General features: G+C 59.4%; 105 protein-coding genes, 4 tRNA genes and 1 pseudogene (1 of these 110 only partly in view). 52 read left to right on the top strand and 58 right to left on the bottom strand.

Annotated features, from left to right (window positions below):
* Window positions 1-451: 451 nt before the first annotated feature.
* From msrQ to mrcB, 9 genes are all read right to left on the bottom strand, one after another.
* Window positions 452-1,072, bottom strand: a complete 621-nt coding sequence (gene msrQ / locus PSJE_RS28440; protein WP_090451417.1) for a protein-methionine-sulfoxide reductase heme-binding subunit MsrQ — start codon at window positions 1,070-1,072, stop codon at window positions 452-454.
* Window positions 1,072-2,085 carry a protein-methionine-sulfoxide reductase catalytic subunit MsrP gene (msrP, locus tag PSJE_RS28445; RefSeq protein WP_090451419.1) on the bottom strand — a complete coding sequence of 338 codons (1,014 nt, stop codon included), beginning with the start codon at window positions 2,083-2,085 and terminating at the stop codon, window positions 1,072-1,074. Before msrP ends, msrQ begins: the two co-directional genes overlap by 1 nt.
* Before the next feature lie 58 nt (window positions 2,086-2,143).
* Window positions 2,144-2,998, bottom strand: coding sequence for a CDP-diacylglycerol--serine O-phosphatidyltransferase (pssA, locus tag PSJE_RS28450; protein ID WP_007971084.1), 855 nt, complete (start codon window positions 2,996-2,998; stop codon window positions 2,144-2,146).
* Window positions 2,999-3,141: 143 nt separating this feature from the next.
* A complete protein-coding gene (gene ilvC / locus PSJE_RS28455) occupies window positions 3,142-4,158 on the bottom strand; it encodes a ketol-acid reductoisomerase (RefSeq protein ID WP_003228216.1) in 1,017 nt (338 codons plus the stop codon).
* Between the two features lie 45 nt (window positions 4,159-4,203).
* On the bottom strand, window positions 4,204-4,695 hold the full coding sequence (ilvN, locus tag PSJE_RS28460; protein ID WP_003205610.1) for an acetolactate synthase small subunit: 492 nt from the start codon (window positions 4,693-4,695) through the stop codon (window positions 4,204-4,206).
* A gap of 2 nt (window positions 4,696-4,697) precedes the next feature.
* Window positions 4,698-6,422 carry an acetolactate synthase 3 large subunit gene (locus PSJE_RS28465; protein ID WP_057716561.1) on the bottom strand — a complete coding sequence of 575 codons (1,725 nt, stop codon included), beginning with the start codon at window positions 6,420-6,422 and terminating at the stop codon, window positions 4,698-4,700.
* Between the two features lie 483 nt (window positions 6,423-6,905).
* Window positions 6,906-7,241, bottom strand: coding sequence for a YqcC family protein (locus PSJE_RS28470; protein ID WP_090451421.1), 336 nt, complete (start codon window positions 7,239-7,241; stop codon window positions 6,906-6,908).
* Complete coding sequence (locus PSJE_RS28475) at window positions 7,241-7,978, bottom strand: tetratricopeptide repeat protein (protein WP_090451423.1); 738 nt, start codon at window positions 7,976-7,978, stop codon at window positions 7,241-7,243. The genes PSJE_RS28470 and PSJE_RS28475 overlap by 1 nt, the downstream gene beginning before the upstream one ends.
* A 16-nt stretch (window positions 7,979-7,994) precedes the next feature.
* A complete protein-coding gene (gene mrcB / locus PSJE_RS28480; RefSeq protein ID WP_090451424.1) occupies window positions 7,995-10,313 on the bottom strand; it encodes a penicillin-binding protein 1B in 2,319 nt (772 codons plus the stop codon).
* A gap of 116 nt (window positions 10,314-10,429) precedes the next feature.
* On the opposite strand from mrcB, the gene PSJE_RS28485 reads away from it, so the two are divergent.
* The 4 genes from PSJE_RS28485 to PSJE_RS28505 all read left to right on the top strand — a co-directional run bounded on the left by PSJE_RS28485 (window position 10,430) and on the right by PSJE_RS28505 (window position 13,742).
* Window positions 10,430-11,986 carry a bifunctional aminoglycoside phosphotransferase/ATP-binding protein gene (locus PSJE_RS28485; protein WP_057713282.1) on the top strand — a complete coding sequence of 519 codons (1,557 nt, stop codon included), beginning with the start codon at window positions 10,430-10,432 and terminating at the stop codon, window positions 11,984-11,986.
* 90 nt (window positions 11,987-12,076) lie between these two features.
* Complete coding sequence (locus tag PSJE_RS28490; RefSeq protein ID WP_090451426.1) at window positions 12,077-12,421, top strand: pentapeptide repeat-containing protein; 345 nt, start codon at window positions 12,077-12,079, stop codon at window positions 12,419-12,421.
* A 249-nt stretch (window positions 12,422-12,670) separates the two neighbouring features.
* Complete coding sequence (locus tag PSJE_RS28500; RefSeq protein WP_057713281.1) at window positions 12,671-12,943, top strand: TfoX/Sxy family protein; 273 nt, start codon at window positions 12,671-12,673, stop codon at window positions 12,941-12,943.
* A gap of 481 nt (window positions 12,944-13,424) precedes the next feature.
* Entirely contained in the window at window positions 13,425-13,742 is a 318-nt protein-coding gene (locus tag PSJE_RS28505) for a Rieske (2Fe-2S) protein (protein WP_090451430.1), read from the top strand.
* On the opposite strand, the gene sfsA is transcribed toward PSJE_RS28505, so the two are convergent.
* Entirely contained in the window at window positions 13,739-14,452 is a 714-nt protein-coding gene (sfsA, locus tag PSJE_RS28510; RefSeq protein WP_090451432.1) for a DNA/RNA nuclease SfsA, read from the bottom strand. The two genes, PSJE_RS28505 and sfsA, sit on opposite strands and share 4 nt — an antisense overlap.
* Complete coding sequence (locus PSJE_RS28515) at window positions 14,452-15,624, bottom strand: pyridoxal phosphate-dependent aminotransferase (protein ID WP_090451434.1); 1,173 nt, start codon at window positions 15,622-15,624, stop codon at window positions 14,452-14,454. Before PSJE_RS28515 ends, sfsA begins: the two co-directional genes overlap by 1 nt.
* A 332-nt stretch (window positions 15,625-15,956) precedes the next feature.
* Here PSJE_RS28515 and dksA point away from each other — a divergent pair, with 332 nt between their 5' ends.
* From dksA to PSJE_RS28595, 16 genes are all read left to right on the top strand, one after another.
* On the top strand, window positions 15,957-16,397 hold the full coding sequence (gene dksA, locus PSJE_RS28520; protein WP_008053890.1) for an RNA polymerase-binding protein DksA: 441 nt from the start codon (window positions 15,957-15,959) through the stop codon (window positions 16,395-16,397).
* Between the two features lie 229 nt (window positions 16,398-16,626).
* Window positions 16,627-17,523 carry a tRNA glutamyl-Q(34) synthetase GluQRS gene (gene gluQRS / locus PSJE_RS28525; RefSeq protein ID WP_090451436.1) on the top strand — a complete coding sequence of 299 codons (897 nt, stop codon included), beginning with the start codon at window positions 16,627-16,629 and terminating at the stop codon, window positions 17,521-17,523.
* A gap of 77 nt (window positions 17,524-17,600) precedes the next feature.
* Entirely contained in the window at window positions 17,601-17,777 is a 177-nt protein-coding gene (locus tag PSJE_RS28530) for a hypothetical protein (RefSeq protein WP_003176118.1), read from the top strand.
* Window positions 17,761-20,715 (top strand): sensor histidine kinase, encoded by a 2,955-nt coding sequence (locus PSJE_RS28535; RefSeq protein WP_167362842.1) that lies wholly within the window; start codon window positions 17,761-17,763, stop codon window positions 20,713-20,715. The genes PSJE_RS28530 and PSJE_RS28535 overlap by 17 nt, the downstream gene beginning before the upstream one ends.
* Before the next feature lie 22 nt (window positions 20,716-20,737).
* Complete coding sequence (locus PSJE_RS28540; protein ID WP_057713275.1) at window positions 20,738-22,171, top strand: sigma-54-dependent transcriptional regulator; 1,434 nt, start codon at window positions 20,738-20,740, stop codon at window positions 22,169-22,171.
* 713 nt (window positions 22,172-22,884) lie between these two features.
* Window positions 22,885-24,285: a polynucleotide adenylyltransferase PcnB gene (locus PSJE_RS28545; protein WP_056728631.1), complete on the top strand. Its 1,401-nt coding sequence runs from the start codon at window positions 22,885-22,887 to the stop codon at window positions 24,283-24,285.
* A 3-nt stretch (window positions 24,286-24,288) separates the two neighbouring features.
* Entirely contained in the window at window positions 24,289-24,774 is a 486-nt protein-coding gene (folK, locus tag PSJE_RS28550) for a 2-amino-4-hydroxy-6-hydroxymethyldihydropteridine diphosphokinase (RefSeq protein ID WP_090451439.1), read from the top strand.
* Window positions 24,775-25,161: 387 nt separating this feature from the next.
* Window positions 25,162-25,962, top strand: coding sequence for a 3-methyl-2-oxobutanoate hydroxymethyltransferase (gene panB / locus PSJE_RS28555; protein ID WP_057713273.1), 801 nt, complete (start codon window positions 25,162-25,164; stop codon window positions 25,960-25,962).
* A complete protein-coding gene (gene panC / locus PSJE_RS28560; protein WP_090451441.1) occupies window positions 25,959-26,819 on the top strand; it encodes a pantoate--beta-alanine ligase in 861 nt (286 codons plus the stop codon). Before panB ends, panC begins: the two co-directional genes overlap by 4 nt.
* 234 nt (window positions 26,820-27,053) lie before the next feature.
* On the top strand, window positions 27,054-27,434 hold the full coding sequence (gene panD, locus PSJE_RS28565) for an aspartate 1-decarboxylase (protein ID WP_003228271.1): 381 nt from the start codon (window positions 27,054-27,056) through the stop codon (window positions 27,432-27,434).
* A 224-nt stretch (window positions 27,435-27,658) separates the two neighbouring features.
* Window positions 27,659-29,323, top strand: coding sequence for a glucose-6-phosphate isomerase (pgi, locus tag PSJE_RS28570; protein WP_057713271.1), 1,665 nt, complete (start codon window positions 27,659-27,661; stop codon window positions 29,321-29,323).
* 231 nt (window positions 29,324-29,554) lie between these two features.
* Window positions 29,555-31,492: an acetate--CoA ligase gene (acs, locus tag PSJE_RS28575; protein ID WP_090451443.1), complete on the top strand. Its 1,938-nt coding sequence runs from the start codon at window positions 29,555-29,557 to the stop codon at window positions 31,490-31,492.
* Between the two features lie 130 nt (window positions 31,493-31,622).
* Window positions 31,623-32,495, top strand: a complete 873-nt coding sequence (locus PSJE_RS28580; protein ID WP_090451445.1) for an oxygenase MpaB family protein — start codon at window positions 31,623-31,625, stop codon at window positions 32,493-32,495.
* Window positions 32,496-32,688: 193 nt separating this feature from the next.
* On the top strand, window positions 32,689-33,705 hold the full coding sequence (locus PSJE_RS28585; protein WP_090451447.1) for a class I SAM-dependent rRNA methyltransferase: 1,017 nt from the start codon (window positions 32,689-32,691) through the stop codon (window positions 33,703-33,705).
* 60 nt (window positions 33,706-33,765) lie between these two features.
* The gene (locus PSJE_RS28590; RefSeq protein WP_090451449.1) at window positions 33,766-36,756 is read left to right on the top strand and encodes a DUF748 domain-containing protein; all 2,991 of its coding nucleotides are present in this window, start codon (window positions 33,766-33,768) and stop codon (window positions 36,754-36,756) included.
* Complete coding sequence (locus PSJE_RS28595) at window positions 36,756-37,049, top strand: DUF2845 domain-containing protein (protein ID WP_191622264.1); 294 nt, start codon at window positions 36,756-36,758, stop codon at window positions 37,047-37,049. Before PSJE_RS28590 ends, PSJE_RS28595 begins: the two co-directional genes overlap by 1 nt.
* 200 nt (window positions 37,050-37,249) lie before the next feature.
* Here the strand turns inward: PSJE_RS28595 and PSJE_RS28600 are convergent, their stop codons facing one another.
* The gene (locus PSJE_RS28600; protein WP_057713265.1) at window positions 37,250-37,606 is read right to left on the bottom strand and encodes a BON domain-containing protein; all 357 of its coding nucleotides are present in this window, start codon (window positions 37,604-37,606) and stop codon (window positions 37,250-37,252) included.
* 300 nt (window positions 37,607-37,906) lie between these two features.
* The gene (locus PSJE_RS28605) at window positions 37,907-38,326 is read right to left on the bottom strand and encodes a pilin (protein ID WP_057713264.1); all 420 of its coding nucleotides are present in this window, start codon (window positions 38,324-38,326) and stop codon (window positions 37,907-37,909) included.
* Window positions 38,327-38,553: 227 nt separating this feature from the next.
* Here PSJE_RS28605 and PSJE_RS28610 point away from each other — a divergent pair, with 227 nt between their 5' ends.
* The 4 genes from PSJE_RS28610 to yacG are packed head-to-tail and all read left to right on the top strand — an operon-like array spanning window position 38,554 to window position 41,462.
* Window positions 38,554-39,771: a type II secretion system F family protein gene (locus PSJE_RS28610; RefSeq protein WP_090451452.1), complete on the top strand. Its 1,218-nt coding sequence runs from the start codon at window positions 38,554-38,556 to the stop codon at window positions 39,769-39,771.
* A 1-nt stretch (window position 39,772) separates the two neighbouring features.
* On the top strand, window positions 39,773-40,645 hold the full coding sequence (locus PSJE_RS28615; RefSeq protein ID WP_090451454.1) for a prepilin peptidase: 873 nt from the start codon (window positions 39,773-39,775) through the stop codon (window positions 40,643-40,645).
* Window positions 40,642-41,265 (top strand): dephospho-CoA kinase, encoded by a 624-nt coding sequence (coaE, locus tag PSJE_RS28620; RefSeq protein WP_046041800.1) that lies wholly within the window; start codon window positions 40,642-40,644, stop codon window positions 41,263-41,265. Before PSJE_RS28615 ends, coaE begins: the two co-directional genes overlap by 4 nt.
* Complete coding sequence (gene yacG / locus PSJE_RS28625; protein WP_007970539.1) at window positions 41,262-41,462, top strand: DNA gyrase inhibitor YacG; 201 nt, start codon at window positions 41,262-41,264, stop codon at window positions 41,460-41,462. The genes coaE and yacG overlap by 4 nt, the downstream gene beginning before the upstream one ends.
* Before the next feature lie 35 nt (window positions 41,463-41,497).
* On the opposite strand, the gene PSJE_RS28630 is transcribed toward yacG, so the two are convergent.
* Together PSJE_RS28630 and PSJE_RS28635 are read right to left on the bottom strand one after the other, a co-directional pair.
* Entirely contained in the window at window positions 41,498-42,187 is a 690-nt protein-coding gene (locus PSJE_RS28630; RefSeq protein ID WP_007990394.1) for an energy-coupling factor ABC transporter permease, read from the bottom strand.
* A 71-nt stretch (window positions 42,188-42,258) separates the two neighbouring features.
* Window positions 42,259-43,191, bottom strand: coding sequence for a LysR family transcriptional regulator (locus tag PSJE_RS28635; protein ID WP_090451455.1), 933 nt, complete (start codon window positions 43,189-43,191; stop codon window positions 42,259-42,261).
* A 121-nt stretch (window positions 43,192-43,312) separates the two neighbouring features.
* Between PSJE_RS28635 and PSJE_RS28640 the strand changes: the two genes are divergently transcribed.
* A complete protein-coding gene (locus PSJE_RS28640) occupies window positions 43,313-43,555 on the top strand; it encodes a DUF2790 domain-containing protein (RefSeq protein ID WP_057713259.1) in 243 nt (80 codons plus the stop codon).
* Between the two features lie 9 nt (window positions 43,556-43,564).
* Here the strand turns inward: PSJE_RS28640 and PSJE_RS28645 are convergent, their stop codons facing one another.
* From PSJE_RS28645 to PSJE_RS28655, 3 genes are read right to left on the bottom strand one after another with little or no spacing between them, the layout of a single operon-like run.
* Window positions 43,565-44,833, bottom strand: a complete 1,269-nt coding sequence (locus PSJE_RS28645; protein ID WP_090451457.1) for an OprD family porin — start codon at window positions 44,831-44,833, stop codon at window positions 43,565-43,567.
* 10 nt (window positions 44,834-44,843) lie between these two features.
* Complete coding sequence (locus tag PSJE_RS28650; RefSeq protein ID WP_090451459.1) at window positions 44,844-46,070, bottom strand: benzoate/H(+) symporter BenE family transporter; 1,227 nt, start codon at window positions 46,068-46,070, stop codon at window positions 44,844-44,846.
* 3 nt (window positions 46,071-46,073) lie between these two features.
* On the bottom strand, window positions 46,074-47,417 hold the full coding sequence (locus tag PSJE_RS28655) for an aromatic acid/H+ symport family MFS transporter (protein WP_090451461.1): 1,344 nt from the start codon (window positions 47,415-47,417) through the stop codon (window positions 46,074-46,076).
* A 219-nt stretch (window positions 47,418-47,636) separates the two neighbouring features.
* Between PSJE_RS28655 and PSJE_RS28660 the strand changes: the two genes are divergently transcribed.
* From PSJE_RS28660 to PSJE_RS28675, 4 genes are read left to right on the top strand one after another with little or no spacing between them, the layout of a single operon-like run.
* Window positions 47,637-48,263 (top strand): DUF1780 domain-containing protein, encoded by a 627-nt coding sequence (locus tag PSJE_RS28660; protein WP_007970534.1) that lies wholly within the window; start codon window positions 47,637-47,639, stop codon window positions 48,261-48,263.
* A complete protein-coding gene (locus PSJE_RS28665; protein WP_090451463.1) occupies window positions 48,260-48,787 on the top strand; it encodes an MOSC domain-containing protein in 528 nt (175 codons plus the stop codon). The genes PSJE_RS28660 and PSJE_RS28665 overlap by 4 nt, the downstream gene beginning before the upstream one ends.
* A 53-nt stretch (window positions 48,788-48,840) precedes the next feature.
* Window positions 48,841-49,014, top strand: coding sequence for a DUF3094 domain-containing protein (locus PSJE_RS28670; RefSeq protein ID WP_007970531.1), 174 nt, complete (start codon window positions 48,841-48,843; stop codon window positions 49,012-49,014).
* Window positions 49,015-49,074: 60 nt separating this feature from the next.
* Window positions 49,075-50,373 carry an NAD(P)/FAD-dependent oxidoreductase gene (locus PSJE_RS28675; protein ID WP_090451465.1) on the top strand — a complete coding sequence of 433 codons (1,299 nt, stop codon included), beginning with the start codon at window positions 49,075-49,077 and terminating at the stop codon, window positions 50,371-50,373.
* 177 nt (window positions 50,374-50,550) lie between these two features.
* On the opposite strand, the gene PSJE_RS28680 is transcribed toward PSJE_RS28675, so the two are convergent.
* The 7 genes from PSJE_RS28680 to rluD form a co-directional block, all read right to left on the bottom strand.
* Window positions 50,551-50,627: transfer RNA gene (locus PSJE_RS28680), tRNA-Pro, on the bottom strand.
* 95 nt (window positions 50,628-50,722) lie between these two features.
* A tRNA-Lys gene (locus PSJE_RS28685) sits at window positions 50,723-50,798 on the bottom strand.
* Between the two features lie 5 nt (window positions 50,799-50,803).
* Window positions 50,804-50,880 (bottom strand) — tRNA-Pro (locus PSJE_RS28690).
* Window positions 50,881-50,889: 9 nt separating this feature from the next.
* Window positions 50,890-50,965: transfer RNA gene (locus tag PSJE_RS28695), tRNA-Asn, on the bottom strand.
* Window positions 50,966-51,265: 300 nt separating this feature from the next.
* Window positions 51,266-53,830, bottom strand: a complete 2,565-nt coding sequence (gene clpB, locus PSJE_RS28700) for an ATP-dependent chaperone ClpB (RefSeq protein WP_057713253.1) — start codon at window positions 53,828-53,830, stop codon at window positions 51,266-51,268.
* Window positions 53,831-54,125: 295 nt separating this feature from the next.
* On the bottom strand, window positions 54,126-54,845 hold the full coding sequence (gene pgeF / locus PSJE_RS28710; protein WP_057713252.1) for a peptidoglycan editing factor PgeF: 720 nt from the start codon (window positions 54,843-54,845) through the stop codon (window positions 54,126-54,128).
* On the bottom strand, window positions 54,842-55,804 hold the full coding sequence (gene rluD, locus PSJE_RS28715) for a 23S rRNA pseudouridine(1911/1915/1917) synthase RluD (RefSeq protein WP_008052092.1): 963 nt from the start codon (window positions 55,802-55,804) through the stop codon (window positions 54,842-54,844). The genes pgeF and rluD overlap by 4 nt, the downstream gene beginning before the upstream one ends.
* Window positions 55,805-55,955: 151 nt before the next feature.
* Between rluD and PSJE_RS28720 the strand changes: the two genes are divergently transcribed.
* From PSJE_RS28720 to PSJE_RS28735, 4 genes and pseudogenes are all read left to right on the top strand, one after another.
* Window positions 55,956-56,978 (top strand): outer membrane protein assembly factor BamD, encoded by a 1,023-nt coding sequence (locus PSJE_RS28720; RefSeq protein ID WP_057713251.1) that lies wholly within the window; start codon window positions 55,956-55,958, stop codon window positions 56,976-56,978.
* A 125-nt stretch (window positions 56,979-57,103) separates the two neighbouring features.
* Window positions 57,104-57,337, top strand: a complete 234-nt coding sequence (locus PSJE_RS28725) for a PP0621 family protein (RefSeq protein WP_057713250.1) — start codon at window positions 57,104-57,106, stop codon at window positions 57,335-57,337.
* A gap of 41 nt (window positions 57,338-57,378) precedes the next feature.
* Window positions 57,379-57,681: pseudogene (locus PSJE_RS31985) on the top strand (hypothetical protein); the annotation flags it as partial.
* Window positions 57,678-59,015: a sigma-54-dependent transcriptional regulator gene (locus tag PSJE_RS28735; RefSeq protein ID WP_090451469.1), complete on the top strand. Its 1,338-nt coding sequence runs from the start codon at window positions 57,678-57,680 to the stop codon at window positions 59,013-59,015. The pseudogene PSJE_RS31985 and the gene PSJE_RS28735, both read left to right, overlap by 4 nt.
* Before the next feature lie 128 nt (window positions 59,016-59,143).
* On the opposite strand, the gene thiO is transcribed toward PSJE_RS28735, so the two are convergent.
* The 7 genes from thiO to PSJE_RS28770 are packed head-to-tail and all read right to left on the bottom strand — an operon-like array spanning window position 59,144 to window position 63,230.
* A complete protein-coding gene (gene thiO / locus PSJE_RS28740; protein WP_090451471.1) occupies window positions 59,144-60,244 on the bottom strand; it encodes a glycine oxidase ThiO in 1,101 nt (366 codons plus the stop codon).
* A gap of 56 nt (window positions 60,245-60,300) precedes the next feature.
* Window positions 60,301-60,702: a type IV pilin protein gene (locus PSJE_RS28745; protein WP_090451473.1), complete on the bottom strand. Its 402-nt coding sequence runs from the start codon at window positions 60,700-60,702 to the stop codon at window positions 60,301-60,303.
* A gap of 14 nt (window positions 60,703-60,716) precedes the next feature.
* Window positions 60,717-61,130, bottom strand: a complete 414-nt coding sequence (locus PSJE_RS28750; RefSeq protein WP_090451475.1) for a hypothetical protein — start codon at window positions 61,128-61,130, stop codon at window positions 60,717-60,719.
* Entirely contained in the window at window positions 61,117-61,596 is a 480-nt protein-coding gene (locus tag PSJE_RS28755; protein WP_090451477.1) for a pilus assembly PilX family protein, read from the bottom strand. The genes PSJE_RS28750 and PSJE_RS28755 overlap by 14 nt, the downstream gene beginning before the upstream one ends.
* A 10-nt stretch (window positions 61,597-61,606) precedes the next feature.
* Window positions 61,607-62,314: a PilW family protein gene (locus PSJE_RS28760; protein WP_090451479.1), complete on the bottom strand. Its 708-nt coding sequence runs from the start codon at window positions 62,312-62,314 to the stop codon at window positions 61,607-61,609.
* On the bottom strand, window positions 62,311-62,760 hold the full coding sequence (gene pilV, locus PSJE_RS28765; RefSeq protein ID WP_057713242.1) for a type IV pilus modification protein PilV: 450 nt from the start codon (window positions 62,758-62,760) through the stop codon (window positions 62,311-62,313). Before pilV ends, PSJE_RS28760 begins: the two co-directional genes overlap by 4 nt.
* A complete protein-coding gene (locus PSJE_RS28770; protein WP_090451481.1) occupies window positions 62,757-63,230 on the bottom strand; it encodes a GspH/FimT family pseudopilin in 474 nt (157 codons plus the stop codon). The genes pilV and PSJE_RS28770 overlap by 4 nt, the downstream gene beginning before the upstream one ends.
* Before the next feature lie 130 nt (window positions 63,231-63,360).
* Here PSJE_RS28770 and PSJE_RS28775 point away from each other — a divergent pair, with 130 nt between their 5' ends.
* Window positions 63,361-63,900 carry a GspH/FimT family pseudopilin gene (locus PSJE_RS28775; protein WP_090451483.1) on the top strand — a complete coding sequence of 180 codons (540 nt, stop codon included), beginning with the start codon at window positions 63,361-63,363 and terminating at the stop codon, window positions 63,898-63,900.
* On the opposite strand, the gene ispH is transcribed toward PSJE_RS28775, so the two are convergent.
* The 6 genes from ispH to murJ form a co-directional block, all read right to left on the bottom strand.
* Window positions 63,869-64,816: a 4-hydroxy-3-methylbut-2-enyl diphosphate reductase gene (ispH, locus tag PSJE_RS28780; protein WP_090451485.1), complete on the bottom strand. Its 948-nt coding sequence runs from the start codon at window positions 64,814-64,816 to the stop codon at window positions 63,869-63,871. The genes PSJE_RS28775 and ispH overlap by 32 nt on opposite strands.
* Window positions 64,817-64,984: 168 nt before the next feature.
* On the bottom strand, window positions 64,985-65,422 hold the full coding sequence (gene fkpB / locus PSJE_RS28785) for an FKBP-type peptidyl-prolyl cis-trans isomerase (RefSeq protein WP_191622266.1): 438 nt from the start codon (window positions 65,420-65,422) through the stop codon (window positions 64,985-64,987).
* Window positions 65,423-65,429: 7 nt separating this feature from the next.
* A complete protein-coding gene (gene lspA, locus PSJE_RS28790) occupies window positions 65,430-65,942 on the bottom strand; it encodes a signal peptidase II (RefSeq protein WP_007970932.1) in 513 nt (170 codons plus the stop codon).
* Window positions 65,935-68,766 (bottom strand): isoleucine--tRNA ligase, encoded by a 2,832-nt coding sequence (gene ileS, locus PSJE_RS28795; RefSeq protein WP_090451488.1) that lies wholly within the window; start codon window positions 68,764-68,766, stop codon window positions 65,935-65,937. Before ileS ends, lspA begins: the two co-directional genes overlap by 8 nt.
* A 13-nt stretch (window positions 68,767-68,779) precedes the next feature.
* Complete coding sequence (gene ribF / locus PSJE_RS28800) at window positions 68,780-69,718, bottom strand: bifunctional riboflavin kinase/FAD synthetase (protein WP_057713237.1); 939 nt, start codon at window positions 69,716-69,718, stop codon at window positions 68,780-68,782.
* A gap of 129 nt (window positions 69,719-69,847) precedes the next feature.
* Window positions 69,848-71,386 (bottom strand): murein biosynthesis integral membrane protein MurJ, encoded by a 1,539-nt coding sequence (gene murJ, locus PSJE_RS28805; protein WP_057713236.1) that lies wholly within the window; start codon window positions 71,384-71,386, stop codon window positions 69,848-69,850.
* 252 nt (window positions 71,387-71,638) lie between these two features.
* Here murJ and rpsT point away from each other — a divergent pair, with 252 nt between their 5' ends.
* Entirely contained in the window at window positions 71,639-71,917 is a 279-nt protein-coding gene (rpsT, locus tag PSJE_RS28810) for a 30S ribosomal protein S20 (RefSeq protein WP_007970922.1), read from the top strand.
* 184 nt (window positions 71,918-72,101) lie between these two features.
* Here rpsT and PSJE_RS28815 read toward each other — a convergent pair whose 3' ends face one another.
* The 5 genes from PSJE_RS28815 to rplU form a co-directional block, all read right to left on the bottom strand.
* Window positions 72,102-72,566 (bottom strand): CreA family protein, encoded by a 465-nt coding sequence (locus PSJE_RS28815; protein ID WP_090451491.1) that lies wholly within the window; start codon window positions 72,564-72,566, stop codon window positions 72,102-72,104.
* Between the two features lie 12 nt (window positions 72,567-72,578).
* Window positions 72,579-73,697 carry a glutamate 5-kinase gene (gene proB, locus PSJE_RS28820; RefSeq protein WP_057713234.1) on the bottom strand — a complete coding sequence of 373 codons (1,119 nt, stop codon included), beginning with the start codon at window positions 73,695-73,697 and terminating at the stop codon, window positions 72,579-72,581.
* A gap of 137 nt (window positions 73,698-73,834) precedes the next feature.
* On the bottom strand, window positions 73,835-75,058 hold the full coding sequence (gene cgtA, locus PSJE_RS28825; RefSeq protein ID WP_008052064.1) for an Obg family GTPase CgtA: 1,224 nt from the start codon (window positions 75,056-75,058) through the stop codon (window positions 73,835-73,837).
* A gap of 195 nt (window positions 75,059-75,253) precedes the next feature.
* Entirely contained in the window at window positions 75,254-75,511 is a 258-nt protein-coding gene (rpmA, locus tag PSJE_RS28830; RefSeq protein ID WP_003281574.1) for a 50S ribosomal protein L27, read from the bottom strand.
* Between the two features lie 35 nt (window positions 75,512-75,546).
* On the bottom strand, window positions 75,547-75,861 hold the full coding sequence (gene rplU, locus PSJE_RS28835; protein WP_003176051.1) for a 50S ribosomal protein L21: 315 nt from the start codon (window positions 75,859-75,861) through the stop codon (window positions 75,547-75,549).
* A 239-nt stretch (window positions 75,862-76,100) separates the two neighbouring features.
* Between rplU and PSJE_RS28840 the strand changes: the two genes are divergently transcribed.
* From PSJE_RS28840 to PSJE_RS28850, 3 genes are all read left to right on the top strand, one after another.
* Window positions 76,101-77,069, top strand: coding sequence for a polyprenyl synthetase family protein (locus PSJE_RS28840; protein WP_090451493.1), 969 nt, complete (start codon window positions 76,101-76,103; stop codon window positions 77,067-77,069).
* Window positions 77,070-77,272: 203 nt separating this feature from the next.
* Window positions 77,273-77,614 carry a zinc ribbon domain-containing protein YjdM gene (locus tag PSJE_RS28845; RefSeq protein ID WP_008154270.1) on the top strand — a complete coding sequence of 114 codons (342 nt, stop codon included), beginning with the start codon at window positions 77,273-77,275 and terminating at the stop codon, window positions 77,612-77,614.
* A gap of 200 nt (window positions 77,615-77,814) precedes the next feature.
* A complete protein-coding gene (locus PSJE_RS28850; protein ID WP_008052059.1) occupies window positions 77,815-78,072 on the top strand; it encodes a PA4570 family protein in 258 nt (85 codons plus the stop codon).
* Between the two features lie 138 nt (window positions 78,073-78,210).
* Here PSJE_RS28850 and bamJ read toward each other — a convergent pair whose 3' ends face one another.
* The 3 genes from bamJ to PSJE_RS28865 all read right to left on the bottom strand — a co-directional run bounded on the left by bamJ (window position 78,211) and on the right by PSJE_RS28865 (window position 79,932).
* Complete coding sequence (bamJ, locus tag PSJE_RS28855; RefSeq protein WP_008022510.1) at window positions 78,211-78,828, bottom strand: BamJ family beta-barrel-assembly machinery protein; 618 nt, start codon at window positions 78,826-78,828, stop codon at window positions 78,211-78,213.
* A gap of 121 nt (window positions 78,829-78,949) precedes the next feature.
* The gene (locus PSJE_RS28860) at window positions 78,950-79,240 is read right to left on the bottom strand and encodes a DUF6482 family protein (protein ID WP_008022513.1); all 291 of its coding nucleotides are present in this window, start codon (window positions 79,238-79,240) and stop codon (window positions 78,950-78,952) included.
* A 203-nt stretch (window positions 79,241-79,443) separates the two neighbouring features.
* Window positions 79,444-79,932, bottom strand: coding sequence for a TIGR00645 family protein (locus PSJE_RS28865; RefSeq protein WP_007990463.1), 489 nt, complete (start codon window positions 79,930-79,932; stop codon window positions 79,444-79,446).
* 171 nt (window positions 79,933-80,103) lie between these two features.
* Here PSJE_RS28865 and PSJE_RS28870 point away from each other — a divergent pair, with 171 nt between their 5' ends.
* Window positions 80,104-81,933: a hypothetical protein gene (locus tag PSJE_RS28870; RefSeq protein WP_090451495.1), complete on the top strand. Its 1,830-nt coding sequence runs from the start codon at window positions 80,104-80,106 to the stop codon at window positions 81,931-81,933.
* Window positions 81,934-81,939: 6 nt separating this feature from the next.
* Here PSJE_RS28870 and PSJE_RS28875 read toward each other — a convergent pair whose 3' ends face one another.
* Window positions 81,940-82,281, bottom strand: a complete 342-nt coding sequence (locus PSJE_RS28875; RefSeq protein ID WP_008052055.1) for a PA4575 family protein — start codon at window positions 82,279-82,281, stop codon at window positions 81,940-81,942.
* A 240-nt stretch (window positions 82,282-82,521) separates the two neighbouring features.
* On the bottom strand, window positions 82,522-84,960 hold the full coding sequence (locus PSJE_RS28880; RefSeq protein ID WP_090451497.1) for a Lon protease family protein: 2,439 nt from the start codon (window positions 84,958-84,960) through the stop codon (window positions 82,522-82,524).
* A 420-nt stretch (window positions 84,961-85,380) separates the two neighbouring features.
* On the opposite strand from PSJE_RS28880, the gene PSJE_RS28885 reads away from it, so the two are divergent.
* The 3 genes from PSJE_RS28885 (at window position 85,381) to PSJE_RS28895 (ending at window position 88,668) form a co-directional block, all read left to right on the top strand.
* Complete coding sequence (locus PSJE_RS28885) at window positions 85,381-85,869, top strand: DUF3015 domain-containing protein (protein ID WP_007970900.1); 489 nt, start codon at window positions 85,381-85,383, stop codon at window positions 85,867-85,869.
* Between the two features lie 232 nt (window positions 85,870-86,101).
* Complete coding sequence (locus PSJE_RS28890) at window positions 86,102-87,955, top strand: Lnb N-terminal periplasmic domain-containing protein (RefSeq protein ID WP_090451499.1); 1,854 nt, start codon at window positions 86,102-86,104, stop codon at window positions 87,953-87,955.
* Window positions 87,956-88,173: 218 nt separating this feature from the next.
* The gene (locus PSJE_RS28895) at window positions 88,174-88,668 is read left to right on the top strand and encodes a GreA/GreB family elongation factor (RefSeq protein WP_057713229.1); all 495 of its coding nucleotides are present in this window, start codon (window positions 88,174-88,176) and stop codon (window positions 88,666-88,668) included.
* Here PSJE_RS28895 and gdhA read toward each other — a convergent pair.
* Together gdhA and ettA are read right to left on the bottom strand one after the other, a co-directional pair.
* Window positions 88,665-90,002, bottom strand: a complete 1,338-nt coding sequence (gene gdhA, locus PSJE_RS28900) for an NADP-specific glutamate dehydrogenase (RefSeq protein ID WP_057713228.1) — start codon at window positions 90,000-90,002, stop codon at window positions 88,665-88,667. The genes PSJE_RS28895 and gdhA overlap by 4 nt on opposite strands.
* 347 nt (window positions 90,003-90,349) lie before the next feature.
* On the bottom strand, window positions 90,350-92,014 hold the full coding sequence (ettA, locus tag PSJE_RS28905) for an energy-dependent translational throttle protein EttA (RefSeq protein ID WP_090451500.1): 1,665 nt from the start codon (window positions 92,012-92,014) through the stop codon (window positions 90,350-90,352).
* 289 nt (window positions 92,015-92,303) lie between these two features.
* Between ettA and PSJE_RS28910 the strand changes: the two genes are divergently transcribed.
* From PSJE_RS28910 to PSJE_RS28930, 5 genes are all read left to right on the top strand, one after another.
* Complete coding sequence (locus PSJE_RS28910) at window positions 92,304-96,152, top strand: bifunctional diguanylate cyclase/phosphodiesterase (RefSeq protein ID WP_090451502.1); 3,849 nt, start codon at window positions 92,304-92,306, stop codon at window positions 96,150-96,152.
* A 249-nt stretch (window positions 96,153-96,401) separates the two neighbouring features.
* The gene (gene glyA / locus PSJE_RS28915; RefSeq protein ID WP_057713225.1) at window positions 96,402-97,655 is read left to right on the top strand and encodes a serine hydroxymethyltransferase; all 1,254 of its coding nucleotides are present in this window, start codon (window positions 96,402-96,404) and stop codon (window positions 97,653-97,655) included.
* 275 nt (window positions 97,656-97,930) lie between these two features.
* Window positions 97,931-99,244 carry a C4-dicarboxylate transporter DctA gene (locus PSJE_RS28920; protein WP_090451504.1) on the top strand — a complete coding sequence of 438 codons (1,314 nt, stop codon included), beginning with the start codon at window positions 97,931-97,933 and terminating at the stop codon, window positions 99,242-99,244.
* 57 nt (window positions 99,245-99,301) lie between these two features.
* Window positions 99,302-100,006 carry a FadR/GntR family transcriptional regulator gene (locus PSJE_RS28925; RefSeq protein ID WP_057713222.1) on the top strand — a complete coding sequence of 235 codons (705 nt, stop codon included), beginning with the start codon at window positions 99,302-99,304 and terminating at the stop codon, window positions 100,004-100,006.
* A 25-nt stretch (window positions 100,007-100,031) separates the two neighbouring features.
* Entirely contained in the window at window positions 100,032-100,712 is a 681-nt protein-coding gene (locus tag PSJE_RS28930) for a GntR family transcriptional regulator (RefSeq protein WP_090451506.1), read from the top strand.
* A gap of 122 nt (window positions 100,713-100,834) precedes the next feature.
* Here PSJE_RS28930 and yjiA read toward each other — a convergent pair whose 3' ends face one another.
* The 3 genes from yjiA to PSJE_RS28945 all read right to left on the bottom strand — a co-directional run bounded on the left by yjiA (window position 100,835) and on the right by PSJE_RS28945 (window position 104,248).
* Window positions 100,835-101,806: a GTPase gene (gene yjiA, locus PSJE_RS28935; protein ID WP_057713220.1), complete on the bottom strand. Its 972-nt coding sequence runs from the start codon at window positions 101,804-101,806 to the stop codon at window positions 100,835-100,837.
* A 162-nt stretch (window positions 101,807-101,968) separates the two neighbouring features.
* Window positions 101,969-102,166, bottom strand: coding sequence for a YbdD/YjiX family protein (locus PSJE_RS28940; protein ID WP_007895266.1), 198 nt, complete (start codon window positions 102,164-102,166; stop codon window positions 101,969-101,971).
* 15 nt (window positions 102,167-102,181) lie between these two features.
* Entirely contained in the window at window positions 102,182-104,248 is a 2,067-nt protein-coding gene (locus tag PSJE_RS28945; protein ID WP_090451508.1) for a carbon starvation CstA family protein, read from the bottom strand.
* 160 nt (window positions 104,249-104,408) lie between these two features.
* Here PSJE_RS28945 and PSJE_RS28950 point away from each other — a divergent pair, with 160 nt between their 5' ends.
* On the top strand, window positions 104,409-104,777 hold the full coding sequence (locus PSJE_RS28950; RefSeq protein WP_090451510.1) for a PilZ domain-containing protein: 369 nt from the start codon (window positions 104,409-104,411) through the stop codon (window positions 104,775-104,777).
* Window positions 104,778-104,906: 129 nt separating this feature from the next.
* On the opposite strand, the gene radA is transcribed toward PSJE_RS28950, so the two are convergent.
* Entirely contained in the window at window positions 104,907-106,274 is a 1,368-nt protein-coding gene (gene radA / locus PSJE_RS28955) for a DNA repair protein RadA (RefSeq protein ID WP_008004292.1), read from the bottom strand.
* Window positions 106,275-106,918: 644 nt separating this feature from the next.
* On the opposite strand from radA, the gene mscL reads away from it, so the two are divergent.
* Window positions 106,919-107,332: a large-conductance mechanosensitive channel protein MscL gene (mscL, locus tag PSJE_RS28960; protein ID WP_090451512.1), complete on the top strand. Its 414-nt coding sequence runs from the start codon at window positions 106,919-106,921 to the stop codon at window positions 107,330-107,332.
* A 41-nt stretch (window positions 107,333-107,373) separates the two neighbouring features.
* On the opposite strand, the gene PSJE_RS28965 is transcribed toward mscL, so the two are convergent.
* On the bottom strand, window positions 107,374-108,150 hold the full coding sequence (locus tag PSJE_RS28965) for a ferredoxin--NADP reductase (RefSeq protein ID WP_090451514.1): 777 nt from the start codon (window positions 108,148-108,150) through the stop codon (window positions 107,374-107,376).
* 306 nt (window positions 108,151-108,456) lie between these two features.
* Here PSJE_RS28965 and PSJE_RS28970 point away from each other — a divergent pair, with 306 nt between their 5' ends.
* Window positions 108,457-109,170 (top strand): autoinducer binding domain-containing protein, encoded by a 714-nt coding sequence (locus tag PSJE_RS28970; protein ID WP_057713215.1) that lies wholly within the window; start codon window positions 108,457-108,459, stop codon window positions 109,168-109,170.
* Window positions 109,171-109,345: 175 nt separating this feature from the next.
* Window positions 109,346-110,470, top strand: coding sequence for a methyltransferase (locus PSJE_RS28975; RefSeq protein WP_090451516.1), 1,125 nt, complete (start codon window positions 109,346-109,348; stop codon window positions 110,468-110,470).
* Window positions 110,471-110,536: 66 nt separating this feature from the next.
* On the opposite strand, the gene PSJE_RS28980 is transcribed toward PSJE_RS28975, so the two are convergent.
* The 3 genes from PSJE_RS28980 to PSJE_RS28990 form a co-directional block, all read right to left on the bottom strand.
* Window positions 110,537-110,704: a DUF2474 domain-containing protein gene (locus tag PSJE_RS28980; RefSeq protein WP_090451518.1), complete on the bottom strand. Its 168-nt coding sequence runs from the start codon at window positions 110,702-110,704 to the stop codon at window positions 110,537-110,539.
* Window positions 110,705-110,790: 86 nt separating this feature from the next.
* Window positions 110,791-111,798, bottom strand: coding sequence for a cytochrome d ubiquinol oxidase subunit II (cydB, locus tag PSJE_RS28985; protein WP_056728750.1), 1,008 nt, complete (start codon window positions 111,796-111,798; stop codon window positions 110,791-110,793).
* Window positions 111,799-111,801: 3 nt separating this feature from the next.
* Window positions 111,802-113,238, bottom strand: a complete 1,437-nt coding sequence (locus tag PSJE_RS28990) for a cytochrome ubiquinol oxidase subunit I (RefSeq protein ID WP_057713213.1) — start codon at window positions 113,236-113,238, stop codon at window positions 111,802-111,804.
* Window positions 113,239-113,709: 471 nt separating this feature from the next.
* On the opposite strand from PSJE_RS28990, the gene PSJE_RS28995 reads away from it, so the two are divergent.
* On the top strand, window positions 113,710-114,351 hold the 5' portion of the coding sequence (locus tag PSJE_RS28995; protein WP_090451520.1) for an MFS transporter. 609 nt of this gene lie beyond the right edge of the window; only the first 642 of its 1,251 coding nucleotides appear in the window; it begins with the start codon at window positions 113,710-113,712; the stop codon falls past the right edge of the window.

Here is a 114,351-nt window from a genome sequence, read left to right on the forward strand (position 1 = left end):
GCTCAGCAATCGTTGGTTACATCTTTGATTTCTCGCGGAGTAACTTGTGATGCTGATAATCTGTTGACTAGCAGTCTGACCCCACAAGCACCCACACGAATTGCTTGATTCAGTTGTTAAAGAGCGGTTGGTTAAGATCTTTCGTCTCAACCGAGGCGCGCATTCTACAGCAGCCTCATTTGCTGTCAAGTGATTATTTTCAGAAGCTTTCAAAGTTTCCTTTGTAACTTCAACCACTTGCGCTTCAGATCTCTCGTCAGCGGGAGGCGAATTCTACAGCGTTACACGCTGCTGTCAACACCTCTTTTTCAACTCCCTTTGTGCTTCGATGAACTGAAGCAACCCGCTGCCGAAAACTGCGTAACTCTTTGTTTACCAAGGAGTTTTCCGTTTCGACTGCGCCGGAAGTGGGGCGAATTATAGACACCTGAAATCTGCCGTCAACCACTATTTACGCCTTTTTGGCAGAAGAGGCCTTTTTAGCCATTAGACGCGGGATTCGACGAGCCACAGGCGGTAGCCGCAGCATTAACAGCAACGCACCTATAGATGCATAGATCACCCACTCTTTCAGGTCGGCGCGCACAATCCAGAGCATATGCAGTAATCCAAGCCCGAGAATGACATAAGCCAGGCGATGCAACTTCTTCCAGCGGGCACCCAATCGTCGCTGACTGTATCGATTGGAAGTCACCGCCAATGCCAGCAAACCAAGAAAACCCAACGCCCCGACAATAATGTAAGGCCGCTTGCGCAACTCGACACCCAGCTGCGACCAGTCAAAACCAAGAATGAATGCGCAGTAGCTACCGAGGTGGAGCAGCACATAGGCAAAGCACCACAATCCCAACTGTCGCCGCACGGCATTCCACCCCGCCCAACCGGTGAGTCTCTGCAAAGGCGCCATGCTCAAGGTTACAAGCAGCAGAACAAGCGCCCCCAAACCCAATCGATCGACCAGCACCTTGCCCGGATCCGGCCCGAGGACATCCTCCCAGGCCTGGTACAGCCACAGCAGCGGCCACACCAGCACCACGACAAAGACACCGATACGCCAAAACGGATAGCGCATCAGTAATTCTTCCTCAGGTCGAGCCCCGTATATAGAGAGGAGACTTCCTCTGAATAGCCGTTGAACATTTGCGTGTCGCGCACATTGGGCTTGAACAAGCCACTGGGCAGGCGGCGTTCACGCGCCTGAGTCCAACGAGGATGATCAACGGTGGGATTCACGTTCGCATAAAAGCCATATTCATCCGCAGCAATACTCTGCCAAGTGGTTTTCGGCTGCTCGCTGACCAGACTGATGCGCACGATTGACTTGATGCTCTTGAAGCCATATTTCCAAGGCACCACCAAACGCAACGGCGCGCCGTTTTGATTAGGCAATTCACGCCCGTACATCCCCACTGCGAGAATCGCCAACGGATTCATGGCCTCATCCAGTCGCAACCCTTCCACATAGGGCCAGTCGATCAAGGCAAAACCGGAGCGCTGACCCGGCATGCTTTGGGGATCCTGCAAGGTTTCGAAGCGGATGAATCTGGCTTTCGAGGTCGGCTCGACTTCTTTGAGCAAGGCCGAGAGCGGAAAACCGATCCAGGGAATGACCATCGACCAGGCTTCCACGCAACGTAGCCGGTAGATTCGCTCCTCCAACCGATACGGCTTCATGAGGTCCTCCAGCGCATACCGCCCAGGCTTGCCCACCTCCCCGTCCACCACTACCGACCACGGTTCCGTCTTCAGCGTGCCGGCATTGGCGGCCGGATCACCTTTGTCTGTGCCGAACTCGTAGAAGTTGTTGTAGTGGGTCGCATCCTTGAACGGCGTGATCGCCTCATCCTTGACGCTGATCGCTCCCCACTGGGTAGCCGGAAGTTTTTCGCTGAACCAGGAAGGCGCCTTGCCGGGCTCTACATCCGGATAACGCACAGCATCGCCAGCGCTGGCCCATTGCGGCAGGCTGCCCAGAGCGAAGCCCGCAACCGTGGCGCCGAGCACTTTGCGTCGAGAAAGATAGAGGGATTCAGGCGTAACGTCCGACTCGTGGCAGTCGGACGTTCTGGGGACTTTGATCAGCATGGTTACTCCGCAGCTTTGGAGGACAGATGCACCCATAGACTGCGGAGTATGAGGGAAATTACGCGCTCTTGTTACGGCGAAGACGTAACAGATATTGAACCGGGCCGGAGGCTGCATAGGCGAGAAACACCAGCAGCAGGATGCGCGGAGGGTCACTGAACACCACTGCGAACACCAGCACCACGGCGAGAATCGCCACGAAAGGCACTCGCCCCTTCAGGTCCAGCTCCTTGAAGCTGTTGTACTTGATGTTGCTGACCATCAGCATGCCGGCCGCCGCAACCATCAGCGCAACCAGGAAGGACATCTTGGAACCCTGAATGCCGTAGTCACTGAACGCCCAGACGATACCTGCAACCACACCCGCAGCGGCAGGACTGGCCAGACCGATGAAGTAGCGCTTGTCCGCCGTACCGACCTGAGTGTTGAAGCGCGCAAGGCGCAAGGCCGCGCCCGCCACATAGATGAAGGCGACCATCCAGCCAACCTTGCCCATGTCACCCAAGGCCCAACCGAAGGCCAGCAATGCCGGGGCAACACCAAAGGCAACCATGTCCGACAGCGAGTCGTACTCGGCACCGAAGGCGCTCTGGGTATTGGTCATGCGGGCCACGCGCCCATCAAGACCATCGAGCACCATTGCGACGAAGATCGCGATGGCCGCGAACGCGAAATACTTGCTCGCATTGGCCGAGTCACCGGCACTCAAGGCCGCCTGGGCGCTCATTGAGTTGATGATGGAATAGAACCCTGCGAACAGATTCGCAGTGGTGAACAGATTCGGCAGAAGATAGATACCACGATGCCGGACTTTACGACCTTCGGCGTCATGCCCTTCCTCGACATGTTCATCGATGGGCAGCAGGCTTTCGGCGTCAGAAGCCTGGTTTGGCTCTTCGGGGCGTTCGCTCATGGACATTACCTTGCAACGGGTGGAAAGTTTGGACAGGTGTCTGGGACGACGGTTCGGCCGCAAACGATGCAGCTTTATACCAGAACCGGCCCCCCAAACGAAAAAACGCGGCCTAAGCCGCGTTTTTCGTACAAGCGCGTGACTTAGTTTTTAGCTTTGTCGACGATCTTGTTGGCACCGATCCACGGCATCATGGAGCGCAGTTGCTCACCGATGATTTCGATACCGTGAGCGGCGTTGTTACGACGCTTGGCGGTCATCGAAGGATAGCCGGTAGCGCCTTCGCTGATGAACATCTTGGCGTATTCGCCGTCCTGAATACGTTTCAGGGCGTTGCGCATGGCCTGACGGGATTCGGCGTTGATGACTTCAGGGCCGGTCACGTACTCGCCGTATTCGGCGTTGTTGGAGATCGAGTAGTTCATGTTGGCGATACCGCCTTCGTACATGAGGTCAACGATCAGCTTCAGTTCGTGCAGGCACTCGAAGTAGGCCATTTCCGGCGCGTAGCCAGCTTCAACCAGGGTTTCGAAACCGGCCTTGACCAGCTCAACGGTACCGCCGCACAGAACGGCTTGTTCGCCGAACAGGTCGGTTTCAGTCTCGTCCTTGAAGGTGGTTTCGATGATGCCGGTACGACCGCCGCCAACGCCGGCAGCGTAGGACAGGGCGACGTTCTTGGCGTTGCCCGAGGCGTCCTGGTAGATAGCGATCAGGTCAGGGATACCGCCACCCTTCACGAACTCGGAACGTACGGTGTGGCCTGGAGCCTTCGGCGCGATCATGATCACGTCGAGGTCAGCGCGCGGCACAACCTGGTTGTAGTGGATCGCGAAGCCGTGGGAGAAGGCCAGGGTGGCGCCTTTCTTGATGTTCGGCTCGATTTCGTTCTTGTACAGGGAGGACTGGAATTCGTCCGGGGTCAGGATCATGACCAGGTCGGCAGCTGCAACAGCAGAAGCAACGTCGGTCACTTTCAGGCCGTGGGCTTCAGCCTTGGCAACGGTAGCCGAACCTTTACGCAGGCCGACAGTCACGTCAACGCCGGAGTCTTTCAGGTTGCACGCTTGAGCGTGGCCCTGGGAACCGTAACCGATGATGGCAACTTTCTTGCCCTGGATGATCGACAGGTCGCAGTCTTTATCGTAGAAAACTTTCATGAATTTCCCCTATATCAGGCCGTTCAGGCCGTTCGCTAATTTGGTTTAGATGCTGAGTACTTTGTCGCCGCGGGCAATGCCGGTCACGCCACTACGGACGGTCTCCAGAATCGAGGCGGTGCCAATGGACTGAATGAAGCTGTCGAGCTTGTCGCTGGTACCGGTCAGTTGAACGGTATACACGCTGGCGCTGACATCGACGATCTGTCCACGGTAAATATCGGTAGTGCGCTTGATCTCGGCACGCTGGGCGCCGGTGGCCTTGACCTTGACCAGCATCAGTTCGCGCTCGATGTGAGCACTCTCCGACAGGTCGACCAGTTTTACCACTTCGATCAGCTTGTTCAGGTTCTTGGTGATCTGCTCGATGATTTCATCGTGACCGACCGTGGTCAGCGTCAGACGCGACAGGGTCGGGTCTTCGGTTGGTGCCACAGTCAGGCTTTCGATGTTGTAGTTGCGCTGCGAGAACAGGCCAACCACACGAGACAGAGCACCGGGTTCGTTTTCCAGAAGCAAGGAAATAATGTGCCGCATGATTAGGTACGCTCCGTCTTGCTCAGCCACATATCGCGCATGGAGCCGTCTTTGATCTGCATCGGGTAGACGTGCTCGCTGGTATCGACCGAAATATCGATCACCACCAGGCGATCTTTCATGGCGAACGCTTCTTCCATCTTCGACTTCAAATCTTTCGATTCAGTGATGCGCACGCCAACGTGACCATAGGCTTCAGCCAGCTTGACGAAGTCAGGCAACGACTCCATGTAGGAGTGCGAGTGACGGCTGCCATAGCTCATGTCCTGCCACTGACGAACCATACCCAGAACGCCGTTGTTCAGAATGACGATTTTTACCGGCAAACCGTATTGCAGACAGGTGGACAGCTCCTGGATGTTCATCTGGATACTGCCTTCGCCCGTCACACAGGCGACGTCGGCATCCGGATAGCTCAACTGAATGCCCATGGCCGCCGGGAAACCGAAGCCCATGGTGCCCAGGCCACCGGAGTTGATCCAGCGGTTCGGCTTGTTGAACTTGTAGTACTGCGCAGCAAACATCTGGTGCTGACCCACGTCGGAGGTCACAAAGGCATCGCCATTGGTCACTTCGCACAGGGTTTCGATCACGGTCTGAGGCTTGATCTTGCTGCCGTCGCCCTTGTCATACGGGAACAGGCCGCGATCACCGCGCCACTCGTCAACCTGCTTCCACCAGCTGGCAACGGACTCCTTGTTCGGGGTCTCGCCGATTTCCTTGAGGATCGCGACCATTTCGGTCAGGACACTCTCAACCGGCCCCACGATAGGCACGTCGGCCTTGATGGTCTTGGAGATCGAAGCCGGGTCGATGTCGATGTGAATGATCTTGGCGTTCGGGCAGAACTTCGACGCGCCGTTGATGACACGGTCGTCGAAACGTGCGCCGACAGCGAGGATCACGTCAGCATGGTGCATCGCCAGGTTGGCGGTGTAGCTGCCGTGCATGCCGAGCATGCCGATGAACTGACGGTCGGTGCCAGGGTAGCCACCGAGGCCCATCAGGGTATTGGTCACTGGCAGGTTGAGCATCTTCGCCAGTTCGGTCAGTGGTGCGGAACCACCGCCCAGGATCACGCCGCCGCCCGAGTACAACACAGGACGCTTGGCCGCCAGGAGCATTTCTGCCGCCTTGCGGATTTGACCGGAGTGACCGCGAACAGCCGGGCTGTAGGAACGCAGCTTGGCTTTTTTCGGGAAGACGTATTCGAACTTCTCGGCCGGGTTGGTCATGTCTTTCGGGATATCGACAACGACCGGGCCAGGACGACCGGATTGCGCCAGGTAGAACGCCTTCTTCATGACTTCCGGGATTTCCGACGCGTGCTTGATCATGAAGCTGTGCTTCACGATCGGCCGGGAGATACCGATCATGTCGGTTTCCTGGAACGCATCGGTGCCAACCATGGTGCTAGGCACCTGGCCGGAAATGATCACCATCGGAATGGAGTCCATGTAGGCGGTGGCGATACCGGTGATGGCGTTTGTTGCGCCAGGACCGGAAGTCACCAGTACCACGCCGGCTTTACCGGTGGCACGGGCGTAGCCGTCAGCCATATGGGTAGCCGCTTGCTCGTGACGAACCAGGATGTGGGTCACTTCCGGTTCTTTGAACAGGGCATCGTAGACATGAAGAAGAGCACCACCCGGGTACCCGTAGATATATTTGACGCCTTCGTCACGCAAGAAGCGGACGAGCATCTCACCGCCAGATAAAAGCTCCACGTTGCTCACCTCTAAAACGCCAGAATACCGCCCACGAAAAATGGGACGGGTCTTAATAGGTTTACTTCTCGGCAGAGCATGAGCGACGGTGGTCGCCGACTACGTCAGCACTGACTGAGCAAGTATTGGGATCGTCCCAAGTGTTGCGGGGCTTTCCCACCCAGCGCGAGGTAACGCGTTGCGGGTGTAACAGGTCGACGCGGATATGCGCCTCATGATCTGCTGAGAGGGTCTGCTTCTGGCAGTCCCTGTACAGCGGACTTTGGATTCTTCTGTTTCGGCCTTCGCAAGTCAAGTCGTCTATGTGCTTTATTCTACTAAGCACATGAGAACGCAAGAAAAAACCCGTAAATCCACCCCGTGTTAGCTTTGATTGCGCAACTTTTGGCAAAAAATTGGCACGCGAATGCACTTACCCTGAAACGGCCGACAAAATAGAGAGATATTGTGAACAACTGCCAGCGGACACTGGCAGCTTCGGGCTCAGCGGGACGCGGTGATCAGTTGATCGAATTCTTTGAGCAGCACCTGTAACTGCCGATCCCTACCCTGGACATTGCGCCCGGCAAAGACCATTTCAGCCATTTCCTGAATGCCCGAAGCATTGGGTAGCGGCAAATCCTGCTCGAGGATCATCTTCATGCGTGGCAGGAAGATCCATTGCAGCCATTGCTCGAAATCCAGTGTGTCGACCGAAAACGGCTCGACACTGGAAAGCGCTTCGGCAGAGGGCGGGACTTCATCCCACCACCCTTGCACCCGCAACTCGCGCTCGATCAACAACAGTTGATCGGCGATTTTCAGAAAGCGCACATCCATCACAGCGTTACCTTGGCCTTCTGTCGAGCCAATGTCGCGCCCTGGGAGTCACCCTGCTTTTCACGCGCCTGGGCAATCAGCTCCCACAAGTTGGCCTGAAGGGCTGGACGGCCATTGGCAAAGGTCAGTCCACGGCGAGCGAACTGCTCGGCTTGGGCCGCATCGCCCTGAGCCATGCGTACCTGGGCCAGACGGAAAAGCACCTGCGGCTCACGCGGAGCAACGCGCTGGGCGCGTTCGAGGCTGGAGGAGGCACCATTGAGATCACCGCTCGCCTGTTGCTGTTGAGCGGTAGTCAGCAACGCCAATACCGGGCCGTCCAGTTGCTCGTCGGCAGAAAGTCCGCCCGAACTGGCCGATGGAATCCCGCTTGGCGACGACGGCATGCTGTAGCTGCCCTGATTGATCGGCGCCGATTGGACCGGCGACGTGTCAATCGGCCCCGGCGTGATCGGACCCGGGGTAATCGGCGTGGTGCTGATCGGCGTCGAAGTCGTTGCCGCGCCTGGCACCATCACCACTACGCCGCTGTCACCTTGCGGAATCGCCTGGGTCTGCGACTGCCCCTGCGCAGGGCGCTTGACGGTCGTCTGGCGGAAACCGCCATTGGCCGAGATCCGCTCACTGTTGGACACGGCGGTGCCGGAATCCACAACCGGAATCGAGCCACGTTGTACGCTAGAGCAACCGCTGAGCAAAGCTACGGCGGCAACCGCTGGAATCAACCACTTGTTCACTTGAAACCCTCTTTGCTTAATTCATCCAGCCCTTGACCCAGTCCATCACCGTCTCGGCAGGGTTTTCACCACCGCAAGCGGCACCGGGAGGCGGTTCGCTGCCGCGAATATACGGCATCTGGACGGCACCCGGGCAACCGGCGTCAGAACCTTGCCCGGTTCGCGAGTCCACCCAGGCCTGAACGATATTATCCGGCTGCGGCATGTCCAGCGGCAACGGGTCGGCCTTGCGCATAAAGCTGGTCCAGACCTGCAAGGCCCCGGTTGCGCCGGTGAATGGCGTCTTGCCGTTGTCGTCGCGACCCAGCCAGACCACCGCCAGCAAGTCCTGGCTGAAACCGGCAAACCAACTGTCTCGCGAATCGTTACTGGTACCGGTCTTGCCCGCCAGGGTCAGGGTCCTTGGCAACGCGTTATAAACCGAGCTGCCGGTACCCTCACGCATCACCCGCTGCATGGCGCTCTGGATCAGGTAAATGGAGGCCGGATCAAAACGCTGCTGTATCTGGAACGGATAACGCTTGAGTGGCTCGCCCTCGGCAGTCAGCACGCTACGAATCCCGCGCATCGGCGTATTGAAGCCGCCGTTGGCCAAGGTCTGGTACATGGTCGCCACTTCGATTGGCGTCATGCCGCCGGCCCCGAGCAACATCGACGGGAAGGCCGGGAATTCACGCGTCACACCCAGGCGCGCCACCGTCTTCAATACGTTCGGCACACCGACCGCCAAACCAAGACGCGCGGTCGACAGGTTGTAGGAATGCGCCAGGCCTTGATAGAGGAACACCGTACCGTGAGAACGACGATCGTAGTTCTGCGGCTTCCAGACCTGACCATCCGCGCCTTTGACCGAGAAGGACTCGTCCGACAGCCAACTGGTCAATGTGTACTGGCTCGGTTTCTCCAGTGCGGTCAGATAAACAGCCGGCTTGATCAGCGAGCCGATCGGCCGTACAGCATCCAGCGCCCGGTTGAACCCGGCAAAACTGGCCTGGCGACTGCCGATCATGGCCTGCACTTCCCCGGTCTCCGGGTTGGTCACGACCATTGCCGCTTCGACGTCATCGGAACCCTTGCGTCCTGCCAGACGCTTGAAGGTGTCGTTGACCGAGGCCTCAGCCTTCATCTGCAGGATCGGGTCGAAACTGGTGAAGATGCGCAGCCCTTCTTCGGTCAAGTCTTCGTCGCGATAGTCTTCGCGCAACTGACGCTTGACCAGATCGAGGAAGCCGGGGAACGAGCTGTCCGCCAGACTGCCGCGCTTGGTCACGCCCAGCGGCATTTTCTTCGCTGCCTCAACCTGCTCGGCGGTCGCGACGCCCTGCTCTTGCAGCACATCGAGTACCAGGTTGCGCCGCTCGAGGGCACGCTCCGGATTACGACGGGGGTTATAGGAAGAAGGCCCCTTGACCATGCCCACCAGCAGCGCGACCTGATGCAGCTTGAGCTCGGCCAGCGGCTGGCTGAAGAAGAACTGGCTGGCCAGACCGAAACCGTGCACTGCACGCTGACCGTCCTGCCCGACAAACACTTCGTTGAGGTAAGCCTCAAGGATTTCGCGCTTGTCGTAGTGCAGTTCAAGCAGCAGCGCCATCATCGCTTCGGTGAGTTTGCGGCTCAGGCTGCGCTCGTTGGTCAGGTAGAAGTTCTTGACCAACTGCTGCGTCAGGGTACTGCCGCCCTGACGCATGCGCCCGGATGAACCATTGACCCAGATTGCACGGGCGATCGACTTCGGCGAAACACCAAAGTGATGATAAAAATCGCGATCCTCGACCGCCACCAGCGTTTCAAGCAGGTACGGTGGCACCTGATCGATCTTGATCAGAATCCGGTCTTCGAGGTTTTTCGGGTACAGGCCGCCGATCAGCAGCGGCTCCAGGCGCACCACCGACAGCTTCGAGCCTTTTGCCCCCGCCAACTCGGCCACGTAATCGCCGGAGAAACGCACCCGCACCGGTTGCGCCTGCTCCATGCCTTCATAGAACTGGAAGCCACGGGTATTCAGATCAACGGTATTGCCGTTGACCGACGCCGCCCCCGGACCGTTGGCCACGCTTTCGCGGCGATAGCCCAAGGCATCGAGCTCGGTCAGGAAATCATCCCGGCTCAGCTTCTGTCCGACGAACAGCTCGAGCGGGCGCGCGTAAACCTTGGCCGGGATGGTCCAGCGCTTGCCGGAAAACTTCTCCTGGACGATCGCATCAAGGTAAACGGCGAATCCGGCCAGCACCACAAGGGCGACCAGACTGAGTTTAATGGCCCAGCCCAGCCACGGGCGCAGGCCCCTGGAGGGTGGTTTTTTCGGGGTACGGGGAGTTCGAGTACGAGTCATGGCGGCGGATTATACGCACTTTATTCATCCTCAACAGGAGCGCTCCGAGGTTTGCGTCAAGCGGACTTGCGGCCATAATGACGGCCTTGAATTTCCCAGACTCTGAAGGATCGCCTGTGAGCCAGTCCCTGATCGCTGCCCTGCAAAACCCTGCCCTCTACCCGCATCCTGTAGAGGGATTCCAGGTCATCGAGACCCATATTTCCTGGGTACTGCTTACCGGCCCCTATGCCTATAAAGTGAAGAAGCCGGTCAATTTCGGTTTTCTCGACTTCACCAGCCTTGAGGCTCGCGGACACTTTTGCGCTGAAGAACTGCGCCTGAACCAGCGTCTGACCGACGATTTGTACCTCGAAGTGCTGCCCGTCACCGGCAGCGCCGAGGCTCCGCAACTGGGCGGTGAAGGCCCGGCCATCGAATATGTACTGAAGATGCGTCAGTTCCCGCAAAACGGCTTGCTCAGCACCCTGCAAGCCAATGGCGAACTGACCACCGCGCACATCGACGAGATGGCCGAGCAAATCGCCCGCTTCCACCTCAGCGCGCCGAAAGTGCCGGCCGGGCACGAAGCCGGCACCCCGGACAGCGTCATGGCGCCGGTGCGGCAGAACTTCGAACAGATTCGTCCGTTCCTCAGCGACAAAGCCGACCTGTTGCAACTCGACGCCCTGCAAGCCTGGGCCGAAAGCAGCTTCGAGCGCCTCAAACCGCTGCTCGCCCAACGCAAGGCCGAAGGTTTCATTCGTGAATGCCACGGTGATATCCATCTGGGCAATGCAACCGTGATCGACGGCAAGGTCGTGATCTTCGACTGCATCGAATTCAACGAACCGTTTCGCTTTACCGACGTTTATGCCGACACCGGTTTCCTGGCGATGGACCTGGAAGATCGCGGCCTGAAGTGCCTGGCACGTCGCTTCATCAGCCAGTACCTGGAGCTGACCGGCGACTATCGCGGTCTCGAACTGCTGAACTTCTATAAAGCCTACCGCGCACTGGTTCGCGCCAAGGTTGCCCTGTTCAGCATGCCGGCCGACGCCACTGCGGTGCAGCGCGCCACGACCTTGCGCCAGTACCGCAACTACGCCAACCTGGCCGAAAGCTACAGCACCATTCCTTCACGCTTCATGGCCATTACCCACGGTGTTTCCGCTGTCGGCAAGAGCCATGTCGCCATGCGCCTGGTCGAAGCCCTGGGCGCGATTCGCCTGCGTTCCGATGTCGAGCGCAAGCGCCTGTTCGGCGAGCAAACCGTCGAGAATGACGTGCAGGCCGGCATCTATAGCGCCGACGCCAGCGCGGCGACCTATGCCCGCCTCCACGAAATCGCCGACGTCATTCTGCGTGCGGGGTTCCCGGTGGTGGTCGACGCCACTTACCTCAAGCGTGATCAGCGTGACAGTGCAGCGAAGGTGGCCGAGGCCACGGGTGCACCCTTCCTGATCCTCGACTGCAATGCGCCACAGGCTGTAATCGAAAGCTGGCTGGCCATGCGCCAGGCAGACAAGAAAGACCCGTCCGACGCCACCCTGGCTGTTATCGCCGCCCAGCAAGACAGCCGTGAAGCGCTGACACCCGCGGAAATCCTCTGCAGCAAGCGCGTCCAGACCAATGAAAGCGGGACGCTCGATACCGTTGTGGAGCAAATTCGCCAGCGCCTGCCAGGGCTGTAAGAACTATTTCAGTCGTGAGGCCCTCGCTGGCTTCACGACCGTCAAATAGTGGCACTATACTGGCGTCATAAAAACATCAGGTGATGCGACATGAGCCAGCCAAAACTTCTCGACACACCGCTATATGCCCTGCTGCACAAAGACGACATCAAAGGCTTCAACAGTGAACGCCCCAAGGATGGCCCCATCGACATGGTGGGTGGAGATTTCCGGGGGCTGGACCTGCGCGAACTGAATGCCGACGGCGTGGATTTCAGCGACGCCTACTTCCGTTCCGCCGACTTGCGTGGCATCGATTTTCGCAACGCGAACCTGGAAGGCGCGAGCCTGGCCCACGCGCAGATCTCCGGTACGTACTTTCCAGTGGAACTCAGTGCCGACGAAATCCTGATGTCGATGAACTTCGGCACGCGATTGCGCTATCGCACCCACTGATCATCGTCGCTGACTGACACGTCCGGCGCCTCTCGTTGCGCTGGACGGTGGGGATGTTCGCCCTTTGTTTCCAGATTCTTCCCCGCCTCTCTCTCCACTGCGCTCATAGACTTGTTCATGCACTGCCAATGCTCCTTTCTTAGAAGCATTTGCGTCGTAAACGAGCAAACAATCACGCTTTTCCTACTGATGGCTACACTCCTCAGAAGATTGCCCACGCTCTCCATTCGGCCATCGCAAGGAGGCTTGATGAATGATGAACTGCAACACCTGAAGAATCTTGGCAAGACGTCAGCGCAATGGCTGCATGCCGTGGGCATCCATAGCGCTTCGGACTTGCGTCGCCTCGGGGCGGTGGATGCTTATCGAGCCGTGCGCACGCGCGGTTTTCGGGCGTCCAAGGTGTTGTTGTACGCAATTGAAGGCGCCCTGATGGACGTTCACTGGAATGATATTCCTGCCGAGCGCAAGGAAGCCCTGAACAAACAACTGGAAGCCATCTCTACACGCAACAAGAATTGATCCGACAACTATTTCTAAAGTTTTGCAACCTGGAACCCAATGATTGCGGGGCCTGCAGACACAAATCCGGCAAATCGCAAGGAAATCGAAAAACAGCGGTTGACTTGGTAATGAGAATCGATATGATTATCACAACTGGTCGCGAGACTGGTCGATATTCTGAAAAGCCCTTGGTTCGGACTCTCGGATTATCTCCTCATCAGGCTAATCACGGTTATTTGACCCGGCTCTTGCCGGGTCTTTTTTTGCCTGTGGAAAAGTACTGGCAGGATGCGGCGATGGTTGCTCCATGCAGATCACGCTGACGCGGGTGGTCAAGCGCATAAACAGCTTTCTTTGAAGGTTTCCCGGACATCGGATGATCAGGCCAAGTATCCTCGACGACAGGCACTTGTCCCCGGCGGGCAAGACCGCCATTTGACAGCATTTAACCGCCCAGCTCGGACATATCCGGTCACGAGTTGCGGGACCGAGGATAGACATGAAGTTGCTTTGCGCAGGCGCCGAGTTGGTCAATGACAGCAGCCGCGGGTTCGACATCGATGACCAAAAGTTTTTTGCAGTGCGCCGCAGCGGACAGGTTTACGTCTACATCAATCGCTGCCCGCACCGGGGCGTTGCCCTGGAGTGGCATCCCGACCAGTTTCTCGACCCCAGCAACAGCCTGATCCAGTGCGCCACCCATGGCGCACTGTTCCTGATCGAAGACGGTGAATGCGTCGCCGGCCCTTGCGCAGGGCAAGCCTTGACCAGCGTGGTCTGCCGCGAGGATGAACAAGGGATCTGGATCAGCCTTTAGCTACCAGGCAACACGTCCAGACGTCGGTCGACCAGCATTTCTTCGTGGCTCAACCGCACACCGTAAGCCAACACCTCGACACCACAGGCAATCGCCTCACGCAAGGCTTGCGCATAAGCGGCATCGATTTCCTGCGCCGGGCGCACAGCCTCGATGTCGGTCAGGCAAACACAGTACAACTGCACCGCGCGAATACCGTCCCTGGCCAGGTGGGCCAGCTCCCGCAAGTGCTTGGCGCCACGCTGGGTGACCGCATCGGGAAACGCCGCCACCGCCGTACCGTCGAAGCCCAGGGTCACGCTTTTGACTTCGACGTAGGCCGGCCCTTCGGGGTAATCAAGGCGGAAATCGATACGACTGTTTTCCTGACCATAAGCCACTTCACGCTTGAGCCCGGTAAAACCGTTCAGCTCGGTGATGACGCCCGCCCGCAGCGCCTCTTCGATCAAACCATTGGCTCGGGCGGTATTCACGCAAAACAGCCGCCCTTGTGGGGTTTCACCAATCTCCCAGGTGCCAGGCAACTTGCGTTTCGGGTCGTTGGAGCGACTGAACCAGACCTGCCCGCCTTCGACCTGACAATTGAGCATCGAGCCAGTGTTCGGGCAGTGAATGGTGAGCAATTCGCCGCCAACGGTTTCGATATCGGCGAGAAATCGCTTGTAACGTCGGATCAGGCGCCCTTCTTCGAGGGGAGGATTAAAACGCATCAGCCTTGCCAGCTCCGCAACCCACGGGCAATGCGCTCGACCGCCTCCTGCAAACGCTCGAGATTTTGCGTATAGGCGAACCGCACATGATGCCCGGCCTGATAACGGCCGAAATCCAGCCCCGGAGTAAATGCCACATGTTCGGTTTCAAGAAAATGTTTGCAGAACGCGAAGGCATCGCCGCCGAACTTGCTGATATCGGCGTACAAATAGAAAGCCCCTTCCGGCTCCACGGCAATACCGAAGCCCAGTTCACGCAAGGCCGGCAGCAGGTAATCCCGACGCCGGCCAAATTCGGCGCGACGCTCTTCGAGAATGCTGATGGTTGCCGGCTCGAAACAGGCCAGCGCAGCGTGCTGCGCCATGCTTGGAGCACTGATGTAGAGATTCTGGGCGAGCTTTTCCAGCTCACCGACGGCTGCGTCGGGGGCCACCAGCCATCCGAGCCGCCAACCAGTCATCCCGAAGTACTTCGAAAAGCTGTTCAGAACGAATGCACTGTCGTCGACTTCCAGCACGCTGGCCGCATCGGTGCCGTAGGTCAGTCCGTGATAAATCTCGTCGACCACCAGATGACCGTGGCGCTCCTTGATCGAGACAGACAGCTTCGCCAGCTCGTCGCGGGTCAGGATCGTGCCGGTCGGATTGGCAGGCGACGCCACCAATGCGCCGACGCTGTCGTGGTCCCAATGACGCTCGATCAGGCCGGGCGTCAATTGATAGCGCACCTCCGGACCGACCGGCACCAGCTGTGCCGCGCCTTCGACCAGCCGCAGGAAATGCCGGTTACACGGGTAGCCCGGATCCGCCAGCAACCAGTGTTTACCGGGGTCGACCAGCAAAGCGCTGGCCAGCAGCAACGCGCCGGAGCCGCCAGGCGTGATGAGGATGCGCCGCGGATCGATGTTCAAACCATAACGCTGCTGATAAAAGCCCGAAATGGCCTCGCGCAGCTCGGGAATGCCGCGTGCGGCGGTGTAACGGGTCTTTCCCGCTGTCAGCGCAGCCTGGCCGGCCCGGATGATCGGTTCGGCGGTGGTGAAGTCCGGCTCGCCGATTTCCAGGTGGATCACATCGTGGCCGGCGGCCTGCAATTCATTGGCCCGCGCCAACAGCGCCATGACATGGAAAGGTTCGATCGCGCGACTGCGGGCACTGTAGGGCTGAGCCATTGGCCTTCCTTCAACGGAAAAAAACCGATTCTACCCAAGCGCAGGAACGAGCGAGAACCTAAAGCGGTCAGAGGCCTTGTAAGGCCGATCACAAACGACTCAGGCGCGCGCGCAAGGTTTGACTAAAATCAATAATTGAGCAGGGTTCCAGAGCCACCAGACAACGGTTTGTCATCATTTGCAAGCACCCTGTGCCGCGAGCTCGACATCCGGGAGTAGCGCGGCCCGAGTTGATCTGGTAAGTTCGCCCGCTTGCAGCCGCAGGGCCGGCAGGTGTCGGTGATGGAGCAATCCTGCGCAGATGGATTACAAGAGTAGAGGCGGTCTATTTCATGTCCACCCAAGCAAAGCAGCAAAACCAGACGATCAGCGGCTTCGAGCCCTATGTTCAGAAAACCGGCGAAGAGTACATGGGCGAGCCCATGCGCAAGCACTTCACCAAGGTCCTGAATCAGTGGAAGAAAGAGCTGATGGAAGGTGTCGACAAGACCGTGGACCACATGAAGGACGAAGCGGCCAACTTTCCTGATCCGGCAGACCGTGCCAGCCAGGAAGAGGAATTCGCCCTCGAACTGCGTGCCCGCGATCGTGAACGCAAGTTGATCAAGAAGATCGACAAGACGCTTCAGTTGATCGAAGACGAAGAGTACGGCTGGTGTGAGTCCTGCGGCATCGAGATTGGCGTCAAGCGCCTCGAGGCGCGCCCTACCGCCGACCTGTGCATCGACTGCAAGACCCTGGCGGAAATCAAGGAAAAGCAAGTCGGCAAATAATTGCGACTTGAACGAAGAACGGAGCGTGCGAACGCTCCGTTTTTGTTTCCAAAATTCGCTGATGCCCGTTGCGATTAAAATCGCCATCACTGTAGGAGCGAGCTTGCTCGCGATGAACCTGAGAACGCCGCGGGGTACCAGGCTCCCAGCGTTATCGTTGACGGCAATCGCGAGCAAGCTCGCTCCTGCAGGAATCTGACGACAGCCTGGAATAAGTAGCCTTGCCCTGATGACCGCCACCACCTCCCCCACCTACATCGGGCGTTTCGCCCCGACGCCCAGCGGCCATCTGCACTTCGGCTCGCTGGTCGCCGCGCTGGCCTCCTACCTTGACGCGCGCTCGGTGGGCGGACGCTGGCTGATGCGTATGGAAGACCTTGATCCGCCCCGTGAAGTACCCGGCGCCCAGGCGGCCATACTCAAGGCACTGGAAAGCTATGGCTTTGAGTGGGATGGCGGCCTGGTTCGCCAAAGCGAGCGGCACGATGCCTACGCCGAGGTGATCGATCGCCTGCTCAATCAAGGCCTGGCCTACGCCTGCACCTGCTCGCGCAAACAGCTGGAGCCGTATCACGGAATTTATCCGGGCTTGTGCCGCAATGCCGGCCACGGCACCGACGATGCGGCCATCCGCCTGCGCGTACCCGAACTGGAATACCATTTCATTGACCGGGTGCAGGGCCAATACCGACAGCATCTGGGGCGGGAAGTCGGCGATTTCGTGATCCGCCGCCGTGACGGGCTCTACGCTTATCAATTGGCGGTGATCCTGGACGACGCTTGGCAGGGCATCACCGATATCGTTCGCGGTGCCGACTTGCTGGACTCCACGCCCCGCCAGCTCTACCTGCAAGAACTGCTCGGCCTACCTCAACCGCGTTATCTGCATATCCCGCTGATTACCCAGCCTGATGGCAACAAACTCGGTAAATCCTACCGTTCGCCGCCGTTGACCGAGGATCAGGCAACGCCCCTGCTGCTGCGGGCGCTACGGGCGCTGGGACAGAACCCGGGAATCGAACTGACGTACGCCACGCCACGGGAAGTGCTCAATTGGGGCATTGCCCACTGGGATGCCTCGCTGATCCCGCGCACACTGAGCCTGCCCGAGGCACAGCTATTGTGATCGCACTTGCAGTGGCGCACCCATCCGTTACCATCGCCGCACGTTTTCGGGCACGCGCATAAAAAAGAGAGGCCGGGATGTACATCTATCGCTTGGTCCTGCTTTTGGTAGTGGGGATTTACCTGTTTTCCCCGGCCATCATGGATTGGTGGATCGACGCCACTGGCGCCTGGTATCGCCCTTATCTGCTCTGGCTGATTCTGATCGTCGTGACTTTCATCCTGCAGAGCCAAAAAGATGCCGATGAGCTTTAGCCTGACCCAGATGATCCTGATCAGCGCCGCATACCTGGCGGTGCTGTTCGGTGTGGCCTGGATCAGCGAACGGGGCATGATTCCCCGGGCGATCATTCGCCACCCGCTGACCTACACCCTGTCACTGGGCGTCTACGCCAGTGCCTGGGCGTTTTACGGCACCGTGGGCCTGGCCTATCAATACGGCTACGGTTTTCTGTCCAGCTACCTGGGCGTTTCCGGGGCATTCCTGCTGGCGCCGGTGCTGCTCTACCCGATCCTGAAGATCACCCGCACCTATCAACTGTCGTCGCTGGCGGACCTGTTTGCCTTCCGCTTCCGCAGTACCTGGGCCGGTGCGCTGACCACGATTTTCATGCTGGTCGGCGTACTGCCGCTGCTGGCCTTGCAAATTCAGGCGGTCGCCGACTCCATCAGCATCCTCACCCGAGAGCCGGTACAGCATCGCGTGGCCCTGAGCTTCTGCGCACTGATTACGCTGTTCACGATTTTCTTCGGCTCCCGTCACATCGCCACCCGCGAAAAGCATGAAGGCCTGGTATTCGCGATTGCCTTCGAGTCGGTGATCAAGCTGATCGCCCTCGGCGGTGTCGGGCTGTATGCGCTTTACGGCGTGTTCGACGGCCCGCAACAGCTTGAACTGTGGCTGCTGCAAAACCAGACCGCGCTCGCCGCCCTGCACACGCCGTTGCAGGAAGGCCCGTGGCGTACGCTGCTGCTGGTGTTCTTCGCCTCGGCGATCGTGATGCCGCACATGTATCACATGACCTTTACCGAGAACCTCAACCCGCGTTCGCTGGTCAGTGCGAGCTGGGGCCTGCCGCTGTTCCTGTTGCTGATGAGCCTGGCGGTGCCGCTGATTCTCTGGGCCGGCCTGAAACTGGGCGCCACCACCAACCCGGAATACTTCACCCTGGGAATCGGCATCGCCGCCAACAGCAAGGCTTTGGCGTTGCTGGCCTATGTCGGCGGGCTGTCCGCCGCCAGTGGCCTGATCATCGTCACCACGCTGGCACTGTCCGGGATGGCCTTGAACCACCTGGTCCTGCCGCTGTATCAACCACCGGCCGAAGGCAACATCTACCGCTGGCTGAAGTGGACTCGCCGGGCGCTGATCGTCGCGATCATCATGGCCGGCTACGGCTTCTACCTGATGCTCGGAGCCGAGCAGGACCTGGCCAACCTCGGCATTGTCGCTTTCGTCGCCACGTTGCAGTTCCTGCCGGGCGTGCTCTCGGTCCTGTATTGGCCGACCGCCAACCGTCGCGGCTTCATCGCCGGCTTGCTGGCGGGGATCCTGGTGTGGCTGGTGACCATGCTGTTACCGCTGGTTGGCAACCTGCAAGGCTTCTACATTCCACTGCTGAACATGATCTACGTGCTGGACGACACCAGCTGGCACATGGCGGCGATTGCCTCGCTGGCGGCCAACGTACTGATGTTCACGCTGATCTCGCTGTTCACCAACGCCAGCACCGAAGAGGCCAGCGCTGCCGAAGCCTGCGCTGTGGATAACGTTCGCCGCCCGCAACGTCGGGAACTGCACGCCGCCTCGCCCCAGGAGTTCGCCACGCAACTGGCCAAGCCACTGGGTGCAAAAGCGGCGCAGAAAGAAGTGGAACAGGCACTGCGCGACCTCTATCTGCCTTTCGACGAGCGCCGCCCCTATGCCCTGCGTCGCTTGCGTGACCGCATCGAAGCCAATCTCTCCGGCCTGATGGGCCCGAGCGTGGCCCAGGACATGGTCGAGACGTTCCTGCCGTACAAGGCTGGCGGCGAAAACTACGTCACCGAAGACATTCACTTCATCGAAAGCCGCCTCGAGGATTACCACTCACGCCTGACCGGCCTGGCCGCCGAGCTCGATGCCTTGCGCCGCTATCACCGCCAGACCCTTCAGGAATTGCCGATGGGCGTTTGCTCACTGGCCAAGGATCAGGAGATCCTCATGTGGAACAAGGCCATGGAGGAACTCACCGGCATCGCCGCGCAGCGCGTGGTCGGTTCGCGCCTGAGTACCATTGCCGACCCATGGAAAGACCTGCTGCAAGGCTTCATCAATCTGCCGGACGAGCACTTGCACAAACAGCACCTGGCCCTCGACGGCCAGACACGCTGGTTGAACCTGCACAAAGCGGCGATCGACGAACCCCTCGCGCCGGGCAACAGTGGCCTGGTGTTGCTGGTGGAAGACTTGACCGAAACCCAGATGCTCGAGGACAAACTGGTGCATTCCGAGCGCCTGGCCAGCATCGGTCGACTGGCGGCCGGCGTGGCCCATGAAATCGGCAACCCGATCACCGGCATTGCGTGCCTGGCGCAGAACCTGCGCGAAGAACGCGAAGAAGACGGCGAGCTGAAGGAAATCAGCGGCCAGATCCTCGAGCAGACCAAACGCGTGTCGCGCATCGTCCAGTCGCTGATGAGCTTTGCCCATGCCGGCAGCCATCAGCACAACGACGAGCCCGTCTGTCTGGCCGAAGTGGCTCAGGATGCCATCGGCCTGCTGGCCCTGAACCGACGCAATTTCGAAGTGCAGTTCTACAACCTGTGCGACCCCGAACACTGGGTCGAAGGCGACCCGCAACGGTTGGCCCAGGTATTGATCAACCTGCTTTCAAACGCCCGTGACGCCTCGCCTCCCGGCAGTGCGGTACGGGTCAAGAGCGAAGCCGGCGAACACACGGTCGATCTGATCGTGGAGGACGAAGGCAGCGGTATTCCGTCGAGCATCATGGACCGATTGTTCGAACCTTTCTTCACCACCAAGGATCCTGGCGAAGGCACCGGTCTGGGCCTTGCACTGGTCTATTCCATCGTTGAAGAGCATTATGGACAAATCACCATCGACAGCCCGGCTGATGTTCAAAGCCAACGCGGTACCCGAATCAGGGTTACCTTGCCGCGTCATGTCGAAGCGACGTCCGCTGTGAACTGAGACCGTCGAGAGTATCGAATCAATGCCGCACATTTTGATCGTCGAAGACGAAACCATTATCCGCTCCGCCTTGCGCCGCCTGCTGGAACGTAACCAGTACCAGGTCAGCGAAGCCGGATCAGTGCAGGAAGCACAAGAACGCTTCACCATTCCCTCGTTCGACCTGATCATCAGTGACCTGCGCCTGCCGGGCGCGCCTGGCACGGAGTTGATCAAGCTCGCCCAGGGCACGCCGGTGCTGATCATGACCAGCTATGCCAGCCTGCGCTCGGCGGTCGACTCGATGAAAATGGGCGCGGTGGACTACATTGCCAAGCCATTCGACCATGACGAAATGCTGCAAGCGGCCGCACGAATCCTGCGTGACCGACAAACGGTACAAGCCGGCGGTGAAGCGGTTGCCGGCAAAGCCGCCAACGGTGCGGCGAAATCCGGTACCGACAACAGCAACGGTGAGATCGGCATTATCGGCTCGTGCCCACCGATGCAGGACCTGTACGGCAAGATCCGCAAAGTGGCACCGACCGACTCCAACGTTCTGATCCAGGGCGAATCGGGTACCGGTAAGGAACTGGTGGCGCGCGCCCTGCACAACCTGTCCAAACGTGCCAAGGCGCCGATGATTTCGGTGAACTGCGCGGCCATTCCGGAAAGCCTGATCGAGTCCGAACTGTTCGGCCATGAAAAAGGCGCATTCACCGGCGCCAGCGCCGGGCGCGCCGGTCTGGTGGAAGCGGCGGACGGCGGCACCTTGTTCCTCGACGAAATCGGCGAACTGCCACTGGAAGCCCAGGCTCGCCTGCTGCGCGTATTGCAGGAAGGCGAGATTCGTCGCGTGGGCTCGGTGCAGTCGCAAAAAGTCGACGTGCGCCTGATCGCCGCGACTCACCGCGACCTCAAGAGCCTGGCGAAGATCGGCCAGTTCCGTGAAGACCTGTATTACCGCCTCCACGTTATCGCGCTGAAGTTGCCAGCCCTGCGCGAACGCGGTGCGGACGTCAACGAAATCGCCAATGCGTTCCTGGCGCGGCAAAGTGCGCGGATCAACCGCACCGACCTGAAATTCGCCGCGGATGCCGAGCAAGCCATTCGTCACTACTCCTGGCCGGGCAACGTTCGTGAACTGGAAAACGCCGTCGAGCGCGCCGTTATCCTGTGCGAAAGCCCGGAAATCTCCGCCGAGCTGCTGGGTATCGACATCGAACTGGGTGACCTGGAAGACGACGAATTCATTGGCCTGGCGCCACAACAGGGCAACGCCAGTAACAGCAACCACGAACCGACCGAAGATCTCTCCCTGGAAGACTACTTCCAGCATTTCGTCCTCGAACATCAGGACCACATGACCGAAACCGAGCTGGCCCGCAAGCTCGGGGTCAGTCGCAAATGCCTGTGGGAGCGCCGTCAGCGCCTGGGAATCCCACGTCGCAAGACCGGGGTGACCAGCGAAAGCTGAACCGTACCTGTCTCATGTGCGGGTAACACATGACTTTGGTGAAAAAACTGTTACCTCAGTTTTTTCACGTAACAGAAGCCGGGGCTTACGGTAACGAAGCCCCGGCTTTTTTTGGCCCTCGAAATGCCTGCCGACCGGCCTAACCCCTTGTTTTATTGGGTTTCGAAAAAGTTGGCACGCACCCTGCTATATGTTTGGTACAAGAACAATAACAAGCAATGCACAAGACAATAAAAATAAGACGAATCGACTCACGCACAATAAAAACAAGACGGCGAGAGGCGCAGCTAACTGATTCTTTTGGAGAGGCGTTGTATTTGGGGCTTGCCCCACGACCAGGCCGAGAACAACAAAAAACTGTCTTAAGACAGAGCCTGTACTGGTTGGATCGAAAGATCACTGCAATTCAGCGACCAAAGCAATCCGTTTGCTCTTGGCTCCCGATTGGGAGGGTCATGAAGGAAAGCTTCATGGCGAGGGCACTCAACAAAAACAAGAAGCCCGAAACCAAAAATAAAAATAGAGCATGCAACTACTTCTTGGGGAGCTTCGGCTCCCCTTGTGGTTTCTGCGATTCCCCCCCCCCCATAACCCGCTCCTACATCTCATATCTGCTGTCTCCTACACCATCCCCCGACTAAATGCTAGAATCCCCGCCCATCATGCGGTCATTCTTCTGTTATGGCCGAATATTCCTTCAAACAGTGCATCCCATGCTGAAGAAGCTGTTCCAGTCATTCCGTTCTCCCAAGCGTCCTACGCAACACATTCGCAGCACGCCTGAAGTGCTCAACAGCGGCCAACACTCGCTGCAGAAGGCGCAATTCAGCCGTTACGCGGTGAATATCGTTGAACGCCTGCAGAACGCCGGTTATCAGGCTTATCTGGTTGGCGGTTGCGTGCGCGACATGCTGCTGGGTATCACCCCGAAAGATTTCGACGTTGCCACCAGCGCCACACCCGAGCAGGTACGGGCCGAATTCCGTAACGCGCGAATCATCGGGCGCCGGTTCAAACTGGTGCACATCCACTTCGGCCGCGAAATCATCGAAGTCGCGACCTTCCGCGCCAATCACCCGCAAAACGAAGACGAGGAAGACAGCAACCAGTCTTCGCGCAACGAAAGCGGGCGCATCTTGCGCGATAACGTTTACGGCACCCTGGAAGAGGACGCGCAACGTCGCGACTTCACCATCAATGCCTTGTATTACGATCCGGTCAGCGAACGCATCCTCGACTACGCCAACGGCGTACACGACATCCGCAATCACCTGATCCGCCTGATCGGCGATCCGACGCAACGCTACCAGGAAGACCCGGTACGGATGCTGAGGGCCGTGCGTTTCGCCGCCAAGCTGAACTTCGGCATCGAAAAACACAGCGCCCTGCCTATCCGCGGCCTGGCGCCGATGCTGCGCGAGATCCCGTCGGCTCGTCTGTTCGAAGAGGTGCTCAAGCTGTTCCTCTCCGGTCATGCCGCCGACACGTTTGAAATGCTGGTCGACCTGCAGTTGTTCGATCCACTGTTCCCGGCCAGCGCCGAAGCACTGGAATACAACCCGACGTACACCCACACCCTGATCAGCGAAGCCCTGATCAATACCGACCTGCGGATCAAGCAGAACAAACCGGTGACCCCGGCATTCCTGTTTGCAGCCCTGCTCTGGCCTGCCCTGCCGGCCCGCGTCCTGCGCCTGCAGGAGCGTGGCATGCCGCCGATTCCGGCGATGCAGGAAGCGGCGCACGAACTCATTGCCGAGCAGTGCCAGCGCATTGCGATTCCGAAACGCTTCACCATGCCGATCCGCGAAATCTGGGACATGCAGGAACGCCTGCCCCGCCGCAGCGGCAAGCGTGCCGATCTGTTGCTGGACAATCCGCGCTTCCGCGCCGGCTACGACTTCCTGCTGCTACGTGAAAGCGCCGGCGAGCAGACCGATGGCCTGGGCGAATGGTGGACGGACTATCAGGACGCCAACGAAAGCGAGCGTCGCGACATGATTCGCGACCTCAGCGGCAAGGACGAAGGCACCGGCGCCCCGCGCAAGCGTCGCCGCAGCGGTGGCTCCAAGCGCAAACGCGCTGCCGGCGCTTCGAGCACCACGGGCGAGTAATCCATGGAACGCATCTACATCGGCATGGGCAGCAATCTGGCTGACCCCGCCGAACAATTGCGCAGCGCCGTCGAAGCGCTGGCGCAGTTGCCGCAATCGCAACTGGTCGGGGTTTCTGCGTTTTACCAAAGTGACTCGCTTCTGCCCGGCCAACCGCGTTACACCAATGCAGTCGCCGCTCTCGACAGCACACTGGCGCCGCTGGATCTTCTGGATGCCTTGCAGGCTATCGAAAACGGCCAGGGTCGCGAGCGTCTTGAGCGCTGGGGGCCACGCACGCTGGACCTCGACATCCTGCTGTTCGGTGATCGCCTGATCGACGAACCGCGCCTCAAGGTTCCCCATTACCACATGCAGGAACGGGCCTTCGTGTTGTACCCGCTGGCGGAACTGGCCCCTGCGGATCTGCACTTGGCCGATGGCCGGAACTTGGCCGAACTGCTCAAGGCATGCCCGTTCGTCGGCCTGGAACGCCTCCTCCTGAATTGACCAAGATCCCCTGTGGGAGCGAGCCTGCTCGCGATAGCGGTAGTACATTCAACATCGATATGGACTGACACACCGCCATCGCGAGCAGGCTCGCTCCTACATTGGTTTGTGGCGAACACAAAAGTGCAGCTGACCGCCGAGTCGAGCAAACCTGCTGAATCGCATCAGTTACCCCGGTAACACCCCACCCGTAACAATGCGGTAACACACGCAATTGACTTCCCTCGTTCTCCTCACGACTATAGGCGTCCCGCTGCCGCCTACACGGCGTTCAAGGGCGCAATCCAGGCCTTAAAAGCACGACGAAAGAGCGTGCGCCTGTATTCAACGAAGAATCACGCGCGTTACTCGCAGTAGTTTCCACAGCGCCTGAATGAGGAACTTTTCATGCCAGCCATCACCCTGACCACCCTGCAAGGTCTGAAGCAAAAAGGTGAAAAAATCACCATGCTGACCTGCTACGACGCGACCTTCGCCCACGCCTGCAATCAGGCCGGCGTCGAAGTGCTGTTGGTGGGCGACTCCCTCGGCATGGTTCTGCAGGGCCACGACAGCACCTTGCCTGTCACCACCTCGGAAATGGCTTACCACGTGGCCGCCGTCAAACGCGGTAACAGCGATGCCCTGATCCTCGCCGACCTGCCTTTCATGGCCTACGCCACCACCGAGCAAGCCATGACCAACAGCGCCCTGTTGATGCAGGCCGGCGCGCACATGGTCAAGGTCGAAGGAGCGTTGTGGCTGGCCGACTCGATCCGCCTGCTGGCCGAGCGCGGCATCCCTGTCTGCGCGCACATGGGCCTGACGCCACAGTCGGTGAACATCCTTGGCGGCTACAAGGTCCAGGGTCGCAATGAAAACCAGGCGCGGCAGATGCGCGCCGACGCGATCGCCCTGGAACAGGCTGGCGCGGCAATGCTGCTGCTCGAGTGCGTCCCGAGCGAACTGGCGGAAGAAATCACCCAGGCGGTGAAGATTCCGGTGATCGGTATTGGCGCCGGCAATCGCACCGACGGCCAGGTGCTGGTTCTGCACGACATGCTGGGCCTGTCCATTACCGGTCGCGTGCCGAAATTCGTGAAAAACTTCATGACTGGCCAGACCAGCATTGACGCTGCATTGAATGCCTACGTGACTGAAGTCAAAGCGGCAACTTTCCCTGGGATCGAACACGGATTCTCTGCATGAACACCGTAAAAACCGTACGCGAACTGCGGGCCGCCGTGGCCCGAGCCCGTGGCGAAGGCAAACGCATCGCCTTTGTGCCAACCATGGGCAACCTGCACAGCGGCCACGTGGCACTGGTGACCAAAGCCTCCCAACGGGCGGACTTCGTGGTTGCGAGCGTTTTCGTCAACCCGCTGCAATTCGGTGCTGGCGAAGACCTCGACAAGTACCCGCGCACCCTCGTCGCCGACCAGGAAAAACTGCTCCAGGCCGGTTGCCATTTGCTGTTTGCCCCCACCGTTGAAGAAATGTATCCCGACGGCATGGCCGGCCAGACCCGCGTCAGTGTCCCGCAATTGTCCGAAGGTCTGTGCGGCGCCAGCCGTCCGGGGCATTTCGAAGGCGTGGCGACGGTGGTCAGCAAGCTGTTCAACATGGTCCAGCCGGACCTGGCGATTTTCGGCGAGAAAGACTTTCAGCAACTGGCGGTGATTCGCGCGCTGGTTCATGACCTGAACATGCCGATCCAGATCATCGGTGAGCCGACTGTTCGCGCAACCGATGGCCTGGCGCTGTCGTCGCGCAACGGTTTCCTCAGCGAAGAGCAACGCGCTGTGGCACCGGTGGTTTATCGCACGCTGAATGCGATCGGCGAAGCGATCAAGCAGGGCGAACGCGACTACCCGGCGCTGATCGGCACCCAGATCAAACAGCTTGAAGCAGCCGGCCTGCGTCCTGACTATCTGGAAATCCGCCATGCACTGACCTTGCGCCCGGCGACGGCGCAGGATCGTGACCTGGTGATTCTGGTGGCGGCGTTCCTCGGTACGACGCGGTTGATCGACAACCTGCACCTGAACCTCGACGCGCCAATCTAAACACTCTCGAATTCTGTGGAGTGAGTCTGTGGCGAGGGGGCTTGCCCCCGTTGGGCTGCGAAGCGGCCCCAAACTTTCGAGCGTTTCCGAAATTTTGCCAGTGCTACGCACTGGAACGGGGGCAAGCCCCCTCGCCACAAAAGTACACTTCAAACCCTTCGCTTCATTCGTATTGCCGCCCACAACCCCTTCGGGCAAACTGCCCGCCGTTCGATTCCGACCTGGGAAATACTCATGCACGCCATCATGCTCAAAGCCAAGCTGCATCGCGCCGAAGTCACCCACGCTGTACTCGATTACGAAGGCTCCTGCGCCATCGACGGTGAATGGCTGGACCTGTCCGGCATTCGTGAGTACGAGCAGATCCAGATCTACAACGTCGACAACGGCGAGCGCTTCACCACCTACGCCATCCGTGGCGAAGAAGGTTCGCGCATGATCTCGGTCAACGGCGCCGCTGCCCACAAGGCCAAGGTCGGTGATCGCGTGATCATCTGCGCTTACGCTCATTACAGCGAAGCCGAACTGCTCAACTTCAAGCCACGCATGCTCTACATGGCACCGGGCAATGAACTGAGCCACACCAGCAATGCCATTCCGGTCCAGGTTGCCTGATACGAGTCTTGTCTCTTCCGTTTGTCGGGCCGTTCCTAACTTCGATGTTAAAAAAGTACCGGAAACAGGTCAGACAAAGTCAAGACAGATCATTGCGCGGGGTTTACTGTATTCGCCCTGCGCCATGAAATCGTGTCGACGCAGTTGACCGGAACGCCCACCCACAGCGCTCCGGGATTTTTAGTGTTCAAAAGGCCGTTCAAGTAATAAGGAAACCCGCAGCGATGGCGTATTACCGCACTCCTCACGACGTTACCGCTCTGCCCGCCTGGCAAGCGTTGAATGACCACCGCCAAGCCATGCAGGATTTCAGCATGCGCGAAGCCTTCAATGCCGATCCGCAGCGTTTTACTCAATTCACCCTCAGCAGCTGCGGCCTGTTTCTCGACTATTCGAAAAACCTGATCAACGCCGAGACCCGCAATCTGCTGGTGGGCCTGGCCAACGAAGTCGACCTCAAGGGCGCGATCAAGTCGCTGTTCGATGGCGAAATCGTCAACTCTTCCGAAGGTCGCCCGGCCCTGCACACGGCCCTGCGCCGCCCGGTCGGCGACAAGCTGTCGGTTAATGGCGTCAACGTGATGCCCGAAGTGCACAAGGTGCTGAACCAGATCACCGACCTCGTCGGCCGTATCCACGACGGTCTGTGGCGCGGTTACACCGAGAAGCCGATCACTGACGTGGTGAACATCGGCATCGGCGGCTCCTTCCTCGGCCCTGAGCTGGTGTCCGAAGCCTTGTTGTCCTACGCCCAGAAAGGCGTGCGTTGCCATTACCTGGCGAACATCGACGGCAGCGAGTTCCACGAACTGACCATGAAGCTGCGCGCCGAGACCACGCTGTTCATCGTCTCGTCGAAATCCTTCAACACCCTTGAAACCCTGAAGAACGCCCAGGCTGCCCGTGCGTGGTATCTGGCCCAGGGTGGTTCGGAAGCCGAGCTGTATCGCCACTTCATCGCGGTATCGAGCAACAACGCCGCCGCGGTAGCGTTCGGCATCCGCGAAGAGAACATCTTCCCGATGTGGGACTGGGTCGGCGGGCGCTACTCGCTGTGGTCGGCCATTGGTCTACCGATTGCCCTGGCCATCGGCATGTCCAACTTCAAGGAATTGCTGTCCGGTGCCTACACCATGGACCAGCACTTCCTGACCGCGCCCTTCGAACAGAACATGCCGGTGCTGCTGGCCTTGCTCGGCGTGTGGTACGGCAACTTCTGGGGCGCGCAAAGCCACGCGATCCTGCCGTACGATCACTACCTGCGTAACATCACCAAGCACCTGCAACAGCTGGACATGGAATCCAACGGCAAGAGCGTGCGCCAGGACGGCAAGCCAGTGTCCACAGACACCGGGCCGGTAATCTGGGGTGGCGTCGGCTGCAACGGTCAGCACGCCTACCACCAGTTGCTGCACCAGGGCACCCAATTGATCCCGGCCGACTTCATCGTGCCGATCGTCAGCTTCAACCCAGTGTCCGACCACCACCAGTGGCTGTACGCCAACTGCCTGTCCCAGAGCCAGGCGCTGATGCTCGGCAAGACCCTTGCCGAGGCCGAAACCGAGCTGCGCGACAAAGGCATGAGTGACGCCGAAGTGCAGAAACTCGCGCCGCACAAGGTGATCCCGGGCAATCGTCCGAGCAACACCCTGGTGGTCGAGCGCATCAGCCCGCGTCGCCTCGGCGCTCTGGTGGCGATGTACGAACACAAAGTCTTCGTGCAAAGCGTGATCTGGGGCATCAACGCCTTCGACCAGTGGGGCGTGGAACTGGGCAAGGAGCTGGGCAAAGGCGTCTACAACCGCCTGGTCGGCAGCGAAGAAACCCCGGCCGAGGACGCCTCGACCCAAGGGCTGATCAATTACTTCCGTGGTCGTCACCGCGGGTGATTTGATAGCACAACCCACGGGCTTTGGATCAACCCGAATCCTGTGGGCAAAAACAATTCCCTGTGGGAGCGAGCTTGCTCGCGATGACGGACTGTCAGTCGACAACCATGTTGACCGCCATGCCCTCATCGCGAGCAAGCTCGCTCCCACAGTTGTTTTGTATCTGACTTGAACCCATTGACCTCTCGGCGCATCTTTATCCTTGTCGCAAAACAAGCATAAGGAACCGTCATGTTCGATATCAGCACGTTCCCCAAAGCCGATGCCGTCCGCCGGGCCGCACAATTGAGTCAAGACGACTATCAGCGCCTGTACCGCCAATCCGTCGAACACCCCAGCACCTTCTGGGCCGAACAGGCCACGCGTTTTCTCGACTGGAGCGCGCCCTGGGAAACCGTCCAGCGCTACAACCTGAAAACCGGTGAAGCCAGCTGGTTTGCCGGTGCGCAATTGAACGTCAGCTACAACTGCATCGACCGACACCTGGAGAAACGCGGCGATCAGGTCGCCATCATCTGGGAAGGCGACGACCCTGCCGACTCGACATCGATCACCTACAAAAAACTGCATGAAAACGTCTGCCGCCTGGCCAATGTGCTGAAAAACCGTGGCGTGAAAAAAGGCGACCGCGTGTGCATCTACATGCCGATGATTCCCGAGGCGGCCTACGCCATGCTGGCCTGTACCCGCATCGGTGCGGTGCACTCGGTGGTGTTCGGCGGCTTCTCCCCGGACTCGTTGCGCGACCGCATTCTCGACGCCGACTGCCGCACCGTGATCACTGCCGACGAAGGCGTGCGCGGTGGCAAGGTCGTGCCACTCAAGCAGAACGTCGACAAGGCGCTGCAAAGCTGCCCGGACGTGAGCAGCGTGCTGGTGGTCGAGCGCACCAAGGGGCTGGTGAACTGGGTCGAAGGACGGGACATCAAGTACCAGCAGGCCCTGCGCGAAGCCAGCGCCGATTGCCCGCCCGAGCCGATGGACGCCGAAGACCCGCTGTTCATCCTCTACACCTCCGGCAGCACCGGCAAACCCAAAGGCGTGCTGCACACCACCGGTGGCTACCTGCTGCAAGCAGCGATGACCTTCAAGTACGTGCTGGACTACCGCGACGGCGAAGTCTTCTGGTGCACCGCCGACGTCGGCTGGGTCACTGGCCACAGCTACATCGTCTACGGTCCGCTGGCCAACGGCGCGACCACGCTGATTTTCGAAGGCGTGCCGAACTACCCGAGTACCTCGCGCTTCTGGCAGGTGATCGACAAGCACAAGGTGAACATTTTCTACACTGCCCCGACGGCCTTGCGCGCACTGATGCGCGAAGGCCCGGAACCGTTGAAGCAAACATCCCGCGCCAGCGTCAGGCTACTCGGCACGGTTGGCGAACCGATCAACCCGGAAGCCTGGGAATGGTATTTCCATGAGGTCGGCGAAGAGCGTTGCCCGATCGTCGACACTTGGTGGCAGACCGAAACCGGCGGCATCATGCTCAGCCCGCTGGTCAGTGCCCAGCGGATCAAGCCCGGTTGTGCGACACAACCGATGTTCGGCGTGCAACCGGTGCTGCTCGACGAGCAAGGCAAGGAAATCAAGGGCGCCGGCAGCGGCGTACTGGCCATAAAGTCCAGCTGGCCTGCACAGATCCGCAGTGTCTATCGCGACCCGCAACGCATGGTCGACACCTACTTCAAGCCCTACCCCGGCTACTACTTCACCGGTGACGGCGCGCGGCGCGATGAAGATGGCGACTACTGGATCACCGGGCGCGTCGACGATGTGATCAACGTGTCCGGCCACCGTATCGGCACCGCCGAAGTGGAAAGCGCCCTGGTGCTGCACGAGAGCATCGCCGAGGCCGCTGCGGTCGGTTATCCCCACGACATCAAGGGCCAAGGCATCTATGTCTTCGTCACACCCATGAACGGCGTCGAAACCAACGATGAACTGAAGAAAGAATTGCTGGCCCTGGTCAGCAATGAAATCGGCAGTTTCGCCAAACCGGACTTGATCCAGTGGGCGCCGGCCTTGCCGAAAACCCGCTCAGGCAAGATCATGCGGCGCATTCTGCGCAAGATCGCCTGCAACGAACTGGACAATCTGGGCGACACTTCGACCTTGGCCGATCCAAGCGTGGTACAAGGCTTGATCGATAAACGCCTGAATCAATAACGTTCTGGCCTTTGTAGGAGCGAGCTCGCTCGCGATGAACTCAAGCGCGCCGCGTACATTCAGGAGAAACGCGTTACCGTTGAAGTCCATCGCGAGCAGGCTCGCTCCTACAGAAAATTACAGAGTGGCCATGGAATTCATCCGCACCCGCATCGAAACCCAGATCATGAGCCTGACCGGTTTGTCTTTGGGCAAACTCGACCTGGAAAACCCCAAGGGCGACCCCGGGCTGTTCGGGCCAGACTCGGTGAGCTGGCAAGTCCATGGCGATTTCAGCAGCATGCTGATCGGTGGCATCAGTGCCCTGATGCTGCAGGCCCTGCACCCGCTGGCATTGGCCGGGGTCTGGGACCATTCGAACTTTCGTGAAGACATGCTCGGCCGCCTGCGCCGCACCGGGCAGTTCATCTCCGGCACCACCTTCGGCTCTCGACAGGATGCCGACTGGCTGATCGAAAAAGTCCGCACCATCCATTTGCAGATCACCGGTACAGCGCCGGACGGACGTGCCTACGCCGCCAGCGATCCCGAACTGCTGACGTGGGTGCATGTGGCGGAAGTCAGCAACTTCCTCGCCGCGCATTTGCGCTATCGCAACCCGCACCTGTCCCCGGTCGATCAGGATCGCTACTACGCTGAAATCGCCTTGGTTGCCGAGCGGCTCGGAGCCAGGGATGTACCCCGTACGCGGCAGGAAATTGCCGACTATCTTGAGCGTATCCGCCCTCAGTTGCTGTGCGACGAACGCAGTCGAGAAGTCCTGCGCCTGTTGCTGAGCGCCCCCTCCCCCAGTCGCTTGGCCAAACCTTTCGGCGGTCTGATGATGCAGGCCGGGATCGACCTGCTGCCGGACTGGGCCAGCGACATGCTCGGCGTCAGCCAGAACCCGCTGCAACGCAAGCTGATCCGCGCCAGCGTCAATCGCAGTGCGCCGATGCTGCGCTGGGCGGTGCGTAACGGTTCGGTGCAGCGGGCTAAACGGCGGATGGGGTTATTGACCTAACAGGTATTGCTGCGATTTTTTCTGTGGCGAGGGGGCTTGTCGGATCGCCGCACCGCCCCGTTGGGCTGCGAAGCGGCCCCAAGCTCTCGAGCATTTCCGAAATTTTGCCAGTGCTACGCACTGGAACGGGGGCAAGCCCCCTCGCCACAGTGTTAAACTCCCGCGCCCAATTCTCTCCTGCAAGGCGCCCAGCATGTCTTCCTTGAATCAGGCGCTGCGCGCCGCCCTCGATCAACGCCAGGACCTGCTCGCCGAACTGCACCTGCAAGGCACCGATTGCTATCGCCTCTTCCACGGTAGCCAGGAAGGCGCCGCTGGCCTGACCATCGACCGCTACGGCCCGCAGCTGCTGGTGCAAAGTTTCCACCAGGCGCTGGAGCGCGAGACGCTGCTGCAACTGCACGAAGCGATCAATCAACACCTGGGTTTTGAAACCCTGCTGGTCTACAACGACCGCTCCCGTGGCAACTCGCGCATCGATCGCGATGACATCGTCTACCGCGCCGACGAAGCCGCCCTGCAAGACCTGGTCGGCCACGAATGGGGCCTGAACTATCGGGTGCGCGGTCGCCACGCCGGACAGGACCCGCTGCTGTTCCTCGACCTGCGCAACACCCGCGGCTGGGTCAAGGAGCACAGCAAGAACAAAAGCGTGCTGAACCTGTTTGCCTACACCTGTGGTGTCGGCCTCAGTGCCGCCGCCGGTGGCGCACGCGAGGTGTGCAACCTGGACTTCGCCGAAGGCAACCTGGCGGTCGGTCGGGAGAACGGGCAGCTCAACCCGCAGTTGCCGACCATGGAATTTATCCAGTCCGACTACTTCCCGGCCATTCGCCAACTGGCCGGCCTGCCGATCAGCCAGCGCCGCGGGCAAAAGCTGCCGAGCTATCAGCGCCTGGAACAGCGCCAGTACGATCTGGTGCTGCTGGACCCTCCAGCCTGGGCCAAGAGTGCATTCGGCACCGTCGACCTGTTGCGCGACTACCAGAGCCTGCTCAAACCGGCCTTGCTGACCACCGCCGACAACGGCGTGCTGATCTGCTGCAACAACCTGGCGAAAGTCAGCATGGACGACTGGCGTGAACAGGTTTTGCGTTGTGCAGAGAAGGCCGGGCGGCCGGTGCGTGAATGGACCGTGATGAAACCGGGCGCCGATTTTCCGTCAATGGATCAACAGCCACCGCTGAAAACCCTGATCCTGCAGCTCTGACCGTCGTCGGAGAAATCTGAAAATTCATGAACAGGCCAATCACTTCGGAACCGGAAACGCATGCCATACTCCAAGGCACTCCGATTCAAACAGATGAAGCCGCACATGCACAAAGGATTGATTCGCGCCATCGGCGCCTTGTTGACTGCTCTGGCCCTCTACAGCTTGCTGGGTTTTCTGATTTTACCGGGTGTCGCGTTGCGCGTTGCCAACCAGCAACTGGCCAACTACGCCACCACACCCGCCACCATCCAGCGGATCGAATTCAATCCGTTCAGCCTTGAACTGACCCTTTGGGGCTTGAACATCGGCGAACCCGGCAAGGAGCAGGTCGGTTTCGAGCGCCTGTACGCCAATCTGCAATTCGACAGCCTGTGGACCAAGGCGGTGCACCTGTCTGATGTCGAACTGACCAAGCCCAAGACCGAAATCCTGTTCAGCAAGGACGGCAAACTCAATCTGCTCGGGCTGTTCAAACTGCCAGAGAGCGAACCCACGCCGGCCGACCCGGATGCCAAGCCGTTTCCACTGCGCATCGAGCGGATCAAACTGGCGGGCGGTGCCGTGCATTTTGAAGATGCCCGGCCCAGCGAGCCCATCGAGTTTCTCTACGACACACTCGATTTCGAACTGAAGAACCTCAGTACCCTGCCCGATGACAGCGCAGACATGACCCTGGTGGCCATCGGCCCCAATGGCGGACAGATCGACTGGACCGGCAACTTCAGCCTGATTCCGATCGCCTCCGAAGGTAAGCTGAAAATCACTGACGGCAAGATGAAAGCCTTTTGGCCCTATGTGCGCGATGCCGTGCCACTGGATCTCGAAAACGGCGTCATGAGCATCAGCACCGACTACAAACTCAACCTGGCCAAGGAAACCGAGCTGCTACTGAGCAATGTAGCGGTCAGCATCGCCCCCTTCGCGATCAAGGCTCCGGATGGCCGGCCGCTGGTAAAGCTCGAGCGCCTGGACGTCAGCGAAACCACCGTGGACCTGGCCAAGCAGCAAGTGGCGGTGGGCAAGATCCGCAGCCACAAACTGGAAACTTGGGCCGCGCTGGAATCGGACGGCCAACTCGACTGGCAGAAACTGTTCGCCAGCCAGCCGGCCAAACCCGCTGCCAAAGCCAAGGCGGATGCCGAACCGACCGGCACTCCGGCGGCGGCAGACTCACCGAAACCTGAACCGGCCGCACCAGACAAACCCTGGCAAGTGCTGCTCAAGGATGTGCAACTGCGCGACTACAAGGTGCATCTGGCTGACCGCAAGGCACAACCCGCCGTCGCCCTGGAACTGAGTCCGCTGAACCTCGACCTGCAAAATTTCGACAGCCTCAACGGTTCCCCCTTTACCCTCAAGCTCGATACCGGTGTAGGCAAGCAAGGCAAGATCATGGCCGACGGCGAGGTCAACCTGGCCCCGGTCAGCGCCAGGCTGAAGGTACAGACCAAGGACATCGACCTGCGGGTTGCCCAGTCCTACATCACGCCGTTCATTCGCCTGGAACTGCGCAGCGGCATGCTCGGCAGCGATCTGGCGGTCGACCTGAAAAGCACCGAGCCCTTGGCCTTCGGCGTCACCGGCCGTGCCCAGGTCGATCAGTTGCATACCCTGGACACCTTGAAAACCCGCGACTTCCTCAAGTGGCAGCAGGTCGTGGTCGAAGGCCTGAACTATCAGCATGGGGACAGCCTGTCGATCGACAAGATCAACCTGTTCCAGCCCTATGCGCGTTTCATGATCAACGATGATCGCACCACCAACATCGATGACCTGCTGATTCCACAGCCAGCGGATTCCGGGGCAAAACCGGCGGCGAACAAACCGGCCAGCAACGAAAAACCGTTGGGCATCCACATCGGCGGCATTTTCATCAATGACGGTTCGGCCAACTTCGCCGACTTCAGCCTGACCCCGAACTTCGCCACCGCCATCCAGCAACTCAACGGGCAGATCGGCACCATCGACAGCCGCCGGCCGAAACCGGCCAGTGTCGACGTCAAGGGCAAGGTCGATCGCTACGCACCGGTGACCATCAAGGGTTCGGTCAATCCGTTCGACCCGATGGCCAGCCTCGACATCGCCACCAGCTTCAAACGCGTGGAACTGACCACGCTGACGCCCTACTCCGGCAAGTTCGCCGGCTACCGTATCCGCAAGGGCCGGCTCAATCTCGACCTGCACTACCAGATCACCAAGGGTCAGCTCAAAGCTGAAAACAAAGTGGTGGTCGAACAACTGCAACTGGGTGAAAAAGTCGACAGCCCGGATGCCGTGAGCCTGCCACTGAAACTGGCCATTGCCTTGCTCAAGGACGTCGACGGCAAGATCTCCATCGAACTGCCGGTCACTGGCGACCTGAACAACCCTCAGTTCAGCGTCATGCCGATTATCTGGCAGACCCTGCGCAACCTGATCGTCAAGGCCGCGGCAGCACCGTTCAAACTCATTGGCGGCTTGGTCAACGGTGGTGGTTCGGAAGACCTGGGCAGCGTTTCATTCGCAGCCGGTTCCAGCGAATTGAGCAAGGACGCCGAAGGCGCCCTCGACAAACTGTCCAAGGCGCTCAAGGAACGCCCGGCCCTGCGCCTGGAAATCGAAGGCACCGCCGCCCAGAGCAGCGATGGCCCGCTGATCGCCGAACAACGCCTGGAGCGTGAATACCAGTACAACTACTACAAAATGCTCCAGCGCCGCGGTGACAAGGTCCCGGCCCAGGCTTCGTTGCTGGAAGTGCCGGACGGAGAAAAGGGCCCGCTGCTCGAAGGTATCTACCGCACCCGCCTGAAAACCCAGCCCCCTGCCGAATGGAAGGACCTGGGCAAGGAAGAACGCACCGCGAAAATGCGTGCCGAGGTGATCAAGTTCTGGAGTGCCAGCGACGTACTGTTGCGTCAACTGGGCCAGGAACGCGCCAGCAGCATCAAAGATTATCTGGTCGACAAGGCCCAGTTGGAAGATGACCGGGTGTACTTCATCGATGCCAATCTGGGCGAGGCGCAAAGTGACGGCCGCGTGGTGACGCCGATGCATCTGGATGCCGAGTGATGCATCGGTGGCTGGCAGGCCTGGCTCTGGCGCTCTCCGTCAGTCAGGCCTGGGCGGCCGATACCCTGCGCTGTGGCAGCCAGTTGATCAGCGTCGGCGATCGCTCGAGTGAGGTCGTGCAGAAATGCGGTGAGCCGGTCAGCCGCGACTTGCTGGGGTACAAGCGCAGTGCCGATAGACGCGAGGAGTTTCAGGTCGAGGAGTGGACCTACGGACCGAATGGCGGGATGTATCAATACTTGCGGTTCGAAGGTAATCGGCTGAAGCAGATCTCCAGCAAACGCGGAAATTAATTAGCCACTATCCAATGTGGTAGCGGGCTTGCTCCCACAATTGATTTTCAGCACTACACATAAAACAGGCCCCGGAAAAAAGCGCGGAGCCTGTGACGGCCACATCCTTATGGCCCTTCGCATGAACACTCAGGTTGCAACAGACGTATGACTCTGCCCGTCTGTCGCGCCTTCTCCCGGTCCAGGCGAGAAGCCTTGCCTTACTCGGCTTTGAGGCCGTCAGCGGAGACCGCCTTGACGCCTTTGATTTTCTTGGTGATGGCCACAGCCGCTTCTTTTTGCGAATCGGTCACGGCGGTGGTCGACGACAGCGATACCACGCCTTTGTTGGTTTCAACTTTGATGTCGCTACCTGGAATGCCTTTTTCAGTCATCAGGTCAGCCTTGACTTTGGTGGTGATCCAGGTATCGGAAGTATCTTCTTTCACTTCGGTCATTTCACCGGCAGCCAGCACCATTGGCGACTGGGTTGCCTGGGTGGTTTGGGCAAACGCGGCGTTGGCCATGGTCAGGGTCAGCGCGGTAGCAGCAGCGGCAGTGATAGCGAACTTCTTCATACGAGTAACTCCTGTTTTTCGGAAAGTCTGCCGGATGTCTTGTCGGCAGGGTTACCAAGGATATTGCGAACGCTGTGCCAACTTTGGAGAAGGAACTAAAACCTTATTAATCAATAAGTTACAAAACCAGCCAACTTTCGGAATCATGCAAAATGCACGAGAAGCACAAACACTGCATGCAAGTTGCGGGTTTATGGAAAGTTCCTAAGATGCTGAAATTTCTGAGCTTTATCTGCAACATTTGACGACGGGTCGACAAACAGGAAAATCCCCGCAAAAGCGGGGACTTGATTCAGCAATTCATGCCGCAGAACCGGAACACCCTTTAGGCAAGTAGTCCTCGGTAACGCTGCTCTTGCAGGACCAGCCTTTGGCTTCGTCCCGTGTCAGGGTGACGGTTTTGCCCTGGACCACCCCCGGGGCATTGTGCAACGTACAAACGATTGATCCCGCCCCCGGCGTTGTAGCCGTCACAGACAGGGCGCAATGGTTGGTCGATGTCTTGCCAGCGGGTGCCACGTTGGCAATTGTCGGCGTTTCCCCCTGACTGATCACATCCTCGAACGGCACCTTCATTGCAGTCAGCTCGGCCATCGCCGCCGTGACCTTGGCCCGCGCCTGGTACTTGGAATACATCGGCAGGCCCAGTGTTGCCAAGATCCCGATGATCGCTACCACGACGAGCAACTCGATCAGGGTAAAACCTTTCTGATAGTTCATGTACAAGCTCCATGCATGAGTCGAAGGCTCATGACCTGCCCCATGGCAGCACAGCCTGTGCCAAGGCCAGAAGCCCCTGTTGGCCGGGGGCGTGGTGTTCGCAAAGCCCTTACTTACTACCAAGATCAGTACTATCTGACGTTTTTTGTCACATCACCCTTGCGGGTTTGGCCCCATCCTTTGACTAGGCTATAAGAGCAATTCAATCGGAATACCCAGGACTGAACATGGCGGTCAAGGCAGCGAAAATCAGCGTGTATGCGTGGGAAGGCATCGACCGCAAAGGCACAAAAGTGACCGGCGAACTCAGCGCTCAAAACCCGGCGCTGATCAAGGCGAAACTGCGCAAGCAAGGCATCAGTCCGGGCAAGGTTCGCAAAAAAAACCATTCGGTTTTCAGCATGGGCAAGCGTATCAAGGCCCAGGACATTGCCCTGTTCACCCGGCAAATGGCGACGATGATGAAGGCCGGCGTGCCGTTGTTGCAGTCCTTCGACATCATCGGCGAGGGCTTCGACAATCCGGCCATGCGCAAGCTGGTGGACGAACTGAAACAGGAAGTTGCGGCAGGCAGCAGTTTCGCCGCCGCCCTGCGCAAGAAGCCCCGGTATTTCGATGAGCTGTATTGCAACCTGGTGGATGCCGGCGAGCAGGCCGGTGCCCTCGACACCCTATTGGAGCGGGTCGCGACCTACAAGGAAAAAAGCGAAAGCCTCAAGGCCAGGATCAGGAAAGCCATGACCTACCCGCTGGTGGTGGTGTTCGTCGCAGCGATTGTCACCGGGATCCTGCTGGTCAATGTCGTGCCGCAGTTCGAATCGGTGTTCAAAGGCTTTGGCGCCGAACTGCCGGCCTTCACCGTGATGGTCATCGGCCTGTCGCAATTCATGCAGGCCTGGTGGTGGGTGGTCCTTGGCGCGCTGATCACGATGACCTTCGGCGTACGCCACGCCCTCAGGACATCCCCGGCCTTGCGTGACCGGATGGACACCTGGCTGCTGAAACTGCCGCTGGTGGGCACCCTGATGCACAAGTCCGCCGTGGCCCGGTTCGCCCGTACTTTGTCGACCACTTTCGCTGCCGGCGTGCCGCTGGTGGAGGCTCTGGAATCAGTGGCCGGTGCGACCGGCAATAGCGTGTTCAAGCGCGCGGTATTGCGCATCCGGCAGGACATCTCGACCGGCATGCAATTGCATTTCGCCATGCGCACCTGCGGCGTCTTTCCGAACATGGCGATACAAATGACTGCAATCGGCGAAGAGTCCGGCACCCTGGACGCTATGCTCGACAAAGTCGCGGGGTTCTACGAAGACAACGTCGATAACATGGTCGATAACCTCACCAGCCTGATGGAGCCGTTCATCATGGTGGTGCTGGGTGTTATCGTCGGTGGACTGGTAGTTGCCATGTACCTGCCCATCTTCCAACTTGGCTCAGCGATCTGACATGCCCTTGAATGACATTCTGATTCACTCCGCGCTGGCCTTTGTCCTTCTCGCAGGCATCACCGGCCTGCTGGTCGGCAGTTTCCTCAATGTCGTGATCTGGCGCCTGCCGAAAATGCTCGAACGCGACTGGCGTGAGCAGGCCCATGACATTCTCGGGCTGCCAGGCGAAACGCCGCTGCCGACCTACAACCTGTTGCTGCCCCACTCCCAGTGCCCGCACTGCGGTCACCGCATCCGCGCCTGGGAAAACATCCCGCTGCTCAGTTATGTGTTTTTACGCGGCCGCTGTTCAGCCTGTGCGGCAGCGATCAGCCCGCGCTATCCGTTGACCGAACTGGCCTGCGGCCTGTTGTCGGCGTTTGTTGCCTGGCACTTCGGCTTCGGCTGGCCCGCCTGCCTGATGCTGGTCCTGAGCTGGGGTTTGCTGGCGATGAGCCTGATCGACGCCGAACATCAGATATTGCCGGACGTGCTGGTGCTGCCGTTGATATGGCTGGGGTTGATCGTCAACAGTTTCGGCCTGTTCGTGTCGTTGCACGAGGCGCTTTGGGGGGCGATAGCCGGCTACAGCCTGCTGTGGTCGGTGTTCTGGCTGTTCAAGCTGATCACGGGCAAGGACGGCATGGGCTACGGTGATTTCAAGTTGCTGGCGATGCTGGGCGCCTGGGGTGGCTGGCAGATTTTGCCGCTGACCATCCTGCTGTCCTCGCTGGTGGGGGCCATTATCGGGCTGATGCTGCTGCGCTGGCGCAATGCAAAAACCTCGACGCCGATCCCTTTCGGTCCCTATCTGGCCATTGCCGGCTGGATTGCGTTGCTCTGGGGTGGTCAAATAACCGACCTCTATTGGCAGTTTGTCGGTTTGAAATGAATAGCCCTGTGGAAAAACCCTGGATTCTCGGCCTGACCGGTGGCATCGGTAGCGGCAAAAGTGCGGCCGCCCAACACTTCATCGATCTGGGCGTGCATGTGGTCGACGCCGATCATGCCGCTCGCTGGGTCGTTGAACCCGGCCGCCCGGCACTGGCACAAATCGCCGAACACTTCGGCCCCGGCGTGTTGCAGGCCGACGGGCAACTGGACCGCGCCGCGCTACGCAAATTGATCTTCGAAGTGCCAGAGGAACGCCGCTGGCTGGAGGCCCTCCTGCATCCGCTGATCGGCGAAGAAATCGCTCACCACCTGGCGCTGGCAAAATCGCCTTATGCGATTCTGGTTTCGCCGCTGCTGATCGAGTCCGGGCAATACGCCATGACCCAACGGGTGCTGGTGATCGATGCCCCCGAACAATTGCAGATCGAACGTACCCTGCAACGTGACCAGACCAGCGAGCAGCAGGTCCAGGCGATCCTCAAGGCCCAGTCCAGTCGCCAGGATCGCGTGAGCCATGCCGACGACGTCGTGGTCAACGACCGCGACCTTGCCTGGCTGCACAGCGAGGTCGAACGCCTGCATCATTTTTACCTTTCTTTGCGTGGAGGCCAGTCATGAGCCAACCAACAACCGTCGAATGCCCAACCTGTGGCGCCCCCGTGGAATGGACCGCCGAGAGCAAATTCCGGCCATTCTGTTCCGACCGCTGCAAACTGATCGACCTGGGTGCCTGGGCGTCCGAAGAACACAAGATTCCAGTGGCTCCCGATGCCGAGGACGAGATGTTCAGCGGTGACTTCGACCCGCGCCATTGATCCATCGAGTGGGCGATTCCAGGTTTTGATGCAGATCAGGACTTGGGATCGTCGTCCTTCCAGGGAGCCGAGAGGTAGCGCGTGCGGTTGAACGTCTCAAGCCACTCCGGACAAAACACGACCAGCGCACTGACGATCATGCCGTTGATAAACGCTTCGGGAAAAATGATCAGCCATAGATATCCGACAAAATCTTCCAGCCAGTACGGCATGGCAAAACGCTCGTCGAACCATAACAACCAAAGCGCCAGCAGCAGACACAGCAACGCCGACAGCGCTGCGGCAAAAAATCCGGAAACGAAGATATACACGAAGGGATTTCGTGGCTGCGCCCTCTCCACCAGAATGGCGCAGCACTCGGTGACCAGCACCGGCAACGCAATCAACAGCGCGCCGTTGACCCCGACCGCCGCCAGGTCCTGTCGGCCGAGCAACACCAGCCCCGTTTGCGCCACCAGGCCACCTACCAGCGCCAGCGGCCAGTCCAGCAGTAGCGTCACTGCGGTCATGCCGATGAAGTGGTAAGACACGCCGGTATCAAAGTCGCGCCGCACCAGCCACAACAGAAACAGCGCAAACACCGTTCCAAACAGCAGATGCTGACGACGGCTGTCGGTGAACAGTTCAACCCACGGCGCGCGACAGATCGCCCAGATCAACACCGGCACATAGATCAGCCAGCCGACCGCAAGGGTTTGCGATGACAGCAACTCTGCACCGATCATGGCTACGTGCGCCTCCCAGGCGAAGAACAACAGGCACTCAGTCTACACTGCCGCCCGCATGCCCTTCGACTTCAAGCCCAATGCCGCGGATCGTTCATCACCGCGTCATGTTCGGCGAACAGCTTCGGCAGTTCAGACTTGAGAAAGTCCACCCAGGTGCGCACCTTGGCATCGAGAAAACGCCGCGAAGGATACAGCGCATACACATGGCGTTCGCGCAGGCGCCATGCAGGTAACACACGCAGCAAAGTACCGTCGCTCAAGGGCCCCGTCGCGGTGTAGAACGGCAGCAGGCTGATGCCCATGCCCGCCTCCGAGGCCTTGACCATCGACTCGGCAACATTGCACTGAAAGGTCTTGGCCGGGCTGACGGCGTGCTCGCCGTCCTGGTCCTGGAAAAGCCATTGATCGCCGTACAGCGGGTCGAGCATGCGCAGGCATTGATGATCGCTCAGCGCCAGCGGCTGCTGCGGCACACCCCGGCGTCGCAGATAGGCCGGGGAGGCACAGGGCACGCTGTAGATCTGCCCGATGGCTTGCGCAACCATTTGCGAATCGGCAAGTTCCGGAGCGATCGAAATCACCACATCGTGCCCCTCCTCCAGCGGATCGGGATTACGCTGCGACAAGGTCAGCTCGAACACCACATCGGGATAGAGCTCGCTGTAGCGGGCGATCAACGGCGTGAGCAGCACACCCAGGCCGTTCATGCTGTGCACCCGCAGGCGTCCGGCCGGATTGATATGAGCGCCACGGGCCTCGGCCGTCGCCTCATCCATGGCTTCGACGATTTGCCGGCTGCGCAGCAGGAAGCGTTCGCCGGCGTCGGTCAGGCTCAAGCGCCGCGTGGTGCGTTGCAGCAGCCGCGCCTGTACATGTTCCTCCAGATCCGCCACCAATCGGGATACCTGCGCGGTCGACAGATCCAGCGCATCGGCAGCCCCGGTGAAACTGGCGCAGTCCACCACCCGGATGAATACGCGCAAGTTGTTAAGCACATCCATAAGCCCCCCTCGGGCGATGACTGTTACGTTTTATGTAAGGCTGCATCCGCCGTTCGCCTCTTTATCCGTCGGTGGCAAAGACTAAAATTCAGACATCAAAACCGACACGGAGCACGCCAACATGAAAACGTTGATCAGCTTGTTGCTGACCGTCATCGCCACCTCGGCCATGGCCGCTGACAACGAGCCCCTCGCAGTCCTTTACAACCCGGCGCAGCCACTGGACATCGCCAAGGTGGTTTCAGTGTCCGACACCGCGACCGCGTGCGGGGTTGTACCGGCGACCATGGAGTATGTCGATCATCAAGGCCAGACCCACCGTGTGACCTACAACGTCATGGGTGATTGCACCAGCAACCTGTGATCACCGGGCTCACAGCAAGGTCCACGTGTAGCTGAGGATCAAGCGGTTCTCGTCGATATCACTGCGGTAGTTTGAACGCGCCATCGCATTGCGCACGCGAATGCCCAAACCTTTGAGGCTGCCGCTCTGCAACACATAGCCGATGTCCAGGTCACGTTCGCGATCCTTGCCCTCATAGCCCTTGCCGGTATCGACATTGTTGCCGCTGATGTAGCGCACGGTACTGGTCAGCCCCGGTACGCCTAGCGCTGCGAAGTCGTAGTCGTAGCGCGCCTGCCAGGAACGTTCATCGGTGAAGGCGAACTCATAGGTCGGCACTTCGTTGCCCAGCGGCGAGATGTTGGCAAATACCCGTGGAAATGCGCTGTCGCCGAACATGCCCTGATAGCCGACGTAAAACGTATGGCCGCCACGCTTGGCCGACAGCAACGAGAAGAACGCCTGGTTGTCGATATTGCCCAGCAGTTTTTTGCCGTCTTCGCGCGAATCGTAGTAACCGAGGTTGGCGCCGAGGATCCAGTTGCCCACTGGCTCACTGTGCTTTAAGCCCAGAAAACGCTGGTTGTAGATATCTTCCAGTTGCCCGTACCAGGCGCTGACCAAGCTGCGCTTGTCATTGAACGCATAATCAGCGCCGGCAAAATTGAAACCGTCACTGCTGACCTGACGCTGCGGCACGTGACCCAGCATCGCCTGCATCTTTTCGTCGCCAGCCTCGTTGCGCAGGCTGGTTGAACTCAAGTGACCACCCTGCAGCGTCAGGCCATTGATCTCGTTGGAGGTGATGCTTGCGCCCTGATAACTGGGTGGCAGCAGGCGAATATCGCTGAATGCCAACACCGGCAGGTTGGGTTGCAACTCACCGACTTTCAGCTCGGTTTTGGAGTAGCGCATCTTCAACGCGCCTTCCAGACGGCTGTAGTTGTCTGCCGCGCGGCCGTCGTCCTGCACCGGCAACAAACCGGTATTGGTCCGGTCCGGAGCGCTGTCGAGCTTGAGACCGAGCAAGCCGATAACGTCCACCCCAAACCCGACGGTGCCCTGGGTGTATCCGGACTTCACATTGAGGATGAAACCCTGGGCCCACTCTTCAGCCTTCGATTGCTGGTTGGCGCCGACGATGTCGGAATAGTCGCGGCTGAAGTAGTAATTGCGCGCCTGCAACGTCGCGCTGGTGTCTTCGATAAAGCCGGTTTCAGCTGCCATCGCCCCTGTGGAAAAACCCGAGACGACAGCCAGGGACAACGCAGAACCGGTTGTTGGGAGAATCTGTTTCATCGTTTTTCTCTTATTGTTTTTGATCGACTGGTTGAAGAACTTCAGTTGCAGTGGATTTGCGTAGGGGAACGGGACGACGGGCGCTCAACAGCACATGGGTGACCATGCCGAAAATCAGCCCCCAAAACGCCGCGGACAAACCGAACAACGACATGCCCGAAGCCGTGACCAGGAAGGTCACCAGCGCGGCTTCGCGATCGCTCGGTACCGCCATCGCGCCGGTCAACGCTCCGGCAATGGCAGCGAACAAGGCCAGCCCGGCCAGCGCCGCGATCAACTCTTTGGGGAACGCTGAAAACAGCGAGACCAGTGTGGCGCCGAAGATCCCCAGCAGCAGGTAGCACAGGCCGCCGACGACCCCGGCCACGTAGCGTTTGCGAGGATCTTCGTGAGCTTCGCGACCGGTGCAGATCGCCGCGGTGATCGCCGCCAGATTCAGCCCATGGCAACCAAACGGCGCCAGCAATGCGGTGCCCAGCGCGCTACTGGCGATGATCGGGCTCGCTGGCGTCGGATAGCCACTGGCGCGCAGCACCGCCATGCCGGGCACGAACTGACCGGTCAGCGCCACCATCACCAGCGGCAAGGCAATGTTCAGGATCGCGCCCAGACTGAACTCGGGCGTGATCCACACCGGCGTGGCCAGGCCGATCACCAGCGCTTCACGATGTAAATCACCGGTGAACGCGGCAATCGAACAGCCCATCAGCAGCACCATCATCACCGCATAACGCGGCATCACACGCTTGCAGATCAGGTAGCAGGCAAACATCGCCAGGACCAGCAACGGCTTGCGCTGCATCGACACGAACAAGCCAGTGCCGAAACTGAACAGGATCCCCGCCAGCATCGCCGCCGCGATGGCGGCGGGCAGCTTGCTGATGATCCGGTCGAACGCGCCTGAGATGCCAACCACGAAAATGATCAGGCTGCTGACCAGATACGCCCCCACCGCCTCTGCCATGGAGATGTCCGGCAACAGCGTCACCAGCAACGCCGAGCCCGGCGCCGACCAGGCGATGATCACCGGAACGCGGTAGCGCAGGCTCAAACCGATGCCGAGCACGGCGCTGCCGATGGAGATCGCCCAGATCCAGGACGACAACACTTCCCGCGAAAGATGTGCCGCTTCTGCCGCCTGAAAGATGATCACCAACGGGCCGGCGTAGGAAATTACCGTGGCAATGAATCCAGCCACGGCGGCTGACAACGAGAAGTCCTGGAAAAACGCTTTCATGATTCAGGCACCGGTCGCTGACAACGCTGGGTTGACGCCAGCGGCGCTGCGTCGGCTGCTGATGGCGAACACGGTCATGGCCAGGGTCGCCACCGCACCGGGCAAGGCAAACGCCATGAAGTTCAGTTGCAGGGGCAAGCTGATCCCGAGCAAGGCACCACCCAGCAGCGGACCGACGATGGCCCCGTTGCGCCCAATGCCCGACGCCCAGCCCAGACCGGTAGACCGAATCGTCATGGAGTAAAACTGCGCGGCACAGGCGTACAAAAGAATCTGCGAGCCAATGGTGGTGGCACCCGCAATGGCGATCAGCAAGTACAACACCGGCATCGGGCTGTTGAAGCCCAACAGCGTGATCGACACCGCCGCCATGGCGAAAAACACCGCCAGCACTCTCGGCAGATTGAGTTTGTCGCCCAGCACCCCGCCACCGACCGCGCCGAAGATCGCCCCGAAGTTCAACACCAGCAGGAACGACAGGCTCGAACCCAGGCTGTAACCGGCGTTGGCCATCAGTTTCGGCAGCCAGGAACTCAGCGCGTACACCATCAACAGGCAGCAGAAAAACGCCAGCCACAGCATCAGCGTGCGCAGCGCACGGCCTTCACGGAACAACTGCAACACCGGGGTGCCCGTGCCTTTCACTTCGGTCATGTGCAATTGATCAGAGGTTTGCGCGACGTAGGCCGGATCGATGCGCTGAAGAATATTGCGCGCCTCTTCATTACGCCCCTGACGCAACATGAAGCCCACCGATTCGGGCAGGAAATACATGATCAGCGGCAACAACAGCAACGGCAGGACCGCCACGTAAAACACCGACTGCCAGCCGAAACTCGGGATCAGCACAATGCCCAGTCCGGCGGACAGCATGCCGCCCACCGAGTAACCGCTGAACATGATCGCGACCAGAGTGCTGCGGATTTTTTTCGGCGCGTACTCGTTCATCAGTGCCACGACGTTAGGCATCACGCCGCCAATGCCGAGCCCGGCAATGAAGCGACAGAGGCCGAACTCGGTGGGGTTTCGGGCGAAACCATTGAGTACGGTGAAGCCACTGAAGAGCATCACGCAGATCGTGATGGCTTTTTTGCGACCGATCCTGTCCGACAGCGGACCGAAGAACAGCGCACCGAACATCATGCCGAACAGTGCATAACTGCCCAGTGCACCGGCTTGCAGAGGACTGAGCCCCCACTCTTTCATCAGCATCGGCAAGACCACGCCGTAGATCACCAGATCGTAACCGTCGAAGATGATGATCAGGGCACACCAGAACAGCACCATCCAGTGAAAGCGGTTGAAACGAGCGTTGTCGATAACCTCATGTACGTCGATCTTGCGCATGGCATATATCTCTTGTTGTTGTTTTTTTAGAGCGGCGGTAACACGGCTTACGTCCGTACAGCCGAGGGTAGAGCCGCCCGATACGTGGCAATATCCAGTGCGCGCAGATCACTATCCATTTTGTGCAGAGCCCTGAAACGGGCATGGGAGCGGGAGGCATTGACCCTCTCCGACAAATTGTCTTCTTTGCGATCACATTTGAACGCTAAGCTTGGGCCTATGGATGACTCAGATTACTTACGCCTGCTGACCATCGCGGCCGAGCAAGCCAACGCGTTCCTGTCCAATGCCCGCAAGTGGGAGCGTGAGCGTTGGGTCTGCCAGCGCCTGCTGCAAGGCTTGAACATTCCCTATCGCGCCGATGAGTTCGCCCCCGCCGGGGAGCCGCCGGATGTGTTGTTTCGCGATGCCAGTTTCGAGGTGTTCTTCGTGCTCGACGAGGGCCGGCGCCTCAACGATGAATGGCGCGACGAATTGCAACGCCGACGCAGCGCGTTTTCCCTGAGCCAACTGGTGCGCCGCGAGGCCAAGCCACGACGCATCCCCGCCAACGAGTTCTTGCTGCGATTGGCGCCGACCTTGCGCAAAAAAGCGCACAACTACAAAGAGCGCGGCATGGATCTGGGTGAATTGGACATCATTGCCTTCGCCAGCCTCAAACGCGAAGTGCTGGACCTCAACAGCCATTTCCCGCCGCCGACCGAATACCTGCGCCAGGGCTGGCGCTCACTGTCATTGGTTGGGCCGACATTCGCCCGCGTGCTGTTCGCTCACCCGGATGCGCCGGACTTCTTGCGCAGCAACCTGGGGCGCAGCATTGTGTTCGACGTCGGGATCAGTCTGTGAGCCCGCTGCAGGAGCTGATCGCCGAGGTGCCGCAACAAGGCCGTGTACGCTGGATCGGCGTGCGCCCGCAATCACGTTCGGCGATGCTTGCACTCGATGCCGTGGAAGCACGCCTGGAGGCCGGCCTGACCGGCGACCACGCCCGCCCCGGCGTGCGCAATGCGCGGCAGGTAACGCTGATTCAGTGGGAGCACCTGGCGGTGATCAGTTCACTGATGGGGCGAGCACAGGATCATCCGGTCCGGCCTGAAGATCTTCGGCGCAATCTCGTTATCAGTGGCATCAACCTGTTCAGCCTCAAGGGCCGCCGCTTCCGGATCGGCCAGGCAACGTTCGAGACCACCGGCTGGTGCCAGCCCTGCGCGCGCCTGGAAAGCAACCTGGGCATCGGCACCTTTCAGGCCGTGCGCGGACATGGCGGAATCACTGCCCGGGTGTTACAAAGCGGCATCATTCGCCTGGACGACATCGTTAGCGTCGAACCCATTGCGGACAGCGGCTATGCTGCGTTCAACCCTGGGTAAAAACACTGTAGCTTCTACACATTCAGCAACGTCTACTCCTGACGAGGCCCGATATGACCAGCCGCCTGAACCCCGACGACCAAAAGCATGTCGAAGAGTACCTGCAGTTGTCCCAGCACCAAGTCGAGCGCCGGCCTTTCCGGCCGTGGATGCTCCTTGTACTGGTATTGGCAGTGACCATTGGTCTGGGCCTGTTGAGCCGACTTATCAGTTACCTGACGCTATGAGCTGCCTTGCGCTCGCTCGGGTAATTGCACCGATTTCCTTTAGCCTTGCGAGTTATCCCCATGTCCCATCGTATTGTCATTGTCGGCGGCGGCGCCGGCGGTCTGGAGTTGGCTACCCGTCTGGGTAAGACTCTGGGCAAGCGCGGTACGGCCAGCGTGATGCTGGTCGACGCGAACCTGACCCACATCTGGAAACCGTTGTTGCACGAAGTGGCGGCCGGTTCCCTGAACTCTTCCGAAGACGAACTCAACTATGTCGCCCAGGCCAAATGGAACCACTTCGAGTTCCAGCTGGGGCGTATGAGCGGGCTCGATCGCGCGAAGAAAAAAATCCAGCTGGCCGCCACCTACGACGAAGCCGGTCTGGAGCTGGTGCCGGCCCGCGAAGTGCCTTACGACTCGCTGGTGATCTCCGTCGGCAGTACCACCAACGATTTCGGCACCCAGGGAGCGGCGCAACACTGCCTGTTCCTCGACACCCGCAAACAGGCCGAGCGTTTCCACCAGCAACTACTCAATCACTATTTGCGCGCGCACGCCGGTCAGACCGACACGATCGAGCAAATCAGCGTGGCCATCGTCGGCGCCGGTGCCACCGGGGTCGAACTGGCCGCAGAACTGCACAACGCCGCCCACGAATTGGCAGCCTATGGTCTGGACCGGATCAAACCGGAAAACATGCACATCACCCTGATCGAAGCCGGTCCACGGGTGCTGCCGGCGCTGCCGGAGCGCATTGGTGGGCCTGTGCATAAAACCCTGGAGAAACTCGGGGTCAATGTCATGACCAATGCCGCTGTCAGCGAAGTGACGGCCGACAGCCTGATCACCGCCGACGGCAACGAAATCAAGGCCAGCCTGAAAGTCTGGGCCGCAGGGATTCGCGCACCGGGTTTCCTCAAGGACATCGATGGCCTGGAAACCAACCGCATCAATCAGCTGCAAGTGCTGCCGACCCTGCAAACCACCCGTGACGAAAACATCTTCGCGTTCGGTGATTGCGCCGCCTGCCCGCAACCGGGTAGCGACCGCAATGTGCCGCCACGCGCCCAGGCCGCTCACCAACAGGCTTCGCTACTGGCCAAATCGTTGAAACTGCGCATCGAAGGCAAGGCGTTGCCGGAGTACAAGTACACCGACTACGGCTCGCTGATCTCGCTGTCGCGTTTTTCGGCTGTGGGTAACTTGATGGGCAACCTCACCGGCAGCGTGATGCTCGAAGGCTGGCTGGCGCGGATGTTCTACGTGTCGCTGTACCGCATGCACCAGATGGCGCTGTACGGGCCGTTCCGCACAGCGATGCTGATGCTGGGCAGCAAGATCGGTCGCGGCACCGAGCCGCGCCTCAAGTTGCACTAACACCTCAACCACTGTGGGAGCGAGCTTGCTCGCGATAGCGGTCTGGCATTCAGTACATGTGTTGAATGTCAGGCCGTCATCGCGAGCAAGCTCGTTCCCACACTGATTTTGCGGCGTTCTTGAGTTTCCTGCGGACAAAAAAAATCCCCGTATCTTTCGATACGAGGATTTTTAATATGGTCGGGGTAAGGGGATTCGAACTCCTGACATCCTGCTCCCAAAGCAGGCGCGCTACCGGACTGCGCTATACCCCGGTAAAAAAAAGGCACCTTTGAAAGGCGCCTTCTTCGATCAGCGCTTTTGGCCTCTGATCTTAAGATTCGATTCCAGCGCTAACTGGTTTCAAAAATGGTGGGTCGTGTGGGATTCGAACCTACGACCAATTGGTTAAAAGCCAACTGCTCTACCAACTGAGCTAACGACCCAAAAATGGTCGGGGTAAGGGGATTCGAACTCCTGACATCCTGCTCCCAAAGCAGGCGCGCTACCGGACTGCGCTATACCCCGGTTTGAAATTGGCTCCGTGACCAGGACTCGAACCTGGGACCCAATGATTAACAGTCATTTGCTCTACCGACTGAGCTATCACGGAACTACACATTTCAATTTACAACTTTGAAGCTTTACTGCGTTCTCTTCAACCCGTTCGCATCGCTGCGTTCGTGTGTCTGAGGCGCGCTATTCTACAATCTTCAGCACCTCTGTCAACCCCCTAAATTGCTTTCAAGTTAATGATTTGCAACTTATTTTGGATTCCTGCTTGGGGAGCGGAAACCCTGGCGGGTGACTTACTGCGGGGCGCACTTTACAAGCCTTTTCCTTTGAGTTCAACAGCCTAACGAAAAAAAGGCCTCGCAATGCGAGGCCTTTTCAATTTTGTTGCCGATCTGGATCAGACGAAGACGATTTCGTCGTTTTCCACCACGCCATGAGCGGTATCGCCCGGCATGAATCGACCAGACAGGATCAGCTGCGCCAGCGGGTTCTCGATCCAGCGCTGGATAGCGCGCTTGAGCGGCCGTGCGCCATATACCGGGTCGTAACCGACCGCGATCAGCTTGTCCATGGCTTCAGGGCTGAGTTCAAGCTTCAGCTCACGCTCGGTCAGGCGGCTGCGCAGACGGCCCAGCTGGATCTCGGTAATGCCGGCGATCTGATCCCGCGCCAACGGCTCGAAGATCACCACTTCGTCGACCCGGTTGATGAACTCCGGCCGGAAGTGGCTGGAAATCGCATCCATCACCGCCGCGCGCTGCGCCTCACGGTCACCGACCAGTTCCTGGATCTGTACCGACCCCAGGTTGGAGGTCATGACAATCACGGTATTCTTGAAGTCCACCGTGCGGCCATGGCTGTCGGTCAGACGACCATCCTCGAGCACTTGCAGCAAGATGTTGAACACATCCGGGTGCGCCTTCTCGACTTCGTCCATGAGGATCACCGAATACGGCTTGCGACGAACGGCCTCGGTCAGGTAACCGCCCTCTTCGTAGCCCACATAGCCTGGTGGCGCACCGATCAAGCGAGCCACGGAATGTTTCTCCATGAACTCGGACATGTCGATCCGCACCATCGCCTCTTCAGTATCAAAGAGGAATTCGGCCAGGGCCTTGCACAGCTCGGTTTTACCGACACCGGTCGGGCCGAGGAACATGAACGAGCCGCTTGGCCGGTTCGGGTCGGACAACCCGGCGCGGGAACGCCGCACCGCATTGGAAACCGCAACGACCGCTTCGTCCTGGCCGATCACACGCTGGTGCAACAGGCTTTCCATCTTCATCAGTTTTTCGCGCTCGCCTTCGAGCATTTTCGACACTGGAATACCGGTCCACTTCGAAACGACTTCGGCGATCTCTTCCTCAGTCACCTTGCTGCGCAGCAGCTGGTTTTCGGGTTTGCCATGCTGGTCGACCATTTGCAGGCTGCGTTCCAGGTCCGGGATCACCCCGTACTGCAACTCCGCCATGCGGTTCAGGTCGCCTTTGCGGCGGGCCGTTTCCAGCTCCTGACGGGACTGCTCGATTTTCTGTTGGATCTGCGCAGAACCCTGGACTTCGGCTTTTTCCGAGTTCCAGATTTCTTCGAGATCCGAGTACTCACGCTCTAGACGTGCGATTTCTTCCTGCAATTTTTCCAGACGCTTCTTCGCCGCGTCGTCGCTTTCTTTCTTCAGCGCCTGGGATTCCACCTTCAACTGAATCAGGCGACGCTCCAGACGATCCAGCACTTCCGGCTTGGAGTCGATCTCCATGCGGATGCGGCTGGCGGCTTCATCGATCAGGTCGATGGCCTTGTCCGGCAACTGCCGGTCAGTGATGTAGCGATGGCTGAGCTTGGCCGCGGCAATGATCGCACCGTCGGTAATCGCCACCTTGTGGTGAACCTCATAACGCTCCTTGAGACCACGCAGGATGGCGATGGTGTCTTCTTCGCTCGGCTCATCCACCAGCACTTTCTGGAAACGTCGCTCGAGAGCGGCGTCCTTCTCAATGTATTGGCGGTACTCGTTGAGCGTGGTGGCGCCCACACAGTGCAGCTCACCGCGGGCCAGGGCCGGCTTGAGCATGTTGCCCGCATCCATCGAGCCTTCGCCCTTGCCGGCGCCGACCATGGTGTGCAGTTCGTCGATGAACAGGATGATCTGCCCTTCCTGCTTCGACAGCTCATTGAGCAGGGATTTCAGGCGTTCTTCGAACTCACCGCGATACTTGGCACCGGCGATCAGCGCCCCCATGTCCAGGGACAACAAGCGCTTGCCCTTGAGGCCATCCGGCACTTCGCCATTGATGATGCGCTGGGCCAGGCCTTCGGCGATGGCGGTTTTACCCACGCCAGGCTCACCGATCAGCACCGGGTTGTTCTTGGTACGACGTTGCAGCACCTGGATGGTCCGGCGAATTTCATCGTCACGGCCGATCACCGGGTCGAGCTTGCCGTCTTCGGCGCGCTTGGTCAGGTCGACGGTGTATTTATCCAGCGCCTGACGCGACTCTTCGTGGTTGGCGTCGTTTACCGCTTCGCCGCCACGCAGGTTGTTGATCGCATTTTCCAGGGCTTTCTTGCTCACGCCCTGGCCGAGCAACAGCTTGCCGAGCTTGCTGTTCTCGTCCATGGCGGCGAGCAGCACCAGCTCGCTGGAGATGAACTGGTCCCCCTTCTGCTGGGCCAGACGGTCGGCCTGGTTGAGCAGGCGCGCCAGATCCTGCGACATGTTCACGTCGCCGGTCGGGTTCTGGATTTTCGGTAGCTGGTCGAGCTCTTTGGTCAGCTCTTTACGCAGGCTGTTGACGTCGAAGCCCACCTGCATCAACAGGGGCTTGATCGAACCGCCCTGCTGTTCGAGCAAGGCTTGCATCAAGTGCGCCGGCTCGATGGCCGGATGATCGAGGCCGACTGCCAGGGATTGGGCATCGGACAACGCTAACTGCAATTTGCTGGTTAAACGGTCTATACGCATGGGTCACCTTCCTTTTGAGCAGGCCGGACCTATAAAACATCCTGAATGAAGAAACCTGCCAGATACCACAATAGATGTGGTCGATTCTGGGAGTTTCAAGCGTCGGGACGTTGATGCAGGTCAGGCAAGTCTAGCGGTCGCGCCCTGCCTTACGAATACGTTCCTCTTTGGCGAGTGGCTGTTGTCGTCAGGCAAGGCGCCGCGACGAGTCATAGCCCGCTATGGCGAGGAGCGGCAACGCAGCATGACGGCAACAGACGCCGTCAAAGAGGAACAGTATTCGTGAGACAGGGCGCTACAGCCAGATCAGGGAGGCGAATCGGCCAGTGCGGGGCGCACGGCGGTAAGAAAAGAAGCGAGGATCGGTCACGGTGCAGAAACCGCCACCATAGACAGCCGTTACACCGCGAGCCGCCAGACGCAAACGCGCCAGCATATAGATGTCAGCCATGAACTTGCCGGGGTTTTGACTTGGCACGAAGGCTTCTGCGGCTTGAGGCAGTTGCTGCACGAAGGTTTCGCGCACTTCGGAGCCAACTTCAAACGCTTGTGGACCAATGGCCGGACCGAGCCACACCAATACCTCGGCAGGCGGTACCGCCAGACTGTCGAGCGTAGCTTCCAGCACACCCGCCGCCAACCCGCGCCAACCGGCATGAGCTGCCGCGACGCGAGTACCGGCACGGTCGCAAAACAGCGCAGGCAGGCAATCGGCGGTCATCGCCGCGCAGGCGACGCCCGGCGTTGATGTCCAACTGGCATCGGCAGTGTCCACCCGGCCTGGATTGGCATGGGCCACGACAATCCCGTGGACCTGCTGCAGCCAGGCCGGTTGAATGGAGAAATGATCGGTCAGACGACGGCGATTCTCGGCAACAGCTTCAGGGCTGTCGTCGACGTGATCGCCGAGATTGAGGCTGTCGAACGGCGCCACACTGACGCCGCCCGCACGGGTGGTCACACAGGCTTTCACCCCGGCCGGCGCGGGCCAGTCAGGAATCAGCCAGTCACTCATCCGATGAACGCCTCACGGTCTTGCTTGAGCAGGGTCAGCAACCAGACGAAATCTTCCGGCAATGGCGATTCCCAGCTCATGCGCTGACCGGTGGTCGGATGATCCAGTTCCAGGAAACGCGCATGCAGCGCCTGACGCGGGAAGTTTTTCAGCGACTCGACCATGGTTGGGTTGGCGGCCGGCGGAATACGGAAACGACCGCCATAGGCAGGATCTCCGACCAACGGATAGTTGATGTGCGCCATGTGCACGCGAATCTGGTGCGTACGACCGGTTTCCAGCTTCACCCGCACATGGGTGTGGGAGCGGAAGCGTTCGAGCACGCGGTAATGGCTGACGGCTTGCTTGCCACCCTCCATCACGGCCATGCGCTGGCGTTGCTGGCCGTGACGACCGATCGGCGCGTTGATCTTGCCACCGGCTGTCACCACACCGATCACGATGCACTCGTAGATCCGGCTGACGCTGCGGCTCTGCAACTGTGTAACCAGTTGCGTCTGCGCTTGAATGGTCTTGGCCACCACCATCAGACCGGTGGTGTCCTTGTCCAGGCGATGCACGATACCGGCGCGGGGCACATTGATGATGTCCGGCACGTGGTGCAGCAAGGCATTGAGCAAGGTGCCGTCGGCATGACCGGCAGCCGGGTGCACCACCAGGCCCGCAGGCTTGTTGATCACCAGGATGTCGTCGTCTTCATAGACGATATCCAGGGCTATGTCTTGAGCGACCCATTCGCCCTGAGCTTCCTGCTCGGCAGTCAACTCAAGGATGGCGCCGCCGTGGACGATGTCTCGCGGGCGGATAACCGCCCCATCCACAGTCAGGCGGCCGTCTTTGATCCAGGCGGAAAGGCGCGAGCGCGAGTGCTCAGCGAATAATTGTGCGGCGACTTGATCGAGGCGTTGGCCGCCCAATTCGGACGGCACCTCTGCGCGAAGTTCAATTTTATCGGACATGCTCAGACTAGGCGTCGGCACAGCCTTTGGTTTCGGCTGCGCGCTTGTGGTTAAATACGGCGTCTTTTGCCCCGAGGCTATTCAACGGGGCGCTCATCATAACAGGACGGCCACGCCCAAGACAGCGGCCGTCATAGGGACGCAAGCCGCCATGCAAGTGAAACACCTGCTGCTGATCGCCATCCTCGCATTGACCGCTGCTTGCTCATCGAAGGAAGTCGTAGACGAAAACCTCAGTGAAGTCGAGCTGTACCAACAGGCTCAAAATGACCTGGACAACAGTAGCTACACCAGTGCCATCGCCAAGCTGAAGGCTCTGGAATCGCGTTATCCGTTCGGTCGCTATGCCGATCAGGCGCAACTCGAACTCATCTACGCCAACTACAAGAACACCGAGCCAGAAGCGGCCAAGTCCGCTGCGGAACGCTTCATTCGTCTGCACCCACAGCATCCGAACGTCGATTATGCCTACTACCTCAAAGGCCTGACTTCTTTCGACCAGGACGTCGGCCTGCTGGCGCGTTTCCTGCCGCTGGACATGACCAAGCGTGACCCGGGCGCCGCCCGCGACTCCTATAACGAGTTCGCCCAGCTGACCAGCCGCTTCCCGAACAGCCGTTACGCACCGGATGCCAAGCAGCGCATGATCTATCTGCGCAACCTGCTGGCGGCCTACGAAATTCACGTGGCCGACTACTACCTGACCCGTCAGGCCTATGTCGCCGCCGCGAACCGCGGTCGTTACGTGGTGGAAAACTTCCAGGAAACCCCTTCGGTCGGCGACGGCCTGGCGGTGATGACCGAGGCCTACCAGCGCCTGCACCTGGACGAACTGGCTGCCACCAGCCTGGAAACCCTGAAGCTCAACTACCCGAACCACCCGACGCTGGTGGACGGCCAGTTCGTACCGACCGTCGCCGAAGCGGACAACCGTTCATGGCTGAGCAAGGCGACCCTGGGCCTGATCGAGTCCCGTCCGCCGCTGCCACCAGGCGAAACCCGCGCCAACCAGGACGTACAGAGGCAGTTCCAGGACGCCAAGGACGCCATCCCGAGCGAGCTCAAGCCTAAAGACGACAATGGCGACGCGATCGAAGAAGAAAATCACGAAGCGGAAGGCAACAACAGTGACCGCTCGTGGTTCAGCTACATGACCTTCGGCGTGTTCGACTGACACCCCGGGTTGTGCAAAAAGGGAGACTTTCGAGTCTCCCTTTTTTATTTCGGCGCTTTATTACACTGTGCGCCTGTCAGGTCCTTGGCTAAACTGCCGCTTCATCAATCAAAAAGCAGCTCACCATGCTTCGTTTATTGTTCTGGATTGCCCTGATTGCCGCTGCAGTGTGGTTCTGGCGCAAGTTCAAGGGTCAGGCTTCCACCCCCAGGCCCCCTGCCGAGCGGGACGCGGCGCCCATGGTCCGTTGCGCCCATTGTGGCGTCCACCTGCCCCGCGACCGCGCGCTGAGCCTCGACCAACGTTGGTATTGCAGCCAGGCTCACCTCGAGCAAGACAAGGATTCCAGCGGCCGCTGACACGTCACCTAGCGGCCGATTAAGGACTATCGCGCGTACCCAAGGAACTGAAAGGCGCAGATCGACGTCTGACACAGATTATTCAAGACCTCTCTCTGCGAATGAACCGGGTAATCGAAAACGTCCTGCACCTGCAGCGCCGCGAGCAAATGTCGCCGCTACGGCTCGAGCTGAAATCACTGGAAATACTCGAAAATGAAGCCCCAGCCCGCCATATCAAGGGCCTGGGGCTTTATCTGTCCGGCCAGCCGGGCGAAAGCATTCTGTCCCGCCTAGACTTCAAGGCACGCCAGGAAAGCGGCTGCGTTTGCATGACCTTTGCTCTCGGACGGAACCCACGTTGAACACCAGACCACGACAAAAAGTCTTGATTGTCGATGACGAACCGGACATTCGCGAACTCCTGGAAATCACCCTGGGAAGGATGAAGCTGGAGACGTTCAACGCCCGCAACGTCGGCGAAGCGCAATCCCTGCTCAAACGCGAAACCTTCGATCTATGCCTGACCGACATGCAGTTGCCGGACGGTACCGGCCTGGAGCTGGTGCAGCACATCCAGCAACGCCACCCCCGGGTCCAGGTGGCGATGATCACCGCCTATGACAGTCTCGAAAACGCGATCAGTGTGCTCAAGGCCGGGGCATTCGACTTCCTGACCAAACCGGTGGACCTTACGCGTCTGCGTGAGCTGGTCACCAGCGCCCTGCTGGTTCCTGCCCGCGGGGTCGGCATCGATCGTCGCTTGCTGGGCGACTCATTGCCCATGCGCAACCTGCGCAAACACATCACCAAACTGGCCGGCAGCCATGCGACGGTATACATCAGCGGCGAGTCCGGCAGCGGCAAGGAGTTGGTCGCGCGCCTGATCCACGATCAAAGCCCTCGCGCCAATCAGCCGTTCATTGCGATCAACTGCGCGGCGATTCCCTCGGAACTGTTGGAGAGCGAGTTTTTCGGCCATCGCAAAGGCAGTTTCAGCGGCGCCATCGAAGACAAACCCGGCCTGTTCCAGACAGCTCACGGCGGCACCCTGCTGCTCGACGAAGTCGCCGACCTGCCGCTGTCCATGCAAGTCAAATTGCTGCGCGCGATTCAGGAGAAATCCGTACGCTGCGTTGGCGGGCAGCAGGAAGTGGCGGTGGATGTGCGCATTCTCTGCGCCACGCACAAGGACCTTGGTACCGAAGTCGCCGCCGGACGATTTCGTCATGATCTTTACTACCGTTTGAACGTGATCGAACTCCGGGTGCCGCCCTTGCGCGAGCGCCGTGATGACATCGAAATGCTAGCCAGCCACATTCTCAAGCGTCTGGCCGCCGATACCGGTCAACCTGCGGCGAGACTCCACCCCCTAGCCCTCGATGCGCTGAAGAGCTATCGCTTCCCGGGCAATGTGCGGGAACTGGAAAACATGCTCGAACGGGCGCACACCTTGTGTGAGAACAAACAGATCGAAGCCGGTGACCTGCGCCTGGCTGAAGGCAACTGTGGGGCTGAGGGTGGCGTGCCGGACCTGACCCGGATCGACAATCTGGAAGCCTACCTGGAAAACATCGAACGCCAACTACTGCTCCAGGCCCTGGAGGAAACCCGCTGGAACCGCACGGCGGCGGCTCAGCGGTTGAACCTGTCATTCAGGTCGATGCGCTATAGGCTCAAGAAATTTGGATTGGATTGAGGCCCTTATCGCGAGCAAGCCGCTCCCACAGGGTCATTGGTGAACACAACAACTGCGAACACCTCAGAACCATTGCAGGAGCGAACTTGCTCGCGATAACGACCGGGTAAACGACTGCGATCCAGCAGTCAGAGCCGCCCGGCAGGCGCATAAGGCGCCGGATCGATAATCGGCGCACGGCCCAGCATTACATCGGCAAACAGCTGGCATGACGCTGGCGCCAGCACCAGCCCGTTTCGGTAATGTCCGCAGTTGAGCCAGAGCCCATCAAAACCCGGCACCGGGCCGATGTAGGGAATGCCCTCGGGTGATCCCGGGCGCAATCCGGCCCAATGCCCCACCACTTCGGCATCGGCCAGCGCCGGGATCAATTCCACCGCGGACGCCTTCAGGCTTTCCAGTGCCGACCCGGTCGGCGTCTTGTCAAAGCCTTCATGCTCCAGCGTACTGCCGATCAGTATGTGCCCGTCGCGCCGGGGAATCGCATAGCGGCCCTTGGCCAGGACCATGCTCGGCAGGAAATCCGCCGCACACTTGTAGAGAATCATCTGCCCTTTCACAGGCTCGACCGGCAGCGTCAGATCAAGAAGCTTGAGCAAATCACCGCTCCAGGCCCCCGCCGTCAGGACGACTTGATCGCCCGGAACAGTACCTGTGGAGGTCTGCACGCCGACCACTTTATTGCCCTCACGAACAAACCCGCTGACTTCGCACTGCTCATGGATCGTCACGTTCGGCAACGCCAGCAATGCAGCCTTGAGTGACTTCACCAGACGCGGATTACGCACATTGGCGACGTCGGCCATGTAGATCGCCCGGGAAAAACCGCTGCCCAGCACCGGCACGGCGTCGTGTGCTGCCGAAATATCCACCGCGCTAAGCGGGCGATTTTCCCGGACAGCCCAAGCCAGCGCTTCAGCCTCGTCATCCAGATCCAGCCAGTACAGACCGGTGGTGTGCACTTCAGGATCAACGCCAGTGGCGGCAAACAAGCGCTCGCCCAGCTGTGGATAAAAGTCCTGGGACCAGTGAGCCAACGCGGTGACCGCCGGGCTGTAGCGCCACGGGTAAAGCGGCGACACGATGCCGCCGCCGGCCCAGGACGATTCCTGGCCGACACTCGAGCGATCCAGCAGCACAACGCTTTGCACTTCGGAGGCGAGATTGAAGGCCGTCAGCAAACCAATCACCCCACCGCCGACAATCACCACTTGCTGTTGCCTGGTCATGTTCTGATCCAATCGTTGAATAGACAGAGGGTACAAAGGGCACCCGAAATAGAAACTCAGCGCCCCCAGCAGTCTTTGCTGGTCAGGCCGGATTTCGCGTTGACCATACCGAGCACACCGGTGTTGGTGATGGTCAGATCACCGCACTTGTCAAAGGCCATGCTCGAGTCAGCCTTGCGCACCGCCGTCAGCAGAAAGGTCTGGTCGGTCAGGGTCGGTGTGATGCTGTAGTAATCATTGCCGGCACTGAGGCCCGTCGCATCGGTGTAGGCATTTTTCTGCGAGTAGAAGCGCTCCAGGAGCTGCGCCTGCTCCGAGAGCAGACCGGCTACTTCTGCGCGACGGCCCTTGTTCAGGTATTCGGTGAAACTCGGGGCAGCAATGGTCATGACAATACCGATGATCGCAATCACGATCATGATTTCGATCAGGGTAAAACCGCGGTTGGAACTACGCATGCCTCAATTCTCACTCACTGTATTTGTCGCCACATGATGCGACGGCTGCCGCCGGATTTTTCCATCCCCGCAGTACCGTCGCCAGTGGAATCGTTCACGGCCCCGCCATTGTCGCTGGCGTCCTGGGTCGAATGCTCCCCGATAAAGATCACGCCATCGGATAGCGTGTCGCTGTTGTCGACCACTCCATCGGCGTTGCTGTCGAGCATCTTAACGCTGATCGCTTCGGGCAGCTTCAGGCAGACGGCCTTCAACCCCTGATTGCCATGGTAAAAACCGTACCAATTGCCATTGGCCAGACAGGTGGGCCGGTTCAGCGCTGGCGAATCCGCTGATGTGGCAGCGTGCGCCGACACCGACAGGTTAAGCGCGACGACGGCACCAAACAGTTGTGGCCATAACCTGACAGCTCGCTCAGTACTTCGCATAGATGCTCTCCACCACACTGCGCGAATGCCCCGCGATGCCGACCGCCGTTACCCGATACAACATCGCCCGGGTTTTGATTGGCACATTCACCGCATCTTGGCTGTCACCAATATTTTGCACACCATAAAAGCCGTTGCCCGATGCAATCCAGGTCACTCCGGAAGAAGCGTTGAAACCGGCAGCGGTAATAGTCGAAGACTCGGACGGTGGCGCACATTGAACGGTGCCGCTACAAACAGGTAGCGCATAACTGTCCCGTTGCACTGTACTCTCGCCCACCCGCAATGCGGCTTCGGCACGCTGAAACGACTGGTTGCGCAAGGCGACACTACCGGCCATTTTTTCCTGCAGGGTGGCGCTTTGCATCGATGAAAGGCCAATCAACGTCAGCAAGAGCAAGAACACCAGGCTGACCAATAGGGCCATGCCGCGCTGGGTGTAACACGTCATGGGAGACCGATTCATTGGCACCCTCTCATGGCAAGCGGTTGCGCAGAGCGGCAACCACGTTGAAGGTTTGATCGCTCACGCGGTGATTCGGATCGGTGAGGGTCAGGCTCAGTCGAACGCTACGAATCAGCGCGGGGTTCGGCGGGTTGCTGCTGTAGCGCGAAGCAGCCAGATCAGTGGCCGTGCTGGCCAGGCCGAAGCTCACGTCGAAAGCGCCGACGTTATCCACCAATACCTGGCCTGCTGCGGCCCCGCCCTTCATGAGCAGTTGGTTGTTGTTGAAGCTGTAAATCAGCCGCCGGATCGGAAATGCCAGTTGCCCTGCCACTGGTGTCCGACCTTCACTGTAGGCCGTCGAATTGGTTCTACAATCGGAAAGCACGGTCCAGTCCGGCTTGTCGCCATTGCTGCCGACATCCGCCGTAACCAGCGTCAAACTGCGACTGCCATTGTCCCAACGGATCGGCGTTATACGATTGGCATGGAAATCACCTTTCTTGCTGGAATCAGTGATCCTTTCCAGGCAACCGAACATGCCGACCATGCGAATCTCCTGAATCATTTTGCTCAAAACGAAACGTGCGTCCTCCTGCATGTTCGCGGCCGCATTCTGGCTGAGATAGGTGTTCTTGGCCGCGATGAAAACCTGCACCACGCCCAGCACCACGATCAGGCTCAACGCCATGGCGATCAGCAACTCGACCAGGCTAAAACCCTTGCTGCGGCGCCTCACGGGATCACCATCGGATCAATGGCCGCGCGGCTGCTCAGGATGAAGCTGCGTCGCGAATCGGCAGTATTCGCGGCCCGTGAGTCGTCCCAGGTAATAGTGATGGTGTACACCTGCCGGTTGACGGTCACACTGCCCGTCGCGGAGGCTCCGAGTGAACTGACGATGTTGGCGTTGAAATCAAACAGGTCCTGATCCCGGGTAACGTCCGGATTGCCCGAGGCCGGCGGCGCAATGGTGTAATCCGCTGCGGCGTTGGCGCGAATGCGGTCCATCAGGTCGTAGGCGATAAAACTGGCCTGACTGGTCATGCGCGCACTGTCCGTGTACTTCAGCGCATTGAGCTGAACCGCCGCCGCCCCCAGCAGGCCCACTCCCAGAATGACTAACGCCACCAGGACTTCGACCAGCGTCATGCCCTCCTGCGCGCCTTGCCTCCCTGCCCTCATCCGCAACTCCCACCCAATAGAATTCGTCCGTTCAAACACACCGTCAGCGTCCTGCTTTGTGCTCCCCGCCCATAGCTGATCACCACCTCTGAGGACGGTGATGACAATCCGCCCATGCTGTTGAAATCGATGGCAGTGACGTCAGAGGTTAGTGCCAGAGTTGCACCGCCGCTCATCGCCGGAACAACCCGCAATACATTGGCCAAAGCGCCAGTACCGTCGTAAACCGTCAGTTCCCCACTCCAGGCAACCCCACCGGCCGTCGGTCGCACCCGTGTGGCATTGCCCCGATCGATGGCTTCGAGCCGGGCAAAATTCAGGGCTCGTCGCAGGTCAGCGATTTCAGTATCCGCCTTCGTTGTTTGCATTGAGCGGGTAAACGCCGGGACAGCCAGAGTCAATAGAATCAGAAGGATCGCGATCGCGACCAGCAACTCGATCAGCGTGAAACCTTTTGTAGGATGATCCATCGGGGCCTTCTGCTTCCTTCGGCTATACCTGCTCTTGCGCAGCACAACATTCGAGCGATGCGGTGCGTTTGCGTTGCCATTTCTCGTGCAGGGATTGCGCGGGCTACAGCACACCACGGAGGGAGATGTCATGCGGCAACAAGGCTTCAGTCTGATCGAACTGCTCATGGGACTGGTAATTACAGGAATTGTTCTGCAGTTGGTCAGCCCGGCGTTCGCAACGCTGATCGAGTCGAACCAAAGACAGCAAGCGGCGCAGGCCCTTTTCAGCAGTATTCGCACTGCCCGGAGCGAAGCCATCGTCCGCAACCAGGCCGTGGTGATTCACGGCATCAATGGCGACTGGAGCCAAGGCTGGCGGATGATTCTGGATATCAGCGGCAACGGGGAGATGGACAGCGACAATCCACTGCTGGCCGAACGCCAGAGCGGCGCACGCGTGTCGATTGTGGGGAACGGTCCGGTCGAAAGCTCCATACGATTCAGAGGTCAGGGCGAGTCACTGATTGGAGGGACGTTATACATTTGCACCGTTCGCGAACCGGTAAGCCAACATCAAGTGGTGTTGGCACGGACCGGTCGCGTCAGCCTGCGCAACGACAAGGTTGGGCAGCCGTTATGCGAAAAAAGGAATCAATTCAGAGCAACGAACGAACGCGCAGTTCTTTAGGCATAGAGAACGTGATGTTCTCCTCGCGACCTGCCAATTCATCGGCACCGGTGGCACCCCAGGCCTGCAACTGCTGGATCACGCCGCGCACCAGGACTTCCGGGGCGGATGCGCCAGCGGTGATGCCGATACGCTCGACGCCGTCGAACCAGCTCTTTTGCAGGTCTTCGGCACCGTCGATCAGGTAGGCCGGAGTGGACATCCGCTCTGCCAATTCGCGCAAGCGATTGGAGTTCGAGCTGTTCGGACTGCCGACCACCAGCACCACATCACATTCGTCGGCCAGTTGCTTGACCGCGTCCTGACGGTTTTGCGTGGCGTAGCAAATGTCGTCCTTGCGCGGTCCACCGATGGCCGGGAAGCGCGCACGCAGAGCGTCGATAACGCGACTGGTATCGTCCATCGACAATGTGGTCTGGGTCACGAAGGCGAGCGCTTCAGGGTTTTTCACCTGCAAAGCCGCGACATCCTTCTCGTCTTCGACCAGGTAGATCGCGCCGCCATTGCCAGCATCGTACTGGCCCATGGTGCCTTCGACTTCCGGGTGACCGGCGTGGCCGATGAGAATGCACTCTCGGCCGTCACGGCTGTAGCGCGCGACTTCGATGTGGACTTTGGTCACCAGCGGGCACGTGGCGTCGAACACTTTCAACCCACGGCCAGCCGCTTCGCTGCGCACGGCCTGGGAAACGCCGTGGGCACTGAAGATCACGATGACGTCGTCCGGCACCTGATCCAGCTCTTCGACGAAGATCGCACCACGGGAGCGCAGGTCCTCGACGACAAATTTGTTGTGGACCACTTCGTGGCGCACATAGATCGGTGGCCCGAAGACTTCCAGGGCGCGGTTGACGATTTCGATCGCCCGGTCCACACCGGCGCAGAAGCCACGGGGGTTGGCGAGTTTGATTTGCATGCTGTGCCTCGTGTCTTGCGCGCGAAAACAATGAAAAACAAATTGTGGGAGCGAGCTTGCTCGCGATGGCGGAGTGTCAGTCAATATCAATATTGAATGTCAGGCACTCATCGCGAGCAAGCTCGCTCCCACAGGGTCCGGTGGCAACAGAAGCTGCCCCGTAATGCCTTACAGCGCTTTGACGGAGATGATCTCTACGTCAAAGGTCAACGTCTTGCCCGCCAGCGGGTGGTTGAAGTCGATGGTCACTTGCGCGTCATCGAACTCTTTGACCACGCCCGGCAATTCAGTATTGGCCGCATCGTTGAAGATCACCAGCAAACCTGGCGACAGCTCCATGTCCTGGAACTGTGAACGCGGGATGATCTGCAGGTTTTGCGGGTTGGGCTGGCCGAAAGCGTTTTCCGGCTCGATGCTCAGCGTGCGCTTGTCACCGGCCTTGAAACCGAACAGCGCCGCTTCGAAACCTGGCAACAGGTTGCCGTCACCGACCTTGAAGGTCGCCGGGGCTTTATCGAAGGTGCTGTCCACCGTGTCGCCGTTCTCCAGGCGCAATGCGAAATGCAAGGTGACTTCCGTGTTCTGGCCGATGCGTTGCTCAGCCAATACCTGTTCAGTCATGAACGGTTTCTCCGGTCTTTTTACTTTTGAACATATCCAGTGCCAGCATGACAGCACCAACCGTGATTGCGCTGTCGGCAAAGTTGAACGCCGGGAAATACCAGCGATTCTGCCAATGCACCAGAATGAAATCGATCACATGGCCCAGGGCAATGCGGTCATACAGATTACCCAGCGCGCCGCCGAGCACCAGTGCCAGCGCAACCGCCAGCCAGGTCTCGTTGCGCCCCAGACGCTTGAGCCACACCACCAGCACCGCACTGACCACGACAGCGATCAACGCGAACAGCCAGCGCTGCCAGCCGGAGCTGTCAGCCAGGAAGCTGAACGCCGCACCCGTGTTGTAGGCCAGGGTCCAGCTGAAGTAATCGGGGATGATCACGATCTGCTGGTACATCTGGAGCTTGCCTTCGAAGTAGAACTTGCTGGCCTGGTCGATGACCAGGACCAGCAAACTCAACCAGAGCCAGCTCAGCCGTCCGAAACGGCCAACGGCATTAGGCATAGTGACGGACCTCGCCAGCGCCGCTGATGTTGTCGACGCAACGGCCGCAGATTTCCGGATGCTCCGGGTTCACACCGACGTCTTCACGGCAGTGCCAGCAACGAGCGCACTTGGCGTGGCCCGACTTGACGATTTTCAGCTTCAGGCCGCTGACTTCAGTGACCACGGCATCGGCCGGTGCTTGCACCAATGGCGCAACACTGGCGGTCGAAGTGATCAGTACAAAGCGCAGTTCGTTGCTCAACTTGGCCAGGTCGGCGGTGAGCGCGTCTTCGGCGAACAGCGTCACTTCGGCCTGCAGGTTGCCACCGACAGCCTTGGCTGCACGCTGGATTTCCATTTCCTTGTTGACCGCGACCTTGACCGCCATGATCCGGTCCCAGTAAGCGCGATCCAGCTCGATGCCTTCCGGCAGTTCGCTCAGGCCTTCGTACCAGGTGTTGAGCATGACAGACTCGTTACGCTCGCCCGGCAGGTACTGCCACAGTTCGTCGGCGGTGAACGCCAGGATCGGCGCGATCCAGCGCACCAGCGCCTCGGAGATGTGGAATAGCGCGGTCTGGCACGAGCGGCGGGCCTTGCTATCGGCGCCAGTGGTGTACTGACGGTCCTTGATGATATCGAGGTAGAAGCCGCCCAGTTCCTGCACGCAGAAGTTGTGGATCTTCGAGTACACGTTCCAGAAGCGGTATTCGCCGTAGTGCTCTTGCAGTTCGCGTTGCAACAGCAGGGTACGGTCCACGGCCCAACGGTCCAGAGCCAGCATTTCTTCGGCCGGCAGCAGGTCGGTGGCCGGGTTGAAGCCGGTCAGGTTCGAAAGCAGGAAACGCGCGGTGTTACGGATACGCCGGTAGGCGTCCGCACTGCGTTGCAGGATCTGCTCGGAAACCGCCATTTCACCCGAATAGTCGGTCGAAGCGACCCACAGACGCATGATGTCGGCGCCCAGGGTGTCGTTGACTTTCTGTGGCGCGATCACGTTGCCCAGGGACTTGGACATCTTGCGGCCGGACTCGTCGACCGTGAAGCCGTGAGTCAGCAGTTCGCGATACGGTGCGTGGTTGTCGATGGCGCAACCGGTCAGCAGCGACGAGTGGAACCAGCCACGGTGTTGGTCCGAACCTTCCAGGTACAGGTCGGCGCGCGGGCCGGTTTCGTGACCCATCGGGTGCGAACCGCGCAGAACGTGCCAGTGCGTAGTACCCGAGTCGAACCAGACGTCGAGGGTGTCGCTGATCTTGTCGTACTGCGGCGCTTCATCGCCCAGCAGTTCGGCGGCGTCCAGCTTGAACCAGGCCTCGATGCCTTCGACTTCAACGCGCTTGGCCACGACTTCCATCAGCTCGACGGTACGTGGGTGCAGTTCGCCGCTTTCCTTGTTCAGGAAGAACGGGATCGGCACGCCCCAGTTGCGCTGACGGGAAATGCACCAGTCCGGACGGTTGGCGATCATCGAGTGCAGGCGCGCCTGGCCCCAGGCCGGAACGAACTGGGTCTCTTCGATCGCTTTGAGCGAGCGCTGACGCAGGGTGTCGCCGGTGGTCGGCTGCTTGTCCATGCCGATGAACCACTGCGCGGTAGCGCGATAGATCAGCGGGGTCTTGTGGCGCCAGCAGTGCATGTAGCTGTGTTCGATGACGGTGGTGTGCAGCAGCGCACCGACTTCAGTCAGCTTGTCGACGATGGCCGGGTTGGCCTTCCAGATGAACTGGCCGCCGAAGAACTCCAGCGACGGCACGTAAACGCCGTTGCTTTGTACCGGGTTGAGGATGTCATCGTTGACCATGCCGTACTTCTTGCAGGTCACGAAGTCGTCCACGCCGTAGGCCGGAGATGAGTGAACCACACCGGTGCCGGCGCCCAGTTCAACGTAGTCGGCCAGGTATACCGGCGACAGACGGTCGTAGAACGGGTGACGGAAGTTGATCAGTTCCAGCGCTTTACCGGTGGTGGTCGCAACGACCGAGCCTTCCACCGAGTAGCGCGCCAGGCACGACTCGACCAGCTCTTCAGCCAGCACCAGCAGTTTGTCGCCGACGTCGACCAGGGCGTAGTTGAATTCCGGGTGAACGTTCAGCGCCTGGTTGGCCGGGATGGTCCACGGGGTGGTGGTCCAGATCACGATCGAGGCAGGCTTGCCCAGCGACGGCAGACCGAAAGCGGCAGCCAGCTTGGCTTCATCGGCAATCGGGAAGGCCACGTCGATGGTCGAGGACTTCTTATTTTCGTACTCGACTTCCGCTTCGGCCAGGGCCGAACCACAGTCGAAGCACCAGTTCACAGGCTTCAAGCCCTTGAACACGAAACCGCCCTTGACGATTTCGGCCAAGGCACGGATTTCACCGGCCTCGTTCTTGAAGTCCATGGTCTTGTACGGGTTGGCGAAGTCACCCAGCACACCCAGGCGGATGAACTCGGACTTCTGCCCTTCGATCTGTTCGGTGGCGTAGGCCCGGCACAGTTCGCGGGTCTTGTCCGCGCCCAGGTTCTTGCCGTGGGTCACTTCGACCTTGTGCTCGATCGGCAGGCCGTGGCAGTCCCAGCCCGGAACATAAGGCGCGTCGAAGCCCGACAGGGTCTTCGAGCGGATGATCATGTCCTTGAGAATCTTGTTCAGCGCATGACCGATGTGAATCGAGCCGTTGGCGTACGGAGGGCCGTCGTGCAATACGAACTTCGGACGATCCTTGCCAATCTCGCGCAACTTTCCGTACAGGCCAATACTGTCCCAGCGCTGCAGGATCTGCGGTTCGCGCTGTGGCAGGCCGGCCTTCATTGGGAAGGCGGTGTCCGGAAGGTTTAGCGTGGCTTTATAGTCGGTCATTTAAGGCTCTTCATTAGCGATGGGCGCTAGGTGCGGCTAGTGCACGGGCGGCGGCGACATCCGCGTTGATCGCCGTTTTCAACGCCTCCAGAGAGGCGAAACGCTGCTCTTCACGCAGCTTGTGGTGGAAAACCACCGTTAAACGCCGGTCATACAGATCGCCGGCAAAATCTAAAAGATGTATTTCGAGGTGGGCCTTGCCATCACCTTGTACCGTTGGCCGCACGCCGATATTGGCGACGCCTGGCCAGGTCTTGCCGTCGATGTCGACGTTGACCAGGTAAACCCCGGAAAGCGGAACGCGACGGCGCTTGAGTTGTATGTTGGCCGTGGGCGTACCCAACTGGCGAGCCAGCTTCTGGCCGTGGAGTACCCGCCCGGTAATCTGGAACGGGCGACCTAGCAGTCGCTCGGCCAAGGCAAAATCAGCTGCGGCCAGGGCATTGCGGACCTGAGTGCTGCTGACGCGAAGACCATCCAGCTCAACGGTTTGCGCCGCCTCGACGGTAAAACCCTGAACGATGCCGGCCTGTTGCAGGAAATCGAAATCTCCCGCGCGGTCACAGCCGAAACGGAAGTCATCCCCGACCTCCAGGTGCTGGACGCCAAGACCGTCGACCAGAATGGTATCGACGAACTCACTGGCACTGAGCTTGCTCAGGCGCTGGTTGAAAGCCAGGCACAGAACACGGTCGACGCCTTCGGCAGCCAGCAATTGCAGCTTGTCCCGCAGGCGGGCCAGACGGGCCGGCGCGGTGTCCGGAGCGAAGAACTCTCGCGGTTGCGGCTCGAAAATCACCACGCAGCTGGGCACGCCCAACTCGAGCGCACGCTCACGCAGTCGCGCCAGGATAGCCTGGTGGCCGCGGTGTACACCGTCAAAGTTGCCAATAGTGGCGACACAGCCCCGATGCCGGGGGCGCAGATTGTGGAGGCCTCGAACCAGCTGCATAACGCGCTTCTTGCTCATAAAGTGGTCGATTATAACCACACCCGGCGGCCGACGACAGGCAACACCGTAACCCAAAGTGATCGAGCCGACAAAACCGCCGGCTCGCCCGTGTTTATCAAGGCCAGAACCTCAGCCCAGCGCCTTGCGATTGAAGTCGCGCAAACGGAAGCCCATCAACACTAACATGCCGAAATAAGCCACCACACCGGCAACGACCAAGGCACCCAGACGCAGGAAACGCTCAAGCATCTGCCCCTCGCCCCAGGCCGGCATGAAATGCATCCCTGCCAACAACACGCCTGACATCACCGCTACCGCAACCACCAGCTTGAAGCCGAACTTTGCCCAGCCCGGTTGCGGCTGGTACATCTGCTGTTTACGCAGCTGATAGAAGAGCAGCCCTGCATTGAGGCAGGCGCCAGCGCTGATGGCGAGCGCCAGGCCCGCGTGAGCCAGCGGACCGATCAGCAACAGGTTGAACAACTGAGTGACGACCAACGTGAAAATTGCGATTTTTACCGGCGTGCGGATGTTTTGTTGCGCATAAAAGCCCGGCGCGAGCACTTTGATCACGATAATTCCGAGCAAACCGACGGAGTAGGCGATCAACGCGCGCTGAGTCATGGCCGCATCATGGGCATCAAACTGGCCGTACTGGAACAGCGAAACCGTCAACGGCTCGGCCAGAATCCCCAGCGCGAAGGCGCAAGGCAATACCAGCACGAAGCATAGACGCAGGCCCCAATCGAGGATGCGCGAGTATTCGTGGCGATCCTTGCTGGCGTAAGTCTTGGCCAGAGTCGGCAGCAGAATCGTCCCCAGCGCCACGCCCAACACGCCGGATGGCAACTCCATCAAACGGTCGGCGTAGTACATCCAGGACACGGAACCTGCGACCAGGAACGAAGCGAAAATCGTATTGATGATCAGCGAGATCTGGCTCACCGATACCCCGAGAATCGCCGGCAACATCTGCTTCATCACCCGCCAGACGCCGCTGTCGCGCAGGTTCAGGCGCGGCAACACCAGCATGCCGATCTTTTTCAGGTGCGGCAGTTGATAGAGCAACTGTGCCAGTCCACCCACCAGCACCGCCCAACCGAGCGCCATTACGGGAGGATCGAAGTACGGTGTCAGGAACAACGCAAAAATAATCATGCTGACGTTGAGCAGCGTCGGCACGAATGCCGGGACCGAAAAACGGTTCCAGGTGTTGAGGATCGCACCCGCCAGCGACGACAGGGAAATCAGCAATATGTAAGGAAAGGTCACCCGCAACAGGCTCGTGGTCAGCTCGAACTTCTCGGGCGTATCTATGAAACCCGGCGCGGTCACCCAGATGACCCACGGGGCGGCAATCATGCCCAATGCCGTGACGAGTGCCAGCACCAGCGTCAGCAGGCCGGAAACATAGGCAATGAAGGTTCGCGTCGCCTCATCCCCTTTCTGACTTTTATATTCGGCAAGAATCGGTACGAATGCCTGGGAAAACGCCCCTTCGGCAAAAATCCGCCGCAACAGATTGGGCAGTTTGAAGGCGATGAAGAAGGCGTCGGTCGCCATTCCCGCGCCGAATGCACGCGCAATTAGGGTGTCACGAACAAATCCCAAAACCCGGGAAAGCATCGTGATAGAGCTGACGGCGGCCAACGATTTGAGCAGATTCATTGAAAGAGTTTGTGCCTGTCGATAAACAGCAGGCGAACTACGCGCCCACTTATGCGATACTCCGCGCCGCAACAGCACAGAGCCAAAGCTCGCGAGTTTACAGGTCGCACGCTGGAAAGAAATATCCAGAGGTGTAGCACCTACCACTTAGCGGAACGTCTCAACCGCCCTTGACAAGACCTCAACTCATCGGCATGATTCGCGGCCTATTTTGTTTGCTATTTCCTAAAAAGTCTTTCGAGGAGCTCGACGGTGGCCAACTCACCTTCCGCCAAAAAACGTGCAAAACAGGCTGAGAAGCGTCGCAGCCACAACGCCAGCCTGCGTTCCATGGTTCGTACCTACATCAAGAATGTAGTTAAGGCCATCGACGCAAAAGACGCTGCCAAAGCTCAAGCTGCTTACGTTCTGGCTGTGCCAGTTATCGACCGTATGGCCGATAAAGGCATCATCCACAAGAACAAGGCCGCTCGTCATAAGAGCCGCCTGAATGGCCACGTGAAGGCCCTGAACGTTGCCGCTGCTGCCTAAGCGACTCGTTCATTAAAAAACCGACCTCAGGGTCGGTTTTTTATTGCCTGCGATTTGATGAGCGCGACACAAAAAAATGTGGGAGCGGGCCTGCTAGCGATAGCGGATATCCAGCCAATGTAGATGCTGAATGTTAATCCGTCATCGCGAGCAGGCTCGCTCCCACAGTTTGACTTGCGTGAAATTACTGAGCGTGCGCCCAAGGCAAAATCGGAATCGCCGTCACCGCATTCTGCGGACTGCCCTCGATCAGGCGATCGCTGTACACCAGGTACACCAGCGTATTGCGCTTTTTGTCGAGGAAGCGCACCACCTGCATGGTCTTGAACACCAGAGACGTGCGCTCCTTGAACACCTCGTCACCATCCTTGAGCTCACCCCTGAAGCTGATCGGCCCGACCTGCCGACAAGCGATAGACGCTTCGGCACGGTCCTCGGCCAAACCAAGACCACCCTTCACCCCGCCGGTCTTGGCGCGCGACAGATAGCAGGTCACGCCGTCGACCTTGGGATCATCAAAGGCCTCGACCACGATCCGGTCATTCGGCCCGACGAACTTGAACACGGTCGACACCTGACCGATCTCTTCGGCCGACGCCAGCAGCGGCATCGCCAACAGCAATCCCAACAATCCTTTTGCCACGCGCATTCAGGTATTCCTTCAAACCAGGATCAGGTTATCGCGGTGAACCAGCTCCGGTTCCGCCATGTAACCCAACAGACCGACAATCGCCTCAGACGACTGACCGATGATTTTTTGCGCCTCCAGCGCACTGTAGTTGGCCAGGCCACGGGCAATCTCGCGACCGTCCGGCGCCACGCAAACCACCATCTCGCCGCGACGGAAGCTGCCCTGCACCAATTTGACCCCAACCGGCAGCAAGCTCTTGTTGCCCTGAGACAACGCAGTCACCGCACCCGCATCCAGCACCAGGGTGCCACGGGTTTGCAGATGACCGGCCAGCCACTGCTTGCGCGCCGCCAACATGCCGCGCTCCGGCGACAGCAGGGTGCCGATGCGCTCGCCCGCCTTGAGGCGATCCAGCACACGCTCAAGCCGCCCGCCAACGATGATGGTGTGAGCACCGGAACGGGCCGCCAGACGCGCAGCACGCAATTTGGTCTGCATACCACCACGCCCCAGCGCACCACCGGTGCCACCCGCCACCGCGTCGAGTGCCGGATCATCAGCGCGCGCCTCGTAAATCAGCTGGGCATCCGGATTGTTGCGCGGATCAGCATCGAACATGCCGTCGCGATCCGTCAGGATCACCAGCAAGTCCGCCTCGACCAGGTTCGCCACCAGCGCCGCCAGGGTGTCGTTGTCGCCAAAACGGATTTCGTCGGTGACCACGGTGTCATTCTCGTTGATCACCGGGATAACCTTCAGCTCGACCAGCGCACGCAAGGTGCTGCGGGCGTTCAGGTAGCGCTTGCGGTCGGACAAGTCGTCGTGAGTCAGGAGAATCTGCGCGGTATGCCGGCCATGCTTGGCGAAGCTCGACTCCCAGGCCTGCACCAACCCCATCTGGCCGATTGCGGCGGCAGCCTGAAGTTCGTGCATCGCACTGGGTCGCGAGGTCCAGCCCAAACGGCTCATACCGGCCGCCACCGCCCCAGAGGACACCAGCACCAGCTCGACACCCGCCTCATGCAAGGCCACCATCTGCTCAACCCAGACACCCATTGCCGCGCGATCCAGGCCTTTGCCGTCCGCCGTCAGCAAAGCGCTGCCGATCTTCACGACCCAACGCTGCGCACCTGTCACCTTGCTCCGCATCATCTTCAACCTTAGCTTGAGGGCAGCGCGACCTAGCACTGCCCGTGACGTTATTCGTGGTTACTCGTGGCCAACAATCGATTTCCAGATACCAAAACGCCGCTCGATTGAGCGGCGCTTAAGTTTATCGCAACGAATCAGTCACGCACGTAAATGATTTCCGGACCGTCTTCGTCATCCACATCTTCTTCGTCCCAGTCATCGTCGCCGATGTCGTGGACCGACTTCACGCCGCTGCGACGCAGGGCACGCTTGTCATCCAGCGCCTGCAGTTGCGCGCGAGCTTCGTCTTCGATGCGCTGATCGAGATCGGCCAGCTCTTCCTTGTAGGCCGGGTCATTGGCCAGGCGATCGGCACGGTCTTCCATGTAACGCATGATGTCGTGACACAGACGCTCGGTACCGAGTTTGGAGATGGCCGAGATAACGTAGACCGGACCAGTCCATTCCAGGCGATCAACGATTTCCTTGACGCGAGCATCATGCTCTTCATCAAGGATCTGGTCGCACTTGTTCAGGACCAGCCAGCGATCACGCTCCGCCAGGGACGGGCTGAACTTGATCAGCTCGTTGACGATCACTTCCGCGGCATCCGGTGCGCTGGCATCATCCAGCGGCGCCATGTCCACGAGGTGCAGCAGCAGACGCGTACGCGCCAAGTGCTTGAGGAAGCGAATGCCCAGACCAGCACCTTCGGAAGCGCCTTCGATCAAACCCGGAATATCGGCAATGACGAAGCTCTTCCAGCGATCGACGCTGACCACACCCAGGTTCGGCACCAGCGTGGTGAACGGGTAGTCGGCAACTTTCGGCTTGGCAGCCGAAACCGAACGGATAAAGGTACTTTTACCGGCGTTCGGCAAACCCAGCAGACCTACGTCAGCCAGTACTTTCATTTCCAGCTTCAGGTCGCGCTGCTCGCCCGGCTTGCCCGGAGTGGTCTGGCGCGGCGCACGGTTGGTACTGGATTTGAAACGGGTGTTGCCCAGACCGTGCCAGCCGCCCTGCACCACCATCAATTTCTGACCGGCCTTGGTCAGGTCGCCGATGACTTCCTGAGTCGCGGAGTCGATCACCGTGGTGCCGACCGGAACGCGCAGGATCAGGTCCTCACCCTTCTTGCCGGTGCAGTCGGTGCTGCCGCCGTTGGAGCCACGCTCGGCATCGAAGTGCCGGGTGTAACGGTAGTCCACCAGGGTGTTGAGGTTTTCGTCGGCCATCATGTAGATGGAACCGCCGTCACCGCCATCACCGCCGTTCGGGCCACCGTTCTCGATAAATTTTTCCCGACGGAAACTCATGGCGCCATTGCCGCCATCACCAGCCTTTACGCGAATCGATACTTCATCAACAAACTTCATAACAAACGCCTCTCGCCATACGGACGAGCCGAAAAACAATCAAGACATAAGACTCTTGCAAAAATGAGCGCAGCGACCCTGAACCACGATACCTACATCGTACGCCGACAGCCCATACAAACAGCTTTGCAAGAGACTCACCCCACAAACGAAAAAGCCCCGTCGCGAGACAGGGCTTTTCCAGCGATCGCGCAATTAAGCTGCGACTACGCTCACGTAACGACGACCGAAGGCGCCTTTTACTTCGAACTTGATCACGCCTTCGACTTTAGCGAAGAGGGTGTGATCTTTACCCATGCCAACGCCGTAGCCAGCGTGGAATTGGGTGCCGCGCTGACGCACGATGATGTTGCCTGCTTTGATAGCCTGGCCGCCATACATCTTCACGCCAAGGCGTTTGGCTTCTGAGTCGCGACCGTTACGGGTACTACCACCAGCTTTTTTGTGTGCCATGAGTTCAATTCTCCTAGTGAGGAATTAGGCTGTAATTAAGCCTGAATACCGGTGATTTTGATCTCGGTGTACCACTGGCGGTGGCCCATACGCTTCATGTGGTGCTTACGGCGACGGAACTTGATGATGCGGACTTTATCGTGACGACCTTGGGAGATCACTTCAGCCACAACGGTAGCGCCAGCAACAACTGGAGCGCCGATATTCACGTCGTCACCGTTGGCAACCAACAGAACGCGATCAAAGGTAACGGATTCGCCGGTAGCGATTTCCAGTTTTTCGATCTTCAGGTATTCACCTGGGGCGACTTTGTACTGCTTGCCGCCAGTAACGATTACTGCATAAGACATGGTATTTCTCCGATAATCCTGCTCACCCAGCTCTTTATAAGAAGAGGTATTGGCTGGCATGGCTGCATGGGGCTGGAGGCCCGCTTGCAATTGCGTAAGGCAGGTGCTGCCCAGGAAGTTCAGGGTGCGCGATTGTACGCAAGCCACGCTAGCCTTGCAAGAGGCCGTCCATCGCGCCTTGACACCTGCAAGCGTGGGTCCTAGCATGCCGCGCAACCCTTCTGGAGCGACTGTCGCTGATGCAACCCCAAGCTTTCTACCGCGCGGTGGCGGACGATTTTAGCGCCGTCGACGGCATCATCAAGAAGCAGCTGACTTCCCGAGTGCCGCTGGTATCGAAAATCGGCGATTACATTACCTCGGCCGGCGGCAAACGCCTGCGCCCTTTATTGGTGTTGCTGTGTGGCAAGGCTCTTGGCCGGGAGGGCGACGAACTGCGTCTGCTGGCCGCGACCATCGAGTTCCTGCACACCGCCACCCTGCTGCATGACGATGTGGTCGACATGTCCGGCATGCGCCGTGGCCGCTCGACCGCCAACGCCATGTGGGGCAACGCGCCAAGCGTACTGGTCGGTGACTTCCTGTATTCGCGCTCATTCGAAATGATGGTCGAACTTGGCTCGATGCCGGTGATGAAGATCCTTTCGCAAGCCACGCGCATCATCGCCGAAGGCGAAGTATTGCAGCTGTCGAAGGTGCGGGACGCCAGCACCACCGAAGAAACCTACATGGAAGTCATCCGCGGCAAGACCGCGATGCTTTTCGAAGCCTCGACCCACAGCGCCGCCGCCCTGTGCCAGGCCACGCCGGAACAGGCCGAAGCCCTGCGTACATTCGGTGATCATCTGGGCGTGGCCTTCCAACTGGTCGACGACCTGCTCGACTACAAAGGCGACGCCGAAACCCTGGGCAAGAACGTCGGTGACGATCTGGCCGAAGGCAAGCCGACCCTGCCACTGATCTACACCATGCGCGAAGGTACGCCGGAACAGGCCGCCCTGGTGCGCAAGGCGATCCAGAAAGGCGGAATCGAAGACCTGGAAAGCATCCGCGAAGCCGTGGAAGCCTCGGGCTCGCTGGAGTACACCGCGCAACTGGCACGCGACTATGTGGCACGCGCAATCAAGTGTCTCGAAGCGCTGCCTGCCAGCGAGTACCGCGATGCACTGGTTGAACTGAGCGAGTTCGCGGTCGCGCGTACGCACTGACAACACTGCAAGCCCCCTGTGGGAGCGAGCTTGCTCGCGATTAGGCACTTACATTCAACATTGTTGTTGACTGAAAGGACGCCATCGCGAGCAAGCTCGCTCCCACAGGTTTGTTCCCCACAGGTTTTCCTGCGCTGCACCCCTCCCTGCTAAAACCCTATACAATGTGCGCTTTTTAGCGATCCTGAATCCAAGGAGCCTTAGTGAGCACGTTGCCACCCTGCCCAAAATGCAATTCCGAATACACCTATGAAGACGGCGCCCAGCTGATCTGCCCCGAGTGCGCCCACGAATGGTCCGCCAGCGGTGAAGCCGAAGCTGTGTCCGATGACACAGTGAAAAAGGATTCGGTCGGCAACGTCCTGCAAGACGGCGACACCATCACCGTGATCAAGGACCTCAAGGTCAAGGGTACGTCTTTGGTGGTCAAGGTCGGCACCAAGGTCAAGAATATCCGCCTGTGCGATGGCGATCACGACATCGACTGCAAGATCGACGGCATCGGCCCGATGAAACTCAAGTCCGAGTTCGTCAGAAAAGTCTGAGCCTGCTGTTATCCATCCCGCGCCTGGCGCGGGATGCCCTCCCTCCCCCGCTTCACCCAATAAATCCTCGCAATAGCCAAACGCCCATCGGTTTGACCTGACGCAATTTTTGCCCGGAAAAAAGCGCAAACCGCCAATAGGCTCTTGCTATTTAATGAATAAGAATTATTCTCATCAAACCTTCAATGGAGATGAGAACCATGACTTATCTGATCGATGCCTGGCTGGACCGCCCACACCCTTACCTCAGGATCCTGCATCGGGAAACCGGGGAAGTCTGTGCAGTGCTTGAAGAAGAAGCCTTGAGCGAACTGCAGGACCAAGGTGATCTTGACCTCAATGGCCTGAGTTCCAGCGAGCCGGTGGTGCTCAAGGAACTGGTGCGTAATCTGTTTCTGTTCTGCTATGCCCGGGCGTTGCGCCCGCACAGTGAACTGCACCACAAGATTGAAATATGAAAAACGCTGCAAAATTTTGTAGGAGCGAGCTTGCTCGCGAAGAACTCAAACACACCGCGTTCATTCAGGATGGCCGCGTTATCGTTAACGCCCATCGCGAGCAAGCTCGCTCCTACAGGTACAGGTAATCAGCGGGTCTTACAGAACGTCGAGCAGTTCGACGTCGAATACCAGTACGCTGTGCGGCGGAATGCTGCCAACGCCTTGAGCGCCGTATGCCAGCTCGCTCGGCACGTACAGGCGCCATTTGCTACCGGCGTTCATCAGTTGCAGGGCTTCGGTCCAGCCGGCGATCACGCCGCCAACCGGGAACTCTGCTGGCTGGCCGCGCTCGTAGGAGCTGTCGAACACAGTGCCGTCGATCAGGGTGCCGTGGTAATGAGTACGCACGGAGTCTTCACGGGATGGCTTGGCGCCTTCGCCAGCGGTCAGGACTTCGAACTGCAGGCCGGAAGCCAGAGTGGTGATGCCTTCACGCTTGGCGTTTTCAGCCAGGAAGGCCAGGCCTTCGCCAGCAGCCGCTTCAGCCTTGGCTGCAGCTTCGGCCTGCATGATTTCGCGGATGACTTTGAAGCTGGCGGACATTTCTTCCTGACCCACACGGCTTGGCTTGCCGGCGAATGCGTCGGTCAGACCTGCCAGGATCGCGTCCAGGCTTACGCCCGGTGGCGGGTTGTCGCGCAGTTGGTCGCCCAGCTGACGGCCAATACCGTAGCTGACGCGGGTTTCGTCGGTGGACAGATTTACTTCGGACATGACACTGCTCCGCTGTGCGGACGGCTCGGGAACTTGCCATGCGTGCACAGCGCGTCCCGGAGCGCCCGGAACCAAAAGGGCCAGCAGACTAGCACAGATGTCATGCCTTTGATGAGGGACCTCAGGCGATCGGCACCTTCAGGTTTTCCTCAACATCGGCAACCAGACCGCACATTTCGTCGTGCACGACCGTGTGCACAAGGTTGAAGTGCAACTTGGGAAAGGAGCGCAGCACATCACGGGCATGCTCCACCGAACGCAGGCTCATCATGTGTCCGTGGGTATCGCTCAATGGATACGCCGCGCCATGCATCCGCGCCTCCAGCAGGTAGATGCCCCCCTCCATCGAGATCAGGTTCAGCTCATCGACCTTCCCGGCGACGGCATACGCATTCAACTCATGCAGGGTCATGAACGCACCTCACGCAGTGGCGAACCAACATACTTACAGGGATAGGCCTCGGCGCATCAAAGCACAAGCCACAAACGACGCCGCCCGTCTGTTTTGCAACCCTGTGGGAGCGTGGCTTGCCCGCGATGGCATCACCTCGGTCTAACGATGAACCGCAGTGATGCCATCGCGGGCAAGCCACGCTCCCACAATGGAAGTTGAAATCAGTGCTTGGTGACTTTATCCAGGTAACCCATGGCAAATGCGGAGACCACGAAGGTCATGTGGATAATCACGTACCACTGCAAATGCTCGGGATCGACGTTCTTGGCGTCCATGAAGATGCGCAGCAGGTGAATGGACGAGATCGCCACGATCGATGCGGCCACCTTCATCTTCAGCGACGAAGAGTCCATGGTGCCCAGCCAGTTGAGCTTTTCCTTGCTGTCGTCGATGTCCAGTTGCGAGACGAAGTTCTCGTAGCCGGAGATCATCACCATCACCAGCAAACCGCCCACCAGGGCCATGTCGATCAGCGACAGCAGCACCAGGATCAAGTCCGATTCGGCCATCGAAAACACGTTCGGGATGACGTGGAAGACTTCCTGGAAGAATTTCAGTGCCAGCGCCAGCAGTCCGAGGGACAGGCCGAAATAGATCGGCGCCAGCAGCCAGCGCGAGGCGTACATTGTATTTTCGATAAAGCGTTCCATTGAATCTCACACGTTGGACTGGAAATGGCGGCGAGTATACCAGCCCCCCGTCCATACCCAGAAGCAGCCAGAAACCGTCGAGAAATCCGCCACCTGCGCCTGTGTATCAAAGTTTTTCTGCTAGTGTCCAAATCATTGACTGCTCAGTGATGTCGGACAGGAAGACTGGAAATGGATGTGCAATTGCCTTTGACGAGTGCCGGAATTTGCCTGGCGCTGCTGCTGAGCGGCTGCTCACCCAGCGAAGAAAAACGCCAGGTCAGCCTCGAAGAAAAAACCGCGCAGTTCGAAAAGTCGCTGGACGCCATCCAGGATCCGAAGCTCAAGGATGCCGTGTCGGAGCTGGGCGGCTCACTGCTGCTGCTCGAACGCGCGCAACTCAAGCTCGACAGCAAGCCGGTGGAAACCGAATACGGCGAAGACGCCCTCGCCATGCTCAAGCACTACCCGAGCCCGCAGGCCCTGGTCGACACCTACATCAACGGGTTGTTCGTGCTGCAAAAGGACTCCAGTTCCGACTATCTGATCGATCTGCAGCCAGTGTTCCCCTTCACCTTCAGCGCTCCTGCCGCGTTTTTGTTTCCCCATGGCCTGGAATGGCAGTCGGTCACGCTAAGCAACAAACGGGTGATTCCATTCCAGCCGGAATGGTCGGAAACCGACCCCGGCATTCAGCTCAGCCCATCGAGCTCCAACCTGACCAACCCCGATGACCTGACCGTGGCCTACCCCTTCATCGAAGGCCTCGACATTGACAGAAAGCAGCAACCGCAACCGGTGAGCCTGCAAGGTAAAGTCGAAGTCATCGCGCCACGCCGCCTCTACAGCTTCGACCTGACGAAAAAGGACGTAGGCCAGACCCGCACCAATGACAACCTGAGCGTCACCCTCCTCACATTGACGAACAACTACGCGGAAATCGAATACAACAACAGCACGCCGCTGGCCTCCGAAGTCAGTGAAACACCGCTCAACCCGCTGATCGTCCAGGCCAGGGACAGCACCGGGCAATTCATCGCGCGCGCCGGTTCAATCAACGAAACCTCGGTACAAATTGCCTTCTATCAGCAGCAACTGGCCAAGATGCAGCAGCAAAAGAGCTGGAGCGAGTCCCTGGAAAAACAGCTCGATGAAGAACAACGCAACTTTGAGAAACAGCAGGCTCGACATTATTCGAAGGTGTACTTCAACGGGACGATCGAAACTCTCGAAGTCAGCATGCTGGATTTTTCCGCCGTCACGGTCACCCGAAAGGACCTCGACCTGCCGATCCGGCGCTTCGATGCCTATACCACGGACAAGTCCATCCAGCCCTTGAACCTGTCCGTGGTGGTCTATGACGACCAGGCGGCGGGCTGGCTGAAAGGGGCAACGCTGAGTGAGGATCAGCTGAAAAAGAACGTCAGCATCAGTCAGTCGGTCGACGACCCCAGCGCTGCGCGAATCGAATTCACTCACCTGCGTACCTTCAACGATGAGCTGCTCGGTACATCGTTCAACCCCGGTGAAAGTCCGGTGAGCTTCTTTACCGAAGACACTCGTGGCAATCGCGACGAGCCGATCGAACTGCCGTCAGAGGCGTACCAGATCGATCCCCTGCGCGGCACCATCACTTACGATATGAATCTGTTTCCACAAACCCCGGCCTATGCGGTGGGCTCGATGCCGATGTTCCTGGCCACGGTCGACAAGCAAACCGTCGAAGCCCGTCAACTGCCCAAGGGCCTCGCGCTCAAAGACAATGCACTGGTAGTGGACCTGAAGGTATTTCCCGCCCAGGACTGGCGCTTTTTCGCCAAGGACGACAGCGGTAGTTACTTGAAGGAGATTCTATCGGTCAGTCATGGCGCGAGCGCACAGGGGCCGGCGCAGTTTGCCGTGCATTACTTCTACGGGCAGCCTACGCGCCTGGAAACCTATCAGCGCACTGATCTCACCACCGTGCAATATGGTTTCGAAGTCAAACTCGACAAGGCCGACATGACGCGCCTTGATCAATAGTGCCACTCAGTGCTCGGGGTGAAACTCGAAGCCGCCCATGTTCCGGCAGCGACCACCGTTGATTTCCCGCAGTTGGGCTTGCAGGTGCAGGCACCAGATTTGCGGATCGTCGGCCAACTCGTAGCCGTGCAGGGTCAGGCTTTCAACGATGGTGTCGAGGATTGATTCAGCGACGAACGGACCGTGAAACGGGCCCTGGGCCTTGATGGCCGAAGGTTGTTCACCGGCCATTCCGGCGGCGAACAGCAGAGTCCACATGCCCGTATCTCCCGCCAATGGACGGATGGCACATTCGATACGGGTCACAAGGCCCAGGCATTGACGGGTGAGGCAGAGGTTGCGCGACATGGCGGCGACCCTCGGTAGATCCGGTGTTCAGCCCCCATGGGAAGGCTGTTTCGATCCTGTGATTACGTCGATATCCCTGAGCAGAGAATAGAAGAAAAGTCTGCCTTGCAGGCCGAGGCAAGACCGAAAGGCGCCGAATGGTCATAGTGTGAATATTGACGTCAGTTCGACGACGCTTTTCCAGGGTTCACACAAACAAATGTGGGAGCGGGCTTGCTCGCTCCCACATGAGTTACTGCATCAGGCCGGCTTGGTTTCCGCCAAAGCCTCTTGCGCCAACTCCTTCTCGGCTTCCTTGAGATCATCTTCGCTGATCATTTCCGCGATAACCCTCAGGCGCTCCACGACCCGCGCGTTCACGCTGCCTTCAGGGAACTCGCCATTCTCGTCCGGTTCGCCGGCCGGCTCGCCGACCAGCAGACTCAATGCTTCATCGGCCTGACGGACCGCGTAGACATGGAACTGACCCGCACGCACCGCCGCCAGCACCTTCTCATCGAGCATCAGGGTGGCGACGTTGGCGTGAGGAATGATTGCCCCCTGCTCGCCGGTCAACCCGCGGGCTTCGCACAAACGGAAGAAGCCCTCGATCTTCTCGTTGACTCCGCCGACCGCCTGCACTTCGCCGAACTGGTTGATCGAACCGGTGATGGCAAAGCACTGCTTGAGCGGGGTTTTCGACAAGGCCGAAATGAGGGTGCAGGCCTCGCCCAGGGAAGCACTGTCGCCATCGACATAACCGTAGGATTGCTCCAGGGCGATGCTCGCGGAAATCGCCAGCGGAAACTCCTGGGCGTAACGGCTGCCCAGATAACCGGTAAGGATCATCACGCCTTTGGAGTGGATCGGCTGACCGAGGTTGACCTCGCGCTCGATGTCGACGATACCGCTGCCGCCCGGGTACACGGTGGCGGAAATCCGCGCCGGTATACCAAAGGCCGAGTCGCCGACTTCCAGCACCGTCAAACCATTGCACTTGCCGACCGCCGCGCCCGCGGTGTCGATCAGGATGATCCCGGCCAGCATGTCATCGAGAATCCGCGCCGACACACGACCGGTCCGTGTGGCCTTGGCCTTGAGCGCGCGCTCGATATGCCCCGCGTCGGTCCGTTCATCGCCGGCCAGATGGCGGATGAAGTCCGCCTCGCTGACCAGTTGGAACAAGTCACCGATACGCGCCGACAAGCGCCCCTGGTGCTCGGCCAGACGTGCACTGTAGGTCGCCAGACGTGCCACCGCATCAGCGGTCAGCGGTGCCATGCCTTCTTCGGAAGTACGGGTCTTGAGCAACTGGGCGAACTGCTCCAGGCTCTCGTCGACCATCGGGATGTCTTCGTCGAAATCCACCAGGACGCGGAACATCTCCTGGAAGTCCGGATCGAGGTCTTGCAGCGTGTAATACAGCTGACGGGCACCGATGATGACGACTTTGACCTGCAACGGAATGTGTTGCGGAGTCAGGGTCACGGTGGCCAGGCGGCCCAGTTCACCCAGCGGTGATTCCATTTTCAGTTTGCGTGATTGCAGGGCGCGTTTCAGTGCATCCCACACGAACGGCTCGCTGAGCATTTTGTCCGCTTCAAGGATCAGGAAACCGCCATTGGCCCGGTGCAAGGCACCCGGCCGCAGTTGGCGGTAGGTGGTGTAAAGCGCACCCTGATCGGTGCTGTATTCGATCCGGCCAAAAAGGTTTTCGTAGGTCGGGTGCGGCTCGAACACCACCGGCGCACCGCCGCTGGCCGAGTGACCGACCACCAGGCTCGGCGCGTATTGTTCTTCCAGCAACTTGCGGGCGACAGCGTCGGTCTTGCTATCGTCTACCAGCTGCTCGACCACGGACTTGAGCAAGTACACCTGCATCGCCTGCAGATAACCGCATACCGCCGCGTTCTCGGCGTACTTCTCCGACAATGGCGACAACAATGGCTGCAAGGCCAGGGTAATGGTTTCTTCGTTCAGATGACGCAGCTGGTTGCTCGACTCGCGTTTCCACTGCGGAAGGCTGGCGAGCTCTTCGTTCAGGCGCTCCTCCAGTGCCGAAATATCCTCGTGAAAGCGCTCACGCTCGGCTTCCGGCAACTGGGCGAACTCAGCTTCGTCCAACGCCTTGCCGTCGCTCATCGGGGTGAAGGCGATGTTGCTGGCGTCGCGGTACAGCGCAACTTCCTTTTCCAGCGCCAGACGCTCGATGACGTCCAGGGCCTTGTCGTAGCGCTGGTTGAAGGCGCGGTCGATACTGCTTTTCTTCTGCTGGTAGGACGGATGCTCGAATACTGCCGGAAATGTCGCCAGCAGGTTGTCGATCAAACCGTTGATATCACCAATGAAGTTACCGGCAGTGCCCGACGGCAACTCCAGGGCACGTGGTTCGCGCGGTTCATCGAAGTTGTTGACGTAGACCCAGTCCGCCGGGGTCTGCAGGCGCTTGCCTTCGGCCTTGAGGTAGCGTTTGACGAACGAGAACCGACCAGTACCGGGCTCGCCCATGACGAATACGTTGTAACCGGGGCGTGGCATGGCCACACCGAACTGCAAGGCTTCGACCGCACGTTCCTGGCCAAGCACACCGCGAAAGGGCTCCAGATCATTGGTGGTAGAGAAGCTGAACTGTTCAGCGGAAAACGGACGGGTCAGCGCTTCGGGCGCTAGACGCAAGCTGGCAGCAACAGGATCAGGCATCGGGCTTCCTTAACAATCAGGCGGGGCAGATGGCAGCATTCTGGCGCCGCCCATGCCCGACTGGCAAGGAGCGCCGCAGGCCTGATCACCGTCAACCGGCCAACCCCAGGCGGGCCGGGCTTGCGCGGCCGTTTTCCATGAATGTTTTGCAAAAAATCACGGAACCCTGTGATCGTGCCTAAACTCCAAACTGCGCGGCTGGACTAATGACCGGCCCACTGGCACCGGAAGGGTCTGCAGGAAAACTCGCCGAGCGGCGATCAGGCAAGGCGAAAGCAGGCAAGGAAGCGGAGTGTAGGGGCCTACATGAGCATTCCGAGCCTGCTTTCAACGCAGCATGATTGTCGCGCAGGCAGTTTGCATGCAGAGCCGGGGCCAGACTCCCTTGTCTATTGGTACGCACACAAAGAGAACAAAGCTATGAAACGGATTCTTCTTGGTACTCTCTTCACCGCTGTATCCATCAATGCCATGGCGCAAGCGCCTGGCGGTCCGGATTGCGGTTGGGGCAACATGCTGTTCGAAGGCCAGCGTGGTACTCCAGCTCACTTCCTGGCATCCACCACCAACGGAACCTCCGGCAACGCAACCTTCGGCATGACCTCCGGCACCAACGGTTGCGCAACCAATGCGTCGCTGACCTATGGCGGCAAATCCTGGTTTGCCATGAATGGCATGATGAACGAGCTGTCCGAAGACATGGCCAAGGGTCAGGGCGAAGCGCTGACCACCTATGCCGTGGTACTGGGCGTGGCGCCGGAAGACCGTGCGCACTTCGCCGCCGTCACTCACGAGCACTTCCAGCAGATCTTCAGCAAGGCTGACGTGACCGCAGAAGACGTGCATACCAATACCCTGGCCGTGCTCAAAGCCGACCCTCGTCTGGCCAAGTACGCGACTCAGGCTTAAGCTCGACCCGCCCCGCTTCTTTCGGGAAGCGGGTTTTGTTTTTTGGACCTGCCCCTCTTTGGGTAATGTCGCTGACTGTAGGAGCTGGCTTGCCAGCGATGGTCGTTAACGATCACGCGTGTTTACTGGATAAACACAGCGCCTTTGAAACCATCGCTGGCAAGCCAGCTCCTACAGGCAAACGGCATCCACCTCGTTGGGTCTTTATTTTTTCCTGTTTAAGTTGCCTTCTATGCTCAAACGCCTTGCCTGGCTGGCGCTGTGTGTCTGCGCCCCGCTATCCGCCGCGCCTCACATCGAACCACAACGTTTGCAGCAACTGGCCAACGACCCTTTCTGGATATCCCTGGGCCATTACGAAACCGCCAAGCTCGGCGGCTGGCGCAGCTATGTCAGTGACCGCAAGTTCTTCCTCGCCGCTGACGGCAATGAACATCCGGACCATGAACTGGCGGCGACTGTACAAGCCTTGTACGCCCCGGCCAGTGCCGGTGAAACACACGCTCAATGCGTCTACCCGGCCCGCACCCGCTGGCTGAAAGACCAACTCGGCCTGGCCGGACTGCCGACGCCGGACTGCGCCGGGTTCAAGCAATGGTTCAAGGACGTCTCGCCCGACAGCGCGGTGATGATCTTCCCGGCGGCTTACCTGAACAGCCCGTCCTCGATGTTCGGCCATACCCTGTTGCGCATCGACCAGGCCGAGGTGAAGAGCGACAAGACTTCGCTACTCAGTTACGCGATCAACTTCGGCGCTTACATCGAGGGCTCGGACAACAGCATCATCTATGCCTGGAAAGGCCTGATGGGCGGCTATCCCGGCCTGTTCGCGATGGTGCCCTATCAGGAAAAGCTCTCGGAATACCGCAGCCTGGAAAACCGCGACCTGTGGGAGTACCGCCTGAACCTGACCCAACAGGAAACCGCGCGCATGGTCGAGCACGTCTGGGAGCTGAAGCAGATCAAGTTCGACTATTTCTTCTTCGACGAAAACTGCTCATACCGCTTGCTGGAACTGCTGCAAGTGGCCCGACCGGGCCTGCGCCTGACCGAGCAATTCCCACTCACCGCCATCCCGACCGACACCGTCAAAGCCGTGAAAGATGCCGGATTGGTGGAATCGATCCAGTATCGTCCGTCCCGGGAGCGCGAGTTGCTCAGCCGCGCCGAGCCGTTGGACCCTGAAGAGCAACAGTGGGTGCTGAAAGTCAGCGCCGATCAGAAACAATTGCAGGACCCGGCGTTCAAGGCGCAAGCCCGCGACCGTCAGGCAATGATCATCGATGCGGCCTATCGTCTGGAGCGTTACCGCGCCAATGGCCAGGAACGCGACCCGGCACGCGCCCAGCGCAGCTTCGAACTGCTGCGGGCCATCAACCAGAACCCGGCGCCGGAACTGGATATCCCGCAACCGGGCCTGCCTGAAGACGGTCATGAGTCCCGCACCTGGCAGCTCGGCCTCGGCAGCCGTGGAGATAAAGCCTTTGGCGAGTACGGCTTGCGCATGGCTTATCACGACCTCAACGACAACAACGAAAGCTTTCCCCTTGGCGCGCAGATCGAAATCCTGCAATTGAAACTGCGCCAGTACGAAAGCAATGAATGGCAAGTGCAACAACTGGACCTGGCAACGATTCGCTCCCTGACCCCGCGTAACGAGCTGCTGCAACCGCTGTCATGGCAAGTCACCGGTGGTCTGGAGCGAGTGCCGGGTAAGCACGATGACCAAACCCTGGTCAGCCACGTCAACGGCGGTGGCGGTGGCACCTGGCAACTGGGCGATGACCTGCTCGGATTTGCCCTGGGCACTGTGCGCATCGAGCACAACAACGATTTCGCCGCTTTCATTGCCCCGGCCGCCGGGTTCAACAGTGGTGTGCTGTGGAAAAACCCGCTGGGCAATTTGAGCCTGGAAGCCAAGGGCGACTTTTTCACCAATGGTGAAGTGCGCCGTAGCCTGAGCCTGAATCAGCAATGGGAAATATCCCGCAATCTCGGACTGCGCTTGAGCGCCCAGCGCGAATTCAGCCATTTGGCGACGGCCGAGAACGAAGTGATGCTTGAGCTGAAGTGGTATCACTACTGACCTGACACACCTCCCACCCTGTGGGAGCGAGCTTGCTCGCGATGGCGGCCTTTCAGCCAGCACACTTGTTGAATGTCAGTCCCTCATCGCGAGCAAGCTCGCTCCCACTGAGAATCGTCGGTTGCAGACAGGCTATCACTCGCCGTAAGTCGCTTTCAGACATCCAGTGAAACCAAATGCCTGCGACCATGGCCCAAATCCTATACCGGGAGAATTCCATGAGCCGTGCCTTCGTCAATGAAGATAGTGCCGCCGCGCAAGCCGATCAGCCAGTCGAACGGCAGGTCAGCGCGCAGACCAATTACGTCACGCCGCAAGGCCTGAACCTGTTGCAGGGAAAAGTCGCCGAACTGCAATCCCTGCACGCCGAACAATCGGCAAAAGGCGAACAGGCCGACAAGCAGCGCCTGGCGGATCTCGAACGTGATTTGCGTTACTTCAAGCAGCGCCTGGGCAGCGCTCAGGTGGTACCCGCCGCGACTTCGACCGAGAAAGTGCAGATCGGCAGTTGGGTGACCTACGCCGATGAACACGCCACCGAACGCCGGGTACAATTGGTGGGCGAAGATCAGGCCGATGCCGCCCACGGCCTGATCAATTGGAGTTCACCGCTGGGTCGGGCGCTGCTCGGCGCACGACTCAACGACGAAGTGCTGTGGCAGCGCCCCGCCGGGGATCAACTGATTGAAGTGATCCGTATCGAACCGACTTAGACGACGCCTTGGGCCAGCATGGCATCGGCGACTTTGACGAAGCCGGCGATGTTCGCGCCCTTGACGTAGTTGACCCGGCCATTCTCTTCGCCGTAATGCACGCAAGCGTGGTGAATCGACTGCATGATCGCGTGCAGTTTGCTATCCACCTCGCCACCGGTCCACGCCAGGCGCATGGCGTTCTGCGACATTTCCAGCCCGCTCACCGCCACGCCGCCGGCATTGGATGCCTTGCCCGGCGCAAACAGAATGTTCGCCTCGATGAACAGGTCCACCGCCTCAAGGGTGGTCGGCATGTTCGCGCCTTCGGCCACGCAGATGCAGCCGTTGCGCAGCAAGGTGCGAGCGGCTTCGGCATCCAGTTCGTTTTGCGTCGCGCACGGCAGCGCGATGTCGCAACTCAGGCTCCACGGAAGCTCACCTGCGCGGAACTCCAGGCCAAAACGGTCGGCCAGTTCACGAATACGCCCGCGCTGTACGTTCTTCAGCTCCAGCACCGCCAGCCATTGCTCCTCGGTCAAACCGCTTTCGCAATACAGCGTGCCTTCGGAGTCGGACAGCGAAATCACTTTGCCGCCCAGGTCCATGACCTTGCGCGCCGCGTATTGCGCGACGTTGCCGGAACCGGAGATCGCTACGCGCTTACCTTCCACGGCCAGGCCGCGACGCTTGAGCATTTCTTCGGCGAAGTACACGCAACCGAAACCGGTGGCTTCCGGGCGAATCAGGCTGCCGCCGTAACTTGGGCCTTTGCCGGTCAGCACGCTGGTGAACTGGTTGCTCAGGCGCTTGTACTGGCCGAACAGGAAACCGATTTCCCGCGCGCCGACACCGATATCACCGGCCGGTACGTCAACGTCGGCGCCGATGTGGCGGTACAGCTCGCTCATGAAGGCCTGGCAGAAGCGCATGACTTCCGCATCACTTTTACCTTTCGGATCAAAGTCCGACCCGCCCTTGCCGCCGCCCATGGGCAGCGAGGTCAGGGAGTTTTTGAAGGTTTGCTCGAACGCGAGGAATTTCAGGACGCCCATGTTCACCGACGGGTGGAAACGCAGGCCACCCTTGTACGGGCCGATCGCGCTGTTCATCTGGATGCGGAAACCACGATTGACCTGGACCTTGCCCTGATCGTCGACCCACGACACGCGAAACACCACCGCCCGCTCCGGCTCGCAGATGCGCTCCAGGATGCCGGAGGTCAGGTAATGCGGATTGGCTTCAAGAAACGGCCACAGGGTACGCAGGACTTCTTCGACAGCCTGGTGAAATTCGGGTTGGTCCGGGTCGCGTTTTTTCAGGCGCGCAAGGAAGGATTCGACGGATTCGATCATGGAAAAGTCTCGGCAAATTTATTGTCGTTGGAGGAGATTGAGCCGGACTGTAACAAACGATTCGCGCACAGGAACAGAGCAGAATGTCGCATTCATGAAATTAAATGGTGCACAGGATATAAATTATTCCGGCTTTCTGGCCTTTTTTGCACCCGAACAGGGATTCAAGATCTGGCTTTTGCACCACAAGGGAGATCGCTATCGCGAGCAAGCTCGCTCCCACAGTTTGAAATGCATTCCCCTGTGGGAGCGAGCTTGCTCGCGATGAATGCGCCGCGGTATCACTGAAAAAACGCGCAAAAAAAACGGAGCCCGAAGGCTCCGCTCTTTATGCAACCATCCTGAAATCAGGCCAGTTTCTTGTGGCGTACACGATGCGGCTGGGCAGCTGCTTCGCCGAGACGCTTTTTGCGATCAGCTTCGTATTCGCTGTAGTTACCTTCGAAGAACACCGCTTGCGAGTCGTCCTCGTACGCCAGGATGTGCGTCGCGACGCGGTCAAGGAACCACCGATCGTGAGAGATCACAATGGCGGCGCCCGGGAAGTCCAGCAAGGCCTCTTCCAGGGAGCGCAGGGTTTCGACGTCGAGGTCGTTGGACGGTTCGTCGAGCAGCAGGACGTTGCCGCCCTCTTTCAGGGTCAGGGCCAGGTGCAAGCGACCGCGCTCACCACCGGACAGGTCCTTGACGAACTTCTGCTGATCGCCGCCCTTGAAGTTGAAGCGACCGACATAGGTACGCGACGGGATCTCGTAGTTGCCGATGCGGATCTGGTCGGAACCGTCGGAGATCTGCTGGAACACGGTCTTGCTGCCGTCCAGGTCCTCACGGCTCTGATCCACACAAGCCAGCTGCACGGTTTCACCGACTTCGATGCTGCCCGAATCCGGCGTTTCCTTGCCCATCAGCATGCGGAACAGGGTCGACTTACCGGCGCCGTTACCACCGATCACGCCGACGATGGCACCTTTAGGCATGGAGAACGACAGGTTGTCGATCAGCACGCGGTCGCCATAGCCCTTGGTGACGTTCTTGAATTCGATGACCTTGTCGCCCAGGCGTGGACCGGCCGGGATGTAAATCTCGTTGGTTTCGCTGCGCTTCTGGAATTCCTGCGACTGCATTTCTTCGAAGCGTTGCAGACGAGCCTTGGATTTCGACTGGCGGGCCTTGGCGCCTTTGCGCACCCACTCCAGTTCTTCCTTCATGGCTTTTTCGTGAGCCGACTGCTGCTTGGATTCGGCAGCCAGACGATCGGACTTGGCTTCCAGCCAACCCGAATAGTTACCCTCGTAAGGAATGCCCGCGCCGCGGTCGAGTTCCAGAATCCAGCCGGCAACGTTGTCCAGGAAGTAACGGTCGTGCGTGATCGCGACCACGGTGCCCGGGAAGTCGTGCAGGAAGTGCTCCAGCCAGGCGACGGAATCGGCGTCCAGGTGGTTGGTCGGTTCGTCGAGCAGCAGCATGTCCGGTGCCGACAGCAGCAGACGGCACAGGGCCACACGGCGTTTTTCACCACCGGAGAGGACTTCAACCTTGGCATCCCACGCCGGCAGACGCAGTGCATCGGCGGCGACTTCCAGCTGACGCTCCAGGTTATGGCCGTCGCTGGCCTGCAGGATCGCTTCGAGCTTGGCCTGTTCGGCAGCCAGCTTGTCGAAGTCGGCATCCGGATCGGCGTAGGCGGCGTAGACCTCGTCCAGGCGTGCCTGGGCGTCCTTGATCACGCTGACCGCTTCCTCGACCACTTCACGCACGGTCTTGGTCGGATCCAGTTGTGGTTCCTGGGGCAGGTAGCCGATGTTCAGCTCCGGCATCGGACGGGCTTCGCCCTCGAACTCGGTGTCGACGCCAGCCATGATTTTCAGCAGCGTGGATTTACCCGAACCGTTGAGGCCGAGCACGCCGATCTTGGCGCCGGGGAAGAACGACAGAGAAATGTTTTTCAGGATTTCCCGCTTCGGCGGAACAACTTTGCCCAGCCGATGCATGGTGAATACGTATTGAGCCATGGAGAACCTAGGGTCAGTGACTGATGAATGATTGGAGCGCAGGCAATGCCCGGCCAGACTGTGCGCGTCGCCCGCTTGAGGAGATCAAGACGTGCGCGCTGAAAAAAGTCTGAGTCTAGGAGCTGGAACGCTCCCGCGTAACCCGCAAAGCTACCTTAATGACCGGTGGCAGTCCAGCCGACGGACAGGGGATGGCACTTCGCCACAACTCAAGGCATGCTAGCCGCCCTTCGGGCGTCCGGCTTATAGTGCACGTCGCGCCAGTCCAGCCAAACCGCAGGATTACAGCTTGTCCATTGTCCCTCCGCCTCCGACTTCCAGTGCGCCGGCCACAGCGCCCGGCTCCCCCCTGCGCGGAACTTTGAAGGGCACCTTGGCGACACTCGTATTATTGCTGCTGGCCCTGCTGTTCTGGCAGTTGCTCGACCAGTTGCGCGAAACCCAGAAGAACCAGCGTCAGTACACCATCGACTACACCGCCGATCTGGCCGCGCAGGTCAGCCTGAACATGGCGCTCAACGCGCAGATCGCCCTCAACCTGTTGCCGATCGTCGAGCAACCGCAGGGCGCCGATGAACTGCAGGCCCTGTTGCGCAAGCTGCAACAGTCGCTGCCTGATCTGCGCAGCCTGGCGTTGCTCAGTCCCTCGGGAAGAGTCATCAGTGACAGCGCTCCCGACAGCGATGACAACAACTACCTGAGTGAACTGGTACGGCGCAGCCACGCCCAGGCGCACTACTTCAGCAATGCCACCGACGGTTCCGTGGTGCATTTATTGTTGCATCAGGCCAGCGGCAGTTCCCGAGGCTATTGGGTCCTGCGCCTGACGCCCACCTTCTTTTCGTCCCTGACCAAGCAACGCGAGGCCGGTGGCCGCCCGTTGTGGCTGGTGGAGAACCGCATCAGTCATCAGATCATCAGCCGCGACGAAGCGCTGCCCTCGGTCAATCCGGGCACGCTGACCGAGGACGATGTCGCCAACAGCGTGCTGACGGTTCCGCTGAGCAGCAGCGATTGGCAATTGCGCGGCCTGTTCGACCGTCAGCGCGTGCTGGAAGAGCTGCTGCCGGCGTTCATCGGCAAATGTCTGCTGGGCCTGGCGTTCTCCATGCTGCCGTTCCTCGCCTTGCTGAACACGCGCCGGCGTCAGCGCCAGTTGAAGGAAGGCCGCCGGCGTTACCAGGACATTTTCGAAGGCACCGGCGTGGCCTTGTGCGTCCTCGATATGTCCGGGCTCAAGGTCTTTTTCGACAAGGCACAACTGCAGGGCAGTGAGCAACTGCAAGCGTGGCTGGCGATCCCGGAGCAACGCCGACCATTGCTCAAGGAACTGCGGATCACCGAGGTCAACCAGGTAGCGTTGCAACTGCTTAATGTCGATAGCGCCGACCAAGCCTGGAAATTGCTGATCGACGGTAATCCGCAGGATGGCACCGCCATCGGCAACCAGGTGCTCGACGCGATGCTCAACCAGCAGCAACAGCTTGAGCTGGAAATCAAGCTGCAGGACGCCAGCGGCCGCATCCAGCACCTGTGGCTGGTGCTGTGTCTGCCGCAAACCCCGGACGACTACAATGCGGTGATCCTGAGCATCACTGACATCACCAGTCGCAAGCTCATCGAGCTGTCGCTGCAGGAGCGCGAAGGGTTCTGGTCGGACGTGGTGCGCACCGTGCCGGATCATCTGTATGTGCAGGATGTGATCAGCCAGCGCATGATCTACAGCAACCACCATCTGGGCCAGACCCTGGGTTACAACCGCAACGAACTGCACCAGATGGGCGAATACTTCTGGGAAATCCTCCTGCATCCCGAAGACGCCGACTATTACCACCGCTCTCGCCAGATCCAGCGCCAGGCCGGTTATCGCCAGTTAATGCAGTGCCAGTTGCGCTTCCGCCATCGGGACGGCCAGTGGCGACGCTTCGAGATTCGCGAGCAGGCACTGGCGCGGGACAAGGACGACCAGGTCACGCGGATCATCGGCGTGGCCAAGGACATCACCGACCAGATCGAAGCCAGCGAATCGCTGCGCGACAGCGAGCAGCGCTACCGCATGCTTGCCGAAAGCATCAGCGACGTGATCTTCTCCACCGACAGCCGCCTTAACCTCAATTACGTCAGCCCTTCGGTGCTAGCAGTGCTGGGCTACGACGCCGAGTGGATTTTCCAGAACGGCTGGCAATCGACCATCGCCAACCCGCAACAGCTGACCGGCATCTACCACCTGATGGACCGGGTCAGCAAAGCGCTGGATCAACCGGACCAACTGGCGCTGTTGCGCAGCCAGGTGCAAACCCAACTGTTCCTGTTCGACTGCCTGCGGGCCGACGGGCGCAAGATCCCGATCGAACTGCGCCTGGTATTGGTCTGGGACGAATACGGTACGTTCGAAGGCGTGCTCGGCGTCGGCCGCGACATCAGCCAGCAACGCCGGGCCGAAAAAGATCTGCGCATGGCCGCCACGGTATTCGAACACTCGACCTCGGCGATCCTGATCACCGACCCGGCCGGCTACATCGTCCAGGCCAACGAAGCCTTCAGTCGTGTCAGCGGTTACGCCGTGGAGCAGGTCCTCGACCAACTGCCGAACATGCTGACCGTCGACGACCAGCAAGAAGCCCATCTGCGTTACGTGCTCAAGCAATTGGGCCAGCACAGCACCTGGGAAGGCGAAGTCTGGCTCAAGCGTCGCAACGGCGAGCACTACCCGGCCTGGGTCGGGATCACCGCCGTACTCGACGACGAAGGCGACCTGGCCAGTTATGTGTGTTTCTTCAGCGACATCAGCGAGCGCAAGGCCAGCGAGCAACGGATTCACCGCCTCGCCTACTACGACGCCCTGACCCACCTGCCCAACCGTTCACTGTTCCAGGATCGACTGCACACGGCACTGCAATCGGCCGAACGGCAGAAGTCGTGGGTGGTGCTGATGTTCCTCGACCTCGACCGTTTCAAGCCGATCAACGACTCCCTGGGCCACGCCGCCGGCGACCGCATGCTCAAGGAAATGGCCACGCGCCTGCTCGGTTGCGTCGACGATGACGACACCGTGGCGCGCATGGGCGGTGACGAATTCACCTTGCTCCTGCAACCGCGAGCCAACCGTGAAATCGCCCTGAACCGGGCGATCCATGTGGCCGAACAGATTCTCGCCAGCCTGGTGAAACCATTCGTGCTCGAAGGCCGCGAGTTCTTCGTCACCGCCAGTATCGGCATCGCCCTGAGTCCGCAGGACGGCAACGAACTCAGCCAGTTGATGAAGAATGCCGACACTGCGATGTACCACGCCAAGGAGCGTGGCAAGAACAACTTCCAGTTCTATCAGGCGGACATGAACGCCAGTGCGCTGGAACGTCTGGAGCTGGAAAGCGACTTGCGCCATGCCCTGGAACAGAACGAATTCGTGCTGTATTACCAGCCGCAGTTCAGCGGTGATGGCAAGCGTCTGACCGGTGCCGAGGCACTGTTGCGCTGGCGTCATCCACGCCGCGGGCTGGTGCCGCCGGGGGATTTCATTCCGGTGCTCGAAGAGCTCGGGCTGGTGGTGGATGTCGGCGACTGGGTGATCAGCGAAGCCTGCCGTCAACTCAAGGCCTGGCATCAGGCCAGGGTACGGGTGCCGAAGGTGTCGGTGAACATCTCGGCGCGACAGTTCTCCGACGGCCAGCTCGGTACGCGTATCGCCACCATCCTCAAGGAAACCGGCCTGCCGCCGGCGTGCCTGGAACTGGAACTGACCGAAAGTATCCTGATGCGCGAAGTCAACGAGGCGATGCAGATCCTCGACGGCCTGAAAAACCTCGGCCTGAGCATTGCGGTCGACGATTTCGGTACCGGTTACTCATCGCTCAACTACCTCAAGCAGTTCCCGATCGACGTTCTGAAGATCGACCGCACCTTTGTCGATGGCCTGCCCAGCGGCGAGCAGGATGCACAAATCGCCCGGGCAATCATTGCCATGGCCCACAGCCTCAACCTGGCGGTGATCGCCGAAGGCGTGGAAACCCATGAGCAGCTGGATTTCCTGAGGGAGCACGGTTGCGACGAGGTACAGGGTTATCTGTTCGGTCGGCCGATGCCGGCGGGGCGGTTCGAAGGGCAGTTCAGCAATGATGCCCTGTTCATGCTCGATTGAGATTTGCGGCGCGGCAATTGGCCTCATCGCGAGCAAGCACGCTCCCACAGTGGATCTACAGTGTTCGCACAATTTGTGTACACCCGAGAGCCCTGTGGGAGCGAGCTTGCTCGCGATGAGACCGGCACGATCACCGCTGACCCCGTCATGAAGCCCGCTTGTCTGCGACATGATGCCGTTTCATATGCCATCTAAAACCCATTAGGTTAGAATGCCCCCCTTTTCCGCCCCCGATCCTTGAGGACCGCCATGTTCAGCCGTGATTTGACTATTGCCAAGTACGACGCCGATCTCTTTGCCGCCATGGAGCAAGAAGCTCAGCGCCAGGAAGAGCACATTGAGCTGATCGCTTCGGAAAACTACACCAGCCCTGCGGTGATGGAAGCTCAAGGCTCGGTACTGACCAACAAGTACGCCGAAGGTTACCCGGGCAAGCGCTACTACGGTGGTTGCGAGTACGTAGACATCGTCGAGCAGCTGGCTATCGACCGCGCCAAAGAGCTGTTCGGCGCCGACTACGCCAACGTTCAGCCGCACGCAGGCTCGCAAGCCAACAGCGCCGTTTACCTGGCCCTGCTGTCGGCCGGCGACACCATCCTGGGCATGAGCCTGGCCCACGGTGGTCACCTGACTCACGGTGCCAGCGTTTCGTCCTCCGGCAAGCTGTACAACGCCATCCAGTACGGCATCGACGCCAACGGTCTGATCGACTACGACGAAGTCGAACGCCTGGCCGTTGAGCACAAGCCGAAAATGATCGTGGCCGGTTTCTCTGCCTACTCGCAGATCCTCGACTTCCCGCGCTTCCGTGCAATCGCCGACAAGGTAGGTGCCTACCTGTTCGTCGACATGGCCCACGTGGCCGGCCTGGTTGCCGCTGGCGTCTACCCGAACCCGGTTCCATTCGCTGACGTGGTGACCACCACCACCCACAAGACCCTGCGTGGTCCACGTGGCGGCCTGATCCTGGCTCGCGCCAACGCCGACATCGAGAAGAAGCTGAACTCCGCGGTATTCCCGGGCGCCCAGGGCGGCCCACTGGAGCACGTGATCGCGGCCAAGGCGATCTGCTTCAAGGAAGCGCTGCAGCCTGAGTTCAAGGCTTACCAGCAACAAGTGGTGAAGAACGCCCAGGCCATGGCCGGCGTGTTCATCGAGCGCGGCTTCGACGTAGTGTCGGGCGGTACTCAGAACCACCTGTTCCTGCTGTCGCTGATCAAGCAGGAAATCTCCGGTAAAGACGCCGATGCCGCTCTGGGCAAAGCGTTCATCACCGTGAACAAGAACTCCGTACCAAACGACCCACGCTCCCCGTTCGTCACCTCCGGCCTGCGCTTCGGCACCCCGGCTGTGACCACTCGTGGCTTCAAGGAAGCAGAGTGCAAGGAACTGGCTGGCTGGATCTGCGACATCCTGGCTGACCTGAACAACGAAGCGGTGATCGATGCGGTTCGTGAGAAGGTCAAGGCTATCTGCAAGAAGCTGCCGGTATACGGCGCTTAATCAGCCCCGCTAAACCGCAGTCATAAGAAACCGGCCAGAGATGGCCGGTTTTTTTTGCCCGGTTTTTTATTCAGCCGTGTGAAAGGCTCTAAACCGGACTCGCCTAGCAACTGGTAAGACCGGTCATGCCAATTTTCTAATTTTTACTTGCGAACACCTAAAAATAGCGCCTAGACTGAGCCTGCACTGGACATACCGGTAAGACCACAATAATTAAGTCCTGAATCTGATGTGCTCCGCACACGGCAGCCAGGACGCCGACCAGGATTCCTCCCATGCTCAGATGGTGCTCGCGTTCAATCTTCCTCCAAGTGGTTCTCGGACTGGTGCTCGGCATCGTCTGTGGGCTGACCCTTCCCGAATACTCCGCTCAGCTCAAACCGCTCGGTGACGGTTTTATCAAGCTGATCAAAATGCTCATTGGCTTGATTGTGTTTTGCGTAGTGGTCAGCGGCATCAGCGGTGCCGGCGACCTGAAGAAGGTCGGCCGTATCGGCCTCAAATCGGTGATCTACTTTGAAGTGCTGACCACCATCGCCCTGGTGATCGGTCTGGTGTTCGCCTTCAGCACCGGCATCGGCAGCGGCGCGAACATTCACCTGGAGCAGCTTTCCGCAGCCGACATGGGCGACATTGCCCAGCGCGGCCAGCACATGCACACCACCACACAGTTCCTGATGGACCTGATTCCGACGTCGGTGATCGGTGCCTTTGCCGATAACAACATCCTGCAGGTCCTGCTGTTCTCCGTGCTGTTCGGCAGTGCACTGAATCTGGTGGGCGAGGCGGCATCGGGTATTTCGCGGCTGATCAATGAACTCAGCCACGTGATTTTCCGCATCATGGGCATGATCGTGCGACTGGCACCGATCGGCGTATTCGGCGCGATCGCCTTCACCACCAGTAAATATGGCCTGGACTCGCTGCAACACCTGGGCAACCTGGTCGGCCTCTTCTACCTGACCTGTGTGGCCTTCGTGGCCCTGATTCTCGGCCTGGTGATGCGCCTCTCCGGCTTGAAGATGTGGCCATTGCTCAAGTACCTGCGCGAAGAGTTGCTGATCGTCATGGGCACCGCTTCGTCCGACGCCGTGCTGCCACAAATCATGCGCAAGCTTGAACATCTGGGCATCGGCAGTTCGACGGTGGGGCTGGTGATTCCAACGGGTTACTCGTTCAACCTCGACGGTTTCTCGATCTACCTGACCCTGGCCATCGTGTTCATCGCCAACGCCACCGGCACGCCGTTGGCCATGACTGACCTGCTGACCATTTTGCTGGTGTCGCTGATCACCTCCAAAGGTGCCCACGGGATTCCCGGCTCGGCACTGGTGATTCTGGCGGCAACCTTGACGGCGATCCCGGCGATTCCGGTGGTCGGCCTGGTGTTGGTGCTCGCGGTGGACTGGTTCATGGGCATCGGCCGCGCGCTGACCAACCTGATCGGCAATTGTGTCGCCACCGTGGCCATCGCCCGCTGGGAGAAGGACATCGATATCCAGCGTGCGAACAAGGTGCTTTCCGGCCAGATGGGTTATACCTTCCAGCCGAAAAAACCGGTCGCGCCGGCGCATCAGCAGGAGTTTTGAATCATGTGGGAGCCCGCCAGATGGCGGGTTCCCCTGCCTTTATCCATGGAGCACACAGTGATTACCACCTCAACGGTCGTCAATTCAGTCGTAGAAAAACTTCGGGCCGCACTGGCCCGTGGTCAGTGGCGCTCCGGCGAAATGCTGCCGGGGCAACGCGAGCTGGCCGAACAACTGGGTATCAGTCGCCCAAGCCTGCGTGAAGCGGTCATCGTCCTGGAAACCCTTGGCCTGGTTCGTTCGATGCCGGGCAAAGGCGTCGTCGTACTCGAGGCCAGTCTCAGCGATGACCAGCCCTACGACAGCGCGGTGGCCGCCGCGAGCCTGGAAGACGTGCTGCAACTGCGCTACACCCTGGAGCCATTCATCGTCGGCCTCGTGGCGCAGTCGATCAGCAGCAAGGAAGTCGGGCAACTGCGCCTGACCCTGATGGACATGCGTGAAGCCCTGGAGGCCAATGACAGTGAAGCCGGCGTAAGCGCCTACATCGCGTTCCACGAAGAGCTGTTCACGCTGACGTCAAACCCGATCTTCCAGAGCGTGGTCCAGCAAACCAGCAATGCCCTCAAGCAAAGCGCCGAAGTGTTGCGCAACTCCCCGGAGCATCTGGCTGAACGCCTTGAAGAAAACGAAGCCGTGGTGCGGGCGATCCGCAGCAAGAACAGCGCCCAGGCCAGCGCCGAGATGCGTCGGCACATTTTGCGCGAAGGCCAGCGCATGGGCATCGAACTGAACATCCCGGAAGACAACCTCGGCAGTTGAAACCTCTTCGATCTGGAGATTGGCCATGAACAGCTTCGCTTCGCCACAAACGCTCGCTACCCTGCCCGTCCGCCCTTCGGTGGATGATCTGTATTCGCGGGTCCTCGATGCCATTTTCGAGCAGCGCATCCATTCAGCCAGTCGCTTTACCGAAGAAAGCCTGGCGCAGATGTTCGGTGCAAGGCGCAGCGACATGCGTGATGTGCTGACGCGACTGTCCCACCAGCAAATCATCATCCTTCGAGCCAACCACCGCCCCCGCGTCGCCGAACTTGATGCCGAGCAGACCCGGCAGACACTGCATGCCCGGCGTTTGGCCGAGATCATGCTGGTACGGCTGGCGTGTCAGCGACCCGACGCGCAAGACCTGAAGCAACTGCGGGCGCAAGTCGATAGCGAGCGTGAATGCGCTGAGCGTGGCCGGGCAATTCGTTTGTCGGGAGAGTTTCATTTGCAGTTGGCCGAAATGGCTGGAAATGCACCGTTGGCGCATTTTCTTGGCAGTCTGGTGCCGCTGACGTCATTGGCGATTGCGCAGTGTGAGGAGCAGACGCACAGTTTTTGCGCGTGGCAGGAGCATTTGGCGATTGTTGATGCTGTTGAACGTGGAAATGCTGCGACAGCGGTCATGCTGATAAACCGGCATCTGGATCATCTGGAGCAGACACTGCTCAATACACCCCGTGAACATTGTGTTGCCGGCTAGATCGCATCGCGGGCAAGCCCGCTCCCACAGTGTTCAAGGCCAAGCACAGACTTTGTGTTCAACCAGAAACCTGTGGGAGCCGGGCTTGCCCGCGATGGCGTCCTCACAGACGCCATAAAACTTCAGACCGCCGCCACCCGCGCAAATCCCTCGCGAATCTTTTCCTCCGGCAAGTCATCGGCAATGAACACGATCACGCTCTCGCGCACTTCGTCTTCAGCCCACTCGGTATCCCAGTCGAAACCATAAAGTTTCAGTACCCCCTGAAACACCATGCGACGCGATTCGCCGAGGATGTTCAACACGCCTTTGTAGCGCAGCAACTGCTTGCCATGCTCCTCCAGCAACTCGTTCATGAACTCGCTGAGCTTGTCGATATCCAGCGCTTTTTCAGTGCGCAGCACCAGGCTGGAAATGCGGTCGATGGACGGGGCCTGGCTGACCGGGCGCAAACTCACCCCGCCGCCGAGGTCGGCATTGAGGTTGAAGCCGCGCACGTCGAGCAATTCGGCCAGGTCGATCTTTCCATGGTCAACCACCCGGATCGGGGCGCGTCGGTTGATACGGGTCAGGCGCTCGCTCAACGCGGTGAATTTTGCTTCGTCCACCAGGTCACGCTTGCTCACCAGCAAGCGGTCGGCGAAACCGATCTGCGCCTGGGCGATGGTCTGGGTCAGGTGCAAGTCGGCATGTGCCGCGTCGACCAGGGTGATGATGCCGTCGAGGATATAGCGCTCGCGCAACTCTTCGTCGATGAAAAAGGTTTGTGCCACGGGCGCCGGGTCGGCCAGGCCGGTGCATTCGATCACCAGGCGGTCGAAGGCGATGTCGCCCTGGTCCAGACGCTCGAGCAATAGATAAAGCGCTTTGGTCAGGTCCGTGTGGATGGTGCAGCAAACGCAGCCGTTGGACAGTGTCATCACTTGTACCGGCTCATCGCCCAACAACTGGGTATCGATACCGGCATCGCTGAATTCATTCTCGATCACGGCGATTTTCAGGCCGTGCTCGGCCTTGAGCAGGTGACGCAACAAAGTGGTCTTGCCGGCGCCGAGGAAGCCGCTGAGGATCGTGACCGGGATGGGAGAGGACAAACTGGATCTCCTTTTTCACACAGTGAAAAAACAACACAAAACAAATGTGGGAGCGAGCTTACTCGCGATAGAGGCTTAACATTCAACATCACTGTTGATTGACAGTCCGCCATCGCGAGCAAGCTCGCTCCCACAGGTATGGCTGTTAATCCGACAACCGGATCAACAGCATTTCGGCCCACCCTTGCCACCGTAACGGGCTTCCTGACGCTCCCGAAAGAACATCTCATAGCTCATCACCGGTTTGTCCGGGTGCTTGGTCTGCATATGCTCGACGTAGTTGTCGTAGTCGGGCATGCCGACCATCAGGCGCGCGGCCTGACCGAGGTATTTACCGAGGCGACTCAAGTCATTGAACATGCTGCAATCCTCTGGTTACGCATCCGGCAGCGCCTGGAATGGCGATTCTTTGTCCGTACGTTCCTTTTTACCCCAGGCGGCAATGCCGACCTTGAGTGCATAGAACAGGATGCTGAATACCACGAACAGGAACAGCGCAGTCAGCGTTGCGTTGGTGTAGGCGTTGAAGATCACGTGCTGCATCTGGGTGATGTCCTTGGCCGGGGCGAGGATCTGGCCGTTGGCCAAGGCATCGCTGTATTTCTTCGCCAGGGCCAGAAACCCGATCGCCGGGTTGGCGTCGAACAGCTTGATGAAGCCCGCCGTCGTGGTGCAGATCAACAGCCATACCGCCGGCAACATGGTGACCCAGACATAACGCTGGCGTTTCATCTTGATCAGTACCACGGTGCCGAGCATCAGGGCGATACCGGCCAGCATCTGGTTGGAGATACCGAACAGTGGCCACAGGGTATTGATGCCACCCAACGGATCGATCACCCCCTGGTACAGCAACCAGCCCCACATCGCCACGCAGCCTGCGGTGGCGATCAGGTTGGCGGTCCAGGATTCGGTGCGTTTGAGCGCCGGGACGAAGGAGCCGAGCAAGTCCTGGAGCATGAAGCGCCCGGCACGGGTACCAGCGTCGACTGCGGTGAGGATGAACAGCGCTTCGAACAGGATCGCGAAGTGGTACCAGAACGCCATGGTGTTCTCGCCCGGCAGAACACTGTGCAGGATCTGCGCGATCCCGACCGCCAGGGTCGGCGCACCACCGGCACGGGCCAGGATGGTGGTTTCACCAATGTCGTGGGCCACCGCTTGCAGTGCTTCCGGGGTAATCGCAAAGCCCCAGTTGCTGACGGCTGTCGCAACGGCCACCACATCACCGCCGACCACGGCCGCCGGGCTGTTCATGGCGAAGTACACGCCAGGCTCGATCACGGAAGCGGCAACCATGGCCATGATCGCCACGAACGATTCCATCAGCATGCCGCCGTAACCGATGTAGCGAGCGTTGGTTTCGTTATCCAGCAGCTTCGGCGTGGTGCCGGAGGAAATCAGCGCGTGGAAACCCGACACCGCGCCACAGGCAATGGTGATGAACAGGAACGGGAACAGACCGCCCTTCCATACCGGGCCGGTGCCGTCGACGAACTGGGTCAGGGCCGGCATTTTCAGCTCGGGCATGGTCACCAGGATGCCGATGGCCAGGGCAACGATGGTGCCGATTTTCAGGAAGGTGGACAGATAGTCACGGGGCGCCAGGATCAGCCACACCGGCAATACCGCCGCGACAAAACCGTAGCCGATCAGCATCCAGGTGATCTGGATACCGGTAAAGCTGAAGGCCTTGGCCCACACCGGATCCGCGGCGATCTGCCCCCCGAGCCAGATCGAGCCCAGCAGCAGCAATACGCCGATCACCGAGATTTCACCAATGCGACCCGGGCGGATGTAGCGCATGTAGATGCCCATGAACATCGCGATCGGGATGGTCGCCATCACCGTGAAAATGCCCCAAGGGCTTTCGGCCAAGGCCTTCACCACGATCAGCGCCAGCACCGCGAGGATGATGATCATGATCAGGAAGCAGCCGAACAGCGCGATGGTGCCGGGGATGCGGCCCATTTCTTCGCGGACCATGTCGCCCAGGGAACGACCGTTGCGGCGGGTGGACATGAACAGGACCATGAAGTCCTGCACCGCACCGGCCAGCACCACGCCGGCGATCAGCCACAGCGTGCCGGGCAGGTAGCCCATCTGCGCCGCCAACACCGGACCGACCAAAGGCCCCGCGCCGGCAATGGCCGCGAAGTGGTGACCAAAAAGAATGTGCTTGTTGGTCGGCACGTAGTCCAGACCGTCATTGTTGAGCACAGCGGGAGTGGCCCGTCGCGCATCGAGTTGCATGACATTGTTAGCGATGAACAGACTGTAGTAGCGGTAGGCGACCAGATAGATGGCGACGGCTGCGACCACAATCCACAAGGCGTTGATTGCCTCGCCTCGGCGTAATGCCACGACACCCAGCGCACACGCACCTACGATTGCCAGCACCAGCCAAGGCAAATGGCGTAGCGGGCTATTATTATTTTTCATTTTATTATTCCAGCCAGAGTGGACAAGAAAGACAGCAATCCCGAGTTTAGCTCTCCTGACGGCAATGACCATAGCCCGACATTGGTCTGGACACCTGCACGCGCTGGCAGCCTTTGATCATGCGGGTCTATAGTCAGCGTACATTTCCGAGGATCGCGCCATGAGCGAGTACCCTGCCGAACGTCGCCGCTTCAAACGTATTGCGTTCGATGCCCGAACCGAGCTGAGTCAGGGGGAGTCCACTTGGCCGGTGAAGTTGATTGACCTGTCGCTCAAGGGCTTGCTGATTGAACGCCCCCAACACTGGCAGGGCAATCCGCAGCAGGATTTTCTGGTCGACATTCATCTGAGCGAAGAAGCCGACATCACCATGGATGTGCAACTGGCCCACGACGACCATGGTCAGCTCGGCTTTGTCTGCCTGCACATCAGTCTGGAGTCCATCGAGCGCCTTCGGCGATTGATCGAGCTCAACCTCGCTGATCCGCAGGAACTGGAGCGCGAATTGGGTGCGCTGATCGAGATCTAGCCGCCACCGGATGCCCTTGTGGGAGCGAGCTTGCTCGCGATTACGATCTGACAGCCGACATTGCTGCTGGCTGACACACCGCTATCGCGAGCAGGCTCGCTCCGACAGGTTTTGAGTTTCGTCTGTGAGTTACTCGAACAACGCGTCCAACGCTTGCTCCAGCCGAGTGACGGCAATGATCTGCAACCCGGCCGGCGCCTCTTTCGGCGCATTGCCCTTGGGCACGATGGCCCGCTTGAACCCGTGCTTGGCGGCTTCCTTCAATCGCTCCTGACCGCTCGGCACCGGACGCACCTCACCGGAAAGCCCGACCTCACCGAACACCAGCAGATCGTGGGGCAACGGTCGGTTACGCAAACTGGACATCACCGCCGCCATCAACGCCAGGTCGGACGCCGTTTCCAGCACCTTGACCCCGCCGACCACGTTGAGAAACACGTCCTGATCGTGAGTCGGAATGCCACCGTGACGGTGCAGCACCGCCAGCAACATCGCCAGCCGGTTCTGGTCCAGCCCCAGCGTGACCCGACGCGGATTGGCCAGGTGACTGTCGTCCACCAGCGCCTGTACCTCCACCAGCATCGGCCGCGTGCCTTCCCAGGTTGCCATCACCACGCTACCCGGAACTTCCTCCTGGGCACGGGTCAGAAAAATCGCCGAGGGGTTGGAGACTTCTTTCAGGCCCTTGTCGGTCATGCCGAACACACCCAGCTCATTGACTGCACCGAAACGGTTCTTCACCGCCCGCAGCAGACGCAGGCGCCCGTCGGACTCGCCTTCGAAATACAGCACGGTGTCGACCATGTGTTCCAGCACCCGAGGGCCAGCCAGAGCACCTTCCTTGGTGACGTGGCCCACCAGGAAAATCGCCGTACCGCTCTGTTTGGCATAACGCACCAGCAAGGCTGCGCTCTCACGCACCTGGGACACACCGCCCGGTGCCGATTGCAGTTGCTCGGTAAAGATCGTCTGGATCGAGTCGATCACCATCACCTTGGGCTTTTCCTGACGGGCCGTGGCAATGATGGCTTCGATGCAGGTTTCGGTCATGACCCGCAGTTGATCCTGAGGCAACCCCAGGCGCCGCGCACGCATGGCCACTTGCTGCTGGGATTCTTCACCGGTGACGTACAGCGCCGGCATGCTCTTGGCGAGGTTGCACAAGGTTTGCAACAGAATGGTCGACTTGCCGATACCGGGGTCACCACCGATCAGCACCACCGAGCCATCCACCAGACCACCACCCAGAACCCGGTCGAGCTCGCTGGAAGCGGTGGAGAAGCGCGGAATTTCTTCGACACTGACTTCGGCCAGGGTCTTGATTTGCGCCTGCTGGCCTGCCCAGCCGGTACGACCGCTGGGGGCGGCTGCCCCGCCGCTTTCCACCATGGTTTCGGTGAGCGTGTTCCAGGCTCCGCACTCACCGCACTGGCCGGCCCATTTGGGGAAGGTTGAGCCGCACTCGGTGCAGCCGTACATGCGCTTGGCCTTGGCCATCGGAACTCCCAGAAAAAAACGCGATGATAGCTCAGCTCAAGCGCGCGAGTGCGACCGGATACTTCGCAACCCTTTTGATGATTACAAATACCCCCATAAAAAATCAGGTATATTGATAAACACCCGCCAAACAAAACCTTGTATAGGTTTTTCGTTCAACATACTCAACAAACTCTAAGGGCATGCCTGTCTGAACAACCTGAAAACTTATACAAACTTTATTCACTTACACACTTAATGTACAACTCTGAATCACTTACACAGAGCACAGTGATTAATTCAGGGAAGCACGCTACTTGTTAGCCTCCCAAAACTAACGAAACAGTTAATATCGCTACAACTGCAATCAATTTCAATACCGCCCCTGACCACTAACTACCCGATCAACTTTAACGTCCCGTTTCAGGGGTGGCCTCCCTCAACCTTGGTTTGCTCACACAAACGAAGCCATATCGTTGAAAAAACATCGCATGCAAAACACCGCGCAAGGCCTGGTCGCTCCACAGACGAGATCAATCGGTGAATTTTTTAACACCACCCGGTGTCGATTGCTGGCAAGCACGGCAGGCAGTTGATTCAAGCAGAATGCGATTTGCTGATTTACACTGCGTTCATCAACCTCATCTGTAACAAGGAAATAACCTATGGGCGTGCTAAATGAGTTCAAGGCCTTCGCGGTCAAAGGCAACGTGGTCGACATGGCCGTCGGCATCATCATCGGTGCGGCCTTCGGCAAGATCGTTACCTCGTTTGTCGGTGACCTGGTCATGCCGCCAATCGGGATGCTGATCGGTGGCGTGGACTTCAGTGATCTGGTCATAACGCTCAAGGCAGCGGACGGCGAGATTCCGGCGGTGGTGCTCGCCTATGGCAAATTCATCCAGACCATCATCGACTTCGTCATCGTCGCTCTCGCGATCTTCATGGGCGTCAAGGTCATCAACCGCCTGAAGCGCGAAGAGGCCGTGGCCCCTAGCCTGCCGCCGGTTCCAAGCAAGGAAGAAGAGTTGCTGGGCGAGATCCGCGACTTGCTCAAGGCCCAGAACAACCGGCCTTGACGGCATTAGCAAAAAAACGGCGCCTTCGAGGCGCCTTTTTTTTACCAGAAATTTTCCACCGCCACCTGACCAGGTCGCCGGCTGAGGCTCAAGTGCATGTCCCGCTGTTTAAGCAGCTTGCGCGTATCATCGATCATCTGCGGATTGCCGCACAGCATGACCCGTGAATGCTCAGGCGTCAGCGCAACACCCGCGACCCGCTCCAGTTCGCCGTTTTCAATCAGCGCGGTGATCCGCCCGTTCAATGAGCCGGGATGCTGTTCACGAGTGACCGTGGTGATCAATTGCAGTTTATGGGCGTACTCCGCCAGATAATCACGCTTCGCCAGCCCTGCGATCAGCTCCTGATACGCCAGTTCCCGGGCTTCGCGAACGCTGTAGACCAGAATGATCCGCTCGAATCGCTCCCAGACTTCGAAATCCTGGAGTATCGACAGGAACGGCGCGATGCCCGTGCCTGTGGATAACAACCACAGATCACGCCCATCGACAAACCGGTCCAGCGTCAGATAACCGAAGGCCTGGCGGTCGACCAGCAATGCATCGCCAACACCCAGTCGGCTCAGCTCGCTGGTGAACTCACCGCCCGGTACGACAATGGAAAAGTACTCGAGGAACTCGTCAAAAGGCGAGGACACCATGGAGTAGGCGCGCCATACCGTGCTGCCGTCAGCCTTGGTGACGCCCAACCGGGCAAACTGCCCCGCCCGAAAACGAAACCCTGCATCCCGGGTGGCACGCAAGGTAAACAGGCTCTGGGTCAGCGGATGAACCTCAAGCAAGGTCTGACGGGTAAATTTTTCTTCACTGACGGACATGGAAGGCTCCAATCGAAAGACACCCCAGTGTCCCGCAAAGAAAGCAGCGTAACCACCGACAGTTTGTAGTGACATTAATCTGCACTAGTGACTGTTTACCAAATGTGGCGCACACCCATCATTATAAAATGACATATGGCATTTTATATCCCATCGATTGCCTAAGAACCTGAAATACACTTTTCCAACAGTCAAAAGAGCAAAATTGTCGCAGCATCAGCGTAGGAATTATCCTACACTTCGTGACGTGCCGAATCTTGGATCCAAGATCGCGCCCAGAAGAAACGGTGATGGAGAGACCCTTGTATGGAAATCTGGAAGGAGTCACAGCTCAAGCAATTGTCACACACGCAAGAGATCAAAACCGCCTATCGAATCGCGCTCAACTTCGCTAGAAACCTTGGATATAAATTTTGTGGCTTTTCAATTACTTCGAACTCAGTCGGAGTCGATAGCAGTGCGGTGAACCTGAATAATTTCCCCCATGAGTGGAACACTCAATATGAAAAAAACAACGCCACGCAAATAGATCCGATAGTGGCGCATTGCAATCGTTCAACGCTGCCTGTTCTCTGGAGCGAAGAGCTTTTTTCCAAGACGCCATGGCTATGGCACTTGCTGCAGCAACAAGGTTTGCAGCATGGCTGGTCCCAGGCGATCTTTGATGAGGAAACCGGTCAGCGCAGTATTCTCAGCCTGGCCAGAAGCCACTGCCCGATTTCAGCCTATGAGCTGTACGAGCATCTTGGATTCTCGGTGTTCATCACTCGCCATTTGCACGCGCTGGCGATCGCAAGGCAACCGAGAAAACCGGCTCGCCCCCAGGCTCCCCCCTTGTCACGGCGGGAACTCGAAGTATTGAAACTGTCGGCCGATGGCAAGACGGCCTATGAAATTGCCAGGATCCTCAGTTTGAGTGAGCGCACAATCAACTTTCATGTGCACAGGGCTATCGAGAAGCTCGGCGTCAACAACAAGATGGCGGCCGTCATCGCCGCGGCCCGGTCCGGAGCCATCTGAAAGCGCCCGGCTGCGGGAAAACCTGCGAGTAATCCAGGCAAAAAAAACGTACCATTTGCGATCCCTCCTGAGTGATGGCGTGTAGACCTTCACGTCGCATTACACTCGGACGGCTCCGCCCGCTCCACCGCCTTCGGGCAGCGGGACATCCGTTGATTACCCAGAGCCCCGCCCCATGCCTTTGCTCGAAACACCCTTCGCCAGCCTCGACCTGATCCGCCAGCCCGAACAGCAGAATGAACCGCTGCAAGCTTTCGATGCGGCCGATGAATACCTGCTCAATCATCTGGCCGAACAGCAGCCGGCTTCGGACACCCGGGTATTGGTGCTCAATGACAGTTTCGGCGCGTTGGCGGCCAGCCTGGTGGGCAAGGTGCGGGTGGTCAGCAGCGGTGATTCGTTCCTGGCTTTCCAGGGTCTGGAAAAGAACCTGGTGCGCAACGGCCTGGCCTTTGATGCCGTGCCGAGCGTACCCGCCAGCGAAACCCCTGCCGGGCCGTTCGACTGCGCGCTGATCCGTGTACCGAAAACCCTGGCCCTGCTGGAAGAACAACTGATCCGCCTGCAAGGTCAACTGGCACCTGGCGCCCAAGTGGTTGCCGCAGCCATGATCAAGCATCTGCCCCGGGCGGCGGGCGACTTGCTGGAGCGTTACATCGGCCCCGTGCAAGCCTCGTTGGCGGTGAAGAAGGCGCGGCTATTGATTGCCACCGCTGAAGACAAAACTCCGGCGGTGTCGCCCTACCCAACGCGATACAGACTCGACGAACCGGCCATCGAACTGCTCAACCACGCCAATGTGTTTTGCCGCGAAGGCCTGGACATCGGTACCCGGGCGTTTTTGCCACACCTGCCGAAAAACCTCGGTTCGGCGCGGGTCGCCGATCTCGGTTGCGGCAACGGCGTCCTGGCCATCGCCAGTGCCCTGCAAAACCCCGAGGCCCACTACACACTGGTGGACGAGTCGTACATGGCCGTGCAATCGGCCTCCGAAAACTGGCGCGCAGCGCTGGGTGAACGGGAAGTGATCGTGCGCGCCGGTGATGGCCTGGCCGGCCAGGAACCGCAATCGCTTGACGTCGTGCTGTGCAATCCACCGTTTCACCAGCAACAGGTGGTGGGCGACTTCCTGGCCTGGCGGATGTTCCAGCAGGCGCGCGAAGCGCTGGTGGTGGGCGGCGCGCTGTATATCGTCGGCAATCGTCACCTGGGCTACCACAGCAAGCTGGCGCGATTGTTCCGGGGTGTGGAGCAAGTGGCGGCCAATCCGAAATTCGTGATCCTCAAGGCGCGCAAGTAACAGGCAAAAAAAAACCCTCCGGTAGGAGGGTCGTAAATCCGTGCCTCGAGGCCACGGGAGAGATATTCAGTGCGTGGTCAGGCCGGCTGCGCTCATGAACAGACGCATCAGGCTGGCGACGATGAACAAGGCGCCCACGCTGCCGACCCAGATCAGGGCCAACCAGCCGAGCCGCTGCCACAGCGGCTTTTTTTCGGCTTCTTCAATGTCGTGCAGGGAATGTTTGCCGTTCATTGATAAATCCTCCGATGTAGATCAATGGCGTCTGTCAGGACGCCATCGCGAGCAAGCTCGCTCCCACAGATTCGTTGTGCAGCAGACTAGTGGTAACCATCTTCATGGGTGACCTTGCCGCGGAACACGTAGTAGCTCCAGAAGGTGTAGCCCAGGATGAACGGGATGATGAACAGCGTGCCCACCAGCATGAAGCCCTGGCTTTGCGGCGGCGCGGCGGCGTCCCAGATCGAGATCGACGGCGGGATGATGTTCGGCCACAGACTGATGCCCAACCCGCTGTAACCGAGGAAGATCAGCACCAGAGTCAGCAGGAACGGCGTGTAATGCGCGTTGCGGGCCACGGCGCGGATCAGTCCGTACATCGTCACCAGCACCAGGATCGGAACCGGCATGAACCAGAACAGATTCGGCATGGTGAACCAGCGTGCGGCGATATCCGTGTGGGCCAACGGGGTCCAGATGCTGACAATGCCGATCACCGCCAGCAGCACGAAGGCCAATGGCCGTGCCAGGTCATGCATCTGCTCCTGCAACTTGCCTTCGGTCTTCATGATCAGCCAGGTGCAACCGAGCAACGCATAGGCCACCACCAGCGCCGCACCACAGAACATCGTGAACGGTGTCAGCCAGTCCAGTGAACCACCGGCGAACTGCCGATTGACCACAGGCAGCCCGTCGATGAACGCGCCAAGCGCAACGCCCTGGAAGAACGTCGCAGTGACCGAGCCACCGATGAACGCCTTGTCCCACAGATGGCGCTTGTCGTCCCTGGCCTTGAAGCGGAACTCGAAGGCCACGCCGCGGAAGATCAACCCGATCAACATCAGGATCAGCGGCAGGTACAACGCCGAGAGCACCACCGAATAGGCCAGCGGAAACGCGCCGAACAACGCCGCCCCACCCAACACCAGCCAGGTCTCGTTGCCGTCCCAGACCGGGGCGACGGTGTTCATCATCACATCGCGATCGGTCTTGCCCGGAATGAACGGGAAGAGAATCCCGATGCCCAGGTCGAAACCGTCCATGACCACGTACATCATGATGCCGAAAATGATGATCACGGCCCAGATCAGCGGAAGATCAATACCCATGATTCAAATCTCCTTGGTCAGGCTGTGGCCGGCATCGGCGTGATCGTCGTCGGCGGCGGACAGCGGCCGGGCCGGTGTGCGCTTCTGGCCGGGGCCACCGTCGTTGGTTTCCTTGCCTTCGTCGATCTTCGGCCCCTTGCGCACCAGGCGCATCATGTAGCCAAGACCGGCGCCAAACAGCGCGAAATAAACCACGACAAACAGGATCAGGGTGATGCTCATCTGCATGAAGCTGTGGTTGGACGACGCATCCGCCGTACGCATCAGACCATAGACCACCCAAGGCTGACGGCCGATTTCCGTGGTGAACCAGCCAGCAAGGATCGCGATCAGGCCGGACGGCCCCATCCACAGCGCCAGGTACAGGAACGGCCGCGAGGTGTAGAGGGTGTCGCGCTTGCGCAGCCACAGGCTCCACAATCCGGTGAAGATCATCAGCAAGCCCAGCCCCACCATGATCCGGAACGACCAGAACACGATGGTCGAATTCGGCCGGTCTTCAGGCGGGAACTCCTTGAGCGCCGGCACCTGTTTATCCAGGGAGTGCGTGAGAATCAGGCTACCCAGGTACGGGATTTCGACAGCGAATTTGGTCTTCTCCTCCTTCATGTCCGGCCAGCCGAACAGGATCAGCGGCGTCGCCTCGTCGCCCTTGTTTTCCCAGTGGCCTTCGATGGCGGCGATTTTCGCCGGCTGATGCTTGAGCGTATTGAGACCGTGGAAGTCGCCGATGACCGCCTGTATCGGCGCGACGATCAATGCCATCCACATGGCCATCGAGAGCATTTTGCGGATCGCCGGATTGTCCTTGCCGCGCAGCAAATGCCAGGCCGCGGAGGAGCCGACGAAGAAGGCCGTGGCGACGAAGGCTGCCGTGGCCATGTGCATCAGGCGATACGGGAACGAAGGGTTGAAGATAATCGCCAGCCAGTCGGTGGGGATGACCTGACCGTTGACGATCTCGAAGCCCTGCGGGGTCTGCATCCAGCTATTGGAGGCAAGAATCCAGAAAGTCGAGATCAACGTACCGATGGCCACCATCACGGTGGCGAAGAAGTGCAGGCCACGCCCGACCTTGTTCCAGCCAAACAGCATGACACCGAGGAACCCGGCCTCGAGGAAGAATGCAGTGAGCACTTCATAGGTCAGCAACGGCCCGGTCACGGAACCGGCGAAGTCCGAGAAGCGGCTCCAGTTGGTGCCGAACTGATAGGCCATTACCAGCCCGGAAACCACCCCCATGCCGAAGTTGACGGCAAAGATCTTCGACCAGAAATGGTAGAGGTCGCGGTAGGTGTCGTTATGGGTTTTCAGCCACAGGCCTTCGAGTACCGCCAGGTAACTCGCCAGGCCGATGGTGATGGCCGGAAACAGGATGTGGAACGAGATGGTGAACGCGAACTGAATTCGGGCGAGATCAAGTGCCTCTAAACCGAACATAAGTCTTCCTCTGTCAGGTAGTACGGCTGCGGGCTGGAAGCCTGCACCCACGGCCCCCACGGATATGGAGTGTGGCGAATCTCTGTTTGTTCTTTTTTTTGCACGCATCACAACGCAGGGAGTCTGGCCTTGCGGCCGCCGGATCAATTCCTTTTGTGGGTTTTGATCTGGATCAATCAACGTTGAAAGAGTAGTCCCAATTTCGGGGATGAACCGCGTGGTCTTTTGCCGCGTGACAAGTTGCCTCACGGCCGGGGTAACAGGCAGAAACATATCTCCTTGTGGGAGCGAGCTTGCTCGCGAAGGGGGCATCAGCTTCAACATCAATGTCGACTGACACTCAGCCTTCGCGAGCAAGCCCGCTCCCACATGAAAATCGATATCTGGCTAACTAAATCTTTTGTCACAGCAACTTTTTGTTACAGGCTGGTGATAATCTCGCTACTCCCCTCTCCCCAGATCTTCCCGCAGATGCCCAGCCAAGAGCCCTTGCTGTTACGTCACCATCGCCCTTTTCTCGCGTTCTGGCTGGCCCGGGTATTTACCGCCAGCGGCTTCCAGATGCTCACCGTGGCCATCGGCTGGAACCTGTATCAATTGACCGGCAACGTGCTCGACCTGGGTCTGGTCGGCCTGGTCGAGTTCGCCCCGCGCGTACTGTTCATGCTGCACACAGGGCACGTCGCCGACCGTTATGACCGGCGCAAGGTCGCGGCGATCTGCCAGTCCCTCCAGGCATTGATCGCCCTGTCGCTGGCCATCGGCAGCGCCACCGACCATGTCACCCGGGAAATGATCTTTATCCTGGCCTTCCTGCTCGGTGCCGCTCGCTCCTTTGAAATGCCGACCACCCAGGCCCTGTTGCCCAGTATCGTGCCCAGCGCGTTGTTTCCCCGTGCAGTGGCCGCCGCACAATCGGCCCAGCAATCGGCAACCATCGTCGCTCCAGCCCTCGGCGGCTTGCTCTACGCCTTCGGCAGCGTCTGGGTGTATGGCCCGACGGTGCTTTTGTATGTCATCGCCTGTTCGCTGATGCTCAACCTGTCGGCCCGACAAACCCCGCTGAACAAGGGCAAGGCCACGCTGGACTCACTGCTGGCGGGCATTCGCTTC

Source organism: Pseudomonas jessenii, from assembly GCF_002236115.1.
Taxonomy (GTDB): Bacteria; Pseudomonadota; Gammaproteobacteria; order Pseudomonadales; family Pseudomonadaceae; genus Aquipseudomonas; species Aquipseudomonas jessenii.

Coding starts and splice junctions, on each gene's coding strand:
- msrQ (WP_090451417.1), bottom strand. CDS start 1,072: ATGCGCTATCCGTTTTGGCGTATCGGTGTCTTTGTCGTGGTGCTGGTG.
- msrP (WP_090451419.1), bottom strand. CDS start 2,085: ATGCTGATCAAAGTCCCCAGAACGTCCGACTGCCACGAGTCGGACGTT.
- pssA (WP_007971084.1), bottom strand. CDS start 2,998: ATGAGCGAACGCCCCGAAGAGCCAAACCAGGCTTCTGACGCCGAAAGC.
- ilvC (WP_003228216.1), bottom strand. CDS start 4,158: ATGAAAGTTTTCTACGATAAAGACTGCGACCTGTCGATCATCCAGGGC.
- ilvN (WP_003205610.1), bottom strand. CDS start 4,695: ATGCGGCACATTATTTCCTTGCTTCTGGAAAACGAACCCGGTGCTCTG.
- PSJE_RS28470 (WP_090451421.1), bottom strand. CDS start 7,241: ATGGATGTGCGCTTTCTGAAAATCGCCGATCAACTGTTGTTGATCGAG.
- mrcB (WP_090451424.1), bottom strand. CDS start 10,313: ATGACTCGTACTCGAACTCCCCGTACCCCGAAAAAACCACCCTCCAGG.
- PSJE_RS28490 (WP_090451426.1), top strand. CDS start 12,077: ATGAGCCAGCCAAAACTTCTCGACACACCGCTATATGCCCTGCTGCAC.
- PSJE_RS28500 (WP_057713281.1), top strand. CDS start 12,671: ATGAATGATGAACTGCAACACCTGAAGAATCTTGGCAAGACGTCAGCG.
- PSJE_RS28505 (WP_090451430.1), top strand. CDS start 13,425: ATGAAGTTGCTTTGCGCAGGCGCCGAGTTGGTCAATGACAGCAGCCGC.
- sfsA (WP_090451432.1), bottom strand. CDS start 14,452: ATGCGTTTTAATCCTCCCCTCGAAGAAGGGCGCCTGATCCGACGTTAC.
- PSJE_RS28515 (WP_090451434.1), bottom strand. CDS start 15,624: ATGGCTCAGCCCTACAGTGCCCGCAGTCGCGCGATCGAACCTTTCCAT.
- dksA (WP_008053890.1), top strand. CDS start 15,957: ATGTCCACCCAAGCAAAGCAGCAAAACCAGACGATCAGCGGCTTCGAG.
- gluQRS (WP_090451436.1), top strand. CDS start 16,627: ATGACCGCCACCACCTCCCCCACCTACATCGGGCGTTTCGCCCCGACG.
- PSJE_RS28530 (WP_003176118.1), top strand. CDS start 17,601: ATGTACATCTATCGCTTGGTCCTGCTTTTGGTAGTGGGGATTTACCTG.
- PSJE_RS28535 (WP_167362842.1), top strand. CDS start 17,761: ATGCCGATGAGCTTTAGCCTGACCCAGATGATCCTGATCAGCGCCGCA.
- PSJE_RS28540 (WP_057713275.1), top strand. CDS start 20,738: ATGCCGCACATTTTGATCGTCGAAGACGAAACCATTATCCGCTCCGCC.
- PSJE_RS28545 (WP_056728631.1), top strand. CDS start 22,885: ATGCTGAAGAAGCTGTTCCAGTCATTCCGTTCTCCCAAGCGTCCTACG.
- folK (WP_090451439.1), top strand. CDS start 24,289: ATGGAACGCATCTACATCGGCATGGGCAGCAATCTGGCTGACCCCGCC.
- panB (WP_057713273.1), top strand. CDS start 25,162: ATGCCAGCCATCACCCTGACCACCCTGCAAGGTCTGAAGCAAAAAGGT.
- panC (WP_090451441.1), top strand. CDS start 25,959: ATGAACACCGTAAAAACCGTACGCGAACTGCGGGCCGCCGTGGCCCGA.
- panD (WP_003228271.1), top strand. CDS start 27,054: ATGCACGCCATCATGCTCAAAGCCAAGCTGCATCGCGCCGAAGTCACC.
- pgi (WP_057713271.1), top strand. CDS start 27,659: ATGGCGTATTACCGCACTCCTCACGACGTTACCGCTCTGCCCGCCTGG.
- acs (WP_090451443.1), top strand. CDS start 29,555: ATGTTCGATATCAGCACGTTCCCCAAAGCCGATGCCGTCCGCCGGGCC.
- PSJE_RS28580 (WP_090451445.1), top strand. CDS start 31,623: ATGGAATTCATCCGCACCCGCATCGAAACCCAGATCATGAGCCTGACC.
- PSJE_RS28585 (WP_090451447.1), top strand. CDS start 32,689: ATGTCTTCCTTGAATCAGGCGCTGCGCGCCGCCCTCGATCAACGCCAG.
- PSJE_RS28590 (WP_090451449.1), top strand. CDS start 33,766: ATGCCATACTCCAAGGCACTCCGATTCAAACAGATGAAGCCGCACATG.
- PSJE_RS28595 (WP_191622264.1), top strand. CDS start 36,756: ATGCATCGGTGGCTGGCAGGCCTGGCTCTGGCGCTCTCCGTCAGTCAG.
- PSJE_RS28600 (WP_057713265.1), bottom strand. CDS start 37,606: ATGAAGAAGTTCGCTATCACTGCCGCTGCTGCTACCGCGCTGACCCTG.
- PSJE_RS28605 (WP_057713264.1), bottom strand. CDS start 38,326: ATGAACTATCAGAAAGGTTTTACCCTGATCGAGTTGCTCGTCGTGGTA.
- PSJE_RS28610 (WP_090451452.1), top strand. CDS start 38,554: ATGGCGGTCAAGGCAGCGAAAATCAGCGTGTATGCGTGGGAAGGCATC.
- PSJE_RS28615 (WP_090451454.1), top strand. CDS start 39,773: ATGCCCTTGAATGACATTCTGATTCACTCCGCGCTGGCCTTTGTCCTT.
- coaE (WP_046041800.1), top strand. CDS start 40,642: ATGAATAGCCCTGTGGAAAAACCCTGGATTCTCGGCCTGACCGGTGGC.
- yacG (WP_007970539.1), top strand. CDS start 41,262: ATGAGCCAACCAACAACCGTCGAATGCCCAACCTGTGGCGCCCCCGTG.
- PSJE_RS28630 (WP_007990394.1), bottom strand. CDS start 42,187: ATGATCGGTGCAGAGTTGCTGTCATCGCAAACCCTTGCGGTCGGCTGG.
- PSJE_RS28635 (WP_090451455.1), bottom strand. CDS start 43,191: ATGGATGTGCTTAACAACTTGCGCGTATTCATCCGGGTGGTGGACTGC.
- PSJE_RS28640 (WP_057713259.1), top strand. CDS start 43,313: ATGAAAACGTTGATCAGCTTGTTGCTGACCGTCATCGCCACCTCGGCC.
- PSJE_RS28645 (WP_090451457.1), bottom strand. CDS start 44,833: ATGAAACAGATTCTCCCAACAACCGGTTCTGCGTTGTCCCTGGCTGTC.
- PSJE_RS28650 (WP_090451459.1), bottom strand. CDS start 46,070: ATGAAAGCGTTTTTCCAGGACTTCTCGTTGTCAGCCGCCGTGGCTGGA.
- PSJE_RS28655 (WP_090451461.1), bottom strand. CDS start 47,417: ATGCGCAAGATCGACGTACATGAGGTTATCGACAACGCTCGTTTCAAC.
- PSJE_RS28660 (WP_007970534.1), top strand. CDS start 47,637: ATGGATGACTCAGATTACTTACGCCTGCTGACCATCGCGGCCGAGCAA.
- PSJE_RS28670 (WP_007970531.1), top strand. CDS start 48,841: ATGACCAGCCGCCTGAACCCCGACGACCAAAAGCATGTCGAAGAGTAC.
- PSJE_RS28675 (WP_090451465.1), top strand. CDS start 49,075: ATGTCCCATCGTATTGTCATTGTCGGCGGCGGCGCCGGCGGTCTGGAG.
- clpB (WP_057713253.1), bottom strand. CDS start 53,830: ATGCGTATAGACCGTTTAACCAGCAAATTGCAGTTAGCGTTGTCCGAT.
- pgeF (WP_057713252.1), bottom strand. CDS start 54,845: ATGAGTGACTGGCTGATTCCTGACTGGCCCGCGCCGGCCGGGGTGAAA.
- rluD (WP_008052092.1), bottom strand. CDS start 55,804: ATGTCCGATAAAATTGAACTTCGCGCAGAGGTGCCGTCCGAATTGGGC.
- PSJE_RS28720 (WP_057713251.1), top strand. CDS start 55,956: ATGCAAGTGAAACACCTGCTGCTGATCGCCATCCTCGCATTGACCGCT.
- PSJE_RS28725 (WP_057713250.1), top strand. CDS start 57,104: ATGCTTCGTTTATTGTTCTGGATTGCCCTGATTGCCGCTGCAGTGTGG.
- thiO (WP_090451471.1), bottom strand. CDS start 60,244: ATGACCAGGCAACAGCAAGTGGTGATTGTCGGCGGTGGGGTGATTGGT.
- PSJE_RS28745 (WP_090451473.1), bottom strand. CDS start 60,702: ATGCGTAGTTCCAACCGCGGTTTTACCCTGATCGAAATCATGATCGTG.
- PSJE_RS28750 (WP_090451475.1), bottom strand. CDS start 61,130: ATGCGAAGTACTGAGCGAGCTGTCAGGTTATGGCCACAACTGTTTGGT.
- PSJE_RS28755 (WP_090451477.1), bottom strand. CDS start 61,596: ATGAATCGGTCTCCCATGACGTGTTACACCCAGCGCGGCATGGCCCTA.
- pilV (WP_057713242.1), bottom strand. CDS start 62,760: ATGAGGGCAGGGAGGCAAGGCGCGCAGGAGGGCATGACGCTGGTCGAA.
- PSJE_RS28770 (WP_090451481.1), bottom strand. CDS start 63,230: ATGGATCATCCTACAAAAGGTTTCACGCTGATCGAGTTGCTGGTCGCG.
- PSJE_RS28775 (WP_090451483.1), top strand. CDS start 63,361: ATGCGGCAACAAGGCTTCAGTCTGATCGAACTGCTCATGGGACTGGTA.
- ispH (WP_090451485.1), bottom strand. CDS start 64,816: ATGCAAATCAAACTCGCCAACCCCCGTGGCTTCTGCGCCGGTGTGGAC.
- lspA (WP_007970932.1), bottom strand. CDS start 65,942: ATGCCTAATGCCGTTGGCCGTTTCGGACGGCTGAGCTGGCTCTGGTTG.
- ileS (WP_090451488.1), bottom strand. CDS start 68,766: ATGACCGACTATAAAGCCACGCTAAACCTTCCGGACACCGCCTTCCCA.
- ribF (WP_057713237.1), bottom strand. CDS start 69,718: ATGCAGCTGGTTCGAGGCCTCCACAATCTGCGCCCCCGGCATCGGGGC.
- murJ (WP_057713236.1), bottom strand. CDS start 71,386: ATGAATCTGCTCAAATCGTTGGCCGCCGTCAGCTCTATCACGATGCTT.
- PSJE_RS28815 (WP_090451491.1), bottom strand. CDS start 72,566: ATGCGCGTGGCAAAAGGATTGTTGGGATTGCTGTTGGCGATGCCGCTG.
- proB (WP_057713234.1), bottom strand. CDS start 73,697: ATGCGGAGCAAGGTGACAGGTGCGCAGCGTTGGGTCGTGAAGATCGGC.
- cgtA (WP_008052064.1), bottom strand. CDS start 75,058: ATGAAGTTTGTTGATGAAGTATCGATTCGCGTAAAGGCTGGTGATGGC.
- rpmA (WP_003281574.1), bottom strand. CDS start 75,511: ATGGCACACAAAAAAGCTGGTGGTAGTACCCGTAACGGTCGCGACTCA.
- rplU (WP_003176051.1), bottom strand. CDS start 75,861: ATGTCTTATGCAGTAATCGTTACTGGCGGCAAGCAGTACAAAGTCGCC.
- PSJE_RS28840 (WP_090451493.1), top strand. CDS start 76,101: ATGCAACCCCAAGCTTTCTACCGCGCGGTGGCGGACGATTTTAGCGCC.
- PSJE_RS28850 (WP_008052059.1), top strand. CDS start 77,815: ATGACTTATCTGATCGATGCCTGGCTGGACCGCCCACACCCTTACCTC.
- bamJ (WP_008022510.1), bottom strand. CDS start 78,828: ATGTCCGAAGTAAATCTGTCCACCGACGAAACCCGCGTCAGCTACGGT.
- PSJE_RS28860 (WP_008022513.1), bottom strand. CDS start 79,240: ATGACCCTGCATGAGTTGAATGCGTATGCCGTCGCCGGGAAGGTCGAT.
- PSJE_RS28865 (WP_007990463.1), bottom strand. CDS start 79,932: ATGGAACGCTTTATCGAAAATACAATGTACGCCTCGCGCTGGCTGCTG.
- PSJE_RS28870 (WP_090451495.1), top strand. CDS start 80,104: ATGGATGTGCAATTGCCTTTGACGAGTGCCGGAATTTGCCTGGCGCTG.
- PSJE_RS28875 (WP_008052055.1), bottom strand. CDS start 82,281: ATGTCGCGCAACCTCTGCCTCACCCGTCAATGCCTGGGCCTTGTGACC.
- PSJE_RS28880 (WP_090451497.1), bottom strand. CDS start 84,960: ATGCCTGATCCTGTTGCTGCCAGCTTGCGTCTAGCGCCCGAAGCGCTG.
- PSJE_RS28885 (WP_007970900.1), top strand. CDS start 85,381: ATGAAACGGATTCTTCTTGGTACTCTCTTCACCGCTGTATCCATCAAT.
- PSJE_RS28890 (WP_090451499.1), top strand. CDS start 86,102: ATGCTCAAACGCCTTGCCTGGCTGGCGCTGTGTGTCTGCGCCCCGCTA.
- PSJE_RS28895 (WP_057713229.1), top strand. CDS start 88,174: ATGAGCCGTGCCTTCGTCAATGAAGATAGTGCCGCCGCGCAAGCCGAT.
- gdhA (WP_057713228.1), bottom strand. CDS start 90,002: ATGATCGAATCCGTCGAATCCTTCCTTGCGCGCCTGAAAAAACGCGAC.
- ettA (WP_090451500.1), bottom strand. CDS start 92,014: ATGGCTCAATACGTATTCACCATGCATCGGCTGGGCAAAGTTGTTCCG.
- glyA (WP_057713225.1), top strand. CDS start 96,402: ATGTTCAGCCGTGATTTGACTATTGCCAAGTACGACGCCGATCTCTTT.
- PSJE_RS28920 (WP_090451504.1), top strand. CDS start 97,931: ATGCTCAGATGGTGCTCGCGTTCAATCTTCCTCCAAGTGGTTCTCGGA.
- PSJE_RS28930 (WP_090451506.1), top strand. CDS start 100,032: ATGAACAGCTTCGCTTCGCCACAAACGCTCGCTACCCTGCCCGTCCGC.
- PSJE_RS28940 (WP_007895266.1), bottom strand. CDS start 102,166: ATGTTCAATGACTTGAGTCGCCTCGGTAAATACCTCGGTCAGGCCGCG.
- PSJE_RS28945 (WP_090451508.1), bottom strand. CDS start 104,248: ATGAAAAATAATAATAGCCCGCTACGCCATTTGCCTTGGCTGGTGCTG.
- PSJE_RS28950 (WP_090451510.1), top strand. CDS start 104,409: ATGAGCGAGTACCCTGCCGAACGTCGCCGCTTCAAACGTATTGCGTTC.
- radA (WP_008004292.1), bottom strand. CDS start 106,274: ATGGCCAAGGCCAAGCGCATGTACGGCTGCACCGAGTGCGGCTCAACC.
- mscL (WP_090451512.1), top strand. CDS start 106,919: ATGGGCGTGCTAAATGAGTTCAAGGCCTTCGCGGTCAAAGGCAACGTG.
- PSJE_RS28965 (WP_090451514.1), bottom strand. CDS start 108,150: ATGTCCGTCAGTGAAGAAAAATTTACCCGTCAGACCTTGCTTGAGGTT.
- PSJE_RS28970 (WP_057713215.1), top strand. CDS start 108,457: ATGGAAATCTGGAAGGAGTCACAGCTCAAGCAATTGTCACACACGCAA.
- PSJE_RS28975 (WP_090451516.1), top strand. CDS start 109,346: ATGCCTTTGCTCGAAACACCCTTCGCCAGCCTCGACCTGATCCGCCAG.
- PSJE_RS28980 (WP_090451518.1), bottom strand. CDS start 110,704: ATGAACGGCAAACATTCCCTGCACGACATTGAAGAAGCCGAAAAAAAG.
- cydB (WP_056728750.1), bottom strand. CDS start 111,798: ATGGGTATTGATCTTCCGCTGATCTGGGCCGTGATCATCATTTTCGGC.
- PSJE_RS28990 (WP_057713213.1), bottom strand. CDS start 113,238: ATGTTCGGTTTAGAGGCACTTGATCTCGCCCGAATTCAGTTCGCGTTC.